Raw genomic sequence first — 115,343 nt, forward strand, 5'->3', positions numbered from 1 at the left:
CCGCTCGTGTTATTGATCTGGTCGCTCCTATTGGGAAAGGTCAGCGATCCCTTATCGTGGCTCCACCGCGTACTGGTAAAACTGTTATTCTTCAGAACATTGCCTCTAGTATCGAGAAAAACCATCCGGAATGCTATTTAATCGTTTTGCTGATTGATGAGCGCCCGGAGGAAGTCACAGACATGCAGCGGTCTGTGAAGGGTGAAGTGATCAGTTCGACTTTTGATGAACCAGCCTCGCGTCACGTTGCTGTCGCAGAGATGGTGATCGAAAAAGCAAAACGATTGGTAGAACACAAACGAGATGTTGTTATCTTACTCGACTCAATCACAAGACTTGGTAGGGCGTACAATACAGTTGTCCCGTCTTCAGGTAAGGTTCTGACGGGCGGTGTGGATGCCAATGCCCTTCAAAGACCGAAACGGTTCTTCGGTGCTGCCCGGAATATCGAAGAAGGTGGATCATTGACGATCGTCTCAACAGCTCTGATCGAAACCGGCAGCCGTATGGACGAGGTGATCTTTGAGGAATTCAAAGGAACCGGTAACTCTGAGATTATTCTGGATCGTAAAGTGGCAGATAAACGTGTGTTCCCGGCCATCGATATTCTGAAATCCGGTACGCGGAAAGAAGATCTGCTCATTGATAAAATCGATCTTCAGAAGACATATGTGCTTCGTCGTATTCTCAATCCGATGGGAACAACGGATGCGATTGAGTTCTTGTTATCGAAGCTAAAGCAAACCAAGACAAATTCCGAGTTTTTCGACTCTATGAACACCTAACTTTCCCTGGAGAGGGTTGTGATGGACACGATCTTTGCGCTTTCAACAGCTCAGGGAAAGGCGGGGGTTTCCGTCATCCGTGTTTCGGGCCCTCTGGCTTTTGACAGTGTCAAAGCTTTGTGCGGAGATGTGCCAGTGCGCCGCAAGGCGTCGCTTCGAGAGCTGAAGACAGCAGATGGTGATAGAATCGACGAAGCACTAGTTCTTACATTTGACCATGGCCAAAGCTTTACCGGCGAGATGTCTGTTGAATTTCAATGCCATGGTAGTGTCGCGGTTGTATCAAAGATTCTTGAAACGCTGGGAAAACTTGAGGGTTGCCGACAGGCCGATGCCGGCGAGTTTACCAGGCGAGCGCTTGAGAACAACCGACTGGACTTGTCTCAGATTGAAGGCCTTGCTGATCTTATTGAAGCAGAGACGGAAGCTCAGCGGCGCCAAGCGCTGCGAGTTTTCTCAGGTGAATTGGGTGGTAAAGCGTCGGAGTGGCGTCGGCATCTTATAAGAGCCGCCGCTTTGATAGAAGCAACAATTGATTTTGCGGATGAAGATGTTCCTGTGGATGTTGCCCCAGAAGTCAGCAAGCTGATTTGCTGTGTTCTTGATGGCTTGCAGGAGGAAATAGAAGGATACTCGTCGGCGGAGAGAATTCGGACCGGATTCGAAGTTGCTATTGTTGGGCCCCCAAACACGGGTAAGTCTACACTGCTCAATTACGTTGCAGGTCGGGATGCTGCAATTACGTCAAATCATGCGGGAACCACCCGCGATGTGATAGAAGTAAAGATGGATCTTGGTGGTTTACCAGTGACCCTTTTAGATACCGCAGGATTGAGAGAAGCTGTAGATGAGGTTGAAGCGATTGGCATCGATCGGGCACGCTCACGCGCGGAGTCCGCAGATCTAAGAGTCATCCTTGTTGAAGAGGGTAAAGCGCCTGAACTTGTTCCCAGAGATGATGATATCATTTGCCTGGCAAAGGCGGATCTGAGTTCAGAGACTGGTCTTCGCGGAGTGTCTGGGAAAACAGGGCTGGGTGTTCTTGAGTTGGTGGATGGCGTTACTGAGGCTTTGAAAATTAGAGCGTCAGAGAGTGGACTGGCCATCCGTGAGCGTCATAAGTCAGCAATGGAACGAGGGTCAGGGTCGTTGCGTTTAGCTCTTAGGCGACTTGCGCAAGGCTCGGAATATTCGGAAATTTGCGCGGAAGAAATTCGTGCAGCGGTACGAGCACTTGACTCTTTGATTGGTCGAGTGGACATCGAGAATGTTCTCGATGAGATTTTTGCGAGTTTTTGCTTGGGAAAATAGCGGAGTGTTTCACGTGAAACATTTTGATGTTCTGGTTATCGGTGGGGGCCATGCCGGTGTGGAAGCGGCTGCGGCGGCTGCCCGTATGGGTGCGCGAACTGGTCTCGTGACACTTAGAAAAAGCGCCATCGGCGTCATGTCGTGTAATCCCGCAATAGGTGGGCTGGGTAAGGGACATCTTGTTAGAGAGATTGATGCGCTTGACGGTGTGATGGGGCGTGTTGCGGACAAGGCCGGCATTCAATTTCGTCTGTTGAATAGGCGCAAGGGCCCAGCAGTTCAGGGCCCTAGAACACAAGCAGACCGTAAAATTTACCGAGAGGAAATGCAGCACGAAATGGTGTTGCAGCGCGACCTGACGATCATTGAGGGTGAGGCCGCGGATTTTGTTGTGATAAACGACCGAGTGTCCGGTGTGGTTCTTGCTGATGGGAGCGAGATAACCGCAAAAAGTGTTGTTTTGACGACTGGAACTTTTCTTCGTGGCGTTATTCATATCGGCGATGTTTCTCGTCCTGGCGGACGCATGGGTGAAAGTCCATCCAAAAAGCTGGCTGAGAGAATTGACGCGTTTGGTCTTCCGCTTGGGCGTTTGAAGACAGGAACACCCCCTCGTCTCAACGGTAAGACGATCGACTGGGGGAACCTGGAGATGCAGGCTGCGGATGAGGATCCGACGCTGTTTTCGTTCCTGTCCAAAACACCATTCGCTCGTCAAATCTCTTGTGGGATTACCTATACAAACGAAAGGACGCATGATCTTATCCGCGGGAATCTGGACAGGTCTGCGATGTATGGGGGTCGTATCGATGGAATTGGTCCGCGCTACTGTCCTTCTATAGAAGACAAAATCGTCCGATTTGCCGATAAAACGTCGCACCAGATTTTTTGGAGCCTGAAAGCCTTTCGGATGATGTTATTTATCCAAATGGAATTTCGACGTCCCTTCCGGAAGACATTCAGGCAGAGTACGTCCAGTCCATTTCAGGGTTGGAAAACGCCCAAATCCTGCAGCCGGGGTACGCAATCGAGTATGATTATGTTGATCCAAGGGCGCTTGATCTAACGCTGGCTGTTTCGTCTGTGCCGGGTCTCTACCTCGCAGGACAAATCAATGGAACAACAGGATATGAGGAAGCTGCCGCGCAGGGACTCGCCGCTGGTCTCAATGCGGCCTTAAATGTCGAGGAGCGTGAGCCAGTAATTTTCAGCCGTATGAATAGCTATATTGGCGTAATGATTGATGATTTGACGACCAAGGGCGTGTCGGAGCCATATAGAATGTTTACTTCGCGAGCAGAGTTTAGGCTCTCGCTGAGGGCGGATAACGCTGATCAGCGCCTCACGCCTGTTGGTCTTGATCTTGGATGTGTGGGTGAGGACCGACGATTTGCGTTTGAGGACAAGGTGAACCGACTTTCATCTGGCCGTGATCAGCTTGAGAACAGCAGTTATACGCCTGGGCAACTAAATGAATGCGGTATAGCCGTGAATCAGGATGGCGCCCGTCGTTCAGCATTTCAACTTTTGTCGTATCCGGATGTAGATTTTTCAACGCTGATTGGTCTGGACGAGTCCTTCTCGTCAATAGATCCGGATACGAGAGAGCAATTGTCCAAAGACGCGCTATACGCAAATTACATCGAACGACAGAAACGGGATGTAGAGCAAATGAAACGAGATGAGGCGCATGTTATTCCTGGGGACTTCGAGTATTCTGGAATTCAAGGGCTATCCAATGAGCTCAAATCGAAGTTGTCGAAGTCTCGCCCTGAGAATCTTGCACAGGCCTCGAGGATTGATGGCATGACGCCTGCGGCACTGACTTTGTTGCTTGCTAAGCTACGTCAAGAAAATCGGAACAAGAGCGCGTGACACTTGGTGGGTTTCTGGATGTTTCACGTGAAACAATGGAACGTCTTGAGCGATACTCAGAGCTTCTAGTCAAATGGAATCCTAGAATAAACCTGGTTTCCAAATCCACGATTGATGATCTTTGGACACGCCACATTCTGGATTCAGCACAAATTTTTGAAATTCCCAAAGGCGGTATCCGTAGATGGGTCGACTTGGGCTCGGGTGGAGGTTTTCCGGGTCTGGTTGTTGCAGTTCTTGTACGAGAGCTAGAACAGCAGTTTGAAATCATGCTTGTGGAAAGTGATGCCCGGAAGTGCGCGTTTCTTTCAAGTGTTGCCAGAGAGTTGGATTTAAAGGTTCAAATCAAAAATGACCGGATTGAAAATCTCAATTCGTTGGATGCAGATATTGTCTCAGCCCGAGCGCTGGCGGATTTGTCTTCTCTTTTGGATTTATCAGAAAGACATTTGGCGCAAGGAGCCACGCTTCTTCTTATGAAGGGAAAAAAATGGCGCTCAGAACTGGAAACCGCACAATCAAAGTGGAACTTTGACTGTCAAATTGTTAAAAGCAAAACGAGCGAAGGCTCTGTCATTCTTTGCGTTTCAGGAGTATGCCGTGTCTGATCCGACGCGTTATCACGATCCCAAAATTGTTGCAGTTGCTAATCAAAAAGGTGGTGTTGGGAAGACAACGACGACCATCAATCTGGGTGCGGCGCTTGCGGAGTTGGGGCGACGCGTTCTTATCGTTGATCTTGACCCCCAGGGTAACGCGTCGACCGGGCTGGGGATTGAAGCCGACGAACGTACATATACGACCTATGAACTGCTTCTGGAGGAGATCGAGCTCAAGAAAGTTATCTTGGATACTTCGCAACGTGGTTTGAAGATTATTCCGGCAACTGTTGATCTCAGCTCCGCCGACATGGAACTTATTGCAAACGAAAAACGGAGCTTTTTGTTGCATGATGCACTGCGTCAGCCGGCAATGGAAGGTTTTGCGTTTGATTTCATTTTGATTGATTGCCCGCCATCCCTCAACCTTTTGACCGTTAATGCAATGGTTGCCGCGCACTCCGTTTTGGTGCCCCTGCAATCTGAATTCTTCGCTTTGGAAGGCTTGTCTCAATTGATGTTGAGTGTGCGAGAAGTGCGCCAGACGGCTAATCCTGATCTTAGGATTGAAGGTATCGTCCTGACCATGTTTGACGGCCGCAATAACCTGTCGTCTCAAGTCGAGCAGGATGCGCGCGAGAACTTGGGTGATCTTGTTTTCAAAACACGGATTCCTCGGAACGTTCGGGTGAGCGAAGCGCCATCGTTTGCAGTTCCTGTTTTGTCTTACGATCCGATGTCAAAAGGCGCCTTGGCTTATCGAGATTTGGCAAAGGAATTGATGAAGAACAATACACTTAAGGCAGCTTAAACTCAGGGAAGTGTCATGGCAGAGAACAAACCGAAACGAGGACTCGGACGCGGACTTTCGGCACTTATGGCCGATGTGGCGGAGAGTCCTGGAACGCCAGCGGAGCGGCTGAACGAAGCCGATCGTACCTTGCCGATAGAAAGCATCGAGCCTAATCCGGATCAGCCGCGTCGAGATTTTGAGAAAGGGCCTCTGGAAGATCTGGCAGCATCAATTCGGGAGAAGGGTATTATTCAACCCTTGATTGTAAGATCGAGTTCTCGTGATCCGAACCGCTATGAGATTGTTGCAGGGGAACGGCGTTGGCGTGCGGCGCAGATGGCTCAGCTCCATGAAGTGCCAGTTCTGGTGCGAGAGTTTGATGATACCGAAGTTCTTGAAATTGCGATCATTGAAAATATCCAACGTGCAGATTTAAATCCAGTTGAAGAAGCAGCAGGATATAGCCAACTGATGGAGCGGTTTGGTCACACCCAGGAAAAGTTGGCAACTGCGCTTGGAAAGAGCCGTAGTCATATTGCGAACTTATTGCGTTTGTTGAATTTGCCGACTGAAGTTCAGGGGTTTCTGAGAGATGGATCTCTTTCAGCAGGTCATGCAAGGGCTTTGATAACCGCCGCTGATCCCGTTGCCTTGGCCAAGCAGGTCATAAAGAAGGGTCTATCCGTTCGAGATACTGAAAAGCTTGTAAAATCAGAGGCTTCAGATACATCCCGACCGGTGATTAAGGGAGCGGTCGCGCCTGAAAAGGATGCGGATACGATGGCATTGGAAGGTGATTTGTCGGCCAGCCTTGGCATGAAGGTCTCGCTTACACATAGGACAGGCCAAGAAGGCGGGCAATTGACAATCTCATATGAGAGTTTCGATCAGTTGGATGCTCTTTGTCAGAAGCTGACGGCTAGCGACTAGGTCTGGTCCAGATAAAAGTTAGAACTCCGAGCAACACCAAACCCTGAATGGCCGATACCGTCCAAGCTAGTTTCAAGGCCAGTGAAATCCCAAAGACTACCATAATCGACAAAGTTGCAAGACGTTTGGACCGTGCGCCTATCGCACCGCGTTCACGCCAATCTAAAATTGGTGGCCCGACAACAGGATGAGTGATCATCCAGTGATGCAGGCGTTCCGATGAGCGCGCAAAACAAAATGCAGCAAGCAACCAGAGCGGGACTGTTGGGATTAAGGGAAGAAACGCCCCAATTGCGCCAAGTGCTAAGCACATCAACCCCACAGATATATAGATTGCACGCATCTCAACCTGGCATCAGAGTTCTAACAACGGCGTTAAGCATCATACGTCCCTTGAACGTTGTACGGATGGTGCGCGCTTTTGTGGTGATTAAATCCAATTGACGAAGCTCATCCAGGCTCGCTTCTGGTAACGCCTGTGGCGTGAGAGATCTTACTCTGTCGAGACTAACTCCTTCTGACAATCTAAGCCCCATCAGCAACAACTCAGATGCTTGATCCAAATAGGACAGTGGATCACGAGATTTCTCGGGCGTTCCACTATCGACCTCTGCCAGCCACTTGCTGGGCTGGGACCAGCACTCTGTCGCATATCTTGTCTTTCCCAAAGTCACGCGCCCATGCGCCCCGGGCCCGATTCCTATGTAATCTCCACCTCGCCAATAAATAAGGTTATGTCGCGATTCAGAGCCAGGTTTGGCATGGTTAGACACTTCATATGCGTCGAAACCCGCAAACTGACAAAGTTTCTGAGTGAGTTCGAACATATCTGCGGAACCATCTTCGCTCGGCAGACCCTTTAAAAGCCCACGCGCATCGCGCTCACCAAACGCCGTGCCAGGCTCAATCGTCAATTGATACAGGGACAAATGATCACCCGCGAGCAATAGTGCTTCCTCAAGCTCTTTTTCCCAAGCCGAAAGAGATTGATCCTGCCTTGCGTAGATCAGATCAAAACTAACGCGCTCGAAAGTCGATTGCGCGATGTTCAACGCGGTTTTGGCATCTTCTGCTGAGTGAAGGCGCCCAAGCCGCTTTAGATCAGAATCGTCCAACGCCTGAACGCCTAGCGACACCCGATTCACACCCGCCTTTGCAAATTTGGAAAATTTCTCAGCTTCCACGGAGCTGGGGTTGGCTTCCAACGTGACCTCCAGGTCATTCGCTGTTCGCCATGTCTCATGGACGCGATCTAAAATTTGCCCCACAAGCTCAGGCTGCATCAAACTTGGGGTTCCACCCCCAAAGAACACGGAATTCAACAACCGGTTCGGCAGCAAATTTCCGTAGCGATCAATCTCGCTCAGATATGCTTTAAGCCATTGCTTTTGATCAATCTTTGCCTGGACGTGGCTGTTGAAATCGCAGTATGGACATTTGGACTCGCAAAAAGGCCAATGAATATAAAGCCCAAACCCGCCATGGCGCCAATCTTCAATCAAAACAACCCTTTACGAGTTTTGCGAACGCGATTGCGCGGTGACTGATCTTATTCTTTTCCCAGCGGACCATTTCCCCAAAGGTTTGATCATAACCGCTGGGCTGGAAAATGGGATCGTATCCGTGCCCTTGGTTACCTCGCATTGGCCAAACAATACGTCCTTCAATTGTTCCTGGGAAAACCTCGTCGTGCTCATCGGGCCAGGCCATCACCAAGGTGCAGCAAAATCGTGCGGTCCAGGGCTCATTGGCGCCGGTTGCTACCAGACAACCATGTGCCTTACTCATTGCCATGACAAAATCGCGACCAGTCTCTGTTTCGGCCCAATCCGCCGTGTAAACACCCGGCTTTCCATTCAAAGCATCAATTTCAATGCCTGAGTCATCGGCCAAAGCAGGAAGGCCCGTCGCCTGAGACGCGGCATGTGCCTTAATGCGAGCATTTCCAACAAATGTGGTCTCTGTTTCTTCTGGTTCTTCGAGGTTCATGTCAGCAGCACCAACCACTGTTACGCCAAAAGGCTCAAGCAAGTTGGCTATTTCTTCCAGCTTTCCGGTATTGTGCGTGGCAACAAGCAGTTCGTTGCCAGAAAATCTACGCACTGGTTGCAGCCTTTTGCGCGGCAACCAGTTCGCCTACACCTTTTTCTGCTAGACCCATCAATTGATCCATTTGATCGCGGCTAAACGTTGAGCCTTCGGCACTCATCTGGATTTCGATCAACTGACCAGATCCTGTCATGATGAAGTTGCCGTCCACGCCGGCTGTACTGTCTTCTGGATAATCCAGATCAAGAACGGGTTGGCCTGCATAGATGCCACAACTTACTGCGGCAACGGGATCAATCAATGGATCGGTCAGAACCTCGCCAGACTTTAGCAATTGGTTCACTGCCAGACGCAGAGCAATCCATCCGCCGGTGATTGACGCACACCGAGTGCCGCCATCAGCTTGAATCACATCACAGTCGACTGTGATTTGACGCTCGCCAAGGGCCACTCTATCCACGCCGGCCCGCAAGCTTCGCCCGATAAGACGCTGAATCTCGACGGTCCGGCCTCCTTGTTTCCCGGCAGACGCCTCGCGCCGCATGCGACTCGATGTTGATCTTGGGAGCATGCCGTACTCTGCCGTTACCCATCCCAGACCGGAGCCTTTTATGAATGGCGGAACACGATCTTCCAACGTGGCGGTGCATAAAACATGTGTGTCGCCCATGCGGATCATGCATGAACCCTCGGCGTGTTTTGTGATACCGGTCTCAATTGAAACCGCACGCATTTCATTTAAATCTCTTCCTGAGGGCCGCATAACAGAACTCCTTTGCTGTCCAACCGGGATACAGGTGACGCATTCCCGTTAGCAACCCCGATTGACCTTTTCGGTACGGCGAATTTAATGGCAGGCCAGAATCAACCGATGAGCACAATGGAAAGTACCCTTCATATCCTTGAAGAGATGAATGATCGCTCGCGTGAAGTGTTTCGGCGTGTGGTCGAATCTTATCTGGCGACGGGTGATCCGGTTGGCTCCAGGACGCTGACCCGAGGAATGTCGGAAAAGGTTTCTGCTGCGACCATTCGTAACGTCATGCAGGACCTGGAATATTTGGGCCTTCTTGACAGTCCACATGTCTCTGCAGGCCGGGTGCCCACGCAGCAAGGGCTACGCATGTTCGTGGATGGTCTTTTGGAAGTACGCAATGTCGAAGAGACAGATCGCGAGACGATAGATGCGACGCTTTCATCTAACTCGGAAGACGTTTCAGGCGCTTTGGATCGCATTGGATCGGCGCTGTCCGGCGTCACACAGGGTGCATCTCTTGTTCTGTCCCCCAAACATGAAGCGCCAATAAAACATATTGAATTCGTTAGCCTTGGTCCGGATAGAGCTCTGGTCGTGTTGGTTTTTGCCGATGGGCATGTAGAGAATCGCATTTTTCATCCTCCCGCAGGGCAAACGCCAAGCGCAATGCGCGAAGCTGCTAACTTCCTAAACAGCATGGTTGAAGGACGCACGGTCTCAGAGCTGCAAACTGTTATTACGGCCCAGATTGAAGCGCGGCGGCAAGAAGTTGATCAGCTTGCGCATCAGCTCGTCGAAAGTGGTTTGGCTGTTTGGGATGGTGAGGCGGACACTTATGAGCGCTTGATTGTACGCGGACGCTCGAATCTGCTCGAATCTGACGCGGACGAAGGAGAGTTGGATCGCATTAGATCTTTGTTCGATGACCTGGAACGTAAACGCGACATTGCCGAATTCCTTGAATTAACGGATCAAGGCGAAGGCGTACGCATTTTTATTGGCTCTGAGAACAAACTTTTCTCACTTTCGGGTTCCTCTTTGGTTGTATCTCCATATATGAACTCTGATCGAAAGATTGTGGGCGCTGTGGGTGTCATTGGACCGACGCGCCTGAATTACGGGCGTATTGTTCCGATTGTTGATTATACGGCGCAGCTTGTCGGCAAGCTGATCGCCGACCGAAGTTAGAGGGCTGACATGGCTGAGTCGAAAGAAGAACAGTTTCTGGACGACATTGAACAGGCAGAAGCAGAAGAGCAATCTGTCATTTTTGATGATGTGGTCGACACGCCTGAGGATGAAATAGAACAGCTGCGTGCCGAGCGTGACGCGCTGCAGGATAAATTCATGCGCGCTCTTGCTGAGGCAGAAAATGCCCGTAAGCGTGCCCAAAAAGATAGAATGGAAGCAGAGAATTACGGCGGAACGAAGCTTTCACGTGATTTGCTTCCGGTCTTCGACAATATGAAGCGTGCGGTTGACTCTGTGACGGAAGAACAACGCGAAGCGGCCGGCGCATTGATCGAAGGCATTGAGCTTACGATGCGTGAACTTATCAACGTGTTCAACAAACACGGTATTCGTATGATCAATCCCGAAGTGGGGGACAAGTTTGACCCGCAGGAGCACGAGGCCATGTTTGAAGCGCCTGTTCCTGGAACAAAAGCCGGTGAAATTATTCAGGTGTCTGCCCAAGGTTTCATGCTTCATGACCGCATTTTGCGTCCGGCACAGGTTGGCGTTTCGTCAAACCCGGGTTGATACTTATGGCTGATGCGCGCTCTTAGACTCATGTATCAGTTCCTAAAACCTCTTGTTCTTCTTCTCTTTCTGCCCATTGCGGCAGCGGCACAGAATTTTCCAGACTACGAGGAAATCTATGTAAACGACTTTGCCGGTCTATTGTTTGACTCGGCAAAGAAGATTTCGAGAGAAAAACTTCGTACATTCACCCGAGATACCGGCATCGAATTTACCGTCGTCACAATTCGATCCATGTCGAACTATGGATATTCGGGCGAAATAGAGCCGTTCGCGACGGGATTATTTAACACCTGGGGCGTTGGGGACGCAGATCGCAACGATGGCGTGATGATGCTCGTCGCAAAAGATGATCGCAAAATGCGACTTGAGGTTGGATCGGGATATGGAACTTCAAAGAACGCCGCGATGCAGAGGATCATTGATGATGTGATGTTGCCCGAGTTTCGCTCCAACCGTTTTGGCGCAGGTATCGTGCAAGGCATTGATGCGGTCATTGAAGATTTAACTGCTGTACCACCCAGTTTGTCGGAGAGAGTCAGTGGTGCGTTCTATGCGGTCTTTGGGTTCATTGGTCAGGTTTTGAGCTTTCTGTTTTATCCGATTCTTGCTGGTTTAGTGGGATTCGCATTTTGGCTATACCGAAGATTTCTGCGCTATAGCCCTCGATTGTGCCCGGCGGATTCAACACGGATGGAGCTTTTGGCAGAGCATTGGGATGATGCACATTTGCGCAAAGGCCAACTCAAAGAAGAAGAGATCGACAGCGTTGACTACGACGTTTGGCGCTGTCCAAAATGCGAGAGACTCACGATAGAAGCCTATAAATCGTGGTTTTCCCAATATAGCGCTTGCCGAAGTTGCAACTACCGGACGTTGCAGGGCGAAACCGAAATTCTGGAGCATGCAACCACCAGCTCAACAGGCAAGAAAAAAGTCACCTACACTTGTTTGAACTGTGCCGACACTTATGCAGTGACCAAAATCATCCCCAAAAAGAGTGAAAGTTCATCCTCATCGAGTAGCAGCTCTTCTTCCTTTGGTGGGGGGTCCTCATCAGGTGGTGGTGCCAGCGGGAGCTGGTGATCTCACTCGGTTAGAGACTTGAGTTCATAAATGAGGTCCAAAGCCTCTTTCGGAGATAGTTCATCAGGCATGATATCCTTCATGCGCGTGTCAAGCTCCGATTGTTTTGACATGGGCGGCGCAGGGGACGGCGCAGACGAGAAAAGTGGCAGATCATCAATGATCATGTCACGCTTGCCGCCGCCTTCCCTTTCACCCTTTTCCAAAGTCTCGAGTATCTTGCGCGCGCGCTCAATCACAGAACCTGGTAAACCGGCCAGTTTCGCGACCTGAACTCCATAGCTTCGATCCGCGGCACCCTTACGTACTTCATGCAAAAACACGACGTCCCCCTCGTGTTCCTTGACTGCGACGGTCGCATTTTCAAGGCGATTCAATTTTGCTTTGAGATGCGTGAGTTCGTGGTAGTGCGTAGCAAAAAGCGTCCGGCATCGGTTGACTTCGTGAAGATGTTCGAGCGTCGCCCATGCGATGCTAAGCCCATCATATGTGGCCGTTCCGCGTCCAATTTCATCTAGGATGACCAAGGCGTTTTCATCGGCTTGATTGAGGATCGTTGCCGTTTCGATCATCTCAACCATGAAGGTTGAGCGCCCTCTGGCAAGGTCATCGGATGCACCGACGCGACTGAAGAGTTTACTCACCAGCCCGATATGTGCGGATGAGGCCGGAACAAAAGATCCGATTTGTGCAAGAACAGCAATAAGCGCGTTTTGTCTTAGAAACGTCGATTTACCGGCCATGTTTGGACCAGTCAGCAGCCAGATATCGTGCGCATTATCCAGAGTGCAGGAATTTGCAACAAAGACATTGCCGCCTTCACGGCGAATGGCATGTTCCACAACCGGGTGCCGGCCATCTTCAATGCTAAGGGTTCGGCCGTCGTCGATTTTCGGCCGACACCAGTTTTCGCTTTTTGCGATATCGGCAAAAGCGGTCGCCAAATCGAATTCGGCAAGTGCTCTTGCAGTCTCAGAGATTGTCGCTGCGTTCTTTAGAATTTCGCTTTTTAGGCATTGATAGAGACGCTTTTCGATTTCAATTGCCCTGCCCCCTGCATTGAGGATTCGCGTTTCCATTTCGCTCAGAGAAATTGTTGTGAAGCGGATTTGATTGGCAGTGGTTTGTCGGTGTTTGAAAGTCTCATTCAGTGGATCTGAAAGCATTTTGTCAGCATGCGTTGCAGTGACCTCAACAAAATATCCAAGAACATTGTTGTGTTTGATCTTCAGACTCTGAATGCCGGTCAGTTCGGCATATTCCGATTGCATTGCTGCGATGACACCTCTGCCTTCGTCGCGCAGTTGCCGTACTTCATCCAGTTCAGTTTCATATCCAGCAGAAATAAATCCACCGTCCCGCACCATCAGGGGTGGTTCGGAAACCAGTGCGTTTTGCAGCAGTTCTGCTAAGGATTCATGTCCTGTTAAGCGTGAACAAGCATCACTCAAAAGCGCGGGAAGATCATCTTCGTGTAGCCGAGTTGCAATATCGGCCGCTTGGGAGAGGCCATTTCGTATGGCGGCCAAATCCCTTGGACCTCCTCGGTCAAGACTCAATCTAGACATGGCGCGATCCAAGTCGGGCACTTTCCGCAGCAAGTCGCGCAAATCCGCAGCAATACGGTTGTTTTCAGTTATAAAACTGACAGCATCCAACCGGCGTTCTATCTTTGTGAGATCGCGGCTAGGGCTAGACAGCCTACGTTCCAAAAGACGTCCGCCGCCTGCGGTTACCGTGCGATCCAAAACAGCCAGCAGAGAGCCGCTCTTTCCACCGCTCATGGCACGTGTCAGTTCAAGGTTTCGACGCGTTGCTGCGTCAATTTGCATAACCTGTGCGGTTACTTCCTGAACTGGAGGACGTATGAGTGGCAGTTTACCCTTTTGGGTCATCTCAACATACTCAATGAGCGCGCCCATGGCGGACAACTCAGCGCGATTAAACTGGCCAAAGGCGTCCAGCGTTGAGACCCCGAACAAATCACACAAGCGCTTTTGCGCACTGGTGCTGTCAAAAGCGGCGCGTGCAAGAGGTGTGATTGATATGTCAAAATCAGAGACTAACTCAGACAAATTCGGATCATATTCATCAGTAAGAATGAGCTCGCTGGGCCCCAGTCGGGCTAACTCGGGTCCCAATCGTTCTTCTTCCAGTGACACGACATGCAATGCACCGGTGGAAATATCACTCCAAGCTAGAGCACATTCACCGCGCACTTCCGAAAACGCGGCCAGAAAATTGTGGTGCCGCGCGTCAAGCAAGGTTTCCTCAGTCAGGGTTCCGGGTGTTACAAGTCGAACGACATCGCGCCTGACCACTGCTTTCGAACCACGCTTCTTGGCTTCGGATGGGTCTTCCATCTGTTCGCAAACAGCAACGCGGAATCCTTTCCGGATCAGGTTGAGCAAATATCCTTCTGCTGAATGTACTGGAACACCACACATCGGGATGTCTTCACCCAGGTGCTTTCCTCTCTTTGTCAACGCGATGTCCAACGCTTCGCTGGCGGCGACAGCATCTTGAAAGAACAGTTCGTAAAAATCACCCATGCGGTAGAACAGCAAAGCGTTTTGAAACTGAGCCTTGAGATCGAGGTATTGTGCCATCATCGGCGTTATGGCTGATGTTGCGGATGTCACGCTGTCCCCCTGTTCTCGCTGGACTGAGTTTACAAACGCAAAGAAGGGCGTGAAAGCACAAACAACTTGGATGGTTGTAATGCGCTCGCAAACAAACAACTTTATTTGAAAAGACGGAGATGCAGCATGATCTACAATCTCGGATCGATCAATCTTGACTACTTTTATTCGGTGCCGAGATTGCCAGTTGCTGGTGAAACACTTGCAACCAAGGAATTCAGCATGGGCCTGGGTGGCAAAGGCGCAAACATGTCGGTTGCGGTTGCGCGAGCAGGCGGCGAAGTTCACCATATTGGAAGTGTAGGCGAAGACGGTATCTGGGCCATTGATTACCTAAAACGAGCGGGTGTTGATGTTTCAAATATTCACTCGCTTCAGGCAACGACCGGGCACGCAGTTATCTTTCGCGATGATGATGGGGAGAACTTGATCGTCATACACCAGGGTGCCAACTCAATGCAGGACAAGGATCGGATCGCTGCTGCGTTGTTGAATGCTCGGCCTGGGGACATTTTGCTCTTGCAGAATGAAACCAATCTACAGGCATTTGCCGCGGAACTGGGACATGGATCGGGGATGAAGGTGGCCTACGCGGCTGCACCATTTGATGTAAATGCGTTGAAGGAAGTTCTTCCATATATTCAAATACTTGTCTTGAATGAATTGGAGATGGCGCAGCTTCGCGAGCAGACAGGTAACAGGCCGGAAGCGCTGGGCGTTGACGTCGTCATTGTGACTAAGGGTTCGGACGGGTGCGTGCTTTATTCCAAGGAGCTGGGTGAAAAACATGTTCCTGCCTTTCCGGTGAACCCCTTGGATACAACGGGTGCAGGCGATACGTTTACTGGGTACTTTCTCGCCCATCTTGATCTCGGTAGCAGTATTGAAGAAGCTGTTCTTGGAGCGAATGCAGCTGCGGCTGTTATGGTCACAAAAAAGGGGACAGCTGATGCCATCCCCTTTGCCTTGGACGTTGAGAAGTTCTTGGGTTAGGAGCCAGCAAACGCGGCCTTGTTACCCCAAAGTTGCTTTACACGTGCGTCTCGTCCGCAGGCCTGGCGATATGCTTTGTAGGCCTTGGATTGTTTCTTGGGTCCGAACCGAGTCAAAATGATTTTGGACCCTTTGTAATAATCTTGGTGCGAGGCATCAGCAGGATAAAACTTGGATATCCCAAGAACAGGTGTAACGATTTTTTGCCCAAGTTCTGATTGCGCGTTTGCAATCGCTTTCTCTGCCGCGTTCTTTTCGCCGGAATCAGCTACAAAAATAGCCGTCCGATAGCTTTCGCCCCTGTCACAAAACTGCCCGCCGGCATCCGTGGGATCGACTGAGCGGAGGAATTTGGCCAACAGGGTCTCGCGAGAGACTTTGTTCGGATCAAACAGAATTTGAACAGCCTCGTAATGGCCTGTACCCCCTCGGGTGACTTGTTTGTAGGTCGGGTTTGCAACCGTTCCGCCGGTAAAGCCGGAGATGACTTCTTTAACGCCTTCAACAGACTCAAAATCAGCTTCAACGCACCAAAAGCATCCACCCGCCACTGTCAGAACTTCAGTACCTGCAGCGCGCGCTTGACCTGTGTTCAGCGTGAAGGCGATTCCAATCAGGATCGCGAGTGCCGTTGCTTTGACATTGCTCAGATGTTTCATGCCAATACCTCCTTGGTTGGATCAATCTTGCTCTGATCAGTATCGAAACCCAACTCACCAGCCTGTGAGGTCACGCACCGGTGACCTGATTTTACGCTTGGCAGCCAGATTTGGGGGCTTTAGCGTTCTTTTGAAACAAAAAATCTGGTCTTTCGTAACATTTGAGGTGCCGATGAGCGATCAAGTCACGACCCATCAGGCGGCAGAAGACGTGCGAAATGAATCTGTTCTGATTTGGTTGAACGGTAAGGTTGTTCCAAAGTCAGAAGCTTTGGTCAGCGTCTATGACAGCGGTTTCATGCTTGGTGACGGCGTTTGGGAAGGTCTGCGGCTCTACAACGGCGTTTGGGCGTTTGCTGACGAGCATCTTGATCGCCTTTTTGAGGCTGCCAAGGCAATCGATCTCAATATTGGTATGAGCCGTGCCGATGTATTTCAAGCGCTTGTTGATACGCAGAATGCCAACAACATGGTGACGGATGCTCATGCACGATTGATGGTGACCCGAGGTGTAAAAACACGTCCCTTTCAACACCCTTCCTTGTCTCAACAGGGGCCGACCATCACGATCATCATGGAGCATTCCACACCCAAACTTCCACGACCTATTACGCTTGCAACGGTGCCGCATATTCGTGGTTTGCCGATGTCCCAAGACCCCAAGCTGAATTCACATTCCAAATTGAACTGTGTGTTGGCCTGTATTGCGGCTGAGAAGGCTGGCGCAGACGAAGGGCTGATGCTGGATGTGAATGGGTTTGTGAACACGACGAACGCGTGCAACTTTTTCATTGTGCGAAAAGGCGAAGTTTTGACCTCGACGGGTGACTACTGCATGAACGGGATTACACGCGCCAAGGTTATCGAGCTGTGCCGTTCCAATGGCATTCCGGTTTTCGAAAAGAACTACTCTTTGGTTGAAACATACAGTGCCGATGAGGCTTTCCTTACTGGGACATTCGGAGCGCAAACACCCGTTGGGCAGATCGATGGACGGATGATAGGTGACGGTAAATTGGGGCCGGTCACTCAAAAGATTCAATTGCTTTACAAGGATCTGATTGCCAGGGTTACGGCCTGATGCGGATTGCGATGTGGTCTGGACCGCGGAATCTTTCGACCGCGATGATGTATGCTTTTGCGTCCAGATCGGACACGTCTGTGATCGATGAGCCCTTCTATGCGGCATATCTTAAAGCGACAGGTTTGAAGCATCCGATGACAAAAGAGATTCTGGCATCGCAGCCCGTTGATCCGAACACTGTGGTGGACACCTTGTTGGGTCCGACACCAGAAGACCGGTCTGTATTTTATCAAAAACATATGACACAGCACATGATCGACGGGATGCCGCGCGGATGGATGAGGTCTATGAGAAACGTTTTTCTCATTCGGCACCCCGCGCGTGTGGTGGCAAGCTTTTCTGCGAAGTATGAAAACCCAACAGTGGATGACTTGGGGTTTGCTCAGCAGCTTGAGTTGTTTCGTCAGGTTTCCGATTTGGGCGAGCAGCCTTTGGTTGTTGATAGCACGGATATTCGGCGTGATCCTGAAACGATGCTTCGCCGTTTGTGCCGTGGTCTTGAACTGGCCTGGGATCCTGCGATGCTTAGCTGGAAATCAGGGGGCCATCCAGCTGATGGTGTCTGGGCGCAGCATTGGTATGGCGCGGTTCATGCCTCAACGGGTTTTGCGAAGGCTGAAGGTGCGCTGCCCCAACTATCTGATGCCGCGCAGGCTCTCGTGGATCAGGTGATGCCAGCCTATGAAGAGCTTCAAGGCCATAAAATTAGTATGAATTGATACGTGATGTGTCTTTTTCCCCGTTTATTGAATTCTGCGCGTTCCCATCTCTAGCGCATGAATAGAAGAGGCTTTGGAAAACTCGTTCTTGGCTCCGGCTTGGCCGCGGCTGTTCCTTCATCTGTTGCTTCGGCAGCAGCGATAGCGCCTGCGCGGAGAAGCAAATACATCTTTGCTGTGGCTCTGGCGCATAACCGCATAAATGTGACTGCGGACATGATCGTTGACATGTTCAAGGTTCGTCCGTCCACCGCCAATCGGTTCATAGATCAGATGGTTCGCAATGGTGTTGTGGATGCGCCAAATGCCAGTGGAGTTGCGACCCTCACCAAGTCACTGCAACGGATCGTGCCGGAAGTTGTCGAGTACAGCCCTGGAGGTGGTTATGTGGTCAAGGGTCGATTGGATGAGTTGGCTGCGAAGGCCAAGAAAGTCGCGAAGGATGCGATTGAACACGTTAAAGACACCGACCCTAATGAACCGGAAGTGGATGAAAACTCGATCGATGTAGAAGAAGCTTCGACTAGTTTTTCAGACGACGATCCCGAGCGGCCAAAAGTTTCAGACGAAGCGCGTTCAGCTGAATGAACCCTGCCGCGTCTTTTTGATCATAAGCGCCCGCGTCTTCTTCAAAGGTGACATGTGCCTCGGAATAGAGCGAGTGATCAGACCAACGTCCAACGGTTCGAACAGATCCTTTGTAGAGTTTCAGCCGAACAGTACCGGTCACGTGCTGCTGTGAATGATCAATAGCTGCTTGTAGCATTTCGCGTTCCGGGCTGTACCAGAACCCATTGTAGATCAGCTCGGCATAGCGCGGCATGAGTTCGTCTTTGAGATGCGCGGCACCCCTGTCGAGTGTGATCTGTTCGATGCCCCGATGTGCCTCCAAGAGCAGTGTACCGCCCGGCGTTTCATAAATGCCGCGGCTTTTCATGCCGACAAAGCGCCCTTCAACCAGATCAAGTCGCCCTATTCCATGCTTGCCGCCCAGTTCATTGAGGCGAGTCAAAAGTTGCGCTGGGCTTAGGTGTTCATCATTGATGCTGATGGCGTCACCCTTTTTGAAACCGACCTCAATGTACTCGGGCGTATCGGGTGCATCCTCTGGATGAACCGTACGCTGATAGACATAGTCGGGTGCCATTTGTGCAGGGTCTTCGAGAACTTTGCCTTCGCTGGATGTGTGCAACAGGTTGGCATCGACGGAAAATGGCGCTTCGCCTCGTTTGTCCTTGGCAATGGGAATTTGATTTTGTTCTGCAAAGTCGATGAGTTTGGTGCGGCTCGACAGATCCCAAATACGCCATGGGGCGATAACCTTGATGTCTGGGTTAAGAGCGTAGGCGGCAAGTTCGAACCGAACCTGATCGTTGCCTTTGCCAGTCGCACCGTGGGCGACGGCATCCGCGCCGGTTTCGGCGGCAATCTCCACCAGACGCTTTGAAATGAGAGGTCGCGCTATAGACGTGCCCAAAAGATACAAGCCCTCATAGACGGCATTGGCACGGAACATTGGGAAAACGAAGCCGCGGACGAATTCTTCACGGATGTCTTCGATGTAGATGTTTTCTGGCTTGATACCCAAAAGCTCGGCTTTTTGACGTGCTGGTTCAAGCTCTTCACCTTGGCCAAGGTCAGCTGTGAAAGTTACAACTTCACATCCGTATTCCGTTTGAAGCCATTTCAAAATGATGGATGTGTCCAGGCCGCCCGAATAGGCGAGAACAACTTTTTTGGGCGCAGACATGAGACTCCCTTTCGTGCCAATGGACTGGCGATTATCGGGTTTTCGATATTTGAGCAAGAGAGGGGCTCGCGGGATGCTTTGCGTCAGAGGGACATCGCTTCAAAAGCGATGTTCTAGCGCGTCTAAGAAAAGAACTTTTGAATTGGAGTAGCTCTTTAAAATGGCATGGAGGTCGATCTCTGCTACGTGTCCTTCGGCGGCCTTGGACTCACCATCAGCGCAAAGCTCTGCAAATGTCTCAAACCCCAGATTAAGCGCGCTTCCCTTTAGGAAATGCAAAACAGCCTCCAATTGGCTTGGCTCACATGGTTGGCGTAGTGGCGCTATCTCGCCTTCTACTTCTTCCAGAAAAACCTCGATAACTTCTGAAAAATCATCTGCTCCGATTTCCTCACGAAGCCGAGCTACACGGGTCCAATCGATCATAGCGGTTTCCTTTGCCTTTAGATCTGGCAATCAAAAGTTAGAGTTTGGTGAAACGCTGTATCAAAACCGGTAAAGTTTTATATTTTAGAGTATCTTAATGGGAAAGTGGTTGGGTGCCCTAGGTTGTGTGAGGGGTAAAAGTGGTGCGTAAGATTGCCCAGCTGGCGCCAGGCGCTGAACCCAATTTGGCGATACAAACGGTGCTCATTGTCGATGACAGCCGCCTGCAAAGGCGGATTGTTTCGGCGTTGTTATCGAAATGGGGCCTTGACGTTTATGAGGCGGCATCAGGTGCCGAGGCGCTCGATATCTGCAAGCGTGTCGACCCGGACTTGATTGTGAGTGACTGGATGATGCCCGAGATGAATGGTCTCACATTCTGTCAAAAGTTCAGGGATTTGCCGAGAGACAGTTATGGGTACTTCATCCTTCTGACGTCGAAAGGCGAGAAAGATGATATTGCGCTGGGCTTGGATGCAGGGGCGGATGATTTTCTGACCAAGCCTGTAAATGCCGCCGAACTTCGTGCGAGAATCCTGGCCGGGGATCGCATTGTCGGCATGCAAAAGGAACTTTCGGAGAAAAACCGGCTTGTGCAGTCGACTTTGTGTGAATTGCAAAAGCTTTACGATTCTCTGGATAGCGATCTTCTAGAGGCGAAAAAACTTCAACAATCCTTGGTTAGCGAGCGTTACCGAGATTTTGGAAATGCGCGCGTGTCGTTATTGCTGCAGTCTTCTGGGCATGTTGGTGGCGATCTCGTGGGTGTTTTTCCAATCGATGAAAATCAGGTTGGCCTCTATTCAATCGATGTTTCGGGTCATGGGATCAGCTCGGCTTTGATGACGGCGCGATTGGCGGGCTATTTATCCGCGACATCATTGGATCAAAACGTAGCTTTGGTTCTTAACAAAAACGGAACCTATTCGGCGCGGCCACCCGCAGAGACAGTGGCGGATCTAAACCGCATGTTTTTGAATGAAATTGAGACTGAACACTATTTCACGTTGCTTCTGGCGCATGTCGATTTGGGTCGTGGCATAGTTACAATGTCTCAGGCAGGACATCCTTATCCTTCTGTTCAGCGCGTCAATGGACGCGTTGAGCTAGTGGGTACAGGTGGATTGCCAGTCGGTTTAATTGACGGGGCCACCTACGAAGAGTTTGAGGTGAAACTCGAACCCGGCGACCGTTTATTTATTCATTCTGACGGCGTTGATGAATGTGCATCACCTGATGGCACCCTGCTAGGTCATGGAGGTGTCAAGAAAGGCCTGATATCTTTGAAGGACATGCATGGCATGGCTTTTATAGAGGCATTTATCTGGAATTTGTCAAACCATGCCAAGAAGGATGAATTTGAGGATGATGTGTCCGCTGTTCTTCTAGAGTTCACAGAGACCGCAATACTTGCCTGACAAAAAAACGATCACCGGGGTTCGCGACTGAGGTTGCGGCAATTTCCGGATCTGCCCAGATCGCTATATGTCCAAGTTCAGAGGGTGGGCCAAGTTGGAGCACAGGCAGGGCCAAGTAGACGACACATACTTTGTTGGCCCACATATCGTATTCCGGCATGTAGACAAAACGACGGAACGCGCCCAGGCGTCTTGGCTTGTCAATCTTCCATCCCGTTTCTTCGAAAACCTCGCGATGCAGCGCCGCAACAGGAGATTCTCCTGGATCTATTCCCCCGCCGGGCAACTGAAACTCGGGCTCAGGCTCTTCTTGATATGTCAAAAGCAGCTTACCTTGCCTGGGAAGGATTGCGTAAGCGCCAGGTCGTGAGATGTATTTTACATTTGCTTTGGGTGGATGACCAAATCGTCTCACGTAATTCTTCCTCTTGGACGATGGCTTTGCGCCTATATATAGTGCGATATGCCAAGTCTCGGCACTTAAGGAAACCCCAATGACTTTTGGACAAAAAATAGCATGGGACGATACTGTCCTTCCGTTTCAGCTTGATCAATCCGATATCAGAGGTCGGGTCGCGCGATTGGACGGTGTGCTTGATGAGATTTTGAAACAACACGACTATCCTGCGAAAGTCGAAGCCTTGATTGCTGAGATGACGCTTTTAACGGCTTTGATTGGCCAAACGATCAAACTTCGTTGGAAGCTTTCTCTTCAGGTTCAATCCAAAGGGCCGGTGCGTATGATCGCAACGGACTATTTCGCGCCAAGTCGGGAGGGAGAACCAGCCAAGATTCGAGCCTATGCCAGTTTTGACAGCGATAGGATCAACGCGGCAAACCCCTTTGACCAGATAGGTGAGGGATATTTTGCTGTTTTGATCGACCAAGGCAAAGACACGGCACCGTATCAAGGAATTACACCAATTGCTGGCGGCAGTCTGAGCGCCTGCGCAGAAGCGTATTTTGCGCAGTCAGAGCAGCTTCCGACAAGGTTTGCTTTGAGTTTTGGCCAATCAACAGAAGCTGGCACAGACGAACACTGGCGCGCCGGTGGCGTAATGCTGCAACACATGCCCAAAGCGTCACCATTCGCCAAAGACGGCGCGACGGGTGAGCAAGGATTGTTGATTGCGACAGATATCATTGATGGTGATGACAAGGAAAACTGGAACCGGGTCAATCTTCTGCTGGATACGGTTGATGATCTTGAGTTGGTTGGCCCCTCTGTCTCACCAACAGATTTACTGGTGCGATTGTTCCATGAGGAAACGCCGCGCGTGTTTGATACGCAGTCGGTGCAGTTCGGGTGTACTTGCTCAGAGGAAAGGGTTCGTAACAGTCTCTCTATATACTCGGCAAAAGACCTGGAGAAAATGACGACATCCGAGGGATTGGTTACAGCAGATTGTCAGTTTTGTGGGGCTCAATACGTTTTGGAGCCGAAGACATTGGGGCTAGAGGCAAAGGCGGGTGGTGGTGACAACGCATGAAGCCTTGACGCCTTTGACCCAAGCTTTGGCACGACCTTTGGCGCCTTCTTCGGACTATGATCTGAATCCTGATACTGTCTTGCCAGAAGGTCGCAAACTGCGGCTTGCCGGTGTGTTGGTGGCCGTAGAGCTGACCGAATATGGACCACATGTTTGGCTTACCAAACGTTCTTCGGCCCTGAAGCATCATCCGGGACAGGTGGCTTTTCCGGGCGGCAAGAAAGATGACGAAGATCGCGATATCGTCGCCACTGCTTTGCGCGAAGCGTCTGAAGAGATTGGCCTCCCTTCTGAGCATGTGGACATCTTGGGTCAGTGGTCATCACATGAAACCGTCACCGGGTTTCAGGTGACGCCGGTGATTGGGCACGTCACCAAACCATTTGAACCAAAAGCTGAAGCTGGTGAAGTAGACGAAATCTTTACCGTGCCTCTGGCACATTTTTTGAACCGTAACAGTTTTCGGGTAGAGTCTCGTCGCTGGCGCGGTCAACGGCGCTATTACTATTGCGCCCCTTATGGCCCTTATTATGTTTGGGGTGCGACGGCGCGGATACTGCGCGCCATATCAGATGCGGCATGTTTGGAATGAAGATTACTGGGGAATGGATTGAGTCACCTGCGACACAATCCGTGTGTACAGCCCTCGAAGAAAATGGGTATCAGGCGCTGTTTGTCGGGGGTTGCGTACGAAATGCACTTCTTGGTGTGCCTATTCAAGATATCGACATCGCCACAGATGCAAAACCCCAGCAGGTGCTAGAAGTATTTGAACAAAAAAGGTTCAAGACAGCCCCGACCGGAATTGAACACGGTACCGTAACGGTGGTCTCAGGGGGAACGCCGTTTGAAATCACCACGTTTCGTAAAGACGTAGAAACAGATGGGCGACGCGCCGTTGTCAATTTCTCAAACAATGTTGAGACTGACGCGAAGCGCAGAGACTTCACTATAAACGCAATTTACGCTCGCCCGGATGGAGAAGTTCTGGATCCGCTGCATGGTATGCCGGATATTGAAGCGCGGCGAGTCCGGTTCATCGAAGATCCAGAAACCCGCATTCGCGAAGACTATCTTCGGATTTTGAGGTTTTTTCGCTTTCATGCGAGCTATGGCGATGCAAGCCGAGGTTTGGACCCAGAGGGCCTCGCGGCATGTGCGCGACTGCATTCTGGGATCGAGACGCTTTCAAGGGAGCGCGTCGGTTCGGAAATGCGAAAACTTCTGGCGACAAGAGACCCAACTGAGAGCGTCATGGCCATGGCGCATGCTGGTGTACTAGACGCTGTGATCGAGGATGCGAATGATACAGCGCTTGCCCGCCTGATCGACGTAGAATCCCAGATGGATATTGTGCACGATGCCATGAGGCGCCTTGCAGCGCTGGGTGGAGAAGATGTGCCGGAGAGATTGCGCCTGAGCCGAAAAGACGCTCGAACTTTGGAGATTTTGAGCCGAGAAACTTCGAATAAAAAACCTGCATCGGAACTTGGATATCGACTTGGCGAGAAGCTTGGTATTGATGTCCTGGCTCTTTCCGCGGCCCGTCTTGGGGGGTTTGTTCAAGACAAGGATCTGGTGGCGGTGCGCATAGGTTCCGCAGTTGAGTTTCCAATCAAGTCTTCGGATCTGAAGCCATTTTTTCAAGGTAAGGAGCTTGGGGATCAGCTTCGTAAGCTTGAAGACATTTGGATCGCATCGGATTTTCAGCTTAGCAAGGAACAGCTTTTGCGGCGCATGTCATAAACTCTTGGATTGACTCTTTGGTCAAATTCGCCTCATTTTAGGCCATCCTAAGTTGGAGAGAAGTACATGCAATACGACGATTGGCCCTGCTGATCATCGCCCGAACCAAGGTTCGAACCAAAGGGCGGTGAACTGAATTATCACCACCCCAATGCATGCTTCCCGCTAGGACATTCCATGTTTAAGTTTTTTGAGACTCTGGTCGATCCGTATTGCCATTACGAAGAAAATGACCGCCCGCCACGCCGCCTTTGGCCGTTTATGAAGGCGTATATGCGCCCTTTTCACAAAGTATTCTGGATGGCGGCGATCATGTCTGTGATCGTTGCGGCGGTAGAGATTTGGTTGATTTACTACATGGGACGTATCGTGGATCTTCTGTCTACTGATCCGGCCACGATGTGGGAAACTTATGGGCTAGAGGTTATCCTGGTCGCCCTGTTTATCTTGTTTCTGCGTCCGTTTCTTCAGGCGATTGATGTTCTTATTTTGAACAATGCAATTTTGCCAAATTTCGGAACTCTTATTCGATGGCGTGCGCACAAGCATGTGCTGCGCCAATCTGTCGGGTGGTTCGAGAATGATTTTGCGGGACGTATCGCGAACAGGATCATGCAGACACCTCCGGCTGCGGGTGAAGCCGTATTTCAGGTGTTTGATGCTATAGCCTTTTCCTTGGCTTATATCATTGGTGCGGCCTTTTTGCTGTCGGATGCGGATCCGCGCCTTATGTTGCCACTGCTTGTTTGGATTGGGCTTTATGCGCTACTTGTGCGCTGGACGATGCAGCGTGTGGGACCCGCATCGAAGGCGGCATCTGATGCACGAAGCCAAGTGACGGGCCGTGTCGTTGATGCCTACACGAACATACATTCGGTCAAGCTTTTTGCGCATGATGATCGAGAGCTGAACTATGCGCGGGAGGCCATTGAACACACACGCAGCACATTTCAGACCGAGATGCGGATTTACACGATCATGGATGTGGTTCTCGTCTTTTTGAATGGTCTGTTGATCGTTGGTGTCGTCGGTTGGGCAATCTGGCTTTGGATGCAAGGACAGGCCAGTGTCGGCGCTGTGGCGGCCGCTACAGCTTTGACATTGAGATTGAACGCCATGACGGGTTGGATCATGTGGGCGCTGACATCGTTTTTTCGTCAACTTGGTGTGGTTGCCGAGGGAATGGAGACGATCGCACAGCCGATTGATCTGGTAGACGCACCTGATGCGAAGCCCTTGGATATGTCGCGGGGTCGGATCGAAGTTCGGGAACTGTCGCACCATTTTGGCCGCGAGAGCGGTGGCCTTGATCGCGTGTCGCTAGAGATTAGCCCTGGTGAGAAGATCGGTCTGGTCGGGCGCTCAGGCGCTGGTAAATCGACCCTAATAAAGCTGCTTTTGCGGTTTTACGATGCTGAAACAGGAAGCATTCTGATTGATGGTCAAGAGATATCCGCAGTGACTCAAAATAGCTTGCGTGATCAGATCGGTATGGTGCAGCAGGATAGTTCTCTGCTTCACCGCTCGGTCCGCGACAATATTTTGTATGGCCGCCCAGATGCGACTGAGGAACAGGTTGTTCAGGCCGCGAAAAAAGCGGAGGCACATGAGTTTATTCTCGATCTTCAGGACCCTCAGGGCCGCACAGGCTATGACGCGCATGTTGGGGAGCGTGGAGTGAAGCTATCGGGCGGACAACGGCAAAGGATCACTCTTGCGCGTGTCATTTTGAAGGATGCGCCGATCTTGCTTTTGGATGAAGCGACCAGTGCGCTCGATAGCGAGGTCGAGGCCGCGATTCAGGAAACTCTTTATGGCATGATGGAGGGCAAATCCGTGATTGCCATTGCACACCGGTTGTCCACGATTGCTCAGATGGATCGCATAATTGTGTTAGACCATGGGCAGATTGTTGAGCAAGGAACGCATGCCCAGCTTTTGTCGCAAGGTGGGCTCTACGCGCGTTTCTGGGAACGTCAGTCTGGTGGATTCATTAATGCGGACGAGGCTGCGGAGTAGGCACGGCTTTTGGTTGGCCAAACGCTGAGATAGAGCGTGACTATGGAAACTCATAAAATTGATCGGCTTGGCGTGCGCGGCGACGGAGTTGCGGAAGGATCAATATATGCGCCGCGGTCTCTGCCTGGGGAGGTTGTGCAAGGCGAGCTGGTCGGAAACAAACTTTCCAACCTGCGGATTGTTCAACCTTCGTCGGATAGAGTGAGGCCGGTGTGTGCGCACTATAGCGCGTGCGGCGGATGTCAGGTGCAGCATGCCTCGGACATGTTTGTTGCGCACTGGAAGGCGGATTTGATACGCGTGGCTCTTTCTGCGCAGGGCCTGCAAGCTGAGATTCGACCAATTGCTACCTCTCCGGTCTCCTCAAGGCGTAGAGCAACCTTTGCCGCCCGTCGCACAAAGAAAGGTGCAATGGCTGGTTTTCACAAGCAGGCCTCTGATGTCATCGTCGAAATTCCCAAGTGCCAGCTCATGACACCTGATTTGATGATGGGTTTGCCTGTCGCAGAAGACCTGGCACGGCTGGCGGCAAGCCGGAAGGGCGAACTGTCTGTCGCCGTAACGCTGTCTGAGGCAGGTCTGGATATAGCTGTGAGTGGTGGCAAGGTGTTGGGCGGAGCTCTTCGAAATGCTCTGTCTGATCTTGCTGCCGGTCATGATATTGCGCGCTTAAGCTACGAAGGCGAAACCATTGTTACCTTGCGCAAGCCATCGCAGCTCTTTGACGACATAACCGTCTACCCGCCACCTGACGCATTCCTGCAGGCAACGAAAGATGCCGAAACAATGCTTCAAAACGAAGTGCAAGCTATTGTTGGCAAGGCTTCGAGCATCGTGGATTTGTTTGCCGGTTGTGGAACATTCACTTTGCCGCTTGCCAAACAAAGCCGCGTGCATGCGGTTGAAGGGGATGGCGAGATGTTGGGTTGCCTTGATCACGCTTGGCGGAACTCCGAAGGCCTGAAGGCAGTGTCAATCGAGACGCGCGATCTGTTCCGCAATCCCTTGATGCCGGAAGAACTCTCCCGATTTGAGGCCGTTGTGGTTGATCCTCCGCGAGCTGGTGCGCAGGCACAAACCCTGCAATTGGCAGAGTCGCAAACACCGATCATTGCTTATGTGTCTTGCAACCCAACGAGTTTTGCGCGTGACGCCAAGTGTCTTGTGGAGGCGGGCTACCTATTGGATTGGGTCTTGCCAATAGACCAATTCCGCTGGTCTGCGCATGTTGAACTGGTTGCCGTTTTCAGATTGTGAACACAGCAGGTGCAAAATTCATGTGACCTAACCTGGGAAGCGCTTTAGAAAGACAGAAAAGGCAATAAAATACAGGCGACAGAACCAATGCGATTTGCAAAAGGTCTATTAGTAGTTTTGCTGCTCGTCACAGCAGCTGGATGTTCAAAATTCAAGACATATGACGGCCCAGAGGTCACCCAGATCATCGTCAATAAAAATGATCGGCGGATGTTCTTGATGCATCATGACAAGGTCTTGAAATACTATGACGTGGAGTTGGGCTTTACGGCTGAAGGGCACAAACAATTCGAAGGTGACGGCAAGACGCCCGAGGGCGACTACATAATTGACCGGCGTAATCCAAATAGTTCGTTCTATCTTTCACTGGGCGTTTCTTATCCAAATGAAGAGGACCGGGCATTTGCAAAAGCCGCTGGCAAAAGCCCTGGCGGAGATATCTTCATTCACGGGCGCCCGAATGGCAAAGTAAGAAACCCAGGTGCGGATTGGACCGCCGGATGTATTTCTGTGTCCAACCGACAAATGCGGAACATTTACGCGATGGTAAAAACCGGCACGCCGATTAGAATTACACCTTGATGGGGTTAGTTGCCCATGACCAGCGTCCACCAAATCTTGCCGTTGTTTTCCTGAAGCCAGGAAAAACCCATGTTGCGGGCGTCGGGCGAAAGAATAACTTGACGCGTGGATGGGTCTTCCATCCAGGCAGCGAGCGTTTCAAGTTCGGTCTCATACGTCTCTGAGATCGTTTCGCCGACAAGCCCGCCTTCGTATCCAACGCGCTTGACACGATCAATGGGCGAGGACCCGTCAGATCCGAAGTGCCAGGGGCGGTTTTGAACCGACATATCTCTGGAATGTGTGGCCGCTGCTGCGTTCAGCTTTGAGTTCAATTGAACACTTGATTGCCCTGCAGCACTGCGCAGTGAGTTCACAGAGTCCAGCATGCGGAACTGGATTTTCGAGGTTTCTCCAGAGCGGATGCGATACACCTTGGGCAGTGGTTTGCCATCTACGCCCACCTGATTTTGTGGCGGTGGTGGCGTACAAGCGGCAAGGATAATTAGAGCCGAAAGAAGCAGACTTGCTATGCGCATCATCGGATGTCACCCGTTTTCGTCATTTTCTTTCCTCTAGCGTGCCTTGCATTGTGTTTCAAACCCACAAGACTTCAACTTTGCTATTTGTTGCCTGTTTGATTTGCGATTGAGGCATTCCGGCCATATGCTTTGCGTGAAACAAAGTCGATCTGGGATGAATGATATGGCATTCGAGACAAAGAAAACATTGAGTCGTCGTGGGTTTCTTGCAGGCACCGCGGCTACAATTGGGCTACCTGCCCTGGCGCAAGATGTAGACGGAGCGGGCAGCGTGCTGCTCGAAAAAGATGTTAAGACGACAGTTAGTCGGAATATTTCAAGCTTTCGGTCACTGGACTGGCGTCCCTATTTTTCGAATCTGAATAATGGCGCAGTGTTGGTAGATATATCATCACGTGCGCTTCATTTTTGGGGCGCAGATGGTCAAACCTACAAACTTTACCCGTCCAGCGTGCCGCTGAGTGAGGAACTTACACGCCGTGGGCGAACTAAAGTGGTCCGCAAGATTGTGGGACCCGATTGGCGCCCGACACCCTCAATGCTTAAACGCAATCCTGAGTGGCCGTCATATATCCCTCCAGGCCCAGATAACCCACTGGGAACACATGCGCTTTACCTAAGTTGGACGTATTACCGGATTCACGGAACACATGACACGCGCAAAATTGGGCGGAAGTCATCCAATGGATGTATTGGGCTTTACAATGAGCATATTGCAGAGCTTTTCAGCCTGACCAAAGTAGGCACTCAGGTGTTGCTAATTTGACGAATTCAGCCGGATTGCCGTTTTGAGCGTCCACGAATTCTTTCATTTTTTGCCATAGTCCTGTTTAGAGACCGCTACGAGGTAAGTTTCCGGCTTGAGGTCACTATAAAGTTAGGCCCGCCCATATCTGGAGGATAGACATGAAAAGATTCGTTCTCGCCGCTGCGTTTACAGCTGCTGCAACAGCAGGTTTTGCTGGCAACATCGAAGAACCCGTAATCGAGGCGCCTGTGATTGTTGAAGAGACAGCTGCTAGTTCTTCCGCCGCTGGCGTTTGGGTTCCGCTGGTCCTTCTTGCCGTCGTTGCTGCGGTAATCGCGGCCGACTGATACGGCGAAGAGAGAATTCTGAGAAAGGCAGCGTTGATCGCTGCCTTTTTCGTTTCTGGCGGGTTGAACTCAGGTCCAACCGCCCAAGTTTTGATCAATGATATCAGCCAGTGCAGCGATATGGGCATCATTGTCGTTCAGGCATGGAATGTACAAAAACTCCTCACCGCCAGCCTCTTCAAAGCTTTCTTTGATCTCTTCGTTGATTTCTTCAAGCGTCTCGATGCAGTCAGATGAAAAGGCAGGTGCGATGACGGCAATGTTTTTCTTACCTTGCTCTGCCAGCTCGGCCACGTGTTCCACCGTATAGGGGCGCAACCACTCCTCTGGTCCAAAAACGGATTGAAATGTCGTGGTTATCTCTGTCTCGTCCCAGCCAAGACGCTCTCGCAATAGGCGCGTCGTTTTTTGGCACTGGCAGTGATAGGGATCGCCCTGCTTGAGGTATCGTTGTGGCATGCCGTGGTACGATACAACCAAGATTTCGGGCCGTTTTTCAGCATCTTCATAGGCAGCCTCTACGGATTGCGCCAACGCTTCGATGTAAAGCGGATGCTCAAAATACGCCTCCACCACGCGGGCGGCGGGTTGCCAGGTTTCCTCCATCAAAGCACGGAAGAATTGATCGTTGGCGGTTGCAGAGGTCGCGCCCGCATAGTGTGGATAGAGCGGGAAGAAAACGATGCGGGTGCAGCCTGCATCAACCAGCTTACGAACCTTCGATTTGGTCGACGGATTTCCATAGCGCATGCAGAAATCGATCATGACGTCATCGCCGTACTTGTCATGCAAGACTTGAGACAGTCTGTCAGTTTGATCACGCGTGATCGTCATCAAAGGGCTTTCGCCCTTGTCTTCGTTCCATATTGCCTTGTAGGCCTCGCCGCTTGTGAAAGGGCGTTTGCTGAGGATGATAAGCTGCAGAAGCGGTTGCCAGAGCCAAGGCGAGTAATCAATCACGCGCCTGTCCGACAAAAATTCGTTCAAATAACGACGCATGGGCCAATAGGTATAGTGATCTGGTGTGCCGAGATTCGCCAAGAGCACACCCGTTTTCGCCTTGGGTACGGCAGGGTGGTCGCTGGGCGCGTGCGCGGGGCAAGCGGACGCCTTGCTGGTCGAGTCGAACATCTCAAGCCTGTCTTTTTTCATCTTCGGATCACGTTGCACATAAATGCTTCAGCCTTGGCGTCAATCTTTGAGCGGAAATTCATTTGTGCCCAGAGCGTCGGCGAGACGAGATCTCGCGGACCGAGGTCGAAGGGCTTGCGGTTGTCCTGGTCCGGGAGCCCAGCCAGTAAGCACTATCAATTCAAACGTTGCTTGCACACGCCTATGTTCGTCGGAAAACGTGTCTGAATAGATCTCGTAAGCCCTCAAAAACACGTCGCGGCGACTGAAATGCCGCAATCGCTCGTTCATTGCGTTCGCTTCGCCCATGGCCCGTAGATCGCGCATCAAGTCAAAGGGGGTTGCATAGCTTACGGTTAGGGGCACGATATCTGCGACAGGCAGTGCAAATCCTCCCCGTTGCAACAGCGCCCCGAGATCACGAATATCACCCATAGGAACGACACGCGGTGCTAAACCACCAGTGATCTCAGCCTCCGCTTGCGCCAATGAGCTGCGTAACTCGTGAAGTGTCCTGCCGCCGAAAAAAACAGCTAGAAAAAGCCCGTCAGGCTCAAGGGCGCGCCGGGCTTGTATCAATTGTCCCACTGGGTCGTTGGCCCAGTGTAGTGACATGGCGTGGATGACTAAGTTATGAGCGTCTTCTTTCAAGCCCAGCGTATCTGACGGAGGAACCTGCAAGCTCTGGTTCAACACATTCGCCCAAATTTTCGGGTAGCTGTTGACGATTGCAGGCTCTGTAAAGGCTTTTTTTACGAGTTGCAGACGATCTTTGATCTCATCGGCGGCCGCTTCGTGAAGAAACGTTGCCATGTTCTTACTGGCCCGCGCGCGGTTGCGCTCAAGGGCAATTTGATCCGTCAGAATTCGCGTCATTAAAGGACAATAGGGTGATCTCAACCGCAGTACAAACCGCACTTCGGATAGTTTATCCGCCACGCTGTCTTTTGTGCGGAGACCTTGTCGATAGCGATTTTGGCCTGTGTGGTGGGTGCTGGCGCGAGACTCCATTGATTTCAGGGCTGGTTTGTGACCTCTGCGGTGTGCCTTTGCCAGGAGACGAAGATGCCACAGTTGCTCACTGCGACAAGTGTTTGACGACCGCTCGACCTTGGAGCAAGGGGCGTGCAGCCCTTGTTTACAAGGATAACGCAAGACGTCTCGTGCTTGCCCTGAAACATGGTGATAGGCATGACGTTGTTCATCTTGTCCGAAGTTGGATGATTCAGGCCGCATCGTCATTGGTACAGCCATCGACCGTGGTTGTGCCCGTGCCGTTGCACTGGTCGCGGATGTTGAAGCGCAAATACAACCAATCCGCTCTCATGGCGCAGGGTGTTGCGCAATCTTATGATTGCGAGCTCTGTCCGGATGCTCTGACCAGAGGATATAGAACGCCGGTTTTGGATGGTTTGGGTTTTGAAGAGCGCTTCCAAGCGCTGGATAGTGCGATTTCACCTCACCCAAAGAAATTTTCGGTTCTGAAGGGTGCCAAGGTGCTGTTGGTTGACGATGTCATGACATCGGGCGCGACACTTTCCGCCTGTGCGCAAGCATGTTTGAGCGCCGGTGCTGATGAAATTTTCGTGTTGGTACTGGCGCGCGTGGCACCAGACATCTAAGTACGCAGTCGAAACACGAATGAGTGCGTGATATGAAAACTGTCGAAATCTATACATCCCCTCTCTGTGGCTTTTGTCATGCGGCTAAACGCCTGCTTACCCAGAAAGGCGCAAGCTTTTCGGAAGTTGACGTTCTGAAAAACCCAGATCGGAAACCGGAAATGATCCAGCGCGCGAATGGTGGCCGCACTGTGCCTCAGATCTTCATTGGTGGGACACATGTCGGCGGATGCGACGACCTCTACGCCCTTGATCGAGCGGGGAAACTCGACTCACTTCTGGCGGCATGAAGACTGCGCTGCTTCAGCTTTGCTGCAGTGACGATCCGCGAGACAACCTTGTTCAAACGCAAGGATTGATATCCAAAGCTGCTTCTGACGGAGCCCAGTTTGTGTTGACCCCGGAGGTCACAAACTGTGTTTCGACAAGTCGCGCACATCAGCAATCTGTTCTGGCCACAGAGGACGAAGACATGACTTTGGTGGCATTGCGCCAGCAGGCCTCAGAGTTGAAGATTTGGCTTCTGATTGGGTCGATTGCGCTGAAGACCAACGAAAAAGATGGACGATTTGCCAACCGATCCTTTCTGATTTCTCCTGATGGGCGCATTTGCGCAAAATATGATAAAATCCATATGTTCGATGTGAAGGTTTCGGAAACCGAAACATATTGCGAGTCCGCAGGCTACCGCCCGGGCGATTGTGCAGTGACCTGCGATACACCGTTCGGACGTGTCGGCATGACGGTATGCTATGATTTGCGGTTTCCAACGCTCTACCGCCAACTTGCTCATGCTGGGGCCGATTTCCTGACAATTCCGTCCGCCTTTTCGCCCGTAACAGGTAGAGCGCATTGGGAAATTCTTTTGCGTGCAAGGGCCATTGAAACAGGGTGCTACGTACTCGCGCCTGCTCAGAAGGGCGAACACAAATCAACCGTTGGTCAGTCGCGCAAAACATATGGGCATTCCATGGTCGTGGGGCCATGGGGCGACGTATTGGCAGATGCCGGAACAGACGTTGGTGTGGTACAGGTTGAAATTGACAAAACAGCGGTGTCTAAAGCACGAAAGCGTATCCCATCGTTGACCTGTGAAACCCGATTTTCTGGACCCAAATGAACGAAAATCCAGCGCAGTCTTTGGCTGTAACTTTCTTCAGCGAGATCCTGACGGCTGAACAGTTGATTCGAAGCCGTCTCAGCCGTGTTTTGCCCAAAGGTATGGAAATCTCGCATTTCTCGGTTCTGAACCATTTGGCGAGATCCGGAGAAGAGCGCACACCGGCCCAATTGGCCAAGAGCTTTCATGTCACCCGTGGGGCTATGACCAATACGCTCAACAAACTTGAATGGGCTGGATATATCCACATACGTCCCGATTGGGATGATGCGCGGCGCAAACAGGTTGCCATTAGCCCGGCCGGGCAGCGCGCCTGTGAAGCAGCACTGTCCGCGATCATGCCAATAATCACTCAAGTTTTGGAAGATCTTGGGGAGGACAAGTTTCGAGCGACTCTCCCAGTGCTCAGAGATCTGCGGATCAAACTAGAGTCTGAAAATTAGAGTCTATTTCGGCTTCAAACTGGCTGTGACGTAGTTCACGCTTAGGTCTCTGTTCGACAAAGACCATGACCAGCTAATCGGGTTGAACACAAATCCCTTTTTGTCGACAGGTTTGAGGCCGGCCTCGGACATGAGCTGATAAAGCTCATCTGGCGTGATGAATTTGTTCCATTCGTGTGTGCCCTTGGGCAACCAGCGCATCACATACTCGGCTCCAACAATCGCCATGGCGTAGCTCTTGGCGTTGCGATTGATCGTCGAACAGATGTGAAGCCCGCCGGGGCGCAAAAGCCTTTGACAGGCCGTCAGATAGGCCAGTGGATCGGCCACGTGTTCGACGACTTCCATATTCAGGACAACATCGAACTGTTCGCCATCTGCTGCCATAGCTTCTGCCGTTGTGTGCCGGTAATCAATCTGCAGCCCTGATTGTTCTGCGTGAATCTGTGCCACTGGTATGTTGCGGAGGGCGGCATCAGCGCCGACAACCGTTGCCCCAAGACGTGCCATGGGCTCCGAGAGCAATCCGCCGCCACAGCCAATATCGAGAATACGCAGACCTTCAAATGCGGACTTTGACGTCAAATCACGATCAAATTCTGCAGCGATCTGGCTGGTGATGTAATCAAGCCGACATGGATTGAGCATATGCAGCGGCTTGAACTTGCCGTTTGGGTCCCACCATTCAGCAGCCATTGCTTCGAATTTTGCGATCTCTGCATCATCAATCGTTGTTTGAGCGGCTTGCATTCTGCTCTCCATGTGCTCATTTGGAATCACCACTCTATATAGGACGGTTATGGATAAATTCTCTGGCCAAAAGAGCGCAGCGCAATTTCTGTATCCGGCGATTGAGCCTTTCGGTCGGCGCATGTTGGATGTGGGGGATGGGCATTCCGTCTATGTTGAGCAATCTGGCAGTGAAAATGGATTGCCTGTCATCGTGCTTCATGGTGGCCCTGGCGGCGGATGCAGCCCGGCGATGCGGCGTTATTTTGATCCACGCAAGTATCGAATTATCCTTTTTGATCAAAGGGGTTGTGGGCGATCGAAGCCACATGCAAGCGTCGAAAACAACACCACCTGGCATCTCGTGGCGGATATCGAAAAGATCCGCAATGCGTTTGAGATAGAAGACTGGGCAGTCTTTGGCGGCAGCTGGGGCGCGACCCTGGCGTTGGTCTATGCTCAGAGCCATGCGCAACGTGTTCGACATCTGATTCTGCGCGGTGTCTTTACAATGACAAAGGCCGAGCTTGAATGGTTCTACGGTGGCGGTGCCGGGAAGTTTTGGCCGGAAACTTGGGAGAAGTTTCAAGGGCTTATACCAGAATCTGAGCGGAGTGATATGATCTCTGCGTATAATCGCCGGTTGTTTTCAGGCGAGCGGGCGGAGGAAATTCGTTATTCCAAGGCTTGGAGTGCTTGGGAAAATGCATTGGCGACGGTGCACTCCAGCGGTCAAAGTGGTGACAGCCCGGCGGACTACGCGCGGGCGTTTGCGCGATTGGAGAACCACTATTTCATGAATGCCGGTTTCCTCGGGCAGGACGGGTATATCTATGAAAATATGGGGAAAATTGCCCATATTCCGGGTGTAATCGTGCAGGGGCGGTATGACATGATCTGCCCGCCTGACGCGGCGTATCGACTGTCCAAGCTCTGGCCAAAAGTCGATCTCAGGCTTATTCCCGTAGCGGGGCATGCTCTGTCAGAGCCGGGCATCAGCGCCGAACTTGTCAAAATCATGGACCGTCTCGCGGCACGCGTTTGAGCACTGAAGTCCAACGTCGGTATTACATCGGTATCGCGTCGGTATTACGTCGGTGCGTGCAAGGTGAGCAATGACGCCACGTCGGGATTGTGTTTGATAAACTTGGCTGTGCTCAAATAAGGATTTTAAGGGCGTAGCTGCCGCTCATAGTCATCGGCGTCGAACCAGCCAAGTGACGATTTAACCAAGCAGTCATCTATAAGGTCCCATTCTTCCCAGCCCCGAAATTCGACATACTTGCTGGTTTCGTGGTGATGTCCTTTGAAGGTCCAGACATAGACCGCGTGATTTCCGGCTATGAAACTGTGATCAAGTTCAAGAACCACATCTGGAAATTCACTACAAAACCCCAGAACCATTTCTGCAATGTCATCATGTCCAGTCATCGGCTTGCCACGATTAATAGTGAATGTGGCGTCTGCGGTGTAGCTGGCCGCGACACCATCAGGAGATTTGGCGCACCACGCGGCAATATGTTTTTCAATAAGAACTTCAATATCTGTGCGATTTGGGGCCATAGGCGCCTCCTTGTCAGTCCAACTTTCAGTCTCAGAATCGTATCACTGCCTATAGTGATGTCGATCCCCCTTGCAGACTCACCCACTCAGGCGTATATCCCCCTCAACAGCGGCGCGTTCGGGTCCAAACCGAAAGCTCCACCGGGAAATACCAACGGGCCGCGCGCCCGTTTTTTTGTGCTTGAAAGACTGATGAGCAACGACCTGATTGCCAAAGCTGCGATTGATCGCCGGATGGCTGAGATCATCACCCCTGTCATAGAAGATATGGGGTTTGAGCTTGTGCGCGTGCGGTTGATGGGGGGCAAGACGGCCACGTTGCAGATCATGGCCGAACGGCCAACCGGCGGGATTGAAGTGGACGAGTGCGCTAACATCTCAAATGCGGTGAGCGCTGTTCTGGATGTTGAGGATCCGATCACAGATGCCTACACGCTGGAAGTGTCCAGCCCAGGGATCGACCGACCGCTCACACGGCTGAAGGATTTTGACGAATTCGAAGGCTATGAGGCCAAGTTAGAGACAGCTGAGCTGATTGATGGGCGTAAGCGTTTCAAGGGCGTTTTGGCCGGTACGGAAGAAGATGAAGTGCTTATCAACTTGGATGAAGGCACTGTCGGGCTCAAGTTTGACTGGCTGGTGGATGCCAAGCTTGTGCTGACCGATGAGCTGATCAAGGACATGCTAAAGGCGCGCAAGGATGCGGGTCTGATTGACGAAGATAGTTTTGACGAGATCGAGACCGAAGGGTCTGAGGAGGACTAAGAGATGGCCATTACTTCAGCCAACCAGCTTGAGCTTTTGCAAACCGCCGAGGCAGTGGCGCGGGAGAAGATGATCGACCCCAGCCTTGTGATCGAGGCTATGGAAGAGAGTCTCGCTCGTGCGGCCAAGTCCCGCTATGGCGCGGAGATGGACATTCGTGTCGCAATTGATCGCAAGACAGGCAAGGCGACATTCACCCGTGTGCGTACGGTTGTGGAAGATGAAGAGCTTGAGAATTACCAGGCTGAATTCACTGTGGAGCAAGCCAAGCAGTATCTGGATGATCCCAAGGTGGGCGATACGCTTGTTGAGGAAGTTCCCCCAGTTGATATGGGCCGGATTGCTGCACAAAGCGCCAAGCAGGTGATTCTGCAAAAAGTCCGCGAAGCTGAGCGTGACAAGCAGTATGAAGAATTCAAAGACCGGATCGGCACCATCATCAATGCGCAGGTAAAACGCGAAGAGTTTGGCAATGTGCATGTCGATGTCGGCATGGGCGAGGCTGTTCTGCGCCGGAATGAGAAGATCGGGCGCGAAAGCTATCGTCCGAATGACCGCATCCGGTGCTACATCAAGGACGTGCGTCGCGAGGCCCGTGGTCCGCAGATTTTCCTGAGCCGGACAGCTCCTGAATTCATGGCGGAACTTTTCAAGATGGAAGTGCCGGAGATCTATGATGGCATCATTGAGATCAAGGCGGTTGCGCGTGATCCCGGCAGCCGGGCGAAGATCGCTGTGATCTCCTATGACAACTCGATTGACCCTGTGGGTGCCTGTGTTGGTATGCGCGGCAGCCGGGTGCAGGCCGTTGTGAATGAGCTTCAGGGTGAAAAGATCGACATCATTCCGTGGAACGAAGATCAGCCAACCTTCCTTGTGAACGCGTTGCAGCCTGCTGAGGTGAGCAAGGTGGTTCTGGATGAAGAGGCCGAGCGGATTGAGGTCGTAGTGCCGGAAGATCAGTTGTCACTGGCCATTGGTCGGCGCGGCCAGAATGTACGCTTGGCAAGCCAGCTGACCAATCTTGATATTGATATCATGACAGAAGCCGAAGACAGCGAACGCCGTCAGAAAGAGTTTGAAGAGCGGACGAACCTCTTTATGCAAACGCTCGATCTAGACGAGTTCTTTGCGCAGCTTCTGGTGTCGGAAGGATTCACGAATCTCGAAGAAGTTGCCTATGTCGAGCTTGATGAGCTGTTGGTGATTGATGGTGTGGACGAAGATACAGCTCAAGAGCTGCAAGCGCGGGCTCGCGATATCCTAGAGGCACAGGCACGCGAAGCTCTTGAAAAAGCGCGTAGTTTGGGAGCTGAGGATAGCCTTATTGAATTCGAAGGCCTGACACCCCAAATGGTAGTAGCTCTGGCCGAGGACGGCGTGAAAACGCTCGAGGATTTCGCAACCTGCGCAGATTGGGAACTGGCAGGCGGCTGGACGACAGTCGATGGAGAACGGATCAAGGATGACGGGCTTTTGGAACCGTTTGATTTGTCTCTTGAAGAAGCACAGGATCTTGTCATGACCGCGCGTGTTATGTTGGGTTGGGTTGACCCTGCGGACCTCGAGGCGGACGCCGCCGAAGAAGGCGAAGAAGCCGTTGAAGAGGAGGCCGAGGCCTGATCCTTCAGGTCTCGTGAGGTTAGCATGGGGCGCGGTGGACAGCCCAAGGACCAAAAAGACGGTCCGGAACGCAAGTGCATTGCCACAGGCGAGGTGCGGCCAAAGCACGGTTTGATCCGGTTTGCAATTGGTCCCGAGGCGCAGGTGGTGCCCGATATTCTGGAACGTTTGCCGGGACGGGGTATCTGGGTCAGTGCTGATCTTGATGCGCTGCAGGTTGCGGTGAAAAAGGGTCTGTTTTCAAGAAGTGCAAAGCAGGCTGTGACCTTGCCAGATAACTTGTCTCAGATGGTCGAGACCATGCTGGCGCGTCGTGTGGTTGAGTTGATCAGTTTGGCCCGGAAGGGCGGGCAAGCTGTGTCAGGTTACGAAAAGGTTAAGGATTGGCTTTCTAAGGATGAGGCCGAAGTGCTCATTCAGGCGAGCGATGGATCAGAGCGCGGCAAATCCAAGTTGAGCACGCCATATGGCGGGTTTTGGATCGGATGGTTGACCGCTGATGAGCTGGGTCAGGCCTTTGGACGGGAAAGCACAATTCATGCTGCACTAGCGGCTGGAGGTTTGTGCCAACGTGTTGTAGAGGAGGCGGCAAGGCTGAAAGGCTTGCGCGTCTCGGCCGGGGAAAGCCCCGCCGGAAAGGAAGTTGAAGTAGATGAGCGACAACGACGGAAAGAAAACTCTGGGTGTGCGTGGCGGTCCTCGTTCGGGGAACGTCAAGCAGAGCTTTAGCCATGGGCGCACCAAGAACGTCGTGGTGGAAACCAAGCGGAAACGGATCGTCAAGCCCAAGCCGGGTGCGGCGGCTCCTGCTGCAGGTGCGTCAAAGCCTACCGCAACACAGTCGAACGCGTCGAAACGTCCGGCCGGGATATCCGATGCGGAGATGGAGCGCCGGATGAAGGCGTTGGCCGCGGCCAAAGAGCGTGAAGCGGACGAAACTGCAAAACGTGAGGCCGACGAAAAGGCCCGCGAAGAAGAAAAGCAGCGTCGGCGTCAGGAGGCCGAAGCCAAGGAGCGCGAACAGCGCGAGGCTGAAGAGCGCGCCAAGGCCAAAGCTGATGAGGAGGAACGCAAAAAGCGTGAAGCCGAAGTTGCGGCCAAAGCAGCGGCAGCGGCAGCTGCTGCGCCCGCCGATGATGCACCGCAACAGGCGCGCGCGCCCAAGCAGGCACCACGCAAGCAAGACCGCGACCGGGGAGATGATCGTGGTCGTGGCAACAAAGGCCGTGGCGATGATGGAGGCCGACGGTCTGGCAAGCTGACGCTGAATCAGGCCTTGTCCGGCGGCGAAGGTGGGCGGCAAAAGTCGCTTGCTGCGATGAAGCGCAAACAAGAGCGCGCGCGTCAGAAAGCGCTGGGCGGCGGCGAAGCTCGGGAGAAGATTGTCCGGGAAGTTCAACTGCCTGAGGTCATTGTTGTGTCAGAGCTGGCCAACCGCATGGCCGAACGCGTTGGCGATGTTGTCAAAGCGCTGATGAACAATGGGCTGATGCTTACGCAAAATGAGGCCATTGACGCGGATACAGCCGAGCTCATCATTGAGGAATTTGGCCACAGTGTTGTCCGGGTCAGCGACGCCGATGTGGAAGATGTGATCGACTCCGTCGACGATGACGAAAAAGATCTCAAACCACGCCCGCCGGTCATCACCATTATGGGCCATGTAGATCACGGCAAGACGTCTCTCTTGGATGCAATCCGTGATGCCAAAGTCGTTTCGGGCGAAGCAGGTGGGATCACGCAACACATCGGTGCCTACCAGGTGAAGACTGATAGCGGTTCCTTGCTCAGTTTCCTCGACACACCTGGCCACGCAGCATTTACCAGCATGCGTGCACGCGGTGCTCAGGTAACGGATATCGTGGTTCTGGTTGTTGCTGCGGATGACGCGGTCATGCCGCAGACGATCGAGGCGATCAACCACGCCAAAGCAGCAGAAGTGCCCATGATTGTGGCGATCAACAAGGTCGACAAACCTGAGGCAAACCCTGACAAAGTACGCACCGATCTTCTGCAGCATGAAGTGATCGTTGAGAAGATGTCTGGCGAAGTGCAGGACGTCGAAGTTTCTGCGATTTCCGGGCAAGGCCTTGATGAATTGCTGGAGGCTATCGCGCTTCAGGCGGAAATCCTCGAATTGAAAGCGAACCCTGATCGCGCAGCAGAGGGTGCTGTGATCGAAGCGCAACTTGACGTGGGCCGTGGCCCTGTCGCGACAGTTCTCGTGCAGCGTGGCACCCTGAGACAAGGCGATATCTTTGTTGTGGGTGAGCAGTACGGCCGTGTTCGTGCGTTGATCAATGACCGTGGCGACCGTGTGAAAGAGGCGGGTCCCTCTGTTCCGGTTGAGGTTCTTGGTTTGAACGGCACACCCGAGGCGGGTGATGTGCTGAACGTGGTGGATACAGAAGCGCAGGCACGCGAGATTGCCGAATATCGCGAGAAAGCCGCGAAAGAGAAACGTGCTGCAGCGGGTGCAGGAACGTCTCTGGAACAGCTTTTGGCACAGGCCAAGGAAAACGAGAATGTCGCTGAACTGCCTATCCTGGTGAAGGCGGATGTGCAGGGTTCGGCGGAAGCCATCGTTCAGGCGATGGAAAAGATCGGCAACGAAGAGGTGCGCGTGCGCGTGCTTCACTCCGGTGTTGGCGCGATCACCGAAAGCGATGTTGGTCTTGCAGAAGCCTCCGGTGCGCCGGTGATTGGCTTTAACGTGAGGGCAAACGCGCCGGCGCGAAACAGTGCCAACCAGAAGGGCGTCGAGATTCGCTACTACAGTGTGATCTATGACCTTGTGGACGACGTGAAGGCGGCGGCGAGTGGTCTGCTTGGGGCCGAAATTCGTGAGAATTTCATTGGCTATGCTCAGATCAAAGAAGTCTTCAAGGTCACTGGCGTCGGCAAAGTGGCGGGCTGTCTCGTTACCGAAGGCGTCGCGCGTCGCTCTGCCGGTGTGCGTCTTCTGCGGGATGACGTGGTGATCCACGAAGGTACGCTCAAGACGTTGAAGCGCTTCAAGGACGAGGTGCCGGAGGTTCAGTCAGGTCAGGAATGTGGTATGGCATTTGAGAACTATGACGACATCCGCGCCGATGACGTGATTGAAATCTTTGAACGCGAAGAGATCGAGCGGAACCTCGAGTAAGCCAATATCAGATACTGTTTTGGGGGCGGCCAGTGTGCCGCCCTTTTGTTTTTGAAGGCTAAAGCCAGTCGCGCAGGATCGGGATGAGCGGAATGTCTGCTGCTGGCATTGGATAGTCGCGCAGATTACTTGGACGCACCCATTTCAGTGTCTGACCTTCCCGAGATTGCGGGGACCCTTCCCATTTTCGGCAAGCGAAGAGCGGCATGAGTAGGTGGAAGTCGTCATAGCTGTGACTGGCGAAGGTCAGAGGCGCGAGGCAGCTTTCCCAGGTGTTGATGCCAAGCTCTTCTTCCAGCTCGCGGATCAGCGCGACTTCGGGTGTTTCGCCGTCTTCCACCTTGCCGCCGGGAAACTCCCAAAGACCTGCCATGGATTTCCCTTCGGGACGCTGGGCCAGCAGAACACGGCCCTCAATGTCAATGAGGGCTACTGCAGATACCAGAACAGTCTTCAAGACCGGTAATCCGCGTTGATTGAGATGTACCCATGGGTCAGATCGCAGGTCCAGACTGTGGCAGTTCCCCCGCCTAGACCGAGGTCAACGCGGATCTCAATCTTATCGTTTTTCATGTGTGTGGCGCCGTCTTCTTCGCGATATGTGTCACTAACCCAGCCTTTTTCGGCCACAAGCGTTTCGCCAAACCAGATCGACAGGAGGTCTCGGTCTGCTGGTGCGCCAGATTTGCCGATGGCCATGACCACCCTACCCCAGTTTGGGTCTTCGCCTGCGATGGCTGTTTTCACTAAGGGTGAATTGGCAATCGCCATCGCATGCGTCTTGGCATCAGTATCGCTGGACGCTCCTGTCACGGATACCTCAACAAATTTCGTTGCACCTTCACCGTCTCGCACAACTTGATGTGCAAGATCGAGCATGACAGATCGCAACGCTTCCATGAAACCAACGCTCTTGTCTGTGACGCGCACGCCAGAGGCACCGGTTGCGGCGACCAGCAGCGTATCGGATGTCGAGGTGTCGCTATCGACGGTAATGCAGTTGAAGGTCTTTTTGTTGAGCGCAGTCACCATTTGCTGCAGGACTTCGCGCTCCATCAGGGCATCCGTGAAGATATAGACAAGCATCGTGGCCATGTCCGGTGCAATCATCCCGGACCCTTTGGCGATGCCTGCGATATGAACCTCTTGACCATCTACAGAGACAGTCGCGCCTGCGCCCTTTGGGAAAGTATCCGTTGTCATGATCGCTTGCGCGGCATCGGGAAGGCTTGTTTCGGAAAGCGCCTCTGCCGCTTCATCGATTTTGGCACAAATACGATCATGCGGCAGACTCTCTCCGATGACGCCTGTGGAGGATGAAAAAACCCGTTCTGAGGGTAGGTTCAATTTAGCTGCTACTGCGCTGGCAATCGTGTTCACTGACTCCTTGCCCTTCTTGCCGGTGAAGGCGTTGGCGTTGCCGGAATTCACGATAATCGCCGCACCTGCGTCGCTATGCGTGCCGATCTTTTCCTGGCAATCCAGCACGGCCGCCGAGCGCGTGGCAGATCTGGTAAAGACGCCTGCAATGGAGGTGCCAGGATCAAGCGATATGAGCGTTACATCCTTGCGTCCTTCGTAGCGGACACCCGCTTCAACGGCTGCGAACCGTGCTCCTTTGATTGTCGGAAGATCGGGAAAGATGTCAGGTGCCAAGGGAGAGACGGCGGGTGTCTTACCCATATTTATTGCTCCAAGAGGTCGAAATTCAGAATGACGTCTGGATTGATCCCATCGGTGTCGGCACGTGTTATGTCGGCTTTTTCACGTAGGTTAGCGACGAAAGCTTCTACAGACGACTGGCGCGCTTCTTCAACAAGTTGGGCTTTAACAGTGTCGAATTCTGGGCGTGCGCGATCACGGGTCTCAGCCAAAAGGATGACATGCCAACCAAAGGTGGTTTGAACCGGTGGGGATACCTGACCCTGTTCCAATTCGACAACCGCATTGAAAAACGGCTCGACCATGTCGCCTGCTCCAAACCATCCCAAATCTCCCCCAGACGGCCCTGACGGTCCTGTGGACTTTTCACGGGCAAGGGTAGCAAAGTCTGCGCCACCCTCTAACTCGGCGACGAGCGCTGTGGCCTCATCTTCAGTTTCGACAAGGATATGCGATGCGCGATATTCTGTTTCTTGAAGGTCTGTAGGGTATTTTTCGTCGTAAAGCGTGCGCAGGCTGTCCTCGGAGGGTTCTTCTGACACGATGCCTTGAAGAACTTCGCCGGCCATGATGGAACGGGTTTCGTTTTCAATTGTGATGCGGCTTTTGAACGACGCCTGATTTTCAATGGATTGCATCATAAGTGTGTGTTGGATGAGTTGATCCATAATGCCCTGAAACAAGAGTGCGGATGGAAATTGATCATATTGCTGAGGCAGTTCAGATCTCAGAGCGATCACATGCGCCAGTGTGATCTCTGTGCCGTTAACCGTTGCAAGCACCTGATTTGGGTCGACGTCGTCCTGCGCAAAAACCGTTGTTGAAATGGCGCCGAGCACGCAAGAAGCTGCCACGAAAGTCTTGAATGATTGCAACATAAGATTTCCTTTGTTCGTTCGTGCAGAGGCATCATGCCTTGTGACGTTGACACTGTATCGGCAGGCCCTTACATCGCCTTGATACAAAGGCTAATTGCCCATTGCGTCCGTTCTAGGGTTGCAGGGCGGTCGGGGCAAGCGATTGCCCATCAAAAACACGCGAAAGATCTGAACGGATTTAAGATGCTGGGTATTGGAACGGTTGCTAAAAAGATTTTCGGAACGCCGAATGATCGCAAAATTAAGGCAACTCGGCCTTTGGTGGAGAAAATCAACGCTTTGGAGCCAGAATTCGAGGCATTGAGTGATCAGGGCTTGATTGATAAATCCCAGGAGTTCAAACAGCGCATTTCATCTGGTGAGAGCCTTGATGATCTGTTGCCCGAAGCCTTTGCCAATTGTCGCGAAGCCGCGCGACGTGCACTCGGTTTGCGAGCTTTTGACGTACAGTTGATGGGTGGCATTTTCCTGCATCAGGGAAACATCTCAGAGATGAAGACGGGTGAGGGTAAAACACTTGTTGCGACCTTCCCCGCTTATCTGAATGCGTTGACCGGCGGCAACGTTCATATTGTTACCGTCAACGACTACCTGGCGAAACGCGACGCGGAATGGATGGGCAAGGTTTACTCTGCGCTGGGCATGACAACCGGCGTGGTTTATCCACAACAACCCGAGCCGGAAAAGAAAGAAGCGTATTCGGCAGACGTGACCTATGCCACGAACAACGAACTTGGTTTTGACTACTTGCGCGACAACATGAAATCGTCGCTGGAGGAAATGAACCAACGCGGGCACTTTTTTGCGATTGTGGATGAGGTTGACTCAATCCTGATCGATGAGGCGCGGACGCCGTTGATCATTTCCGGCCCGGCACAGGATCGCAGTGAGTTATACGTGACCATCGACAAGCTCATCCCGCTTTTGGACGAAGAGCACTACACGATTGATGAAAAAACGAAGAATGTGACCTTCACCGATGAAGGCAACGAATATCTTGAGAGTATTCTGCACGAAAATGGCGTTCTTGAGCAGGAACAGTCTCTGTATGATCCTGAAAGCACGACTATCGTGCATCATGTGAACCAGGGTCTTCGGGCGCATAAAATGTTTCTGAAAGACCGGGATTACATCGTGCGCGATGGCAATGTTGTTTTGATTGATGAGTTTACTGGGCGCATGATGGCCGGCCGTCGTCTGTCCGAAGGTTTGCATCAGGCGATTGAAGCCAAAGAGGGCTGCGATATTCAGCCTGAAAACGTCACTTTGGCCCAAGTTACCTTCCAAAACTATTTTCGACTTTACGACAAGCTTGCGGGAATGACTGGAACGGCGGCAACCGAGGCCGAAGAATTTGGTCAGATCTACGGTTTGGGCGTTGTTGAGGTGCCGACAAACCAACCGATTGAGCGCAAGGACGAAGATGACGCGGTCTATCGCACAGAACGCGAGAAGTTCGATGCGATTATCGGCGCAATCCAAAAGGCGCATGAAAAAGGGCAACCCATTCTTGTGGGCACGACGTCGATTGAAAAATCTGAAACGCTAAGCGCGCTTTTGACGAAAGCGAGCGTGACACACAACGTTCTGAATGCGCGGCAGCATGAACAGGAGGCGCAGATCATCGCCGAAGCAGGCAAGCTTGGAGCGGTGACTATTGCGACCAACATGGCCGGGCGCGGTACGGATATTAAGCTTGGCGGCAATGTCGAGTTGAAGATCCTTGAGGCCATCGCAGCAGATCCGGAAGCCGATCCAGAGGCGCTGCGCCAAAAGATCGAGGCGGAACATGCGGCCGATGAAAATGCGGTGAAAGAGGCCGGTGGTCTTTATGTTCTGGCCACTGAACGTCACGAAAGCCGTCGGATAGACAATCAGCTGCGCGGACGGTCGGGACGGCAAGGTGATCCGGGGCGGTCCTCTTTTTTCTAAGCCTCGAAGATGATCTGATGCGGATTTTCGGCTCTGAGCGGCTGGAAAAAGTGCTTGCGACGCTTGGTATGAAAGAGGGTGAGGCGATTATTCACCCTTGGGTCAACAAGAGCCTTGAGCGGGCGCAAGCCAAGGTCGAAGGCCGCAACTTTGACATCCGAAAGCAGCTTTTGAAGTTTGATGACGTGATGAACGAGCAGCGGAAGGTGATCTTCAAGCAACGTCTCGACATCATGAAGGCCGAAGATCTTTCTGAAATCACGACGGATATGCGTGGCGAAGTGATTGATGATCTTATCGACCGCTATATGCCGCCCAAGAGCTATGCTGATCAGTGGGACATGGAAGGGTTCAAAACCTCCGTTGCTGAGCAACTGACACTGGATTTGCCACTTGTAGAGTGGGGCGATGAAGAGGGCGTTGACGACGACGAGATTGCGGACCGTATCGAAAAAGCGGCCAGCGACATGATGACGGACAAAGCCGAGAAGTTTGGCCCGGAAAACATGCGCATGATTGAAAAGCAGGTCCTTTTGCAGACGATCGACACCAAATGGCGTGAGCATCTTTTGACGCTGGAACATTTGCGCAGTGTTGTTGGGTTTCGTGGATATGCGCAGCGCGATCCGCTGAATGAATACAAGAACGAGGCATTTCAGCTTTTCGAAAGCATGTTGGATGGGTTGCGGCAGGATGTGACACAAAAGCTGTCGCAGGTGCGCCCGATGACAGAAGAAGAACAGCAAGCGATGCTTCAGCAGATTGAAGCTCAACGCGCAGCGATGCAGGGTGCCGTGGAGCAGGCTGTTGTGGGCGAAGATGAGCCTGCCGGTGAAGCGCTGGAAGGCTTTGATGAGAACGATCCAACGACTTGGGGAAATCCAGGTCGTAATGACAAATGCCCGTGCGGATCAGGCAAGAAATTCAAACATTGCCATGGCAGATTGGTCTAGAGTTTAGCACCGAGCCGCCAAAAGACACCTTTGCACTGCCACAGACCGGCCTTGATTTTTAACTACCACAGTCAGGAATTTCCCTGGCTTGTGGGAGGCCGTCATGAAATTATCTTTTGGCCCCAAGCGCTTGGCTATGACGAGCGGTGTGCTGATTTGTGCTCTGGGAACAGGGTATGTGATGCAAAACGTACTTGTCGGTGGTGAGAACCAAACTCGATCCGGTGTTGCCGTCGCCTCGGTGAGTTCCAACGCGTTTCCTGTAGGGCTTGAGACCAAACGGGACTTTGTTGAGGCAGCGGAGCATTTCCAAAATGATACGCAGGCAGCTTCAGACACAGATGCCCTCGCTTTCAGCGATAAAGCCGTGGATATTGAAGACGTACAGGTGGGCGAAGTTATTCTCACATCTGCCTTGCCTGCGGCACCTGTCGCTGCCGCCGATCCCATAGTACTCCCCAGTGAACCGGTGAAGGTTGTTGCATCCAGTGAAGTGCCAATTTCTGATCTTCCGGTCGAAGAAAAAGCGCCTGCGTTTACGTGCGAAATCGAGTTAACAGCAGCGCCGGGTGATGCGGCGATGGCAGTGCTGGCGCTTGAGGCGAGCTGCATGACGAACGAACGCTTTACGTTGCATCATAGTGGTATGATGATTTCGGGCGTGACCGATGAGAACGGCGAGTGGCGTGCAAAAGTTCCTGCACTTGCTGAGAATGCGTTGTTCATTGCGGCGTTTGCCAACGGCGAAGGTGCCGTTGCGAACGTGCAGATTTCTGATTTGAGCGCCTATGAACGGTACGTCGTACAATGGAAGGGCGACACAGATGTCCAAATGCATGCTTTTGAGAACGGTGCGTCTTACGAGGACGCAGGCCATGTTTGGCGTGAATCAAGCAAAGATACGTCGTTGAAACAAACAGGTTTCCTTACGCGACTTGTCGAGGATGGCCTGGTAGAAAGCCTGAATGCGGAAATTTATACGTTTCCCTCCAAAGGCGAGAGCGACACTGAGATCAACATTGAGATTGAAGTTGGTGGCTCAACCTGCGGTCAGGACTTGGAAGCTCAGGCGTTCATCATGTCTGGTGCTGGAAGTCTTGAGGCGCGTGACCTAATGATCGCTATGCCGGACTGTGGTGCCGTTGGTGACTTTCTTGTGTTGAAAAACCTATACGAAGACCTGACAATCGCACGTAATTGAGCGCTGCGAGCAAGAGGTCCAGATGATAAAAGCGCGTGCGGCGGGTTTCGCCGCACTTTTGTTTTGGGTTTGCGGGCTGCCCGCTTTTGCTCAAGACGTCACTTTGACGTCACGCGACGGTCGGGTTGAGATTTCTGGCAACCTGCTGGGCTTCGACGGCGAGTTTTATCGCGTCGATACCATTTATGGTGAGTTGACTGTTGATGGCTCGGGCGTCGATTGTGCTGGACCGGGGTGTCCCAACCTTGAAACCTTCATCGCGCAAGCGGTGTTTTCCGGCTCACCGACAATTGGGCGCATATTGCTTCCAGCTTTACTCGAGGCATTTGCGATCCGGTCAGATTATGATCTCAGTCTTCAAAATCTTGAAGATGGAACCGTTTTGGCCATCCTGACCGACCCTGCCGAAGAACGTGTGGTGGGAGAAATATTCTTGCGCCTGAACAACTCGGACATGGGGATTACCGAGTTGATCCAGGGAGATGCCGACATTGCCATGTCGATGCGTGAAATTCGAGACGAAGAACTTGGACAGGCACGTGAGGAAGGTTTGGGCGATCTTGAGGCGCGCGGACGAAGCCGGGTTGTGGCGCTTGATGCATTGGTGCCGATGGTTTCACCTTCCAATCCGGTGCAAGTCATTACATTGCCGGACCTGGCGGGGATTCTGTCTGGGGATATCGTGAATTGGGCTGATCTTGGGGGGCCTGATGCTCCAATCAGTGTTCATGTGCATGGTCCTAACACAGGGTTAGGGCAGGCTATTGAAGATCTCGTCCTGAAACCGGCGGTTGAACAACTCGGCCCGAATGCCAAGATTTTTGATGATGGTCGTGCCTTGTCGGAAGCGGTGACGAAGGATCCTTTTGCCCTTGGACTGACAAGTCAGACAGAGGTTGGAAACAACTGGGCTTTGGCGCTTGGCGGGGGTGTGGTTTTGCGCTTCAGGCAACGCGTAGGGCGGTCAAGACTGAAGACTATCCGCTGACGGCTCCGGTTTTTCTCTATGTTCCGGCGCGGAGATTTCCAAAACTTGTACGAGAGTTTCTGGCGTTTCTGCGTGACCCTTCCGCACAGCTTGTCATTCGTCGTGCAGGTTTTGTGGATCAAGGGCAGGAGGAAATCTCGGTCAATGAGCAAGGGGATCGGTTTGCGAATGCAATCACCCTGGCCGGACCGGAAGTCTCCTTGAAAGAACTGCAGAGGCTGGTCTCAACACTTACGTCTTTGCGCAGGTTGACGACAAGCTTTCGATTTGAACCTGGCTCAGCACGGCTTGATGCACAGTCTCGGTCAAACGTCCTTCGGTTGGCCAGAGCGTTGGAGCAAGGGCGGTATGACACGCGACGTTTGCTGTTTGTGGGATTCAGTGATGGTGAAGGGGCGGCGGCCACGAACAAGCGGATCGCCATGCGTCGCGCCGTGGCCGTCAGAGATGCGGTCTTGGCGGCCGCCGAAACTGCCAACCTGTCTCGTGTGAATGTTGAAGTGGACGCATTCGGTGAGGCCCTTCCCATGGCTTGTGACGAGACAGCCTGGGGAAGACGCATCAACAGACGTGTCGAAGTTTGGATCCGCTAGATCAAACCTTCTGCCCGAAAGCTGATTTCACAAGATTTGCCGATGATCACGTGGTCATGCAGTGTTAGCCCCAAAACCTCGCATGCATTCTGAATTTGCCGCGTGACGGAGATGTCCGTTGATGATGGCGTCGGATCACCAGAAGGGTGGTTATGGACAAGAATAAGGGCGCTTGCATTCAATTGCAGGGCGCGCTTGACGACCTCTCTGGGGTAGACCGGAACGTGATTGACGGTCCCGCGTGCTTGTTCTTCGTCAGCGATCAGGGCGTTTTTGGTGTCTAGAAAAAAGGCGCGGAACTGTTCGATGTCACGATGCGCCATGGTCGTGTGACAGTAGTCAATGAGTGAGTCCCAAGAAGATACCACCGGCCGATGGATCACCCGAGACCGGGCCAAACGATGTGCGGCGGCCTCCACGACTTTCAGTTCGCACACCACGGATGGCCCAACACCGCGAACGCGCGACAGTTGATCGTGGGGTGCAGAGATCACAGCATTGAAATTGCCAAACTCCGCCAGAAGATCATGCGCAATTGGTTTCACGTCTTGGCGTGGTATGGCGCGGAACAGAACCAATTCCAGCACTTCGTAGTCAGGAAGTGCTTCTGGACCTCCTGCCAGAAATCTGTCGCGCAGACGACGGCGATGATCCTGAATATAGGGGGGATGTTTTTGAGAGGCTCTGGGAGAGGAAAAACCAGTTCATCCGCCGCAAAGAGCGGCATCGGGGCTTCGGATTTTTGAGAGTTGGGCTGCATGGCTTTACCATGCTCATACGTAGCTTAACAGGTGGTTAAGCTGTGTGTCGGGGATGAAACGATTAGCTCTTCATTCCATCCCAGAAGCTTTTCACTGATCTAAAGAAGCTACTGCTCTCGGGATTGTTTTCCTCTGACAACTCCTCGAACTCGCGCAGGATTTCTTTTTGGCGCGATGTCAAATTCACAGGTGTTTCCACCGCCAATTCAATGAACATGTCACCCGTAGACCCACCACGAAGTGCCGGCATGCCTTTACCTCTCAGGCGCATTTGCCGACCCGATTGCGACCCTTCTGGAATTTTCACGCGACTGCGCCCGCCATCTATTGTCGGAACTTCGATGTCCCCGCCCAATGCAGCCTTGGCCAGAGACACTGGTACGCGACAAAAGAGGTTCGTTTCCTCACGCTCGAAGATTTCGTGTCGATCAACCTCGATGAAGATGTACAAATCCCCAGGGGGACCGCCGCGCATTCCGGCTTCACCTTCGCTTGCGAGGCGAATGCGGGTGCCTGTTTCCACACCGGCTGGTATGTTCACACTCAGGGATCGGTCTTTTTGAACGCGGCCTTGTCCACTGCACGTGGTGCAAGGATTTTTGATAATCTGACCCATGCCTGTGCAGGTCGGGCAAGTGCGTTCAACAGTAAAGAAACCTTGTTGTGCGCGAACCTTGCCCATGCCGGAACAAGTGGGGCAGGTCGATGGCTCGACACCGCCTTCGGCACCTGAACCGTTGCACACATCACAGGCTACTGACGTGGGAACATTGATCGTCTTCTGCAGTCCTCGGTAAGCATCATCAAGTGAGATGCGTAGATTGTAGCGTAGGTCCGCACCGCGTGCTGCGCGTTGACCGTTGCCCCCGCGACCGCCCCCCATAAAGTCACCGAAGAGGTCATCGAATACATCTGAGAATGCGCTGGCGAAATCACCTTGCCCGCCGAATCCGCCACCCGGGCGTGCTCCGGCTCCTGTGCCGCCTTCGAAAGCAGCATGACCAAACCGGTCATAAGCCGCTTTCTTTTCCGCATCTTTAAGGATGTCATACGCTTCTCCAGCCTCCTTAAAGGCGGATTCGGCGTTCGGGTTGTCCTTGTTGCGGTCCGGGTGAAGCTCTTTGGCTTTTCCGCGGTAGGCTTTTTTGATCTCTTCGGCTGAGGCTCCCTTTGAAACCCCAAGCACATCATAGTAGTCGCGCTTTGCCATCGGAAATCTCCTTTAATCGGAGAGCAGAGGCCGACAACCGGCCTCTGCCTGTCCGTTAGACGCGTTAAGCGCGCTTGTCTTCATCCAGATCTTCGAAATCCGCGTCGACGATATCTTCTTCTCCGCGCATTTCGTCAGCGGCCGCGGGCTCTTCTTCGCCTTCTTCCTGGCTCGCCTTGTAGATCGCTTCGCCAAGCTTCATTGCAGCTTCGGTGACATTCTGCAGCCCAGCCTTGATTTTGTCGGCCGTGGCGTCCTCTTTCTCGAGGTCATCCTTGAGAGCGGCAATCGCAAGCTCGATGGCTTCGACCGTGGTCGGATCCACCTTGTCGCCATGCTCTTCCACTGACTTTTCTGTGGAATGTATAAGGCTCTCGGCCTGATTGCGGGCCTCGACGAGTTCGCGGCGTTCCTTATCAGCCTCAGCATTTTCTTCAGCGTCACGGACCATCTGATCGATGTCTTCGTCGCTCAGGCCACCGGACGCCTGGATCGTAATCTTATGCTCCTTACCGGTGCCTTTGTCTTTGGCTTGAACAGACACGATGCCGTTGGCGTCGATGTCAAAAGTTACTTCGATCTGTGGCATGCCGCGTGGCGCTGGTGGAATATCTTCCAGGTTGAACTGGCCCAGAATTTTATTGTCCGTCGCCATCTCTCGTTCGCCCTGGAACACACGGATCGTCACAGCGCTTTGGTTGTCCTCAGCGGTTGAGAAGATCTGAGACTTGTTCGTCGGGATCGTTGTGTTGCGGTCGATCAGGCGTGTGAACACACCACCCAAAGTTTCGATGCCTAGCGACAGCGGTGTCACATCGAGAAGCACAACATCTTTCACATCGCCCTGCAGGACACCTGCTTGGATTGCAGCGCCCATCGCGACCACCTCATCCGGGTTCACGCCCTTATGTGGCTCCTTACCGAAGAACTTGGTTACTTCTTCGACCACTTTCGGCATCCGGGTCATACCGCCGACGAGTACGACCTCGTCAATGTCACCTGCCGAAAGTCCGGCATCTTTAAGAGCGGCCTTGCATGGCTTGAGCGAAGCCGCGATCAGATCACCAACCAGGCTTTCCAGCTTGGCACGGGTGAGTTTGATGACCATGTGCAGCGGCTGGCCGTCTGACCCCATGGAAATGAACGGCTGGTTGATTTCGGTCTGTGACGAAGAGCTCAACTCGATCTTGGCTTTTTCCGCAGCTTCTTTCAGCCGTTGAAGGGCCATCTTGTCCTTGGTCAGGTCGACGCCATTTTCCTTTTTGAACTCGTCGGCGAGGTAGTTGACGATGCGCATGTCAAAGTCTTCACCGCCAAGGAACGTATCCCCGTTGGTGGATTTCACTTCAAACAGGCCGTCGTCAATTTCCAGGATGGTGACGTCGAATGTACCACCGCCAAGGTCATAGACCGCGATGGTGTGTGTTTCTTCTTTGTCGAGACCATAGGCCAATGCAGCTGCTGTCGGCTCGTTAATGATGCGAAGCACTTCAAGACCGGCAATCTTGCCAGCGTCCTTGGTGGCCTGACGTTGAGCATCGTTGAAATAGGCGGGAACAGTGATAACCGCTTGGGTCACTTCTTCGCCAAGATAGGACTCGGCGGTTTCTTTCATTTTCCCGAGAATGAAGGCTGAGATCTGGCTTGGCGAATACTTCTCGCCTTTGGCTTCAACCCATGCATCACCATTGCCGCCATCAATGACGTTGAACGGCATGTTCTTTTTGTCTTTCGCCAGATCCTTGTCGTCTTCGCGACGACCGATCAGACGCTTGACACCGAAGATTGTGTTCTCTGGGTTTGTGACGGCCTGGCGTTTCGCAGGCTGGCCTACGAGGCGCTCGTCATCTGTGAAGGCTACAATTGAGGGCGTGGTGCGCGCGCCTTCTGAGTTTTCGATCACTCGGGCTTGGCTACCATCCATGATGGCGACACAGCTGTTTGTGGTTCCGAGGTCAATACCAATGACTTTGGACATGTTTTTCGATCCCTTCTTTACTTAAGGCGATTGAGGGGCAACCGGACCCGTTACGGCATCTGGCCACCAAACGACCTGCAGCTCATCCGTGGATGTTCTGCGTATCGAGCGGTATATAGGCAGGCGAAAGCACACCTGCAAGCGGTGTAACGCATGTAAAACTGCGAATTGCGATTAAATTGGCGTATTGGGAATTGATTACGGCACGATGCATCAAAAACCACTCGAAATAAGGGGATTTAAGGTTTTCGTTGGTTTTCTAGATGTCGCACAGCAGGCACAGATTGTGAAAGACCTGCGTGAGGTGGTCCGAACCGCACCGTTTTTTTCGCCTATGACGCCATATGGAAAGCCGATGACGGTGCAAATGACCTCGGCTGGCAAATACGGATGGTACTCTGATCGAAAGGGGTATCGCTACGTAACACACCATCCAAATGGCACAGCGTGGCCTGATATACCGTCTTCCGTTCTGAAGATTTGGCGCGCCTTGGGCGATGTGGATCGTTTGCCCGATTGTTGCCTGATCAATTTTTACCAAGACAAAGCACGCATGAGTTTGCACCAAGATCGAGACGAAGCGGATTTTTCTTGGCCGGTCTTGTCTTTGTCATTGGGAGATGACGCGCTTTTTCGGATTGGCAACCAAGAACGCGGAGGATCAACAGAGTCTATTTGGCTTCAGTCCGGAGATGTTGTGGTGATGGGAGGTGATGCGCGGCTGACCTACCATGGAGTGGATCGTATTCGGCCTGGTACATCTACGCTTTTGAACCAAGGAGGGCGTATCAACCTGACCTGCCGCGTGGTGGATTGAAACTCTGTTCCCAAGGAATCCAAGTCAGGTGCAATTGGCTTATTTCAAATTGCAGCAGCCCGTGACGTAACTCACCCCTTTTTCTTCGGTCAAAAACAAGTCCACGCTCATCCCGTATGCACGATCCGACATCCCATCAGAACATGCATCCCTGTGAAAAATGAATGTATAAACACGGTCTCCGCCTTGCCCAAAAATAGCATAGCGATCAGTGCGATTTGAGGCCGTTACAGGTTCAAGCATTCGAACATCCACGGGTGTTTCGCCCGGTCGCGAAAGTTGCGCTGTTTCTCCTCCTGCGATGTCCAAAGTCCAGAAAGGTTCTGTGCCTGCGCAAACCAGTGGTGAGGGTAGTTCATCGTCGATTTGACCAGGTTGTCGTGTCAGGAATCTCAGAGAAACCCAACCGGCCATTTCTCCGATATTGACTTGTCCCCATTCTTTGTCTTCGTCAAAGGCAACCACTTCGATGCTGGTATCTTCATGACCGAGTTTTCCAATGATGGACGCAGCGGTACTTGGCGCCTGGCGAATGTTTAGGACATCATCCGGAGCAACGTTTGATACGTTGTAGTAAGCTGGTAGCGCTTCGGAATAGGCTTTTGAAGCAAGGATTAAAGCAACCAAAACTGAAAACAGAAATCTCATCGCCTCGCACTCCAGCTGGTTGAGGCGTGCTGGCGTGTATAAAACTCGCCAAGAAGCCCAATAACGACCAGAACGCATGCGACTATGAACGCATATTCGTAAGATGTATTGCGAGGATAGTAATTGATAAATACAAATCCCCGCGATTGATCAATGACGTGAAACAGGGGATTCCAGTCAAACACAGCCAGTAGGAAACCTGGCAGTGCATTTGCAACAAACAGTTTACCTGACGCAATCATGTTGACGCGGACATACACCGTTCGTAGCAAGCTTGCCGCCGTAGGGAACCAAGGAGTTAACGCCATAAACAAAAGCCCCACGGCGCATCCCGTAAACCAGGCTAAGAGAAACATGCCGAATGCGGGAATCGGCTGTGAGATTTCTATTGGATTGATGAGGGTATGGTACAGAAACAGAATTATGAATAGAGCCAGTACCTGGATGTACAGTGAGCCGATTGCCGAAGAACAGATAGATACAACTGTGTTCATTGGCGTATGTTGCATCATCGGTGAAGTTGAATTTTCTGCACCCGCAACAGCGCCAACCGCTCTGATGTGAGTGATATAGAGAAAAACACCGGACAGTATGTAAAGCAGAAAATCACCGCGAAGTTTAGCGCCTCGCAGTCCAAGGAAGGAAAACATGAAAAAAAATGCGAGTACAAAAATGACCGTTGTCGCGATGCTAACGAAAAGCGCCATGAACGCATTTCCATGCGCTTTGCGAATGTCGCGTACAGTTGCATGGTAGATCACTTCCGCCAAGGTTAAGGCGGATCCGAGAAGTGTTCCTTTTCGCGTATTCTGAAACATGCCTGCCCAGCCGGTTAACTTATGCTTGTTTAAACAGGGAATTCTTGCTGTCCCGTTAGCACCGTATCATAAGGGGCGCGCGACAATCCCGCAACACAGGCTTGCAGGAAGGTTTTGAATGGAGACTGCTTTGAACTACGACGCTCTTGTTACTGTTATGCGGCGCCTTGCGCTGGAAGCCGGTGATCTCATAATGGAGATTTATAATTCAGATGATTTTGACGTGAAAGTTAAGTCGGATTCAAGCCCGGTAACGGAAGCTGATGAAGCGGCAGATGCCTTGATTTCTGCTGGTTTAGAAAAAGCCTTTCCAGATACTTTTCTTATTACTGAGGAACAAGCGGCAACGCATGATCAGAAGGCGCAAACTTTCCTGATTGTAGATCCATTGGACGGGACGAAAGAATTCATCAATCGACGTGGTGATTTCACGGTAAATATCGCCTTCGTTGAAGATGGTGTCCCGACACGAGGGGTCGTGTATGCGCCTGCCAAGGAGCGCATGTTTTTCACGCAGGCAGACGGGACTTCCGTTGAAGAAGTTGGTTCATTTGAGAAAGACAAAATCGGAGTGCTAAACGAGATCAGTGTGTCTGACCCTGACAATTCCGCCCTGCTGGTCGTGGCAAGCAAGTCGCATCGTGATCAGGCTACTGATGACTACATAAGCAAATACGCAGTCAAAGACATGAAGAGTGCGGGATCTTCGCTAAAGTTCTGTTTGATAGCAACCGGGGAAGCCGACATTTATCCGCGCGTCGGCCGAACCATGGAGTGGGACACTGCTGCAGGGCATGCGGTGTTGCATGGCGCTGGGGGGAAGGTTGTAAGGTTTGATGATCACACGCCTCTGATTTATGGCAAGGAGAGCTACGCCAATCCGTTTTTCATTGCCTATTCGCCCAACGTCGATCTGAAGTCTGCGAAATGAGCGTATTGATCGCTATACCGGCGCGCTATGCGTCATCACGATATCCAGGAAAACCTCTTGCGAAGCTCAAGGGTGCTGACGGTACGGAAAAGAGCCTGATTGAGCGAAGCTGGGACGCCGCTTTGTCTGTAAATGGTGTCGACCGCGTTGTCGTGGCAACGGACGACACGCGCATTCGTGATGCCGCACAAGCCTTTGGGGCTGAGGTTGTCATGACCTCACCAGATTGTGCAAATGGTACGGAAAGATGCGCTCAGGCACATACAAAATTGGGCGGGAACTTTGATATTGTCGTTAATCTACAGGGCGATGCGCCGTTAACGCCAAGTTGGTTTATTGAAGACTTGGTTTCGGATTTGAACTCAGACTTAATAGCTGATGTTGCTACCCCTGTCCTGCGCTGCGATGGAGAAGCGTTGAATGGGTTTTTGAATGACCGTGCGCATGGTCGTGTAGGTGGCACGACGGCTGTTTTCGATAGAAACCGCTATGCGCTTTACTTCTCAAAAGAAGTCGTTCCTTTCACGTCTGACCAATATGCTGAAGGGGAAGATACACCTGTTTTTCACCATGTTGGTGTCTATGCATATCGCCCTAAAGCTCTGGAGGAATATGTCGGTTGGGCTTCTGGCCCATTGGAGAACTTGGAGGGTCTTGAGCAGTTGAGGTTTTTGGAAAACGGAAGGCGTATTCTTTGCACTGAAGTACACGCAAAAGGCCGTAAGTTTTGGGAGCTCAACAACCCTGAGGATGTGCCACGCCTTGAAGTCATGATGAAAGAGATGGGAATGCGCTGAAATTTTGACCTGTCGGCGATATGTTGCTACGTAAACACTTAAAAAACGAATAAACTGTTATGTGCCGCCATGGAGTGGTCACAATTGTCCTGTTTTTACGATTAGGGCTGTCTAGGAGCGGTAAATGCGAAAGAAACTAACCAAGGCGATTTTTCCCGTGGCGGGAATGGGCACACGGTTCCTTCCTGCGACGAAGTCCGTGCCGAAGGAAATCATGACATTGGTTGACCGGCCGCTGGTTCAGTACGCGATTGACGAGGCGCGTGCCGCTGGGATCAAAGAGTTTATCTTTGTTACGTCTCGCGGAAAGGGTGCTTTGGAAGACTATTTCGACAATGCCCCGCAGTTGGAACAAGAGCTGCGGAAAAAAGGCAAAGATGAGCTTCTGGAAATCCTGCGTTCTACCAATATGGACAGCGGTGAAATCGCATATACACGTCAGAATAAACCTTTGGGTCTCGGACATGCCGTATGGTGTGCGCGACGTTTGATTGCGAATGAGCCGTTCGCAGTTATTCTTCCGGATGATGTCATCTCCGCAGACAAACCCTGTCTTCAGCAGATGGTTGAAGCTTACGAAGAAACTGGTGGAAACATTGTTGCGGCGATGGAAGTGGCCGATGAGCAAACCTCGTCATACGGTATGCTGGATATCAAGGATGATATGGGCAAAATCGTTTCGACCAAAGGTATGGTTGAAAAGCCAAACCTAGGAGAGTCCCCTTCCAATCTGGCGGTTATTGGCCGCTATATTCTGACACCAACCGTTCTTCAGAAACTCAACAAGAAGAAGACCGGTGCAGGTGGAGAGATTCAATTGACCGACGCCATTGCCGATGCGCGCCAGGAAGGCGAAGAGGTTTATGGCTATCGCTTTGATGGGCGCCGCTTTGATTGTGGGTCCAAGTCTGGCTTCCTGCAAGCCACTGTGGCTTTTGCGCTGGATCGACCAGAACTTCGCGATGATTTGTGGGGTTTTCTGAGCGAAATGGTCAACGCGGCGAAAGCGGCTGAATAACCAGCTTTCGGGGGCTGAACTTGACATATGTCCTGGTCACCGGTGGGGCCGGATACATCGGATCACATGCTTGCAAAGCTCTGAAAGCCGCAGGGTATATCCCTGTTACGTATGACAACCTCTGCACCGGTTGGGCCGATGCGGTAAAGTTCGGTCCGTTTGAGCAAGGAGACCTCAGGGACCGAGCACGCCTTGATGAGGTGTTTTCGGCTTATAATCCAATAGCGATTTTGCACTTTGGCGCTCTGAGCCAGGTTGGTGAAAGTATGCAAAATCCGGGCTTGTACTGGGATAACAACGTCTCTGGGTCACTTACACTTTGCCAGGCGGCTCTTTCTGCAGGATGTAAGAGCATCGTATTTTCGTCGACCTGTGCCACGTATGGAGACCACGATAACGTGGTTCTGGATGAGACCACTGCTCAGCATCCGATAAATGCCTATGGCGCCAGCAAACGTGCCATTGAAGACATGTTGCAGAACTTTGAAGAGTCACATGGCCTAAAGCATGTGATCTTTCGCTATTTTAACGTGGCGGGCGCTGATCCGGATGCCGAAATCGGAGAGTTTCACCAACCCGAGACACATCTTGTACCGTTGATCTTGGATGCGATTTCCGGAAAGCGGGATGCCTTGACGGTTTTCGGAACCGATTACGATACACCTGATGGAACATGTATCCGGGATTATGTTCATGTCACTGATCTTGTTGATGCGCATGTCCTTGGATTGAAGTGGCTGGACTCCGGAAAACCTAGTCGTGTGTTTAATCTTGGCACTGGCTCCGGGTTTTCTGTCAGAGAAGTTATTGACCAGGCAAGGAAAGCCACAGGTCAGGATGTGCCGGTTGTTTACGGCGACAGGCGGCCAGGTGATTGTACAAAACTAGTTTCAGGGTCAGCACGCGCTCTGACCGAACTTGGTTGGAATTCTGAACGATCAACGCTTGACCAGATGATTTCTGATGCTTGGCGGTGGCATCAAACTGGACATTACGAAAAATAAACCTGATTTTCACGCGGAGGCACTAAATCGGGCGATCCATGAGCGTGCTGTCGGAAGCAGTATTTGCCTACAGGCTGCGGTGGAAACGCCGCAGGTTGCTCTTTCGTGCATTTCGCAAGCGTCGGCAGCTCTGTTTGATTGTGGATCGAACGCCTCAGATATCAGCTCAAGATGTGTTGTTGTTTTCGACTGTGCGCAACGAGGCTTTGCGACTCCCTTTTTCCTTGATCACTACCGCAGACTCGGCGTTAAGCATTTTCTCATCGTCGACAATGCTAGCGATGACGGAACAGTAGAGTTCTTGAAAGAACAAGATGATGTCTCGCTATGGCGCACGACCAAAAGTTATCGTCTTTCTCGTTTTGGTGTCGATTGGGTGACGTGGCTTCAGATCAGATTTGGTCACGGTCATTGGTGTTTGTCTGTGGATGCGGACGAGATTCTGATCTACCCGCACCACCAAACACGCAGTTTGCCCGCTTTAACCAACTGGCTTGAACAGCACGGTCATGAGTCATTCGGCGCTTTGATGCTGGACATGTATCCGAAAGGCCCGGTTGGGGACGCGACTTATAACCCTGGAGAAAACCCATTTGACACATTGAGTTGGTTCGACGGTGGCAATTACGTGATTCAGAAGAAAAGCGATCTTCAAAACCTATGGATACAAGGTGGTGTGCGTGCACGGCTTTTCTTCAAGGACAGACCCAAACGTGCTCCGACTCTGGGTAAGATCCCGTTGGTGAAATGGAACCGGAGATATGCATATGTAAGTTCTGCGCATTCGCTTTTACCCCGGCGTCTCAATCACGTTTACGACGTTGATGGAGGAGAGCGCACATCTGGGATTTTGCTGCACTCGAAGTTTCTCCATTCAGTTGTCACTCGATCATCTGAGGAAAAGCAGCGCGCAGAGCATTTCGCCAATTCCAAGCTCTATGATGATTACTACGACGCGCTGAGCGAAAACCCGACACTTTGGTGCGAGGCGTCGAGCGAATTGACGGGTTGGCGTCAGCTTGAAGCCATGGGTTTGATGTCAAAGGGGAATTGGGTATGAAACTGGTTTGGGAGTTTACCCGTTTTGAGCAATCACATAAGGTGTTTAGTACGAGTAGTCGCGGGCGACACAGCGTCGAAAGAGACGTTACGCTCCTGCAAAAAGGATGCGTTAAGCGTCAGGCAATAAGGTGTGGCTCTAAAAAAATGCCGGCCATGAGGGTTTATCATTGAGTCTGTTGCAGTCATATGTGATGCGGCTGCGCCGAAAGCGCCATCAAGTGCGTGCTTTCCGGAAGCATTTCTCGCTCAAACCTGTCGTGAACCGCACAGGCAAGATTCGCCCAGGAGACATTCTTTTATTTTCAACTATGAGGGACGAATATGTCCGCCTGCCCTACTTTCTGAAGTATTATCGTAATCTTGGCGTCGCGCATTTTTTGATCGTAGACAATGACAGCAGCGACGGCGGACGAGAGTATCTCGCCAATCAAAGCGACGTGTCGGTCTGGACAACAAAAGCGAGCTACAAGAATTCGAAGTTTGGGGTCGATTGGTTGAATTGGCTTCAAAGCAAATACGGGCATGGACACTGGACGCTTGTGGTCGATCCTGATGAATTGTTTATCTATCCGTTTTGTGACACGCGACCGATCCGGGCATTGACCGACTGGCTGGATGTAAGCCAGGTGCGCTCATTCGGGGCCATGCTTTTGGATATGTATCCTAAGGGTCGTATCGATGCAGTGCCTTATCTTCCGGGCCAAGATCCGGTGGAGGTCGCCAGTTGGTTTGATCCCGGTAACTACATGATCGAGAAGAACAGGCGCTACGGTAACCTTTGGATTCAGGGCGGACCGCGCAGCCGGATGTTTTTTAAGGACAAGCCTACGAAAGCGCCTGCGCTGAACAAGACGCCTTTGGTGAAGTGGGACAAACGCTACACTTACATCAGCTCAACTCACATGCTTTTGCCGCGTGGCCTTAACCTGACCTACGATGAATGGGGCGGCGAAAAAGCCAGTGGTATCCTGCTTCATGTAAAGTTTCTCAATACGTTTGCGGCAAAGGCCGAAGAGGAATTGCGGCGCAAACAGCACTATCAGGGCAGCGTCGAATACAAGGCCTATGTGGAGTCTGTGCAAGAAAATCCAGACCTTTGGTGCAAATGGTCGGAAAAATATATAAACTGGAGGCAACTTGAAATCCTCGGACTAATGTCAAAGGGGAACTGGGCATGAGGAAGAGCAGCGGATGAGCGTAGGCATTATCATGCTGGTTCACACGGCCTTTGACCGTGCTGAGCAGGTTGCGCGCCATTGGTCCGCTGCTGGCTGTCCGATCATCGTACATGTCGACAAGAATGTGCTTTCCGGGCCGTATAATGAGTTTGTCGAAGCTTTGTCTGACCTACCTAACGTTCGGTTTTCCAAAAGACACCGATGCGAATGGGGCACATGGGGATTGGTTGCCGCGACACAGAGTGCTTCACGGATGATGTTGGACGAGTTCGCGCATGTGCGTCATGTTTATCTCGCTTCGGGGTCATGTCTTCCCTTACGGCCTGTTCAGGAACTCATTGATTATCTTGCAGAGCGCCCTCAAACAGACTTCATCGAATCTGCCACGACCTCAGATGTACCCTGGACGATCGGAGGTTTTGACAAAGAGCGCTTCACGCTCAGCTTCCCGTTTTCGTGGCGTAAAAACAGGTTCATGTTTGACAAATACGTCGCCGTTCAAAGATTGGTTCGGTACCGCAGACGCATACCAAACGGAATTGTCCCACATATGGGAAGTCAGTGGTGGTGTCTGACTCGACAAACCTTATCGGCTATTCTCGATGACCCGGATCGTTCGGTTTATGACCGGTACTTCAGCAAGGTTTGGATCCCTGACGAAAGTTATTTTCAGACCCTGTCTCGCCTTTACTCGCGCCAGATAGAAAGCCGGTCGCTGACACTTTCAAAGTTCGACTATCAGGGAAAGCCGCATATTTTCTATGATGATCACTTGCAGCTTTTGCGTCGGTCAGATTGTTTTGTGGCGCGCAAGATCTGGCCTTTCGCAAACCGGCTTTATGATGCGTTCCTAATGGACCCCGCCGGCGCGATGAAACGCACAGAACCTAACCCGGGAAAAATCGACAGAATTTTTGCCAAGGCTGTTGAGCGCCGAACGCGCGGTAGGCGTGGACTGTTCATGCAAAGCCGCTTTCCGGTTGAAGGGCGGGAGAATGGGCTGACCTGCGCGCAATATTCAGTTTTCCAAGGGTTCAGCGATCTGTTTGAGAATTTCGAACCCTGGCTGGCCAAAGTGACAGGAACGCGAGTCCATGGTCATTTGTTTGCGCCTGAGAGGGCGGAGTTTTCGGATGGCCAGACTGTCATGAACGGAGCGCTGAGCGGTAGTGCTACATTGCGGGACTATAATCCACGCGCGTTTCTATCCAGTCTCATTTGGAATACGCGTGGTGAGCGGCAGTGTTTTCAAATGGGTCCGCGGGATGAAATCAAAGATATTGAGTGGGATATCGCTAAGGATCCAAATGCTCAGATATCTGTGATTTCTGGTGCCTGGGCAGTTGCATTGTTTAAGTCGAACAAAAACTTCTCTGACATTCGCCAGGAAGCCGCACGATTACAACAAACAGAAAGCAAACATCTCGATGTTCTGAGATCACCTTGGGCCAAAGCACGGGTGCGTATTTGGACAATGGCAGAATTCATCGAAGCGCCGATGGAACCGCTCCAGACGATCATCGATGAGATTGGGAAACAAACTCAGTTTGGGCTGGCAGAGGTGCCGAAAATGTCAGACCTGACAGGATTTGGCCAGTTTCTGCAGAATTTGAAGAACCAGGGCATGCATCCCTATCTCATGGGTGATTTTCCGGTTGAGCATCGTTTGCATGAGCCGAACCAAGACAAGCCGAAACCTTATCTGGTGCGATAGCGTTTATGGCAGATCGCTTCGACTATTTCGTTTTGTTCGCCGAGATGCGCACAGGGTCCAATTTTCTGGAAGCGAATATAAATGCTTTTGATAGATTTGAATGCTTTGGAGAGGCCTTTAATCCACATTTCATAGGATATCCAAACAAGACCGAGATCGTGGGTGTCACGCGCGCCACCAGAGATGCTGATCCCCAGCGTTTAATTGATGCAATCAAGAATAGACCCTCTGGCATCGGCGGCTTTCGATACTTCAACGATCATGATCCAAGGATATTGGACACGGTTTTGAACGACACGCGATGTGCCAAAATCATACTGACGCGCAATCCATTGGACAGCTATGTTTCATGGAAGATTGCACAGGCCACCGGACAGTGGAAACTCACCAACGTCAAACGTCGCAAGGATAGCCGCGTTCGTTTTGATGCAGCTGAGTTTGAAGAGCATGTGACCCGGATACATGAGTTTCAGGTTCGGTTGCTGAACCATCTGCAGAAAACCGGGCAAACTGCGTTTTACATAGCCTACGAGGACTTGCAGGATCTTGAAGTGATTAATGGCCTCGCACGCTTTTTAGGAAGCGAAGAAACACTGGATGGCCTCGATAAAGGGTTAAAAAAGCAAAATCCTAGTTCGTTGAGTGACAAGGTTTCCAATGTTCAGGAGATGGACAAAGCTATCGCTGCACTTGATCGCCTCAACTTGCATCGCACGCCCAGTTTTGAGCCGCGCCGTGGCCCTGCCGTGCCAAGTTTTGTCGCCTGTGCGCATGCGCCGCTTCTTTATTTACCCATCCGCTCCGGACCTGAAATGACCGTGCTTTCTTGGATGGCACAACTCGACGGCTGTTCGCTCGACGAGTTGCAAACCGGTCTCAATCAGAAATCGCTGCGACAGTGGAAACGAAAAAATGTGGGTCACCGATGCTTTTCGGTGCTTCGACATCCTGTCGCGCGAGTGCACCACGCCTTTTGCACGAAGATACTGCAGACCGGACCCGGGACATTCGAAGGCATTCGAAAAATTCTACGAAACTCGTTCAAAGTGCCTTTGCCAGGAAGATTTCCGTCCGAGACCTATGGCTTGGCAGAGCATCGCGATGCATTCCTCGGATTCCTTGACTTCTTGACCGCGAACCTGTCTGGTCAGACAGCCATTCGTGTTGATGCCCACTGGGCCACACAGGCAGCGGTCCTTCAAGGTATGTCTCAATTTATAGTGCCAGATCAGCTTCTGCGTGAAGATCAACTCGATAGTGAATTGCGTCAGCTTGCAGCCAAAGTCGGATTGAAAAACACACCAAGTTTAATGGAAACAGAGGACGCTTTGCCCTTTAAACTTGTCGAGATTTATGACGACAAAATCGAAAAGCATGTCGCGCAGATTTATCAACGCGACTATATGATGTTCGGTTTTGATGCTTGGACAGTGAGTGGGGTTTCAAGCGGCCTGAACCGACTGTGATTCCGTAATAATCGCATACAGCGTTGCAGGATCATTGTTGGCGCGCAATTTAGCGCAAATAGAAGGGTCACGCAGTGTTCTCGACACCAACGCCAGGGCTTTGAGATGCTCAACGCCAGCATCTTTTGGTGCAAAAAGAGCAAACACCAGATCCACAGGCTGACGGTCGACAGAGGAAAAATCGATCGGTCTGTCGAGAAGTACTACGGCACCCACGACCTTGTCCGTTCCATCAAGCCTCGCGTGAGGTAAGGCAACACCGTGACCCACTCCGGTTGGCCCAAGAGCCTCACGTTCCAAAAGCGCCTCAACCGATTTGGCGTGATCCAGATCGTATGCCGCCTCGGCAATCGTGCCAAGCTCATGCAAGAGGCGTTTCTTACTCGAAACTGAGGAAAATACCCGAATTGCCTCAGGTTTGAGGATTTCAGAAAATTGCATCTGATTTTTTGCTCCAAAGCGCAGGATCTCTTACCTGCTGCTGATTTGGTTTACGGATCGATCCACCCAATGTTGCCGTCATCTCTGCGATATACGACGTTCAATCCATCTTTGCCTTCGTTTCTGAACACAAGCACCGGCGCACCGGCCAATTCCATTTGCATAACAGCCTCGCCCACGGAAAGGGAGGGAATTTGCGTTTCCATTTCAGCCACAATGATCGGCTGAAGCGTATCCGGTTCCGATTCTTCACCGCTGCTGTTGGAAGCGAGGATATATGCGGAAGCTTCTGAAAGTTCAACTGGTTCTGAACGCTGTCTGTGATGATCCTTCAGTCTGCGTTTATAGCGGCGAAGCTGCTTTTCCATTTTTTCGCTACATTGATCAAACGCAGCATAAATCTCGTGCGCATGTGCCTTGGCCTGCGCGGTTAGCCCGGTGGAAAGGTGAATTGTTGCTTCACACACAAATTCCGCGGCACTTTTGGAAAATATGACGTTCGCGTCTGTTGGGCGTTCGGCGTATTTTTCGACCACCGAGTTCAATTCATTTTCCACATGGGTCTGTAATGCGCTTCCGATGTCGATTTGTTTTCCACTGATCTGATAGCGCATAGAATATCCTCCAAAAGGCCGAGAGAGCATTAAGCGGGCAGCAGGCCCGGTTGTCCAAAACTCTGGTCGGGAAATTTAACCCATCGGGTTGCTTGATCGAAGTTTGTCCGGTGACACCAGAATGACTCAGCTATCAATGCAAAGACCGCATAAGGCATGACTTTATTTGAGGCTTTTTGTGGGTCACTTGTCAATGAGGTTGACGTCATCTTGCATGCATTTTAGGCGGCAATTTCGTTAAGAAATCCGAAAATTATCACCAAGATAGACACGTCGGACGTTCTCGTTGGATACCACTTCATCCGGAGAGCCAGACATCAAAACCTTGCCATCATGCAGGATGTATGCGCGATCCACGATCTCGAGTGTTTCGCGCACATTGTGATCCGTGATGAGCACGCCAATGCCCCGCTTTTTAAGGTCAGCCACAAGATGGCGGATATCGCCGACGGAAATTGGGTCAACGCCGGCGAAAGGTTCATCTAAAAGCAGGTATTTTGGATGTGCAGCCAGACAGCGCGCGATTTCAACACGGCGGCGTTCACCACCCGAAAGCGCAAGTGCAGGTGCACGTCTTAGATGCTCTATAGAAAATTCTGACAATAGTTCTTCCAGACGCTCGCGTCTTTTGCGACGAGATGGCTGAGAGATGTCGAGGATCGACATAATGTTATCTTCCACGCTCATCCCGCGAAAGATCGACATCTCTTGCGGAAGATATCCGATACCTAGTTTAGCGCGGCGATACATGGGCAAGTTGGACACGTCTTTGCCGTCTATGGAAACACTACCGCCCTCTGGATAAATCAGACCGGCAATGGCATAGAACGTTGTTGTTTTCCCCGACCCGTTTGGCCCCAGAAGTGCAACAACTTCACCTTGCTGCAACTGAAGCGACACATCGCGAATGACCACGCGCTTCTTGTAGCTTTTTCGCAGGTTATCGACAGTTAGCCCGCCATTTTCATGCGCGATGTGGAGTTCAGGTTTGGCCATGGATCAATTTTCGGGTTGTAGGATGGTTTTGACCCTGCCGCTCACGCGTGCTGTGCCTGCGCGGGTATCAACAAACATGGTGTCGCCGGTCAGTGAGTTGCTGCCTTGGACGAGAAGAACATTTCCCTGCATTTCAATCAGGCCAGAATCGATGTCGTAATCCGCTCTTTGAGCTTCTGCTGCGTCTTCGCCACTTACCAAAGTCACACCACCAGTGGCCTCCAGCTTTTCAATTCCGCTTTGGTCAGATTTGTAAACAACAAGCACCCGTGGGGCCGAAAGCCGCATTTCACCCTGCCCAATCAGTACATTACCTGTAAAAACAGCAGTTCCATCATCTTGGTTCACGTCCAAATTGTCGGCCGTTACTTCGACTGGAAGCCGACTGTTTTGTGACGTATCGCCAAAGGCAATCTGAGCCCCTTGGGCATATGCAATACCTGGAAGGCAAAGCATGGCAAGAAACAGTCTAAGATGTACGAAACGAAGCACGTGCGTCATTCCTCATTAATATGTCCACTGTATATCAGCTTCACGCGGTCGGTGAAAACCAAATGTGAGGTTCCTGTCTCTTCATTACTAGTCAAAATCATGCGACCAGCTGTCAAAACACCCGGAGGGCCTTCACCCGAAATGGGGCCAGGGGATTCTGCGTGCAGGATGTTAAAGTCGGCATTCAACTGCTCTGTTCCGATGTCATAGCCCGTTGTTGTCTTGAAACGAACGCTCCCGGCCATCGCCGCTGTGTTGTTTTTCTGATTCAGGCTGGCATTTTTTGCGGACACGTCAATCACTGTGCCGGACACAAGTGTCAGTTCCGCTGACACGTCTTTTGCATTGATGATGCGCGCATCTTCTGGCGATGGGCGAGCTGAGACTGCGTCCAACATTATTTCATCACCACCACGTGTCACCCCAGCAAAAGCAGCATTGGTCGCTCCTTGATCTTGGGCCCTTTGTTCCAGATCCAATTCGACGACCGGAATAGCCTTGGTCGGATCAATGCTTTGCGAGATTAGAAAGAGCGTTGAAAGGAGTCCAAGTGCCGCGAGCGGCAGGACTATTTTCATCCATGCCACCAATCGAGAATAAAAGTCGCCCCGCCATGTCATCATCAATGTGAAAAGATGTCCGTTTCGGGCCAGCCGGCCAAATCGAGTTTGGCACGAGTGGGGAGGAAATCAAAACACGACTGCGCTAATTCTAGCCTGCCTTCACGTTCTAGGCGCTTGTCGAGTTCTGTCTTGAGCCGATGCAGATAGAGTACATCGGATGCAGCATAGTCAAGTTGGGCGTCGGTTAGCGTTTGTGCTCCCCAGTCGGAGGACTGTTGTTGTTTAGAAATGTCGATATCCAGAAGCTCTTGTAAAAGGAATTTCAGTCCATGGCGATCTGTATAGGTTCGGACCAGTTTGCTTGCGATCTTGGTGCAGTAGACCGGTGTTGTGAGCGCGCCAAAGGCATGAAACAGCGCGGCGATATCAAAGCGTCCAAAATGGAAGAGTTTCAGCACTTTCGGATTTACGAGCAGAGTTTCCAGGTTGGGGGCGGATTTTTGACCCTGTTCGATCTGCACAATATGGGCATCCCCGTCACCACCAGATAGCTGCACGACACACAGCCTGTCGCGATGAGGGTTTAAGCCCATGGTTTCACAATCAATGGCAACAGAGGGTCCTAAGTCGAGACCGTCAGGTAGATCGTTTTTGTGAAAGTGGTTGGCCATTCTCATTCCCTTCTCGGGAGGAATGGTGCCCAGGAGAGGACTCGAACCTCCACGTCCATACGGACACTAGCACCTGAAGCTAGCGCGTCTACCAATTCCGCCACCTGGGCCGGTGTCGTTTGGGCATGTAGACATCTGGCCCAGATGTGTCAACGCCAATTCGCCTGACCACTGGGACATCAAACCGCCTTGTCGAAAGGCCGGGACAGAGGTACGTAATGATCGTTAGGCGCAACGGGAGCACCTCTTATGTCGAAGCTTGTCACCATCTATGGCGGTTCTGGGTTTGTTGGGCGGTATATCGCCCGCAGATTGGCAAAGTCTGGTTGGCGTGTGCGGGTGGCCGTGCGGCGCCCGAATGAGGCGATGCATGTGAAACCCTATGGTGTGGTTGGACAAGTGGAACCTGTGTTTTGCAACATTCGTGACGACAATAGCGTGCGCGCGGTGATGCAAGGGGCTGATGCTGTCGTGAATTGTGTTGGCACATTCGACAAAGGCGGGAAGAACAGTTTTGAAGCGGTCCAGCACCTTGGCGCGGAGCGCATCGCGCGTATCGCAGCCGAGGAAGGCGTCGGACGTATGGTGCACATCTCTTCGATTGGTGCGGATTTGGCCTCAGATAGCCTCTACAGTCGGTCCAAGGCAAAGGGTGAAGAGGCCGTGCTTTCGCATATGCCCGGTGCTGTTGTTCTGCGACCGTCTGTGATTTTTGGGCCAGAAGATCAGTTTTTCAATCGATTTGCCGGACTGACTCGGTTTGGTCCGATCTTGCCTGTTGTTGGGGCCGACACCAAATTTCAGCCTGTCTATGTGGACAATGTTGCAGAGGCCGCAGCCATGGGTGTTGAGGGCGATGCTGCGCCGGGTGTCTATGAGCTGGGCGGACCGGATGTGAACACATTTCGCGAACTTATGCAGCACATGCTCAACGTCATTCGACGCCGTCGCCTGATTATGAATATTCCATTCTGGGCTGCGAATATGATTGCCATGGGAATGGAGGTTGTTCAATTTCTGACCGGAGGTCTTGTGCCACCTCAGATCACGCGGGATCAGGTTCGAAGCTTGCGCGTTGATAACGTTGTGCAAGATGGTGCTAAGACACTGATGGACTTGGGTATTCGGCCTGTTGCGATAGAGGCGGTGATCCCGGGTTATCTTTGGCGGTTCCGACCTGCAGGGCAGTACGAGGCGCTCAAAGAGTCGGCGAAGAATTTGCGTGCAGATTGATATCGGCGCTTAAGTGTAAGCGATAAAGAGTAGCACCAAGCCCAGCAGAATGCGGTAAATCACGTAAGGTGTGAATGACACGCTGCGCAACAAACGCATCATCAGCACAAGTGCCAAGAGCGCTGCGACAAAAGCGATAGCGGCCGCGATTGCGCCGTCTCTAAGCAAAGCCATATCGGCATTCACCATGGTTTCGCCTGCAAGGAAGACACCGCTTGCAATTATGGTTGGGATCGACATGAGCATCGCGATTTTGGCTGCGTCGTGCCGGGCATATCCCATGAATCGGGCACCTGTGATTGTGATGCCCGAGCGTGATGTGCCGGGGATAAGGGCAATCGCTTGCCAGACACCGATGACCAGCGCATCGGGGATTGACCAGTCTTTGTCTGTTTTGGTCGTCCCGCCAACCTGATCGGACCAATAGAGGAATAGGCCGAACACGAGCATGGCCCATCCAATGACAGCTATGGAGCGTAGATATTCGTCCAGGCCGGTGATCTTTAGGATAAGACCAAATGCAACCACGGGAACGGATGCGACAACGAGCAATAGTGCAAGCTTTGCTCCTTCGGTGTCGATCTTTCCGATACACATGCGGGGCAGTCCAAGGATGGCCAGCTTCACGTCGCTCCAGAAATAGATGATGACCGCAAAGAGCGTGCCGACATGGACAGCGACATCAATCGCCTGCCCTTGATCTTCCATGCCAGTCAAACTTGGCAACAGGATCAGGTGCCCAGAGGAGGATACGGGCAAAAATTCTGTGATGCCTTGAATGATGGCCACCAGAATCAGTTGGAAAAGCGGCATGCTCGCGCCTCTGTTTTTGTCTCATGGCCAGCTATAAACCACCAGGATTGAGAGAAAAGATGTGATTTAGATCCGAATCGGACCTAAGATATGCAAGCTTTTCACCAAAATCCAAAGAGAATAGCAAAATTTCCAGTATTAGGTCATAGTTTATGACTTTATTTTATACTTTCTGTCCTTTAGAGAGATTGGACTTGTGGAATGGAGGCTTTCTTGGCGAACGAGCAGATGTTGAAATTCGTAACTGTTGAACGGGACATGCCGGAAAAGCGGGGTGCAGAAGTTCGCAGAGAGGATTTCGGGGAAATCTATGCGGAATATGCTGATGAAAAGGCAAAGGAACAGTCCGCCCGCTGTAGTCAGTGCGGTGTGCCCTATTGTCAGAACCATTGTCCTTTGCACAACAACATTCCCGACTGGCTCAGGCTCACTGCGGAAGGTCGTCTTCGGGAAGCGTATGACATCAGTCAGGCGACGAATACTTTTCCGGAAATCTGCGGCCGTATCTGCCCCCAGGACCGTCTGTGTGAAGGCAATTGTGTGATCGAACAATCGGGCCATGGCACAGTGACGATCGGGGCCGTTGAGAAGTACATCACCGATACAGCTTGGGAAGAAGGCTGGGTTCAGCCGATTACGCCACAAACGGAGCGGACCGAGTCTGTTGCAATTATTGGCGCGGGTCCCGGTGGTCTGGCTGCGGCAGATGTCCTGCGTCAGGCGGGCCTTCAGGTGACGGTCTATGACCGATATGACCGTGCAGGTGGGCTTCTGACCTATGGTATTCCTGGTTTTAAACTTGAAAAAGACGTTGTCATGCGCCGCATTGACCAGCTTGAGCAAGGTGGCGTCGCATTCGAGCTGAATTGCGATGTGGGCAACGATATCTCGTTTGGAGATATCCAAGCCAAACACAACGCGATTTTGATCGCAACCGGTGTCTATAAAAGCCGAGAATTGCCAGGGCCGGGCGCGGGTGCGGCGGGCATTGTGCGCGCGATTGATTATCTGACCGCCAGCAACCGCAAGAGTTTTGGGGACGTTGTGCCCGAATTTGATAGTGGTGAACTGAACGCGGAGAGCAAGCGTGTCATTGTCATTGGCGGTGGTGACACGGCGATGGATTGTGTGCGCACAGCGGTGCGGCAAGGTGCGACGTCGGTGAAATGCCTTTATCGTAGAGACCGCGCCAACATGCCCGGTAGCCAGCGCGAAGTCGCCAATGCCGAAGAAGAGGGTGTGGAATTTGTTTGGCTTAGCGCACCAAAGGCGTTTCATGGCGATCCGGTCAGTAGCGTCAAGGTTCAGCAAATGCGCTTGGGGCCACCAGATGCGACAGGCCGTCAGAGCCCGGAAGAAATTGATGGGGCTGATTTTGATGAACCCGCGGATCTGGTGATCAAGGCGTTGGGTTTTGAAGCAGAAGACCTCCCTGCCCTATGGAACCAAAGCGGTTTGGAGGTCACGCGCTGGGGCACAGTTCGAGCCGAATATGGGACCGGCCGAACCTCTATTCAGGGCGTCTACGCGATTGGCGACATCGTTCGTGGCGCAAGTTTGGTTGTCTGGGCCATCCGTGATGGGCGGGATGCGGCGCAGACGATCCTCGATGATTTGCAAGGCGCGCAAGCTGTCGCTGCGGAGTAAAAACCAACGTCGGTATCGTGTCGGTATTACGTCGGTATCGCGTCGGTGCGTTTGTTAGGGCCAAAACAGGATGGTCAGGTTGGCTGACCTAGGTGGTTAAGGAAAACTGAATGCCGAACGAAGCGGTTCATGAGATTTCAGGACAGTGCCTCTGCGGTGCTGTAACTGTTCATGCCCGCTTTGCTTCGTCGATCATACGCGCGTGCCACTGTGAAATGTGCCGTCGCCACACGAGTTCGATGTTTATGTCCCTTGCCACGGAGCCTGGCAGCGTAAGTTTCGATGGCCCGGCAAAAAGCTATCGGTCCTCAGACTGGGCAGAGCGCGGGTTCTGTGAAATTTGCGGATCTACGCTTTGGTACGGAACTTTTGAGGATGGTATCCGCCATCCAGCTGCCGGGCTATTTGAGAATGCCGCTGATGCACCGCTAAAACTGGAATTTTTTGCCGACAATGCGCAAGATGGATACGCGCTTGCCGGTGAGCACAGAAAAATGACGACGCAAGAAACATTAGATTTGTTTGCGCCAAAAGAAGAGTGACTCAATGACCAAAATCGACACTAATTGGGCCCAAAAAGAAGAAAGTAAGCGCAAGTGGCTTGCCGAAAACGGACTATATTCAGAAACGGAAGAACATTCGTCTTGCGGTGTGGGTCTAGTGGTTTCTGTCAATGGCAAGCCAAGCCGTAAAGTTGTTGATGCCGGGATTGATGCGCTCAAGGCCATTTGGCACCGCGGTGCCGTGGATGCCGATGGAAAAACCGGTGATGGTGCGGGCATCCACATCCAAATTCCTGCGCCGTTTTTCTATGATCAAGTGCGCCGGACCGGCCATGAACCCAACCAGGACGAACTTATGGCGGTGGGTCAGGTCTTCTTGCCGCGCACGGATTTCGGGGCGCAGGAAACTTGTCGGACCATTGTGGAAACCGAAGTGCTTCGGATGGGTCACTATATCTATGGTTGGCGGCATGTTCCGGTCGACATCAGCGTTCTGGGAGAAAAGGCGAACGCGACCAGACCCGAAATTGAGCAAATACTGATCTCGAACAGCAAGGGCATTGACGAAGAGGACTTTGAACGCGAACTTTATGTTATTCGTCGTCGGATTGAAAAAGCCGTTGTGGCGGCAGGAATCGACGGTCTGTACATCGCAAGCCTGAGCTGCCGGAGCATCATTTACAAAGGAATGATGCTCGCCGAGCAGGTGGCGGAGTTTTACCCTGACCTAAAAGATGAGCGCTTCATTTCGAATTTCGCCATTTACCACCAGCGTTATTCGACAAATACGTTCCCACAATGGTGGCTGGCTCAGCCGTTCCGCATGCTTGCACACAATGGCGAGATCAACACGCTTAAGGGCAATGTGAACTGGATGAAGAGCCATGAAATCCGAATGGCCTCTCAATCCTTCGGTGAAATGGCGGAAGATATTAAGCCTATTATTGCCTCAGGATCTTCGGATTCGGCGGCATTAGACTCTGTTTTTGAGGTTTTGGTGCGGGCCGGGCGCTCGGCGCCAATGGCAAAAACGATGCTGGTTCCCGAAAGCTGGTCCAAGCAGGCAGAAGAGTTGCCGCAGTCATGGCGTGACATGTATTCCTACTGCAACTCAGTGATGGAACCATGGGATGGTCCGGCCGCCCTTGCCATGACGGATGGGCGCTGGGTGTGTGCCGGGATGGATCGCAACGGTCTACGTCCCATGCGTTATGTGGTGACCGGGGATGGATTGGTGATCGCAGGCTCCGAGGCGGGCATGGTGCCGATTGACGAGGCCACAGTTCGCGAGAAAGGTGCGCTTGGCCCGGGTCAGATGCTGGCCGTGGACACCAAGAAGGGGCTTTTGTTCCACGACACCGAGATCAAGGACAAGCTGGCGCGGGCCTTGCCCTTTGGTGAGTGGGTTGGCAAGATTGTCGATCTTGACGAAAAGCTTGCTCAAGCCGCTGAGAGACCTCTGGTAACAGGTGCGGACCTTAGTCGTCGTCAGATAGCGGCGGGATACTCCATGGAGGAGTTGGAACAAGTTCTGGCGCCTATGGCGGAGGATGGTAAAGAGGCCGTGGCGAGTATGGGCGACGACACACCCAGTGCGGTTTTGTCGACGAAGTACCGCCCGCTGAGCCACTATTTCCGTCAGAATTTTAGTCAGGTTACCAATCCACCTATCGACAGTTTGCGCGAATACCGGGTGATGAGTCTGAAGACCCGGTTCGGCAACCTCAAGAACGTGCTGGATGAGTCCAGCAGCCAGACCGAAATTATCGTTCTGGAAAGTCCATTTGTTGGAAACGCACAATGGGATGTGCTGCTTGAGAGCTTTAATGCAGATGCTGCGGTGATCGATTGTACGTTTGAAGCTGGCAAGGGCGCTTTGCAGGCGGGACTACAACGCATTCGCGCCGAAGTGGAGGACGCCGTTCGGTCTGGTACAGGGCATATCGTTCTGACAGATCAGAATGTGAGTGAGACGCGTATCGGGATGCCAATGATCCTGGCGACAAGTGCGGTGCATGGCCATTTGACGCGAGAAGGTTTGCGGACATTCACCAGTCTGAACGTGCGCTCGGCTGAGTGTATTGACCCACACTATTTTGCTGTTTTGATCGGTGCTGGTGCGACGGTGGTAAACCCGTATCTCGCCGAAGACAGCTTAGCGGATCGGATTGATCGCGGCCTTCTGGACGGGTCCTTGACAGAAGCTGTGGCTCGATACCGTACGGCAATTGATCAGGGTCTTTTGAAGATCATGTCGAAGATGGGAATCAGTGTGATCTCGTCGTATCGAGGTGGTTTGAACTTTGAGGCTGTGGGGCTGAGCCGAGCCATGTGTGCGGAGTATTTCCCGGGGCTAACCAGCCGGATTTCGGGGATTGGCGTATCCGGTATTCAGGGCAAGCTGGAAGAGATACACGCCAAGGCGTTCCAGGGTGGTAAAGATGTGCTGCCGATCGGTGGTTTTTACAAGGCGCGTAAATCTGGCGAGACACATGCCTGGGGCGCGCAGACGATGCATATGATGCAGATGGCCTGCAACAAGGCGAGCTATGAGCTTTGGCAGCGTTACAGCCAGGCGATGCAGGCCAACCCACCGATTCATTTGCGGGACTTGATGGCGATCAAGCCCATGGGAGAAGCAATTCCGATTGAAGAGGTGGAAAGTGTGACCGCCATTCGGAAACGCTTTGTGACGCCCGGTATGTCGCTTGGTGCGCTGAGCCCGGAGGCGCATAAGACGCTGAACGTGGCGATGAACCGGATTGGCGCGCGCAGCGACAGTGGCGAGGGAGGCGAAGATCCGGCGCATTTCGTGCCGGAGCCGAATGGTGACAACCCCAGTGCAAAGATCAAACAGGTGGCGTCGGGTCGCTTTGGTGTCACGGCTGAATACCTCAATCAATGCGAAGAACTTGAGATCAAGGTCGCGCAAGGAGCGAAACCCGGTGAGGGTGGGCAGTTGCCCGGTATGAAAGTGACCAAGTTGATCGCCCGGTTGCGGCATTCGACGGAAGGCGTGACATTGATTTCACCGCCGCCGCACCACGATATCTACTCCATCGAGGATCTGGCGCAACTGATCTACGATCTGAAGCAGATCAACCCGATGGTTAAAGTCTGTGTGAAGCTGGTGTCGCAATCCGGTGTCGGCACAATTGCTGCGGGTGTGGCCAAGGCGAAGGCGGATGTGATCCTGATTTCTGGCCACAATGGCGGGACGGGGGCGTCGCCTGCGACCTCGATCAAATATGCCGGTCTGCCGTGGGAGATGGGCCTGACCGAGGCGCACCAGGTGCTGTCGATGAACAATCTACGCGACCGGATCACGCTGCGCACCGATGGTGGGCTGCGGACCGGGCGTGACATTGTCATGGCCGCGATGATGGGTGCTGAGGAATATGGAATCGGTACAGCGGCGTTGATTGCGATGGGGTGTATTATGGTACGTCAGTGTCAATCAAACACATGCCCCGTTGGCATTTGTACGCAGGACGAAAGCCTAAGAGCCAAGTTCACTGGAAATGCCGACAAAGTTGTTAATCTGATTACATTCTACGCACAGGAAGTGCGCGAAATACTCGCCAGTATCGGCGCACGGTCGCTGGATGAGGTGATCGGCCGCCCTGATCTTCTGACGCAGGTGAGCCGAGGGAGTGCTCATCTTGACGACCTTGACCTCAACCCAATGCTTATTTCAGTGGATGGCGCGCGACACATCACCTTTGACCGTAACCGGCCGCGCAATGATGTACCTGATACACTCGACGCTGAGATCGTACGCGATGCTGCGCGGTTCCTGAATGACGGTGAGAAGATGCAACTTCACTACGCGGTGCAGAACACGCATCGAACGGTGGGCACGCGTGTTTCGAGCCATATCGTGCGCAATTTTGGCATGCGTAATGCGCTGCAGCCCAATCACCTGACGGTCAAGCTAACCGGCAGTGCCGGGCAAAGCCTTGGTGCATTTGGCGCTCCAGGGTTGAAGGTCGAAGTGTCGGGTGATGCCAATGATTATGTCGGCAAAGGGTTGTCTGGCGCTACAATTGTGGTGCGTCCGCCGATGACCAGCCCGCTTGAAGCGGCCAACAACACGATCATTGGAAACACAGTGCTCTATGGCGCGACAGATGGATACCTCTTTGCCTCGGGGCGAGCCGGTGAACGGTTTGCGGTTCGCAACTCGGGTGCGAAAGTGGTGATAGAAGGCTGTGGATCGAACGGATGTGAATACATGACCGGTGGTGTCGCGGTGATCCTTGGCTCGGTCGGGGCGAATTTTGCGGCGGGTATGACGGGTGGCATGGCGTATCTCTATGATCCTCAGGACCTGACTGACAAACTTATCAACCGAGAAACGGTTGTGACCTGCCCTGTGACGGAACAATTTTGGGTCAATCAGCTTGAAGAATTGATCGAGCGGCATGCGTCAGAAACAGGAAGCCAGATTGCGCAGACCATCCTTCAATATTGGGACGTGGAACGCGCGAATTTTGTTCAGGTTTGTCCTAAAGAGATGCTTGATAAGCTGGAACATCCGCTGGGCATTGGAGAAGATGCAATTCCGGCGGAATAGAGTCTAAGAACATGAATGGATGGGTGTGTGTATTGGGCACACGCTCTTCCATTCTTCTGTACCATATCAAGCGGCGGATTGACCGCTCATGGTCTTGCTGCGTTATAGCTGGCGTTGATGGCGAAGCATAAATCCAAACCCAAACCAAGCCTGCCGGCGCGCCTGATCGAGCGCATGCTTACGCCCGTCCGCTGGGTTTGGCGTTGGGTTTTGCGTGCGGCGCTTATCGTAGCCGTTATTGTAAGCGCCACCGTGGCAGTACATGCGTATCTGGATCCTCCTCGCACGCTATATATGTCGCAAGAAGCGTCACGGCTGTCTGGTATCGATCACCAATGGGTGCCGATTGATGAGATGGCGGAAGCGATGCCGCGCTCTTTGGTGGCGGCAGAAGACGCGAATTTTTGTTTGCATTGGGGCTTCGACATGAACGCCATTCGCACCGCTTTAGAAGATGGTGCGGGGCGTGGGGCGTCGACGCTTTCTCAGCAAGTCGTCAAGAATGTCTATTTGTGGCATGGTCGCAGCTGGTCACGGAAAGCATTAGAGGCGTTGATCACGCCTTTGGTCGAAACCTTTTGGTCGAAACAACGTATTCTGGAGGTTTACCTCAACGTGGCTGAGTTTGGTGAAGGTGTGTTTGGTGTCGAAGCGGCATCGCGTCACTATTTTGGGACAGGCCCAGAAAATCTAAACGAGCAGCAAGCCGGGTTGCTTGCTGCAATTTTACCCAACCCCAAAGAGCGATCAGCCTCTAAGCCGAGCAATTTCGTTCGAAAACGCGCGCGACAAGTGCGGGACGGCGCGGCCACGATCCGCCGCGATGGGCGTGCTGCGTGTTTCGAGGATTGAAATACGGTCGCAAACGGGGCATTGAGGGGCAGTTTACGTCCAATATCCGGAATTCGCATGGCCAAGCTGTATCACGTGCCGCTTTCCCCCTTTTGCAGAAAAGTTCGCCTGGTTTTGGCGGAGAAAAAGATCGAATGTGAATTAGCTGAAGAGCGCTATTGGGAAGCTGATGCTGATTTTCTAAGGCGCAATCCGGCGGGCAAGGTTCCGGTGCTCAAGATCGACAACATGACAATGTCGGAGAGTACGCCAATTTGCGAGTATCTTGAGGGAAAGTACCCGGAACCTGCGCTGATGCCGAAAGGGCATGAAGCCAAGTTCGAAGTGCGCCGCATTGTGGCGTGGTTCGATGACAAGTTTCATAGCGAAGTAACGTCGAAGCTGTTGTATGAGCGCGTCAACAAAAAGGTCATGGGCCAGGGATTTCCCGACAGCACGAATGTCAAGGCTGGGGCAAAGGCGATAAAGTTTCATTTGGATTACATGACCTGGTTGCTGGATCGCCGTCGATGGCTGGCCGGAGATGTGATGACGATGGCCGATTTTGCGGCAGCCGCCCATATTTCGAGCTTGGACTACATCTCTGACGTGGATTGGAACCGGTCCGAAACGGTCAAAGATTGGTACGCCAAGATCAAGTCGCGGCCTGCGTTTCGCAGTATTCTCGCAGATCAGGTTCCGGGCTTTCCGCCACCTGCGCATTATGCAGATCTCGACTTTTAGGGAGGGGCTTTGCCCCTCGGCCTACGGCCTCACCCCAGAGTATTTTTGGGAACGATGAAAGACAGCTTGAAACAGCGGCTTGTGGAACAGGCTGTGTTAGAAGGGTTTGATGCCTGTCGGGTGTGTCGGCCGAGTGATGTGCCACAGGTGCCGGATCGCTTGGCGGCATTTTTGGATAAGGGGTATCATGGTCAAATGGCCTGGCTTGCGGACCGGGCGCATTGGCGGGGGGATCCCAGTGCGTTGTGGCCCGAGGCACAATCGGTGATCGTATTGGCCGAAAGTTACACACCTACAGAAGACCCTTTGGCAAATCTGTATGACCCTGAGCTTGGAACGATTTCGGTGTATGCGCGTAACAAGGATTACCATGACGTGGTCAAGAAACGCCTCAAACGGCTGGCGCGCTGGTTGATTGCTGAGGCCGGGGGTGAGGTAAAGGTATTCGTAGATACGGCCCCAGTTGCGGAAAAGCCATTGGGACATGCAGCAGGGCTTGGATGGCAGGGCAAACACACCAATCTGGTCAGTCGGGAATTGGGCAGTTGGTTTTTTATTGGTTCGATCTTTTCAACATTGGAAATCGACACTGATTCAGGCGAAATTGATCATTGTGGATCTTGTCGGACATGTTTGGACGTGTGTCCGACGGATGCGTTTCCCGCGCCCTATCAGCTCGATGCGCGGCGATGCATTTCTTATCTCACCATTGAGCATAAAGGCCCCGTGGAAGATGAGTTGCGTTGCAAGATGGGCAACCGGATTTATGGCTGTGACGATTGCCTGGCGGTGTGTCCGTGGAACAAGTTTGCGATCGAAGCACGAGAGGTGCGGTACCACGCGCGAGAAGACTTGACCGCGCCCAAGCTGTCAGAACTTGCGGTACTCAGTGATGCGTCATTCCGAACGATGTTCTCAGGAAGTCCCATCAAACGCATTGGCAGAGACCGGTTTGTGCGAAACGTTTTGTACGCGATTGGGAATTCTGGAGATGCAGGTTTAATTGAGATTGCCCAGTCGCTTTGTGATGATACAGACGCGACGGTGGCTGATGCGGCAAGATGGGCTGTTCTGCGACTGAAGGATGCCGCAAATAGGCTGGAATAGCTCAGCGCAGGCGATACACCTTTCCAGACATTTGGGGGAATTCTTATGCCAGTGCTTCTCGGTGTTGATACCGGCGGAACTTACACGGACGCCGTGCTGTTACGCGACGAAGAGCATGTGATCGCCAGCAGCAAAGCGCTGACCACTCGGCATGACCTTTCGGTGGGGATTGGTGAGGCGATTGAGGCCGTTCTGAGCCAAAGTGGCATTTCACCGAAAGATATCGCACTGGCGTCCTTGTCGACAACCTTGGCCACCAATGCCCTGGTCGAAGGACAGGGCGGGCGCATCGGTTTTGTTTATATTGGTTTCAAAGAAAGCGACCTCGGCACGCAGGGTTTGGCCGAGGCGTTATCCGGGGATCCTTCAATCGTGCTTGTCGGGGGGCATAGCCATGCCGGAACGGAAAGAGCTACGTTGGATGAAACTGCACTTTTGACTTGGTTAGACTCTGATATTGAGGTTTCTGCATTCGCGGTTGCCAGTCAGTTTGCAACCCGTAATCCTGCGCATGAATTGCGTGCAGCAGACTTAATTCGCAAAGCAACTGGCAAGCCAGTAAGCTGCTCTCACCACCTGTCGGCCAAGCTGAATGGTCCCAAACGTGCCCTCACGGCCTTGCTGAATGCTCGGCTGATTGGCATGATCACCCGGCTGATTGAAAAGGCAGATGACACCGTTGAACGACTGGGGATTGAGGCCCCTTTGATGGTTGTGCGGGGCGATGGTGCGTTGATCTCAGCCGACCAGGCCAAACAACGCCCTATTGAAACCATATTGAGTGGTCCGGCTGCGAGTATTGTAGGTGCGCAATGGATGACGAATATCGATCATGCTTTGGTTTCAGACATAGGCGGGACAACAACGGATGTTGCGGTTTTGCGAGGAGGACGACCGGCGATTGATTCTAACGGAGCGCGTGTCGGTCAGTGGCGCACCATGGTTGAGGCGGTGGCTATGCGCACAACGGGCCTTGGTGGCGATAGTGACGTGCACGTAATCGATGAGGGGTTGATAGGTGGGATCACTTTAGGACCTCGTCGTGTCATACCGATCAGTTTGATTGCAAGTGAAGACCCAGACAGTGTGCATGCCGCCCTCGATGAGCAACTGCGTAGCGATACACCTGGGGAATTTGACGTGCGATTTGTGCGTCTCGTAGAGGGCGCAGATGCCGGGGGGCTGAGTGCGAAAGACATGGCCCTGTTTGCGCGATTAAGCGGTAAGGCGCAGCCAGTGAGCGAAGTTTTGAAAACGCGATTAGAGGGCTCTGGGTTGAAGCGGTTGGTCAATCGCGGGATCGTTCAGGTGGCCGGCGCCACACCTTCGGATGCGTGCCATGTTTTGGGCAAGCTAGATGCATGGGATCGAGATGCTGCTGAAAAGGCCATGACGTTGATTGGACGAAAGCGCACAGGCAGTGGTAACCAGCTTTGCCCAGACCCCAAATCCATGGCGCAAATGATCTTCGATCAAGTAACTTATCAAACAAGTTTAGCATTGTTAGAGACTGCTTTTGATGAAGAAGAGTATGATTTCGCCATGCCGCCAGATGTTCTGTCGCGCCATATTCTTATGCAAAGAGGATTGGACCACCATCGTGGCCTTGTCCGACTCGATGCTGGATTGAACGTGCCTGTGGTGGGGCTGGGTGCGTCCGCGGCCACTTACTATCCGGAGGTGGGAACGCGTTTAGGGTGTGAGATGATCCTGCCGGAACACGCGGGCGTGGCCAACGCCATCGGGGCCGTGGTGGGACGCGTCACAATTCGCCGCAGCGGAACGGTTACCAGCCCAGCCGAAGGCCGTTTTCGCGTGCATCTGGAGTCTGGCCCCGAAGATTTTGTTGATGCAGAAGCTGCAATGGTCAGATTGGAACGCGTTCTTGAAGCTGATGCGCAACGTCAGGCGGAGGATGCAGGCGCTGAGGATCTTCAGATCCGTAAAGAACGCGACGTCAAGACGGTCGAAGCGGAAGCGCGAGAGATGTTTCTCGAAGCAGAAGTCACCGTGGAAATCAGTGGGCGTCCCAGAATCGCGAATTAAAGCATTTCCAGGCTAGAGCCCGATCAACCAGTCTCTGACGGCCTGTTCCTGAGGACTCAATGGCTCAGAATTTGACCAAACGAGGTAGAATCCCGCGCCGGTTTCCCAGGACCATTCCGGTTTGGCAACAAGTAGGCCCTGCGAAATTAACTGTTCGGTCACATGTTGCCATCCAAAGGCAAAGCCCTCGCCTGCAATGGCCGCCTGAAGGACGAGAGCATAGTCATTCAAACGCAGCCCGACCTTTGGCTCAGCGTAGGGCACGTTCCAATGAGCAAAGAAATCTGCCCATCCAGGCCGCGCCCGAATTGGCTCTTCGAGGTGAATCAGTGTCTCATTTAGCAGGTTTGCCACTGTCTTGAGGTTGATTGCTGCGGCGCTCACTCGCGGTGCGGCGATTGGCATGATGACCTCTGGCGCAATCAGGTGGCTATCGCACCCGGGCCAGTCGCCGTGTCCGCGCCGAATGGCAAGGCTGATCCCATCGCTTCCAATGGAGGGTTCACGTTCTGAGGTTTGCAGGCGCAAATCTATGTCTGGTTGCGCTTGGTGAAATTTTGCCAGCCTTGGAACCATCCAATAATGTGCAAAGGCCGTAGACGCCGAAAGCGTGACATGGGCTTGCTCGCTGCGGGCACTCAGGACTTCCGCCGTTTGGTGAATGCGCGAAAAGGCAGAAGACACTTCATTGAAGAGGCGTTCACCTGCCTGGGTCAAGGTGACCGATCTGTGCGCGCGATCGAAAAGGTGGATGCCGAGCGACGTCTCAAGCTGTTTTATGGACGCAGACACAGCGGGTTGTTGCACATTCAACTCTTGCGCCGCCTTCGTGAAAGACCCGGTGCGCGCGGCGGCCTCAAACACAAGCAGGTGGCGCGGAGACGAGACAAGTTTCCAAAGCTTTTGCATAATCTGAAATTATCCAAAACCCTGATTTTTTCAAGCATCACAGAGTTGCTGTGGCGATATAGATTGATTGGAAGCTAGGGAGTACCACATGGCCAGACGCGCACGTGCCCGTATCGATAGATTGAATGCAGACACCACGGTGCCTGCATCGCCCCATGTGCAGAGACAGCTGCCGTTTTTCGATGTGATCGATGATGAAACGCTCGCAGTTCTTGATGCTCAAGTTGATTGGCTGATCGAGAATGTTGGCATTGAATTTCGCGATGATCCTGAGGCGCACCGAATTTGGATAGAAGGCGGTGCTGAGGTTAAAGACAACAGGGTGCACATAGATGCCACGCGCGTTCGCGAGCTTTGCAGGCTTGCGCCACCGGAATTCACGCAAATTGCGCGGAATCCAGAGCGGAACGTTGTTATTGGTGGCAATAAACAGGTGTTTGCACCGATCTATGGCGCGCCTTTTGTGCGCGATTTGGAGGGTGGGCGGCGCTATGGCGACATGGAGAGCTTTGAGAAGCTGGTCAAGCTCGCCTACATGCACCCGAATTTGCATCATACGGGCCTTGTGATTTGTGAGCCGTGTGACGTGCCGGTCAGCCATCGGCATCTTGATATGGTGTATATGCATATGACGCGGTCGGACAAACCGCATCTTGGCGCGATCACCGAGATGAGCCGTGCACAGGATAGCGTCGACATGGCCGAGATTTTGCATGGCAAGGATGTTTTCGACCAGAACTGCGTCATCATGGGGAATGTGAATACCAACTCACCGCTTTTGGTGGACAAAGTGGTGAGCCAGGCGATTCAGGTCTATTGCGGACGCGGTCAGGGGATTGTTGTTGTGCCGTTCATCCTGTCCGGTGCCATGGGGCCGGTGAGCACGGCTGCCAGCGTGACGCAGGCGATGGCGGAAGCGATGGTGTGTTGTGCGTTTGCGCAATTGGTACGACCCGGAGCGCCGTTTGTTTTGGGGAATTTCCTGTCATCCATGAGCCTCAAAAGCGGCGCACCCACTTTTGGTATGCCAGAGCCGGTCATGAGCAACTATGCGATTGGGCAGATGGCACGGCGCGTCGGATTGCCCTTGCGCTGCGGAGGGTCATTGACAGCAAGCAAGATCGAGGATGCGCAGGCAGCCTATGAAAGTGCCGACAGTATGCACTCAACGGCGCTGGCTGGGGCAAATTTTGTGCTGCACGCGGCAGGGTGGCTGGAAGGGGGGCTGTGTACGGGGTTTGAAAAGTTGGTGATGGATGCCGACCGATTGGGCGCTTATCAAAAGTTGCTGAATGGATTGGACGCCAGTCCCGAGGCACTGGCGCGCGACGCTTATGAAGAAGTGGCACCGGCAGGACACTTCCTTGGATGTGGCCACACGATGCGCAACTACACGACTGCCTTTTATGAACCTGCGTTAAGTGACAGCGAGAATGTCGAAAGTTGGGAGGAAGGCGGGTCAAAAGACATGCGCCGCCGGGCATATGAGCGCTGGACCACAATGTTGGCCGCCTACGAAACCCCATCTCTTGATGAAGCGGTGGATGAGGCGCTTCGAGACTATATTTCCCGTCGCAAGTCAGAGATTCCCGAGGCATGGTATTGATTGGGGGCCAGCCCCCAAACCCCCAGAGTGTTTCTGGAACGATGAAAGGATCAGGGTATGGGTGCATCAGAGCGGTTTGATCAGGATCTTGAAGGTCGGTTGGGTGGTCTGCGTGAAGAGGGGCTATATAAAACCGAGCGTGTGATCACCTCGATGCAGGCGGGTCAGGTTGAGTTGGCCAGTGGTCAATCTGTCGTGAATTTATGCGCCAACAACTACCTTGGTTTAGCCGATCAGTCAGAAATCATCGAAGCCGCGCATCAGGCGCTGGATCGCTATGGGTTTGGTATGGCCAGTGTGCGGTTCATTTGCGGCACGCAGGAGGAACATAAAGCGCTGGAAGCACGCATTGCCGGGTTTTTGGGTATGGAAGACGCAATACTCTATGCGGCGGCGTTTGATGCAAATGCAGGTTTGTTCGAGACGCTTTTGGGTCCGGAAGATGCGATCATTTCGGATGCTTTGAACCACGCGAGCATCATTGATGGTGTGCGGCTCTGCAAGGCGCAGCGCTATCGCTATGGCAATTCGGATATGGCTGATCTGGAACGCTGTTTGCAGGAGGCGCAAGGTGCCAGACATCGCATGATCGCTACCGATGGCGTGTTCTCAATGGATGGCTACATCGCAAAGCTCGATCAGATTTGTGATCTGGCTGAGACCTATGACGCCATGGTGATGGTGGATGATTGTCACGCGACGGGCTTTTTGGGCAAATCTGGTCGTGGCAGCCACGAACATTGTGGTGTCATGGGGCGGGTTGATATCCTCACCGGCACTCTGGGCAAGGCGCTGGGCGGTGCATCGGGGGGTACACTGCAGCCAGCGCCAAGGTCGTCGATTGGCTCAGGCAGAGATCGCGACCGTATTTGTTTTCAAACACTCTGGCGCCGGTGATCGCGGGCGCGTCGATCAAGGTTTTTGACCTGTTGGAGCAGCGCGGGGACGACCTGCGCACCCGATTGTGGGAAAACACGGATTATTTCCGCAAAAGCATGACTAAGTTGGGTTTTGAGTTATTGCCCGGCGAACATGCGATTGTACCGGTCATGTTGCGTGATCCCAAATTGGCGCAGGATATGGCTGCGCGTCTAAATGAACTGGGCGTCTATGTCACGGCTTTCAGCTTTCCTGTTGTACCAAAGGACCAAGACCGAATTCGCACGCAAATGAGTGCTGGTTTAACGCGCGATATGCTGGATCAGGCGATAGATGCATTTGAAGTCGCAGGCCGTGATCTCGGGGTGATTTCATGACGGTACTACCCTCGCTAGTCGAAGCTATGGAAAACACACCATTGGTCGAGTTGAGCCGTATTAGAGACGAATTATGCTTAGATGGACGTATATTGGCCAAGCTCGATTATCTGCTTCCAGGGTTTTCCAAGAAGGACCGTGTGGCTCGGGCGATTGTCGAGGGCGCGCGTGCATCTGGGGAGCTTCAGCCAGGGCAAACTGTGGTTGAGTTGACCTCTGGCAATATGGGGACTGGTCTGGCCATCGTTTGCGGCATTCTGGGGCATCCTTTTGTGGCCGTGATGAGTGAAGGCAATTCTGAAGAACGGGCGCGTATGATGCGAGCTTTGGGAGCGGAGGTTGTGCTGGTTCCGCAAGCGGCTGGGAGCGGAAAGGGTGAGGTTTCTGGAGATGATCTGGCTCTGGTCGAGGAAGAAGCGCAACGGCTGACCCAGGAACGAAGTGCTTACCGCGCTGACCAATTTCAGCGTGCAGGAAATCCTGAGGCGCATGAGACCGGTACCGCCCCAGAGATGTGGGCGCAGTCCGAGGGCAAGGTGACGGCATTTTGTGATTTCATTGGGTCGAGTGGAACACTGGCAGGCACAACGCGTTTTCTGGAACCGAAAGGTGTGCGCTGTTACGCTGTGGAACCCGATAGGCCGGATCATCCTATACAGGGCGGCGGGTATTCAATCTCGAACCCAACTCATCTAGAAAACGTGAATTTAGCTGGATCAGTCACTGTTTCAGGACGAGATGCAGCTGAAGCAACGCGTCTTTTGGCGCGGCACGAAGGCATTTTTGCGGGATACTCTGCCGGAGCCAATCTCGCGGCGGCAATTCAGCTTCTGTCCGGTGTCGAGCAAGGTGGCACAGTCGCCATTGTGATGTGTGACAGCGGCTTGAAGTACCTCAGCACCGATTTGTGGGATTAGGCGATGCAGAACCAGATGAAAGCCCTTGTGAAAGCCAAGCCGGAAGTGGGTCTGTGGATGGAACATGTCCCTGTTCCAGAACCCGGACCAGCCGATGTGCTGATCAAGGTTAAAAAGTCGGCGATTTGTGGCACGGATGTGCATATCTGGAAATGGGATGAGTTCAGCGCCAAGACTGTGCCTGTCCCGATGGTCGCCGGACATGAGTTTGTCGGCGAGATCGTGGATACCGGTGCAGCGGCCATGAAGTACAAGATTGGTCAGCGTGTCTCGGGTGAAGGTCACATCGTCTGCGGTACGTGCCGGAATTGCCGCGCGGGGCGCGGTCATCTGTGCCGAAACACCAAGGGTGTGGGCGTCAACCGCCCCGGTAGCTTTGCTGAGTATCTCTGCATTCCCGAAGACAATGTTGTGCCCATCCCGAAGGACATTCCGGATGAGATCGCGGCTATCTTCGACCCGTTTGGAAATGCGGTGCACACTGCTTTGTCCTTTGATCTGGTGGGGGAAGATGTACTTGTCACCGGGGCTGGCCCCATTGGGATCATGGGCGCGCTGGTGGCACAAAAGGTGGGTGCGCGGAAAGTTGTGATCACCGATATCACCCCTTACCGACTTGAACTGGCTCAAAAGATGGGCGTGCAGCATGTAGTTGACGTTTCGAAAGAAAATTTGCGCGATGTCATGGACGAAATCGGCATGACCGAAGGGTTTGACGTGGGCCTTGAGATGTCTGGTGCATCGGCCGCGATGCAGCAGATGATCGCGCGGATGAACAATGGCGGGAAGGTCGCGTTGCTGGGTATTGCGCCCACGGAATTCCCAGTTGATTGGAACAGCGTCATTTTCAAGATGCTGCATATCAAGGGCATCTATGGCCGCGAGATGTATGAGACCTGGTACAAGATGATTGCCTTGGTCCAGTCGGGTCTCGACGTCTCGGGGCTGATCACACACAGGATCTCCATCGACGATTTTGAAGACGGGTTTGCCGCGATGATTTCGGGCAATGCCGGCAAAGTCGTGATGGATTGGACATAGGCCGCGCTCACGCGGGTAAAGGACGATGAGGAAAAGACCATGAGTGACACGCTGGCGCAATCCACGCTCAACATTCAGAAAGATGAGACAAGCCGGGGAAAGCCACTCCCCAGCCACGCAAAAGTTGTGATTATTGGTGGCGGTGTGGTGGGATGCTCCATCCTGTTTCACCTCAGCAAGTTTGGGTGGAAAGATGTGGTCCTTCTGGAGCGGAATGAGCTGACATCCGGGTCAAGCTGGCATGCGGCGGGGCAAATTCACACGATCAGTTCAGATCCAAACATCAGTCGCCTACAAAGCTACACAATCGGACTCTACAAGGAGATTGAGGAGCTTTCCGGACAGTCCGTAGGTCTGCATATGACGGGTGGCTTTTATGTCGCCTCGAACAAGGCTTGGCACGATTATCTCAAGCGGGAGCGGTCCAAGGCGCGGTATATGGGCCTACACCAGGAATGGATCAGCCCCAAAGAGTTGGCGGAGCGCCATCCGCTGATTGATCCCAAGCATTACTATGCAGCGCTCTGGGACGATCAGGATGGGGATCTGGACCCGTCCGGTACGACCTATGCCTTCGCCAAAGCCGCCAAGCACTATGGCGGGCAATACTTTACGCACACACCGGTGACAGCAACAACCCAAAGACCGGATGGTCAGTGGGAAGTAACCACCGAAAGAGGCACTATTATTGCCGAATACGTCGTAAATTGTGGGGGTCTGTGGGCACGGGAAGTGGGGCAAATGGCCGGGCTAAACATCCCGGTGCAGCCGATGGAGCATCACTATTTGCTAACAGACCGGATCGATGAAGTGGCCAACTTCGGATCTCGCCTGCCCTGCGGCATTGACTATGAGGCCAACATCTATTTCAGGCAGGAACGCGATGGGATGCTTCTGGGCACATATGAGCCGGTCGGAACGCCCTGGAAAGTCGGTGGGACGCCTTGGGATTTCGGGCATGAGCTTTTGCAGCCCAAGCTGGAGAATATTGCAGATCGTCTTGAGCTTGGATTTGAACGAATTCCTGCATTGGCTGATGCTGGGATCAAAGATGCGATCAACGGCCCTTTCACCTTTGGGCCAGATGGCAACCCAATGATTGGCCCCGTGCCGGGCATGCATAATTACTGGTGCGCAGTCGGCGTTATGGCGGGCTTCTGTCAGGGGGGTGGTGTGGGCCTGACCATGGCGGAATGGATGATTGACGGAGAGCCGTCGATTGATGTCTGGGCCATGGATGTGGCGCGGTTTGGCGATTGGGCGACGCCCGATTGGGGAACGGTTAAGTCGACCGAGAACTATGAACGTCGTTTCGTTATGACCTTTCCCAACGAGACGTTGCCCAAGGGCCGGATGCAGAAGACAACGGCGCTCTACGACCGGCTTATTGCGCGAGGAGCGCGCATGGATCAGGGCTTTGGCCTTGAGCACGCTCTGTGGTTCGCTGATGGGCCTGAAGATGCGCACGAAGAACCATCATTCGAGCGCAATCGCAGTCATGACTATGTCGCGCGTGAAATCGAAGCGGTGCAAAACGCGGTTGGTGGTATTGAGATTGCGAATTTTGCGAAACATGAGTTTACCGGCAAAGGCGCACGCGCGTATTTAGACTATTTTCTTGCCGGATATGTCCCAAAAACGGGTCGATTGACGCTGACCCCGATGCTGACGCCCAAGGGACGGCTGTATGGTGATCTGACTGTCGCATGCCTCTCTGAGGATCACTTTATCCTGTTCGGCTCTGGAGCAATGCAGGAGGCGCATCGCCGCTGGTTCGAAAAGGATCTGCCAAATGATGTGAGCTATCGCAATGCCTCAGATGATTGGCACGGCATTGCGTTGAGCGGTCCCAAATCGAGAGAACTGTTGTCTCGCATTACACGCGATGATGTGAGTGCGGACGCGCTGAAATTCCGTGATTTGCGCCAGACTTTTGTTGGAGGCGTGCCAGTTATCCTTAACCGGATATCGTTTAGCGGTGAGCTTGGGTACGAAATCTACTGTCGCCCACAGTATCTTTTGCGTCTGGCGGAGGCGATTGAGGACGCGGGTGCCGATCTGGGATATCGGTGGTATGGCGCACGTGCGTTGATGTCGATGAGGTTGGAGAAAGGTTGGGGTGCCTGGACATTGGAATTCCGGCCCGACTTCAACGCAGTTGAATCAGGCCTGGATGCTTTCATCAACTGGAAGAAGAATTTCGTCGGTAAAGCCGCGACCGAGGCTTTTGTCAAAGAAGGCGTGGAGCGCAAATTGGTCACTCTGACCATTGATGTAGATGGGATTGATGTGACCGGTGATGAGGCTGTTCTTCGCGGCGGTGAGGCCATTGGATACATCACGGCGGGGGGCTACGCACACCGAGTCGGGCGGTCTATGGCGATGGCATATGTCGCAAGCGAACATGCGGGTGCCGGTGAGGTGCTCGACGTGGAAATCCTTGGTGAGATGTACAAGGCGGAAGTGCAAGGTGCTCCGGTCTACGACGCCAACGGAGCAAATATGCGCAGCTGACATCAAAGGGATGAGCCGGTAATGACGGAGCACGAACACGCGCCCAAGCGCTATGTTTTCCTGTTGATCCCGGGTTATTCGATGCTTGGCTTTACCTGTGCGCTCGAAGCACTGAGTCTTGCCAATCGTCATTCCAGCGGCAAACGGTTTTACGAATGTCGGCTACTGAGTGCCGATGGAAAACCAGCGCGCGCCTGGAATGGAGTGACAGTTGAGGTTGATGGTGGTCTCGAAACCCTGAGTCGCGAAGATACGCTTGTTGTTTGCGCAGGTGAACAGGCCGTCGAAGGCAGCACGCGCGACGTTCTCGCCTGGTTGCGGCGCGAGACACGCAAAGGCATCAGTTTTGGTGCGTTGAGCAGTGGGACCTATACGTTGGCCCTTGCCGGGTTGATCGCGGGCAAACGTGTGACGACGCATTGGGAATATGTGGATGCGCTGACAGAGGCGCTGCCGCAGGTCAGTATGCAGGACACTATTTATTCTGTGGACGGGCGAGTGTTTTCATGCGCCGGTGGTGCGTCCTCTATGGACCTGATGCTGCATCTTATCGAAGAAGACTATGGTCTGAAGTTGGTGGAGTGGGTTGCAGAACAGATGGTCTATACCGCCCCGCGTGATCAAGATCATGCGCAGCGTCTGACGCTTCCCTCCCGTCTTGCGCGAGGCAATCGCAAGGTCATTCAAGCGATTGAGATTATGCGCAACACGATAGAAGATCCTCTGAAGTTGAGTGAAATCGCCGCTGAAATTGGTGTGTCAGTTCGCCAGTTGGAACGTCTGTTTCAATCGGTATTAAGTATATCGCCCAGCCGGTATTATATCACCACTAGATTAGAAAAAGCGCGCCATCTGTTGAGGCAAACTGATATGAGCGTCACCGAAATTAGCGTCTTATGCGGATTTGCCAGTCCGACGCATTTTTCACGCGCTTACCGAAAGATCTATAACGTACCACCCAGCAAAGAGCCGGGTGCGGCGCGCGTGCCTAGCCGCCCATCTGACTGAGCATGTCTTCAATCGGATCTGTGATTTGGCGAGACATTGGCTTGACCGAAGAGCGGAATGTGCCAGCGACTTCACCGTCGGTATCAATCAGAACTTTGTTAAAATTCCAAGTCGGTTGGAACCCCTCTTCCGCCGCAAGAGATTTGTAAAACGGATGCGCATGAGCGCCTGTCACATTGGTGATGCCGGTCATTGGCAGAGTGATGTTGTAATTGACCTCACAAAATTCTTTGACCTCATCTTCGCTTCCAAGTTCTTGTGAAAAGTCGTCAGAGGGAACAGCCAGTACGACGAGGCCTTTGTCACTGCAGGTATCGTGCAGTCTTTGCAGATCGGAGTATTGCCCAGTGAAGCCACAGAGGGACGCTGTGTTGACAACCAAAATGGGCTGACCCACCCAATTCGAGAGCTGATGCGTGCCGCCGTCGATGTTGGAAAACTTGCTTTCGAGATCCAATGCCCAGGCTGGCATTGCCAAAAGGCAAAACAAAATTCCAAGCAGTGTAGGCATTGTGCCTCTCCTTTTCTGGTAAATACGAAGCATGGCAACCAGCAGATCACTTGGAACACGCAAAACCGACGCCAATGTCGTTTTCAGGCATAGTAGCGCGTCGGAAATTCAACGGCGCTGATGCAAGCGGCGCGATAGCCTGCGTTAGGAGGTGCTGTCATGACCACTGTTAAGATCATCGAAGATGGTGCTGCCATCGCTCTGGATATGGCTGGTGTCACATCGCGCTATCACGCCATTTGGCTGCGCGACAATGCCTGGGATGAAGGCACGCGGGCGTCTGGCAATGGACAGCGTCTGATTGCCTTGTCTGACATCCCGGAAGACATTGCAATTCAGGGTGCCGAGGTTGCCGGGGATACGTTAACACTCACGTTCGCGCCGACAGGCGAGCGCATCGACTATGACCTCAATTGGTTGCTGGCGCATTGTTATGACCTGCCACAAATGTCCGAAAAAGGCTGGGTTAGTGACGAAATCATTGTTTGGGATGCGGCCATGGGCGACCATATCCCGCAAGCTGATTTCAATCAGGTCAAAACCGACAAGGAAGCTCTTGCTGCTTGGTTGGATGGCGTGGTGCAGTTTGGATTTGGCAAGCTGTCTGGCGGGCCTGTGCAAGAAGGCGCATTGTTTAAGGTTGCTGATCTTTTTGGATACGTGCGCGAAACCAATTATGGGCGTCATTTTGAAGTCCGGACTGAGGTCAATCCTTCCAACCTGGCGTTTACCGGATTGGGGCTGCAGGCACATACAGACAATCCATACCGCGATCCCGTGCCAACAGTACAAATTCTCTACTGTTTGGAAAACTCGGCTGAGGGTGGGGAAAACATGGTGGTCGACGGATTTGCCTGTGCGCAGCGCCTACAGCGAGAGGATCCTCGTGGATTTCACCTTTTGAGTTCTTATTGCGCACGGTTTGAATTTGCCGGGTCTGAGGGTGTTTGTCTGCGATCTCGGCGTCCGATGATTGAGTTGGCACCAGATGGCGCGTTGGTAGGCGTGCGCTTCAACAATCGGTCGGCCGCGGCGATCACTGATGTGCCTTATGCAGATATGGCAGCCTATTACGCAGCTTACCGGCGACTGGGTCAGATCATCGACGATCCGGATATGGAGATCACGTTCAAGCTTGAACCAGGTGAGTGCTTTGTCGTCGACAACACTCGCGTGTTGCATGCTCGAAAGGGGTATTCCGGGTCCGGGTCGCGATGGCTTCAAGGGTGCTATGCAGATATGGATGGATTGCGGTCAACGCATGCCGCGCTGGTGCAAGAGATTGTGAAGGCGGCTGAGTAAATGAGTATGAATGAGACTCTAACACAGGCAAACATAGTCGATTTCATCGCCGACATCTTTGCGCGTTGTGGGGATGAGGAATACTTAGGTGAACCGGTCACGATGGCTCAGCACATGTTACAAGGGGCCACTCTCGCAGAGCAAAAAGGCCTGGGTGAAGAGATTATCGTCGCGGCACTTTTGCATGACATAGGACATTTCACTTCTGAGTTCGGCACGTTCTCAATGGAGGATACCGAAGACCGCTATCATGAAGAGGCTGGCGCGAAAGTTCTTGAGGCTTTCTTTCCGACCATTGTCACGGATTGCGTGCGGTATCATGTGGCGGCCAAACGGTACTTATGCGCCATCAACCCTACTTATTTTGATGAATTGTCTGACGCGTCGGTGCATTCTTTGAACCTTCAGGGTGGGCCGATGAATGACCTTGAGGTCGCGGATTTTGAACGTAACCCGAACGTGCAAGACATCGTTGCTGTTCGCTATCTTGACGATGCGGGTAAAGACCCGGATATGCACACGCCTGAGTTTGCCCATTTCGCACCGATGGTGCAGCGCGTTGTTGATGCACATTGTGCCGTGACATAGCAGGGTTGCTGAGACGGCATTTGAAATATTGCAGGCCATCCGTCACGTTCTGACGAGAAAGGCCACTCTATGAACCCATTTAAGGGAATTGCTCTCAAGCTTTGTGCGGTGATGCTCTTCATCGTCATGTCTGCTCTGATCAAAGCAGCATCTGAGCATGTGCCGCCGGGACAAGCCGTATTTTTCCGGTCGTTTTTTGCGATCCCGGTAATTTTCGCCTGGCTTGCTCTTCGTGGGGAGATGCGGTCGGGACTCAAAGTAGAGTCTCGTATGGGTCATTTCTGGCGCGGCGTTGTGGGAACGACGGCAATGGGGTTGATGTTTGCGGGCTTGGGTCTTTTGCCCCTGCCTGAAGTCACGGCTTTGGGCTATGCCGCGCCGCTGCTGGTTGTCGTGTTTGCCGCGATGTTTCTTGATGAAAAGGTCGGTGTCTTTCGGATTGGGGCCGTTGCGCTGGGGCTTGCTGGCGTCCTTATCGTTTTAGCGCCGCGATTGACAACTTTGAGTGGGCCCAATGTCGAAACAGCGCAAGCTGTCGGTGCCGTTCTTGTTCTTCTAGGTGCGACCTGTGCGGCACTGGCGCAGATCTATATTCGAAAGCTTGTGCGGACAGAACGAACCAGCGCGATTGTATTCTATTTCTCGCTGACATCGACACTTCTGTCTTTGCTTACCATACCCTTCGGATGGGTCATTCCTGGTTTAACAGAGACTGTTTTCTTGATTTCTGCGGGTATACTTGGCGGCGTGGCGCAGATATTTTTGACGTCTGCATACCGGTATGCAGACGTCAGTGTCATTGCGCCTTTCGACTACGCTTCGATGCTGTTTGCCATTGCAATTGGATATGTCTTTTTCGATGAGGTCCCGACGCAGCAGATGCTGATCGGTGGTGGGCTGGTTATTCTGGCGGGCATCACAATCATATTGAGGGAGCGACAGCTTGGCTTGAAACGTGGTCGGGCGCGGTCGCTCAAAACACCACAGGGTTAGCGATCTAACCAGGCATATCGCAAGTAAGCCGGGCGCATCAGCATCCTACGAAAGCGCCCCAATGGAAAGCGCCTGGGCACATGCCACATTGGCGCTGGGTAAGGAAGTCTGGGCTCAATGCCGCGCACAAGATCGGCCAGCAACCGCCCTGTATAGCTTCCCATTGAGACACCATTGCCGTGAAAGGCAAAACCGGCAAAACCATCCTCCATTCCCGGAATTGGACCGGCATAGGGGATCAGATCACGTGTCAGACAAACGAACCCCGACCAATAGTATGGCGTCTCAACGTGTGACCAGGCGGGAAACATGGTGTCGAAATCGGAACGGATTTTCCGGCGAATAGCACTTTCGCTCTGAGGCGTGTGGGTCAATCCTCCACGCATACCAAATAGCATGCGCCCGTCCGGCATAAGCCGGAAATAGTGCAGCAAATGTCGTGTGTCGTAGCACATCTGCGTGCTGGTCCATCCTTGTGCCAGTTGCTCATCCTGACTAATCGGGCGTGTGACCAGAACACTGGATTGCGTGGGCAAGTACCGCCCAGACATCCAGTTTGGAACGTTGTCCGAGCTATAGCCGTTGGTGGCCAAAATGAACTTTTTGGCCGTAACAGAGCCGCTTTTTGTGTGAAGTCGGTATTCTGAACCCGGTAGTTTTTCGATATTTGTTACAAGACTTTTTGCGAAAATCCTTGCACCTGCGTTTTGCGCTGCATGCGCCAGACCAGATGCATATTTGCGGGGATTCAAGGCGAAGCCGATATTGACTGTTGCCGCACCATGGAATGGTCCGTTCATCCCGGTCTGGACTAATTCTTCCGGAGGAATGATTTGGGTTTCAAGCCCGTACAAATCCCGCGTCTGATCAACGCCTGCCTTTAGATCTTCAAAGTCCCGCGCTCTGTGCGCCAGTTGCGTTTCCCCATCGGAATGGCGGTCGACCTCCAGCCCAAGCCGGTCAATAAGCCCATCAACACATTCAACGGCTGATTTTTCAGCCTGGCAAAACCCCCTTGCTTCTTCTTTGCCAAAGCGTGCAACCAAATCTGCATGACTGGCTTTTGCGCCACCTAAACAGCAGAACCCACCATTACGCCCTGAAGCGCCCCAATATGGGTGTTGTGCCTCTAGGACAGTTACGCCCAACCCTGCCTCGGCCAGGTGCAGCGCTGCGGACAGGCCGGTGAACCCAGCACCTATGATCGCAACATCTGTTTTGATTTCCGAGTTCAATGATGGCCAATCCTGCGGCTCCACTGTTTCGGCCCACCAGCAGGATTCAATCGGACCCGCCCCATATGCTTCGTCTTCCCATATCCTGTCTAGGTCGTTCATACGTATTTTGCGGCTTTCTGGCTGTTGGATTTGATCAAAAAGATCATACTGCGTAAAATGATACTCTATTCACCTCGTGGCCAAGCTCGCAAGCTGGGATTGGCCGTGACCTTTGAAAGGTACGGTTCTGATGAATAAGTCAGCTGGCAAGGTTGAACTAGCCGCGCAAAGGCAAGCCGCGCTTCCGGCGCATCAGGTCATTTATCAGACCTTGCGAGACATGATTTTGTTTGGGGATCTGGCGCCGGGCCAGGCAGTGACCATTCAGGGTTTGACAGATCAGCTTGGTGCAGGAATGACGCCTGTGCGAGAGGCCATTCGTCGCTTGACGGCGGAAGGGGCTTTGGAGTTTCAAGGCAACCGCCGTGTCTGTGTTCCAACGCTCAGTGCTGAAAACATAAGCGAGCTTATCTTGGCGCGTCAGTGGCTTGATCCGCATTTGGTACTAAGGGCAACGGAACGGGCGACACTCGAAGACCTGGCACATCTCAAATCACTCGATCATGCATTGGACCAAGCGATTGCACGTGGAGATTTGCGCGAATACTTGCATGAGAACTATCAGTTCCACACACAAATCTATGCGATTGCTGACGCACCAATTCTGGCAGATTTGGCAGAAGGCCTCTGGCTTCGATTTGGACCATCGCTGAGAGTTGTTTGTGGGCGCATTGGAACTCAGAGCCTTCCTGATAAGCACAAGGACATTTTGGATGCGATGCATGCACGTGATGCCGAAGCTGCAGCGCGCGCCATTCGAGAAGATGTCATTCAAGGAATGGAACAAGTGCGCCAATCACTGGAAGTCAGCTCTAAGTAAGCTGAGTCGATTGACTCAAAATAATTTGATCATATTCTGTGCATACGGCGACTAGCGCCGCTTTTTCCATAGTCCGAGAGGTGCGCCATGTCGCTGATCACCAACCATATGCCCACCAGTGAATTGCAGGCTCTTGATGCTGCGCATCACTTGCATCCTTTCACGCATGGTCATGACTTGGCCAAGAAGGGCGCTCGGGTAATCACGCGCGCCAAAGGTGTCACCCTGACTGATAGCGACGGGAACGAGTTTCTCGATGCGATGGCGGGATTGTGGTGCGTGAATCTGGGATACGGACGACACGAATTGGCCGAAGCAGCTGCGCGCCAGATGAAAGAACTTCCCTACTACAATACGTTTTTCCAGACGACGCATGTGCCTGCGATTGCGCTGGCGGACCGGCTGGCGGAGCTGACTCCGTATGATCTGAACAACGTGTTTTTCGCCAGTTCTGGATCAGAAGCTAACGACACAAACATTCGCCTTGTCCGCACCTATTGGCAGGAGAAAGGCCATCCGCAAAAGAACATCATTGTCACCCGCAAGAATGCCTATCATGGATCCTCCATGGGCAGCGCATCTTTGGGTGGAATGGCCTATATGCACGCCCAAGGCGGGATGCCGATCCCGGACATTCATCATATTGATCAACCACATTGGTGGGCCGAGGGCGGGGATATGGACCCCAATGAGTTTGGCCTGCAGCGTGCACGCGCACTGGAAGAGGCTATTCTTGAACTCGGTGAAGATCGGGTAGGGGCCTTTATCGGTGAGCCGATCCAAGGCGCAGGTGGCGTGATCATTCCACCAGACACCTACTGGCCCGAAATTCAGCGCATTTGCGACAAGTACAACATTCTTCTGATTGCCGATGAGGTGATTTGTGGGTTTGGGCGTACAGGCAAGTGGTTTGGCTGTGAAACTATGGGCATTCGCCCTCATATTATGACGGTCGCCAAGGGTATTAGCTCGGGCTATGCCCCTGTGGGTGGGTCGATCCTTTGTGATGAAGTGGCCGAGGTTCTTAACAACTGCGAATTCAGCCATGGGTATACGTATTCGGGCCACCCGGTGACCTGTGCGGTTGCGCTCGAAAACCTGCGTATTCTCGATGAAGAAGGCATTGTTGACCGGGCTGGAAACGAAACAGCGCCTTATCTGAAAGAAAAGTGGGAATCACTCGCAGACCATCCGTTAGTTGGCGAGGCTAGAATCATTGGCTTGATGGGGTCTATCGCGTTGACCCCGGATAAAGCCAGTCGCGCCAAGTTTGCATCAGATGCAGGGACTGTTGGCTTGATGTGCCGTGAGCATTGTTTTGCGAACAGCCTGATCATGCGGCATGTGGGTGATCGTATGGTGATTTCGCCGCCGCTGATCATCACCAAGGATGAAGTGGATCAGTTAATTGCGCGCGCCTCGCGGGCGCTTGACCTGACGCATAAGCAGTTAATCAATGAAGGCATGATGAAGGCGGCTAGCTAAACCGCGCTCCATCATGGTTTTACAAAGAGCTTTCTGGGCATGTCGCAGAAAGCTTCGGCAGGTCCTGTGTCTTTGATCAGGATAGACTCCGTCGTCTCGAGACCCCAGGTATCCATCCAAAGCGCTGGCATGAAATGAAAGGTCATGCCAGGCTCCAAAACCGTTGTGTCCTCGGTACGGATTGATGCTGTCCGCTCACCCCAATCAGGGGGATAGCTCAGCCCAATGGGATACCCCATGCGCCCGTCGCGCTTGATGCCGTATTTGGTCAACACATTCATGAACGCATTCGCAATGTCACATGTCCGATTGCCAGCGCGTGCAGCGTTTAGTCCGGCTTCGATCCCTTCAATCTGCGCCTTTTCAGCTTCAAGCATGTCAGGCGGGGGTGTTCCGAGAAACACGGTTCGGCATAGAGGGGCGTGGTACCGGTGATGACATCCTGACAATTCAAAAAATGTAGCTTCACCCGCCTGCATTTCGTCACCGTTCCACGTCAAATGCGCTGCTGTGGCGTCGAGACCAGAAGGGGTAAGCGGCAGGATTGCAGGATAGTCGCCCCAAATATCATCTACGCCCGAAATTCCCGCGTGAAAGATGTCTGCCACCAGATCATTTTTACGCATACCCGGCTCGGCGCGTTTAATTGCCGTATGTACCACTTTTTCCGATATTTTCGCCGCACGGCGGATCATGGCAATCTCGTCTTCTGATTTCGCCAGCCGTTGCCAATTCACAAGTGCGGTTGCATCGAGCAGGGTTGCGTTTGGCAATTCGGCGGCAAGAACAGCGTGCGCCTTGGCGGAGTAATAGTAGTTCTCCATCTCAACTCCGATGCGCGCACCGGAATGCCCCAAGTCAATTATGTGTCGAGCCAGATCTTGCATCGGATGGCGCTCTGTGGATTGCACAAAATCATCCGAATACCCAAGGATGAATTCATCCTCCATCCAACATGTGCGCCGCCCACCAAGCATGTCCATATAGCGGCCCCACCAAATTGGTAGACCATCCTGTGTTAGAATGACCCCTTGGTGCACGTAGAAAGACCACCCATCATAACCAGTGAGCCAGTTTTGGTTGGAGGGGTCGGTTACGAACAGAAGATCAATGCCCGCGTCACCCATTGCACGACGTGTCTTTGCGATTCGGCGGTGATACTCAGTATTTGAAAATACGGTGCGTTTTTTGCTCATGTTGGTTTGGTCCTTTTGACCCTCACATTCAAAACTCATTAGCGAACCAAGGTCAAAAGTGAATTCAGCGCAACGTTTTGCACCCGGTCAATATCTAGGTGTTGACGCTTCGAAAAAGAAGCGCACATTGGTATACAGCGGGAGGAGAAATACGCAGAAGACATGGGATGTGCGCGTTGGTGCCAGCCCTGCGTTTTTGTAGCGAAAACTGTTTTGCGTTTCTGGTTTCCGCAATCTTGCCTCACACTTGGGGCGCGAAATAAAAGCAGGGCGAGACGAGAAACGGGAATTTCTCAAACCTTGTTGAAATATCGGGCCACTCAATTGGCGGCCTGGCACTTTGGTGCCCGCGGTGACTGGCCACGGGTAGAGGGACTGAAGATAAAGAAGGGTGAAATGACGGACATAGTTTGCCTTTTGGGTAGCCCGCGGAAGGCGGGCAACAGTGATCTTTTGGCAGAGAGGTTTTGCGCAGCCGCAGAGGTCCACGGCGCACAAACTCAAACGCATTCTCTGCGCGATTTGCGGTTTCAAGGATATACGGAAGCTAACGGTCATATGAATGAATATGGGCCTGACGATGATCTTGGACCTGTGCTTGCCGATGTTGAAGGTGCAGATGTGTTGGTGCTCGCGACACCAATTTACTTCTGTAACATTTCCGGTTTGACCAAACTGGCGCTCGACCGTTTCTTTGCTTTTCTGGTGCCAGATTACCTTACAGCCGAGATCCCCTCAAAACTTGGTCGCGATAAGACTTTGGTTTTTGTTCAGACCCAAGGTGAAAGCGAAGATCACTACACGGATATCCTGGAGCAGTATGCACCAGCTTTTGATAAGCTTGGGTTCACACATCGCTATCTCCTGCGTGCGTGTAATGTAAGAGGGTTTGGTGATATCACCCGCCATACTGAAGCTCTGATGGAAGCTGATCTTTTGGCCCGGCGCATTGTGTTGGGAAATGAAGCATAGCCCTTGGCAATATGAGGTTTCTATCTGGACGTGACACGTGGTGTTTCAGGGTCTTTATTGGCGCGTGTGCGTGCAAAGAAAGCGAATGATTAGTGAAGGCCCAGAATTTCGTTAAGTTTTCTTGCATAAAAGCAAGAATCCCGATTTAAGTGTCAGCCGAACGCGGGAAAACTCGCGAAGCATAAAATGGGGAGACACTCTTGCTAGACTCGCAATCCAGCGATGCGTTTGTCGCATTTGAGCGTGTGCAAAAGAGTTATGATGGAGAGATACTGGTCGTCAAAGACCTGAACTTGTCCATCCCGAAAGGTGAATTTTTGACAATGCTTGGGCCTTCTGGGTCAGGCAAGACAACCTGTCTGATGATGCTTGCTGGTTTTGAGACAGCAACTCATGGCAAAATTCTCCTTGATGGCGTGTCAATTAACAACATCCCGCCGCATAAGCGCGGTATCGGAATGGTGTTTCAAAACTACGCGCTCTTCCCGCATATGACTGTGGCGGAAAACCTGTCCTTCCCGCTAGAGGTTCGCAAGCTGGGCAAATCGGATCGTGAAGCCAAAGTTAAACGCGCACTTGATATGGTGCAAATGGGCGATTTTGGCGGTCGCAGACCTGCTCAACTTTCGGGTGGTCAACAACAGCGTATCGCCCTCGCGCGTGCACTGGTGTTTGAGCCGGAACTGGTTTTGATGGACGAACCGCTTGGCGCACTTGACAAGCAGTTGCGCGAGCACATGCAGTTTGAGATCACCAATCTTGCGCATGATCTTGGCATCACGACAGTGTATGTGACACACGACCAGACAGAAGCACTAACAATGTCAGACCGTGTTGCTGTGTTTGACGATGGCCGTATCCAGCAGATTGATGCGCCCGATGTTCTATATGAAAGCCCCAAGAACAGTTTCGTGGCGCAGTTTATCGGTGAGAACAACACGCTTGTTGGCACTGTCAAAGAGATCAAAGGCGAAATTGCTTTGGTGGAACTTGATGACGGTGAACTGATTGATTGCAAACCTGTGAACGTCAGCGCCGTCGGTGATCGCACACTGGTGTCGATCCGGCCGGAACGTGTGGAATTCGATAAGAACCGCCTTAAGAAGGGCACCCATACAATCAAGGCTGAAGTTCTGGAATTCATCTACATGGGTGACATTTTCCGCACGCGGCTTCGCGTGGCAGGGAACGACAACTTTGTGATCAAATCGCGAAATGCGCCTGATCAGGTACGCCTAACGCCGGGTGAAACGATTGAAATCGGCTGGTTGCCGGAAGATTGTCGGGCGCTGGATGCGCCCTAGAAACTAGAGAATTCGAACTGCTCAAACGGAGGCGGTGCGAATAAACTGAGGCTTTGGATTTTCATCCCGTGAACCGAGGCTCAAAATGTAAAAAACGGGAAGATACTTGGGAGTATGAAATGAAACTGACGACAACACTTATGGCATCGACCGCTCTTGTGGTTGCGGCTGGGTCGGCGTTTGCTGACGGCCATGCCAAAATGGCAGACTCCATGACAGTGGTTTCGTGGGGCGGTGCTTACCAAAAGAGCCAACAGAACGCCTACACCATTCCTTACGCGGAAATGCACGAAGGTCTGGAAGTCATCTGGGACGAAAGCTCTGCAGAGGCTGTGGCAAAGCTGCGGGCGATGGACGAAGCCGGCAGCGTAACCTGGGATGTCGTTGACGTCGTAGCGGCAGACGCGCTGCGTCTCTGCGACGAAGGTCTGGCGATTGAAATCGATCCTGAGAAGGATCTTGCAGCTGCACCTGATGGAACGTCTGCTGAGGAAGACTTTGGTGAGCTTTTGGTCGGTGACTGCTTTATCCCGCAGATCGTTTACTCGACTACATTCGGCTTCCGTACAGATATGGTGCCAGACGGCGTTGAGCCTCCAAGCCAAATCTGTGACGTATTTGACTTGGAGAAGTATCCAGGCAAGCGCTCGCTAGAAAAGCGCCCGATCAACAACGTCGAATGGGCTCTGCTCTGTGACGGTGTTGCCAAGGAAGACGTATATGACGTTCTGGCCACCGAAGAAGGTCAGCAACAGGCGCTCGACAAGCTTTCGACGATCAAAGACAACGTGATCTGGTGGTCCGCTGGTGCCGACACGCCTCAGCTTCTGGCCGATGGCGAAGTTTTCATGGGTTCGACCTACAATGGCCGCCTCTTTGCAGCGATCGAAGAGCAGAAGCAGCCGATTGGCATGATGTGGGATGCTCAGGTGTTTGACCTGGACGGCTGGATCATTCCGGCGAACTTGCCTGAGGATCGTCTGCACCGCGCCATGGACTTTGTGAAGTTTGCGACAGACACGCAGCGTCTGGCAGATCAAGCCAAGTACATCTCGTACGGCCCAGCGCGTGCATCCTCTGCACCGCTTGTTGGTCAGCACGCAGAGTTGGGTATCGATATGGCACCACATATGCCCACCGATCCAAACAACGCCGCGAACACGTTCCTCTATAACTACGAGTTCTGGGCGGACTATCGTGACGACATCGACGCCAAATTCCAGGCGTGGCTGGCTCAATAATTTGAGCTTTTGCTAGAATACCGGGAAGGGCCCATGGGCCCTTCTCACAATAATAAAAGACCGACGGGACAAAGATGAGCGACACCACGCAGACCGGCCCTGTTCTGGCCGCGGACGGCTCACCGCTAAAGCGTAGCCTTTCCCGAACTTTGCGGCGTCAGAAGCTCAGAGCGCTTCTGTTGATTGCGCCTCTGCTGATTTTTGTGCTGGTCACATTCATCGTTCCCATCGTGTCCATGTTATTCCGGTCTGTGGAAAATCAGATCGTTTCGCACACTCTGCCTCATACCGTGGAGGCTCTTCAGGAGTGGGATCCCAACAGTGGAGAACCCCCGAAGAAGCTGTCTATCAGGCCCTCTTTTTCGATATGTTCAAGGCAGCGGAAGCAAAGCGGCATACGCAGGTTGGTAACCGCTTGAACTATGAGCAACCGGGCCTGTCGTCGATGTTCCGTGGCACAGGTCGCAGCCTTGATGACATGGGCGAAGAATTCGAAGATGCGCTTGTAGACATCGACCCTGCGTTCAAAACATCCGAGTTTTGGTTTGAATTGCTTTCCGGCGAAGGGGCTGACTCATTTTTGAAAGACCGCCGCGCGATACTTGCCGCGATGGCCGGTGAGAGCATGCGGGGTGATATCGGTTTTGCACCTTCAGCAGAGTTGCTTGAATTGCTTCCGGCGACCACCGAAGCCTACACAGACTTTGCCATCTGGACGGCCATCGTGGAAGAAGATGTCGTTGCCGAAGAGCGCCCTTGGGAGGCTGTCTATGCTGGTTTGGGTGTTGATCTTCGCTCGGCCGAAGTCGTGCAGCAGATAGCGTCCTACGATGGTCCAGGGGCGTCCGCCCTCAAAGCGGCGGCGGCAAATCTTGATCAACTGCCGCAAGAAAGCTTTCGCGATATGTTCGTGGAGACTGACGAGGATTGGCTTGATACCGAAGGCTGGCGCACGATGGCGCTCTATAGTCCGGACTACACGACAGGCTATTTTCTGAACTCTGTTGATTTGCAGAAAACTATCGAAGGCGTCGAAGCGCGTCCTGAAACACAGCAGATCTATATCAAACTGTTTATCCGCACGCTTTACATGTCTCTGATCATTACGGGGGCATGTATCCTGCTGGGATATCCCGTGGCATGGATCCTTGCGAATTTGCCGTTGCGAACGGCAAACGTGCTGATGATCCTCGTTCTCCTGCCTTTCTGGACCTCACTTCTGGTGCGGACCAGCGCTTGGAAAGTTCTGTTGCAGCAACAGGGGGTCATCAATGAGATTTTGGTCTGGCTCGGGTTTGTGGATGATGCAAACAGACTGATCATCATGAACAATGCGACCGGAACGATTATTGCAATGACGCATATCCTGCTGCCATTCATGATCTTGCCGCTCTATTCGGTGATGAAAACCATTCCGCCCACATATCTGCGCGCGGCAAAATCCCTTGGCGCAACGAACTGGACGGCGTTCTGGCGGGTTTACTTCCCGCAGTCGGTGCCGGGTATCGGGGCGGGTTCGATCCTCGTCTTCATTCTTTCGATTGGCTATTACATTACGCCCGAGATCGTTGGCGGCACTGACGGTGTCTTTATCTCCAACAGGATCGCGTATCACATCTCCAGTTCACTGAACTGGGGTCTCGCTGCGGCGCTCGGTACGATCCTTTTGCTGGTCGTTTTGGCGCTTTACTGGTGTTACGACAGGATTGTCGGCATCGATAATGTGAAGCTGGGGGCTGAGACATGTCTGATCTCAAAGTAAGCATTCCTCGCCCGCCGCTGAATAGTTTCACCTTGCCTCTGACCGCCGTTTTGGGCGCGATGTTCGGATTTGTAGCCGGGAATGTGTACGGCCAACCTTGGATAGGGGCTTTAGGTGGCGCTGTTGTTGGCGCAGTCATGGCCTTTGTCGCGCATGCCATGTCAGACCGCAGAACCGTCACGCGCTGGGGCACAATCGCCGTGCTTGCAATTGCAGGTCTTTTGGCGGGCGGTCTGGGTGCAGCGGTGTCCGGTGTGATCATTGGCGCTGTGATGAGCTGGTTCGCCTATTGGCTCGATTCCGGTGCCTACCGCAAGAACGTTCCGATCTACTACACAGCGGGTCAAACGTTGTGGTACAACAGTTTCCTGTTTATCTGCGGATTGGTATTCTTCTTTCTGATCGCGCCGCTCTTTCCGGTCATGTGGCTGAGTTTTAACGCCGAGGATTTCTTTACCTTCACGCCCGAAATGCTGAACTTTCAGGCCGAGGGGTATTCGCTCAAACACTACCGCAATTTCCTGGGTACTGAAGAGTGGATGACACCGCTTAAAAACTCGCTGATCATTGCGCCTTTTGCGACCTTTATCTCCGTCAGTCTGGGTACGCTGGCCGCCATCGGTCTATCGCAGTCCCACGTACCGGGACGGCAGGCGATCATGGCGATCCTAATCTCACCTATGATCGTGCCGTTGATCATCTCGGCCACGGGCATGTTCTTTTTCTACGCGCCGCTTGGAAACTGGCTTGAGGCGAATCTCAATCTTGATCAGAGGTTGGTGGGGTACATGAAAGTCATCCTGGCCCATGCTGCACTGGGTGTGCCGTTTGTGATCATCACGGTCACGGCGACGCTTGTTGGCTTTGACCGCTCTCTGACACGGGCTGCGGCCAACATGGGCGCGGATCCGATCACCACCTTCTTCCGCGTGCAGATGCCACTCATTCTGCCGGGCGTCATCTCCGGTGGCCTCTTTGCCTTCATCACCTCCTTTGACGAGGTGGTCGTGGTGCTCTTTGTTGGGTCTGCCCAGCAACAGACCTTGCCCTGGCAGATGTTCACGGGCTTGCGCGAACAGATCAGCCCGACCATCCTTGCTGCGGCGACGATCCTGGTGACCGTCTCGATCCTGCTGCTGACAGCGGTCGAGTTGCTGCGCCGCCGGTCAGAACGGTTGCGTGGGCTGAGCCCGGGGTAAAGTAAACTAGAGTTAAAACAAGAAAGGGTGCCGAAGACGGCACCCTTTCTTGTTTATAGCTATCAGAAGTTGCTGAAGGCCTACTCCCGCACCAACACCTCATACCCTTCCGCGATATCGCGCGTTAGAGCACCCACTTCAAAATTATAGTCCCCGATCTGCCCAACCGGCGTCACTTCTGCCGCGGTTCCAGTGAGCCAACACTGCTCAAAGCTTTCCAGCTCCTCGGGCATGATGTGACGCTCGTGCACCTTGACCTGCCGGTCGCGAAGCATGCTGATCACAGTCTGGCGCGTGATCCCATTCAAGAAGCAATCAGGGTCGGGTGTGTGCACCTCGCCATCCTTGACGAAAAAGATGTTGGCTCCCGTCGCCTCGGCCACATAGCCGCGATAGTCGAACATCATCGCATCGGAGCATCCCTTCGCTTCGGCCGCATGTTTGCTGAGTGTGCAAATCATGTAGAGCCCGGCCGCCTTTGCATGGCTTGGAATGGTCTCGGGGCTGGGCCGTTTCCACTTAGAGATATCAAGCTTGGCGCCCTTCATCTTGGCATCCCCATAATAGGCGCCCCATTCCCAGGCCGCGATGGCCAGGCGCACGGGATTGCGTGCTGCGGCGACACCCATATCTTCGCCGGATGCGCGCCATGCAACCGCCCGGACATAGGCGTCGGTGAATCCGTTGGCTTGGAGGACTTCGATTTTAGCAGCCTCAATTTCGTCCACCGTAAACGGGATCTCGAAATCAAGTTGACCCGCGGAGAAATGCAGGCGCTCCGAATGCTTCCGGCTTTCAAAGATCTTGCCGTTATAGGCGCGTTCTCCTTCGAAGACCGAGCTGGCGTAATGGAGCCCGTGCGTCAGGATATGCACATTTGCATCCCGCCATTCGACCAGCTTTCCATCCATCCAGATCTTGCCGTCACGATCATCATACGCTGCCATATCTCTTCTCCATAGGCGGTAGTCTTTGCATTTGTTGCGTAGAATATGTCCGCAACGGACATAAAATTGCGCAGAAACTGAGAATCGCTACCAGTTAGACCTTGGAATGTCAACAAGGCTGACGTATCTTGACTTTGGATAGTGAAAGTTGTGGCCGGAATTCCGATGGCAGATGTACAAAGCGGAGAGAACCTGCTGTTCCTGACAGACGAACAGCTGCGGCAGGGTATCGAAGCGATGTTCTTTGCGTATCGTGGGTTTACCGCCGATCCCGATCTCATTCTAACTGAACTGGCCTATGGGCGTGCACATCATCGCGCCATTCATTTCATTGCACGCAGACCAGGTACAACGGTCAGCAACCTTCTCAGCATTCTGGGTGTGACCAAGCAATCACTTAACCGCGTTTTGCGTACACTGATTGATGATGGCTTGGTCAAGAGTGAAAAAGGTACGATCGACAAACGAGAACGACACTTAACCTTGACCGATCCCGGGCACGCGCTTGAACAACGGCTCTCGGATGCGCAACGCGCACGCATGCGTTCTGCTTATCGTGCCGCGGGACCCACAGCAGTTGCTGGATTTCGACAGGTTCTGGAGGCCATGATGGACCCGGAACTTCGACGCAAATATAGAGCCATGAGAGAGACAGATACATGAGCGACCCTGCGCCTCATCTTTTGATCGTCGATGATGACGAACGCATCCGGGATCTTCTACGCAAGTTTCTGGATCGCCATGGATTTTTAGTTTCCATTGCCCGCGATGCTGACCACGCGCGTCGGGTGCTGTCAGGCTTGGAGTTTGACCTCATCGTCATGGATGTGATGATGCCGGGGCAAGACGGTGTTGCATTTACGCGGGCGCTGCGAGAGAGCATCACTACACCTATTCTGCTTTTGACGGCCAAAGGCGAGACTATGGACCGGATCAAAGGCCTTGAAGCCGGAGCCGACGACTATCTACCCAAGCCGTTTGAGCCCAAGGAACTGCTATTGCGGATCAATGCAATCCTTCGCCGTATGCCAGACCCCGAACCTGAACATGTGACACCCAAAGTCCTGAACATGGGGCCTGTACGGTTCGACATCGAACGCTCTGAACTGATGCGTGGAGAGGAACTTGTGCGTCTGACGGCAACCGAAATTCAACTGATGCGGATATTTGCCGAAAATCTCCGGGAGCCTGTGAGTCGAACGAAACTGGTTGAAGACCTTGGCCGCGACAAGGGTCAGGCGCAAGAGCGTGCAGTAGATGTTCAGATCACGCGCCTTCGACGCAAAATTGAAGCAGACCCAAAACAGCCGCGTTATCTACAAACCGTCCGCGGAGAAGGCTACATGCTGGCTCCGGACTAGGTTCCGCACTTTGAACCTTCAAGACAGTTGGGCTTCGTAAGTTCAACAAAGCGGTGTTCTTTGTGTCTGAAAGTGCCGTGTGACCTTGATAGACTCAGTTTCCGACTGTATCTGACCATCTATGATAAAGGTTTTTGACATGGACGACCGCGCGCGCCTGCCTTGGCGGTTTTTTGGCGCAACAATGACTGTGCTGGCACGCCTTTAGGCTGCCTGCCCTCTGTCGCCTTTCGTTTCACACATCAATGGGAGAGGACCAATGTCCCCCAAAACACTCTATGACAAAATCTGGGATGCGCATCTGGCGCATGAAGCCGAAGATGGCACCTGCTTGCTTTATATTGATCGCCACCTTGTCCATGAAGTCACAAGCCCACAAGCTTTTGAGGGTCTGCGTATGGCGGGTCGTAAAGTGCGAGCGCCGGAGAAAACAATCGCCGTGCCTGATCACAACGTACCGACCACGCCTGGTCGCGAAGATCCAAAGAATATGACCGAGGATAGCGCCATTCAGGTGGCGGCGCTCGATAAGAACGCCAAGGATTTTGGTATTCACTATTACCCGGTCTCCGACGTGCGTCAGGGCATCGTGCATATTGTTGGTCCTGAACAGGGCTGGACCTTGCCGGGCATGACAGTCGTCTGCGGAGACAGTCACACGGCGACCCATGGCGCATTTGGTGCCTTGGCTCACGGCATTGGAACTTCTGAGGTAGAGCATGTTCTGGCCACTCAGACTCTGATCCAGAAGAAATCGAAGAATATGAAGGTGGAGATCACCGGCAAATTACGCCCCGGTGTGACCGCGAAAGACATCACTCTATCTGTGATCGGCAAGACCGGCACAGCCGGTGGCACGGGCTACGTCATTGAATATTGCGGTGAAGCCATTCGCCATCTGTCGATGGAAGGTCGGATGACCGTCTGCAACATGGCCATCGAAGGCGGCGCGCGCGCTGGTCTGATTGCGCCGGATGAGAAAACCTTTGAATACTGCAAAGGCCGCCCGCATGCGCCCAAAGGTGCGCAATGGGAAGCGGCTCTGAACTGGTGGAAAACGCTCTATTCGGATGATGACGCGCATTGGGACATGGTTGTAACCATCAAAGGCGAAGATATTGCACCTGTTGTCACTTGGGGCACGTCGCCTGAAGATGTTCTTCCAATCACGGCCAAGGTTCCATCACCGGATGACTTCGAAGGTGGCAAGGTCGGAGCAGCTCAGCGCAGCCTTGACTATATGGGTCTAACCCCTGGCACGCCTCTCTCAGACATCGAAATTGACACGGTCTTTATTGGATCTTGCACAAATGGCCGCATTGAAGACTTGCGCGCTGCTGCCGAAATCCTGAAAGGTAAGAAGATCAAAGACGGCTTGCGGGCGATGGTTGTTCCGGGGTCCGGGCTTGTTCGTCTTCAGGCCGAAGAAGAGGGCTTGGCCGACATTTTCAAAGAAGCAGGATTTGAGTGGCGGCTTGCGGGTTGCTCCATGTGTCTGGCGATGAATCCGGACCAACTGTCGGAAGGTGAGCGTTGTGTATCGACCTCCAACCGAAACTTCGAAGGGCGGCAGGGTTACAAGGGCCGGACACACCTCGTATCTCCGGGCATGGCTGCCGCTGCTGCCATTACAGGCAAACTAACAGACGTGCGGGAGATGATGTAATGGACAAGTTTGAAACGCTCACTGGGATCGCGGCGCCGATGCCGCTTGTGAATATCGACACAGACATGATCATCCCCAAGCAATTCCTCAAGACGATCAAGCGGTCCGGACTGGGAGCGAACCTGTTTGACGAGATGCGATTTGACCGGCAAGGCAACGAAGTTTTGGACTTTGTACTCAATCAGGCTCAATACAGAGAGACAGAAATCCTTGTGGCCGGTGACAATTTCGGCTGTGGCTCCAGCCGGGAACATGCGCCTTGGGCGATTAAGGATTTTGGGATCCGCTGTGTGATATCGACGAGCTTTGCCGATATCTTTTACAACAACTGTTTCAAGAATGGCATTCTGCCCATCGTGCTTCCGCAAGAGCAGGTTGACGTGCTGATGAAGGACGCTGAAAAGGGCTCCAATGCGCGTATGACCATCGATCTTGAGGCGCAGACCGTGACTACATCTGATGGAGAAGTCTTCACCTTTGAAGTTGACCCCTTCAAGAAACGTTGCCTTCTCGAAGGGCTCGACGACATCGGTTTGACCATGGAAAAAGTCAGTGCAATCGATAGTTTTGAAGCACAGGCAAGTGCCGCACGACCCTGGGTTTAGAGCCTAAAGATTGTAGATAGGGCCAGTCTTGGTTCCTGAATCGGCAAAAAACAGCGCGCAAAAGACGGATTGTTAACCGTTTTTTGCGCATTTTTTGTGGTTCTCATACGTTCTTCAACAACATCTGGTATACTGCTACTAGAGCGCCCCAGTTCTGTTCCGAAATTGATGCAATCCAGCACCACAAGCACCATCAATTTGCCGGAAATACTAAGTCTATTTGTCCCGAGTCTTGAGCAAGAAAGCGAAAAAAGGCAGAAATTGGGCAATATTGAGGCAAGCCGTCATATTTGGCGGTCCCAGCATTGGAGCACAGGCGCAGCACAGAAACGCGTCGGTCCAGTCAAAAGGGAAATAGTAGTGGTTTCTAGGTTTATCAGCGCTCTGTCGCGGGCCGTCTTGGTGGTGCTCCTCATGTTGGCGCCCGCTTTGATATTGCCGACGGTTGATCCGGATACGGCGCAACTGGTTGTTGTCGTCGCACTTCTTTTTGCGCTCTTGACGTTCATCGAATACTTTGGCCGCTACCCAAGCATCGTCGAGTTTCGTTTCGCTGCACCTTACAATCGTATGAAGTTTCTGGTTCTGGCAATCGTTGTGGTGTGGTTGTCGTTTGTGGCCCGAGGCCAGGTTCAGCCAAGCGCGCTCACTCTGATCTTGACGTATTTCGGACAAATCATTGGCAATGCAGTCGACTTCCCGTTCTCGCCCGTGCGCTTGCCGGTTCTGCTGCTGCCGTCTGAAACTGATCCGCAGTTAGTGAACGCGGTGCGGACGTCAGCCGGAGTAGCCTATTCTGCGTCGCTCGTGTTGGTGCTGTCCTTTGTTGTTTTGGTGCGACTGTTCGGCTGGCCCATGCGGAACGGCGCATTCAATGTCTGGGTCAATCTGCCTTTGTTCGATCCGACGCGAGGAGGCGACATTGTTGAGCGTCTGAAAAGAGATGCGTCTCTTAACATTGTGTTAGGAGCTCTTCTGCCATTCTTACTCCCGGCGGTTATCAAGGCTGTGGCCCTGTTGTTTGGTACTTTGGCCGTGGATAGTCCGCAGACGCTGATTTGGATGACAACTATATGGGCTCTTTTGCCGGCCAGTATCTTGGTAAGAGGTGTCGCTCTCTTCCGTGTAGCCGAGCTCATCGAAGAAAAACGTCGCCGTGTATATGCCAAGGCTCAGGCCGAGGGCTTGCAAGAGGCCTGATCTTTTTTGCTTTTTTCATGTTGCTCGCGCCGCTGTCTGCAGAGGCTCAGGGAAAGCTTCGTATTGCCACCTACAACACCGAGCTTTCGCGCGATGGTCCGGGCCTGCTTTTACGCGACATTGTTTCGGGCCAAGATGAACAGGTTGAAGCCGTCGCTCAGGTGATCGCGACAATTCAACCAGACGTCATTCTTTTGCAGAATATTGACTATGATCATGATTTGATGGCTCTGAACGCTTTGCGTGAGCGCATAGCTGTACACGGGCACAGGATGCTTCGTACTTATATGCGACCACCAAATACGGGTATCGCAACCGGCTTTGACATGAATGGCGATGGCCATGTCGAGCTACCCAAAGATGCTCAAAGTTATGGTGAGTTCGAAGGGCAGGGTGGGATGGCCATTCTATCTCGTTTCGAAGTCCAAGAGACCACTGTCCAGGACTTCAGTTGTGTTCTGTGGCAAGATGTACCAGGCGCGCTTCTTCCCGAGATAGAACATGGCCCTTTCCCTTCGAAAGAAGCTCTTGCTGTGCAGAGGCTTTCGAGCACAGGACACTGGATTGTTCCGATCAATACCGAAAGCGGGCCGATCCACCTTTTGGCATTTCATGCCGGGCCGCCCGTGTTTGATGGGCCAGAAGACCGCAATGGCCGACGCAACCATGACGAAATTGTCTTTTGGCGGCACGTCATGGATGGGACGATGGGCGAGGGAACTGAGCCATTTGTTGTTTTAGGTAATTCGAACTTGGACCCGCTGGACGGTGACGGGAGAAAAGAGGCGATACATAGCCTGATCACGGATCCACGCCTTCAGGATCCGCGGCCGAGGCGTCAATTACTAGCCCAACGAATTGAGGGTCAATTGGGCGACCCAAACTTGCACACTGTCGCTTGGCCATTGGATGGTCCAGGGCACAAGCGTGTTAGCTACGTACTGCCTGACAGCTCTCTTTCTGTTCTGGCATCTGGGGTCTATTGGCCACGGGAAGACAGTTTAGCAGGCGAAATCGCCGCCAAGGCGAGCCGTCACAGATTGGTTTGGGTCGATGTAGCCTGGGACTGATTTTCGCAATGCCCTTTCAACCGAAAAAGCCCCACTTTTCTTGACCCTTCCAACGCTTCGATATAGGCGAGTCGCGAAAACCAGTCATGAGAGAGAACACGCAATGAGCACCCCTTCGCTTCTAATTCTGCCCGGCGACGGCATTGGCCCCGAAGTGATGATCGAAGTCCGCAAAGTCATCGATTGGTTTGGTGCAAATCGCGGTATGAATTTTGATGTAAGCGAAGATCTTGTGGGCGGTGCCGCCTACGATGCGCATGGCACGCCGTTGCATGACGATACCATGGCCAAAGCCCAGGAGGTGGATGCCGTTCTTCTTGGGGCTGTCGGAGGTCCGAAATACGATGATCTGGATTTCTCGGTTAAGCCCGAACGTGGCCTTTTGCGCTTGCGTAAGGAGATGGATCTTTTCGCCAACCTGCGCCCCGCACAATGCTTTGACGCGCTGGCCGATTTCTCATCGCTGAAAAAAGACGTCGTCGCGGGCCTCGATATCATGATCGTGCGTGAACTGACCTCGGGCGTCTATTTCGGAGAGCCACGTGGCATCTTTGAAGAAGGCAATGAGCGCGTCGGCATCAACACCCAACGCTACACCGAAAGTGAGATCGACCGCGCGGCGCGCGCCGCCTTCGAACTGGCTCGCAAGCGCGGTAACAAGGTCTGCTCTATGGAGAAGGCCAATGTGATGGAAAGCGGCATCCTATGGCGTGAAGTCGTGCAGAAGGTGCATGACGAAGATTACCCGGATGTCGAGTTGAGTCACATGTATGCCGATAACGGCGCGATGCAGCTGGTTCGTGCGCCAAAGCAATTCGATGTGATCCTGACAGACAACCTCTTTGGTGACATCTTGTCAGACTGCGCCGCGATGCTGACCGGCTCGCTCGGCATGCTGCCCTCTGCATCGCTGGGCGCCCCTATGGCCAATGGTCGTCCCAAGGCGCTCTATGAGCCTGTGCACGGATCCGCGCCAGACATCACAGGGCAAGGCAAAGCCAATCCAATTGCCTGTGTTCTCAGTTTTGCGATGGCGTTGCGCTACAGCTTTGATCAGGGGGACGAAGCCACGCGTCTGGAGCAAGCGGTTGAGAAGGTTCTGGCCGATGGTGTGCGCACCGCTGATCTTTTGGGGGAAGACGGTGTGTCGCCTGTGTCT

At 52.7% G+C, this 115,343-nt stretch carries 101 protein-coding genes, 1 tRNA gene and 7 pseudogenes (2 of these 109 running past the window's edge); 74 read left to right on the plus strand and 35 right to left on the minus strand.

Annotated features, from left to right (window positions below; translation table 11 throughout):
- The 6 genes and pseudogenes from rho to RZS32_RS07840 form a co-directional block, all read left to right on the plus strand.
- Positions 1-785: the 3' portion of a transcription termination factor Rho gene (gene rho, locus RZS32_RS07815; protein ID WP_317056450.1), read on the plus strand. It extends 487 nt beyond the left edge of the window; 785 of the gene's 1,272 nt are visible here — the last part of the coding sequence; the start codon falls outside the window, past its left edge; it ends in the stop codon at positions 783-785.
- Between the two features lie 21 nt (positions 786-806).
- Positions 807-2,096 carry a tRNA uridine-5-carboxymethylaminomethyl(34) synthesis GTPase MnmE gene (gene mnmE / locus RZS32_RS07820; protein WP_317056451.1) on the plus strand — a complete coding sequence of 430 codons (1,290 nt, stop codon included), beginning with the start codon at positions 807-809 and terminating at the stop codon, positions 2,094-2,096.
- Positions 2,062-3,971 (plus strand): annotated as a pseudogene (gene mnmG, locus RZS32_RS07825) (tRNA uridine-5-carboxymethylaminomethyl(34) synthesis enzyme MnmG). The gene mnmE and the pseudogene mnmG overlap by 35 nt, the downstream one beginning before the upstream one ends.
- Entirely contained in the window at positions 3,968-4,579 is a 612-nt protein-coding gene (gene rsmG / locus RZS32_RS07830; RefSeq protein WP_317056452.1) for a 16S rRNA (guanine(527)-N(7))-methyltransferase RsmG, read from the plus strand. The pseudogene mnmG and the gene rsmG overlap by 4 nt, the downstream one beginning before the upstream one ends.
- Entirely contained in the window at positions 4,572-5,381 is an 810-nt protein-coding gene (locus RZS32_RS07835; protein ID WP_317056453.1) for a ParA family protein, read from the plus strand. The genes rsmG and RZS32_RS07835 overlap by 8 nt, the downstream gene beginning before the upstream one ends.
- 15 nt (positions 5,382-5,396) lie before the next feature.
- Positions 5,397-6,293, plus strand: a complete 897-nt coding sequence (locus tag RZS32_RS07840; RefSeq protein WP_317056454.1) for a ParB/RepB/Spo0J family partition protein — start codon at positions 5,397-5,399, stop codon at positions 6,291-6,293.
- Here RZS32_RS07840 and RZS32_RS07845 read toward each other — a convergent pair.
- Genes RZS32_RS07845 through rph form a run of 4 tightly spaced genes read right to left on the minus strand, consistent with a single transcriptional unit; the run spans position 6,283 to position 9,105 of the window.
- Positions 6,283-6,636, minus strand: coding sequence for a YbaN family protein (locus RZS32_RS07845; RefSeq protein WP_317056455.1), 354 nt, complete (start codon positions 6,634-6,636; stop codon positions 6,283-6,285). The two genes, RZS32_RS07840 and RZS32_RS07845, sit on opposite strands and share 11 nt — an antisense overlap.
- 1 nt (position 6,637) lies before the next feature.
- On the minus strand, positions 6,638-7,792 hold the full coding sequence (hemW, locus tag RZS32_RS07850) for a radical SAM family heme chaperone HemW (RefSeq protein WP_422395961.1): 1,155 nt from the start codon (positions 7,790-7,792) through the stop codon (positions 6,638-6,640).
- Positions 7,788-8,396 (minus strand): RdgB/HAM1 family non-canonical purine NTP pyrophosphatase, encoded by a 609-nt coding sequence (rdgB, locus tag RZS32_RS07855; RefSeq protein WP_317056457.1) that lies wholly within the window; start codon positions 8,394-8,396, stop codon positions 7,788-7,790. Before rdgB ends, hemW begins: the two co-directional genes overlap by 5 nt.
- Positions 8,389-9,105 carry a ribonuclease PH gene (gene rph, locus RZS32_RS07860; RefSeq protein WP_317056458.1) on the minus strand — a complete coding sequence of 239 codons (717 nt, stop codon included), beginning with the start codon at positions 9,103-9,105 and terminating at the stop codon, positions 8,389-8,391. The genes rdgB and rph overlap by 8 nt, the downstream gene beginning before the upstream one ends.
- 117 nt (positions 9,106-9,222) lie before the next feature.
- Here rph and hrcA point away from each other — a divergent pair, with 117 nt between their 5' ends.
- The 3 genes from hrcA to RZS32_RS07875 are packed head-to-tail and all read left to right on the plus strand — an operon-like array spanning position 9,223 to position 11,946.
- Positions 9,223-10,287 carry a heat-inducible transcriptional repressor HrcA gene (gene hrcA / locus RZS32_RS07865; RefSeq protein WP_317056459.1) on the plus strand — a complete coding sequence of 355 codons (1,065 nt, stop codon included), beginning with the start codon at positions 9,223-9,225 and terminating at the stop codon, positions 10,285-10,287.
- A gap of 9 nt (positions 10,288-10,296) precedes the next feature.
- Positions 10,297-10,860, plus strand: coding sequence for a nucleotide exchange factor GrpE (locus RZS32_RS07870; protein ID WP_317056460.1), 564 nt, complete (start codon positions 10,297-10,299; stop codon positions 10,858-10,860).
- A 30-nt stretch (positions 10,861-10,890) separates the two neighbouring features.
- Positions 10,891-11,946, plus strand: a complete 1,056-nt coding sequence (locus tag RZS32_RS07875; protein WP_317056461.1) for a TPM domain-containing protein — start codon at positions 10,891-10,893, stop codon at positions 11,944-11,946.
- A gap of 2 nt (positions 11,947-11,948) precedes the next feature.
- Here the strand turns inward: RZS32_RS07875 and mutS are convergent, their stop codons facing one another.
- Positions 11,949-14,558, minus strand: a complete 2,610-nt coding sequence (gene mutS, locus RZS32_RS07880) for a DNA mismatch repair protein MutS (RefSeq protein WP_317057864.1) — start codon at positions 14,556-14,558, stop codon at positions 11,949-11,951.
- A gap of 156 nt (positions 14,559-14,714) precedes the next feature.
- Here mutS and RZS32_RS07885 point away from each other — a divergent pair, with 156 nt between their 5' ends.
- Positions 14,715-15,581, plus strand: coding sequence for a ribokinase (locus RZS32_RS07885; protein WP_317056462.1), 867 nt, complete (start codon positions 14,715-14,717; stop codon positions 15,579-15,581).
- On the opposite strand, the gene msrA is transcribed toward RZS32_RS07885, so the two are convergent.
- Positions 15,578-16,240: a peptide-methionine (S)-S-oxide reductase MsrA gene (gene msrA, locus RZS32_RS07890; RefSeq protein WP_317056463.1), complete on the minus strand. Its 663-nt coding sequence runs from the start codon at positions 16,238-16,240 to the stop codon at positions 15,578-15,580. The two genes, RZS32_RS07885 and msrA, sit on opposite strands and share 4 nt — an antisense overlap.
- Positions 16,241-16,412: 172 nt before the next feature.
- On the opposite strand from msrA, the gene RZS32_RS07895 reads away from it, so the two are divergent.
- The 3 genes from RZS32_RS07895 to RZS32_RS07905 all read left to right on the plus strand — a co-directional run bounded on the left by RZS32_RS07895 (position 16,413) and on the right by RZS32_RS07905 (position 18,631).
- A complete protein-coding gene (locus tag RZS32_RS07895; RefSeq protein ID WP_317056464.1) occupies positions 16,413-17,321 on the plus strand; it encodes a D-amino acid aminotransferase in 909 nt (302 codons plus the stop codon).
- 11 nt (positions 17,322-17,332) lie between these two features.
- A complete protein-coding gene (locus tag RZS32_RS07900) occupies positions 17,333-18,043 on the plus strand; it encodes an HAD family hydrolase (protein WP_317057865.1) in 711 nt (236 codons plus the stop codon).
- A 216-nt stretch (positions 18,044-18,259) separates the two neighbouring features.
- On the plus strand, positions 18,260-18,631 hold the full coding sequence (locus RZS32_RS07905; RefSeq protein WP_339106876.1) for a hypothetical protein: 372 nt from the start codon (positions 18,260-18,262) through the stop codon (positions 18,629-18,631).
- Here the strand turns inward: RZS32_RS07905 and RZS32_RS07910 are convergent.
- Complete coding sequence (locus RZS32_RS07910) at positions 18,567-19,793, minus strand: argininosuccinate synthase (protein WP_317056466.1); 1,227 nt, start codon at positions 19,791-19,793, stop codon at positions 18,567-18,569. The genes RZS32_RS07905 and RZS32_RS07910 overlap by 65 nt on opposite strands.
- A gap of 99 nt (positions 19,794-19,892) precedes the next feature.
- The gene (locus RZS32_RS07915) at positions 19,893-20,219 is read right to left on the minus strand and encodes an Hpt domain-containing protein (RefSeq protein ID WP_317056467.1); all 327 of its coding nucleotides are present in this window, start codon (positions 20,217-20,219) and stop codon (positions 19,893-19,895) included.
- A gap of 152 nt (positions 20,220-20,371) precedes the next feature.
- On the opposite strand from RZS32_RS07915, the gene RZS32_RS07920 reads away from it, so the two are divergent.
- The gene (locus RZS32_RS07920) at positions 20,372-21,637 is read left to right on the plus strand and encodes a PP2C family protein-serine/threonine phosphatase (RefSeq protein WP_422395962.1); all 1,266 of its coding nucleotides are present in this window, start codon (positions 20,372-20,374) and stop codon (positions 21,635-21,637) included.
- On the opposite strand, the gene RZS32_RS07925 is transcribed toward RZS32_RS07920, so the two are convergent.
- On the minus strand, positions 21,612-22,052 hold the full coding sequence (locus RZS32_RS07925; protein WP_317056468.1) for an NUDIX hydrolase: 441 nt from the start codon (positions 22,050-22,052) through the stop codon (positions 21,612-21,614). The genes RZS32_RS07920 and RZS32_RS07925 overlap by 26 nt on opposite strands.
- Positions 22,053-22,131: 79 nt before the next feature.
- Between RZS32_RS07925 and RZS32_RS07930 the strand changes: the two genes are divergently transcribed.
- The 6 genes from RZS32_RS07930 (at position 22,132) to RZS32_RS07955 (ending at position 28,731) form a co-directional block, all read left to right on the plus strand.
- Positions 22,132-23,127, plus strand: a complete 996-nt coding sequence (locus tag RZS32_RS07930; protein ID WP_317056469.1) for an Hsp33 family molecular chaperone HslO — start codon at positions 22,132-22,134, stop codon at positions 23,125-23,127.
- Positions 23,114-23,719, plus strand: coding sequence for a CoA pyrophosphatase (locus RZS32_RS07935; protein WP_317056470.1), 606 nt, complete (start codon positions 23,114-23,116; stop codon positions 23,717-23,719). The genes RZS32_RS07930 and RZS32_RS07935 overlap by 14 nt, the downstream gene beginning before the upstream one ends.
- Positions 23,716-24,873 (plus strand): CCA tRNA nucleotidyltransferase, encoded by a 1,158-nt coding sequence (locus RZS32_RS07940; protein ID WP_317056471.1) that lies wholly within the window; start codon positions 23,716-23,718, stop codon positions 24,871-24,873. The genes RZS32_RS07935 and RZS32_RS07940 overlap by 4 nt, the downstream gene beginning before the upstream one ends.
- Positions 24,874-25,050: 177 nt before the next feature.
- Positions 25,051-26,892, plus strand: coding sequence for an ABC transporter ATP-binding protein (locus RZS32_RS07945; protein WP_317056472.1), 1,842 nt, complete (start codon positions 25,051-25,053; stop codon positions 26,890-26,892).
- Positions 26,893-27,303: 411 nt separating this feature from the next.
- Positions 27,304-28,149, plus strand: coding sequence for a class I SAM-dependent RNA methyltransferase (locus RZS32_RS07950; protein WP_317056473.1), 846 nt, complete (start codon positions 27,304-27,306; stop codon positions 28,147-28,149).
- A gap of 87 nt (positions 28,150-28,236) precedes the next feature.
- A complete protein-coding gene (locus RZS32_RS07955) occupies positions 28,237-28,731 on the plus strand; it encodes a L,D-transpeptidase family protein (RefSeq protein ID WP_317056474.1) in 495 nt (164 codons plus the stop codon).
- 5 nt (positions 28,732-28,736) lie between these two features.
- Here the strand turns inward: RZS32_RS07955 and RZS32_RS07960 are convergent, their stop codons facing one another.
- A complete protein-coding gene (locus RZS32_RS07960; RefSeq protein WP_317056475.1) occupies positions 28,737-29,252 on the minus strand; it encodes a CAP domain-containing protein in 516 nt (171 codons plus the stop codon).
- Positions 29,253-29,406: 154 nt separating this feature from the next.
- On the opposite strand from RZS32_RS07960, the gene RZS32_RS07965 reads away from it, so the two are divergent.
- Complete coding sequence (locus tag RZS32_RS07965; protein WP_422395945.1) at positions 29,407-30,018, plus strand: L,D-transpeptidase; 612 nt, start codon at positions 29,407-29,409, stop codon at positions 30,016-30,018.
- Between the two features lie 140 nt (positions 30,019-30,158).
- Complete coding sequence (locus RZS32_RS07970) at positions 30,159-30,347, plus strand: hypothetical protein (protein ID WP_317056476.1); 189 nt, start codon at positions 30,159-30,161, stop codon at positions 30,345-30,347.
- 69 nt (positions 30,348-30,416) lie between these two features.
- Here the strand turns inward: RZS32_RS07970 and hemH are convergent, their stop codons facing one another.
- Together hemH and RZS32_RS07980 are read right to left on the minus strand one after the other, a co-directional pair.
- Entirely contained in the window at positions 30,417-31,478 is a 1,062-nt protein-coding gene (gene hemH / locus RZS32_RS07975; protein WP_317057868.1) for a ferrochelatase, read from the minus strand.
- 60 nt (positions 31,479-31,538) lie between these two features.
- Positions 31,539-32,354, minus strand: coding sequence for an SAM-dependent methyltransferase (locus RZS32_RS07980; RefSeq protein ID WP_317056477.1), 816 nt, complete (start codon positions 32,352-32,354; stop codon positions 31,539-31,541).
- A 17-nt stretch (positions 32,355-32,371) separates the two neighbouring features.
- On the opposite strand from RZS32_RS07980, the gene RZS32_RS18995 reads away from it, so the two are divergent.
- The 4 genes from RZS32_RS18995 to RZS32_RS08005 are packed head-to-tail and all read left to right on the plus strand — an operon-like array spanning position 32,372 to position 34,663.
- Entirely contained in the window at positions 32,372-33,100 is a 729-nt protein-coding gene (locus tag RZS32_RS18995; RefSeq protein ID WP_422395963.1) for a double zinc ribbon domain-containing protein, read from the plus strand.
- A gap of 32 nt (positions 33,101-33,132) precedes the next feature.
- A complete protein-coding gene (gene grxC, locus RZS32_RS07995) occupies positions 33,133-33,390 on the plus strand; it encodes a glutaredoxin 3 (protein ID WP_317056478.1) in 258 nt (85 codons plus the stop codon).
- Positions 33,387-34,220 (plus strand): carbon-nitrogen hydrolase family protein, encoded by an 834-nt coding sequence (locus RZS32_RS08000; protein ID WP_317056479.1) that lies wholly within the window; start codon positions 33,387-33,389, stop codon positions 34,218-34,220. Before grxC ends, RZS32_RS08000 begins: the two co-directional genes overlap by 4 nt.
- A complete protein-coding gene (locus RZS32_RS08005) occupies positions 34,217-34,663 on the plus strand; it encodes a MarR family winged helix-turn-helix transcriptional regulator (protein WP_317056480.1) in 447 nt (148 codons plus the stop codon). The genes RZS32_RS08000 and RZS32_RS08005 overlap by 4 nt, the downstream gene beginning before the upstream one ends.
- Before the next feature lie 3 nt (positions 34,664-34,666).
- Here RZS32_RS08005 and ubiG read toward each other — a convergent pair whose 3' ends face one another.
- Positions 34,667-35,413, minus strand: a complete 747-nt coding sequence (ubiG, locus tag RZS32_RS08010) for a bifunctional 2-polyprenyl-6-hydroxyphenol methylase/3-demethylubiquinol 3-O-methyltransferase UbiG (RefSeq protein WP_317056481.1) — start codon at positions 35,411-35,413, stop codon at positions 34,667-34,669.
- A gap of 49 nt (positions 35,414-35,462) precedes the next feature.
- On the opposite strand from ubiG, the gene pip reads away from it, so the two are divergent.
- Entirely contained in the window at positions 35,463-36,437 is a 975-nt protein-coding gene (gene pip / locus RZS32_RS08015; protein ID WP_317056482.1) for a prolyl aminopeptidase, read from the plus strand.
- A 125-nt stretch (positions 36,438-36,562) separates the two neighbouring features.
- On the opposite strand, the gene RZS32_RS08020 is transcribed toward pip, so the two are convergent.
- A complete protein-coding gene (locus tag RZS32_RS08020; protein WP_317056483.1) occupies positions 36,563-36,955 on the minus strand; it encodes a nuclear transport factor 2 family protein in 393 nt (130 codons plus the stop codon).
- A 192-nt stretch (positions 36,956-37,147) separates the two neighbouring features.
- Here RZS32_RS08020 and rimP point away from each other — a divergent pair, with 192 nt between their 5' ends.
- Genes rimP through infB form a run of 4 tightly spaced genes read left to right on the plus strand, consistent with a single transcriptional unit; the run spans position 37,148 to position 42,488 of the window.
- Positions 37,148-37,720: a ribosome maturation factor RimP gene (rimP, locus tag RZS32_RS08025; RefSeq protein WP_317056484.1), complete on the plus strand. Its 573-nt coding sequence runs from the start codon at positions 37,148-37,150 to the stop codon at positions 37,718-37,720.
- A gap of 3 nt (positions 37,721-37,723) precedes the next feature.
- Positions 37,724-39,343, plus strand: coding sequence for a transcription termination factor NusA (nusA, locus tag RZS32_RS08030; RefSeq protein ID WP_317056485.1), 1,620 nt, complete (start codon positions 37,724-37,726; stop codon positions 39,341-39,343).
- Between the two features lie 24 nt (positions 39,344-39,367).
- A complete protein-coding gene (locus RZS32_RS08035) occupies positions 39,368-40,072 on the plus strand; it encodes an RNA-binding protein (protein WP_339106877.1) in 705 nt (234 codons plus the stop codon).
- Positions 39,996-42,488 (plus strand): translation initiation factor IF-2, encoded by a 2,493-nt coding sequence (infB, locus tag RZS32_RS08040; protein WP_317056487.1) that lies wholly within the window; start codon positions 39,996-39,998, stop codon positions 42,486-42,488. Before RZS32_RS08035 ends, infB begins: the two co-directional genes overlap by 77 nt.
- Positions 42,489-42,546: 58 nt before the next feature.
- On the opposite strand, the gene RZS32_RS08045 is transcribed toward infB, so the two are convergent.
- Genes RZS32_RS08045 through RZS32_RS08055 form a run of 3 tightly spaced genes read right to left on the minus strand, consistent with a single transcriptional unit; the run spans position 42,547 to position 45,028 of the window.
- On the minus strand, positions 42,547-42,945 hold the full coding sequence (locus RZS32_RS08045) for a (deoxy)nucleoside triphosphate pyrophosphohydrolase (protein WP_317056488.1): 399 nt from the start codon (positions 42,943-42,945) through the stop codon (positions 42,547-42,549).
- Entirely contained in the window at positions 42,942-44,171 is a 1,230-nt protein-coding gene (argJ, locus tag RZS32_RS08050; RefSeq protein WP_317056489.1) for a bifunctional glutamate N-acetyltransferase/amino-acid acetyltransferase ArgJ, read from the minus strand. The genes RZS32_RS08045 and argJ overlap by 4 nt, the downstream gene beginning before the upstream one ends.
- A gap of 2 nt (positions 44,172-44,173) precedes the next feature.
- Positions 44,174-45,028, minus strand: coding sequence for a peptidylprolyl isomerase (locus RZS32_RS08055; protein ID WP_339106878.1), 855 nt, complete (start codon positions 45,026-45,028; stop codon positions 44,174-44,176).
- Between the two features lie 183 nt (positions 45,029-45,211).
- Here RZS32_RS08055 and secA point away from each other — a divergent pair.
- The 3 genes and pseudogenes from secA (at position 45,212) to RZS32_RS08070 (ending at position 50,695) form a co-directional block, all read left to right on the plus strand.
- A pseudogene (secA, locus tag RZS32_RS08060) lies at positions 45,212-47,913 on the plus strand (preprotein translocase subunit SecA).
- 88 nt (positions 47,914-48,001) lie between these two features.
- Positions 48,002-49,114 carry a translocase gene (locus RZS32_RS08065; protein WP_317056491.1) on the plus strand — a complete coding sequence of 371 codons (1,113 nt, stop codon included), beginning with the start codon at positions 48,002-48,004 and terminating at the stop codon, positions 49,112-49,114.
- A gap of 22 nt (positions 49,115-49,136) precedes the next feature.
- Positions 49,137-50,695 (plus strand): annotated as a pseudogene (locus tag RZS32_RS08070) (substrate-binding domain-containing protein).
- On the opposite strand, the pseudogene radC reads toward RZS32_RS08070, so the two are convergent.
- The 3 genes and pseudogenes from radC to dnaK all read right to left on the minus strand — a co-directional run bounded on the left by radC (position 50,692) and on the right by dnaK (position 54,644).
- A pseudogene (gene radC, locus RZS32_RS08075) lies at positions 50,692-51,422 on the minus strand (RadC family protein). The pseudogenes RZS32_RS08070 and radC sit on opposite strands and share 4 nt — an antisense overlap.
- A 95-nt stretch (positions 51,423-51,517) precedes the next feature.
- The gene (gene dnaJ / locus RZS32_RS08080; RefSeq protein ID WP_317056492.1) at positions 51,518-52,666 is read right to left on the minus strand and encodes a molecular chaperone DnaJ; all 1,149 of its coding nucleotides are present in this window, start codon (positions 52,664-52,666) and stop codon (positions 51,518-51,520) included.
- A 64-nt stretch (positions 52,667-52,730) separates the two neighbouring features.
- Positions 52,731-54,644, minus strand: coding sequence for a molecular chaperone DnaK (gene dnaK, locus RZS32_RS08085; RefSeq protein WP_317056493.1), 1,914 nt, complete (start codon positions 54,642-54,644; stop codon positions 52,731-52,733).
- A gap of 208 nt (positions 54,645-54,852) precedes the next feature.
- Here dnaK and RZS32_RS08090 point away from each other — a divergent pair, with 208 nt between their 5' ends.
- Positions 54,853-55,461 (plus strand): alpha-ketoglutarate-dependent dioxygenase AlkB family protein, encoded by a 609-nt coding sequence (locus RZS32_RS08090; RefSeq protein WP_317057871.1) that lies wholly within the window; start codon positions 54,853-54,855, stop codon positions 55,459-55,461.
- A 39-nt stretch (positions 55,462-55,500) separates the two neighbouring features.
- Here RZS32_RS08090 and RZS32_RS08095 read toward each other — a convergent pair whose 3' ends face one another.
- Both RZS32_RS08095 and RZS32_RS08100 read right to left on the minus strand, forming a co-directional pair.
- The gene (locus RZS32_RS08095; protein WP_317056494.1) at positions 55,501-56,109 is read right to left on the minus strand and encodes an SH3 domain-containing protein; all 609 of its coding nucleotides are present in this window, start codon (positions 56,107-56,109) and stop codon (positions 55,501-55,503) included.
- Complete coding sequence (locus tag RZS32_RS08100; protein ID WP_317056495.1) at positions 56,106-56,927, minus strand: ABC transporter permease; 822 nt, start codon at positions 56,925-56,927, stop codon at positions 56,106-56,108. Before RZS32_RS08100 ends, RZS32_RS08095 begins: the two co-directional genes overlap by 4 nt.
- Before the next feature lie 130 nt (positions 56,928-57,057).
- On the opposite strand from RZS32_RS08100, the gene cysQ reads away from it, so the two are divergent.
- The 8 genes and pseudogenes from cysQ to RZS32_RS08140 all read left to right on the plus strand — a co-directional run bounded on the left by cysQ (position 57,058) and on the right by RZS32_RS08140 (position 66,097).
- Positions 57,058-57,858: a 3'(2'),5'-bisphosphate nucleotidase CysQ gene (cysQ, locus tag RZS32_RS08105; RefSeq protein WP_317056496.1), complete on the plus strand. Its 801-nt coding sequence runs from the start codon at positions 57,058-57,060 to the stop codon at positions 57,856-57,858.
- A complete protein-coding gene (gene kdsB / locus RZS32_RS08110) occupies positions 57,855-58,655 on the plus strand; it encodes a 3-deoxy-manno-octulosonate cytidylyltransferase (RefSeq protein WP_317056497.1) in 801 nt (266 codons plus the stop codon). Before cysQ ends, kdsB begins: the two co-directional genes overlap by 4 nt.
- Before the next feature lie 124 nt (positions 58,656-58,779).
- Entirely contained in the window at positions 58,780-59,673 is an 894-nt protein-coding gene (gene galU / locus RZS32_RS08115; protein ID WP_317056498.1) for a UTP--glucose-1-phosphate uridylyltransferase GalU, read from the plus strand.
- Positions 59,674-59,693: 20 nt separating this feature from the next.
- Positions 59,694-60,677, plus strand: coding sequence for a UDP-glucose 4-epimerase GalE (gene galE / locus RZS32_RS08120; protein WP_317056499.1), 984 nt, complete (start codon positions 59,694-59,696; stop codon positions 60,675-60,677).
- A gap of 38 nt (positions 60,678-60,715) precedes the next feature.
- Positions 60,716-61,737 (plus strand): annotated as a pseudogene (locus RZS32_RS08125) (glycosyltransferase family 2 protein).
- Between the two features lie 193 nt (positions 61,738-61,930).
- Entirely contained in the window at positions 61,931-62,917 is a 987-nt protein-coding gene (locus RZS32_RS08130) for a glycosyltransferase family 2 protein (RefSeq protein WP_317056500.1), read from the plus strand.
- Between the two features lie 13 nt (positions 62,918-62,930).
- A complete protein-coding gene (locus tag RZS32_RS08135; protein ID WP_317056501.1) occupies positions 62,931-64,631 on the plus strand; it encodes a beta-1,6-N-acetylglucosaminyltransferase in 1,701 nt (566 codons plus the stop codon).
- 5 nt (positions 64,632-64,636) lie between these two features.
- Complete coding sequence (locus RZS32_RS08140; RefSeq protein WP_317056502.1) at positions 64,637-66,097, plus strand: sulfotransferase family 2 domain-containing protein; 1,461 nt, start codon at positions 64,637-64,639, stop codon at positions 66,095-66,097.
- On the opposite strand, the gene RZS32_RS08145 is transcribed toward RZS32_RS08140, so the two are convergent.
- From RZS32_RS08145 to RZS32_RS08175, 7 genes are all read right to left on the minus strand, one after another.
- Positions 66,074-66,538 (minus strand): PTS sugar transporter subunit IIA, encoded by a 465-nt coding sequence (locus tag RZS32_RS08145; protein WP_317056503.1) that lies wholly within the window; start codon positions 66,536-66,538, stop codon positions 66,074-66,076. The two genes, RZS32_RS08140 and RZS32_RS08145, sit on opposite strands and share 24 nt — an antisense overlap.
- Positions 66,539-66,588: 50 nt before the next feature.
- Positions 66,589-67,152, minus strand: coding sequence for a ribosome hibernation-promoting factor, HPF/YfiA family (hpf, locus tag RZS32_RS08150; RefSeq protein WP_317056504.1), 564 nt, complete (start codon positions 67,150-67,152; stop codon positions 66,589-66,591).
- A 237-nt stretch (positions 67,153-67,389) separates the two neighbouring features.
- The gene (gene lptB / locus RZS32_RS08155; protein ID WP_317056505.1) at positions 67,390-68,148 is read right to left on the minus strand and encodes an LPS export ABC transporter ATP-binding protein; all 759 of its coding nucleotides are present in this window, start codon (positions 68,146-68,148) and stop codon (positions 67,390-67,392) included.
- A 3-nt stretch (positions 68,149-68,151) separates the two neighbouring features.
- Positions 68,152-68,649 carry a lipopolysaccharide transport periplasmic protein LptA gene (lptA, locus tag RZS32_RS08160; RefSeq protein ID WP_317056506.1) on the minus strand — a complete coding sequence of 166 codons (498 nt, stop codon included), beginning with the start codon at positions 68,647-68,649 and terminating at the stop codon, positions 68,152-68,154.
- On the minus strand, positions 68,646-69,218 hold the full coding sequence (locus tag RZS32_RS08165) for a hypothetical protein (RefSeq protein ID WP_317056507.1): 573 nt from the start codon (positions 69,216-69,218) through the stop codon (positions 68,646-68,648). The genes lptA and RZS32_RS08165 overlap by 4 nt, the downstream gene beginning before the upstream one ends.
- A 44-nt stretch (positions 69,219-69,262) precedes the next feature.
- Entirely contained in the window at positions 69,263-69,874 is a 612-nt protein-coding gene (locus RZS32_RS08170; RefSeq protein WP_317056508.1) for a ribonuclease D, read from the minus strand.
- 23 nt (positions 69,875-69,897) lie between these two features.
- Positions 69,898-69,984 (minus strand) — tRNA-Leu (locus RZS32_RS08175).
- A 139-nt stretch (positions 69,985-70,123) separates the two neighbouring features.
- On the opposite strand from RZS32_RS08175, the gene RZS32_RS08180 reads away from it, so the two are divergent.
- Positions 70,124-71,107: a complex I NDUFA9 subunit family protein gene (locus RZS32_RS08180; protein ID WP_317056509.1), complete on the plus strand. Its 984-nt coding sequence runs from the start codon at positions 70,124-70,126 to the stop codon at positions 71,105-71,107.
- A 9-nt stretch (positions 71,108-71,116) separates the two neighbouring features.
- Here the strand turns inward: RZS32_RS08180 and RZS32_RS08185 are convergent, their stop codons facing one another.
- Positions 71,117-71,920: an undecaprenyl-diphosphate phosphatase gene (locus RZS32_RS08185; RefSeq protein WP_317056510.1), complete on the minus strand. Its 804-nt coding sequence runs from the start codon at positions 71,918-71,920 to the stop codon at positions 71,117-71,119.
- Between the two features lie 213 nt (positions 71,921-72,133).
- On the opposite strand from RZS32_RS08185, the gene RZS32_RS08190 reads away from it, so the two are divergent.
- From RZS32_RS08190 to RZS32_RS08220, 7 genes are all read left to right on the plus strand, one after another.
- Positions 72,134-73,567, plus strand: coding sequence for an NAD(P)-dependent oxidoreductase (locus RZS32_RS08190; RefSeq protein ID WP_317056511.1), 1,434 nt, complete (start codon positions 72,134-72,136; stop codon positions 73,565-73,567).
- A gap of 110 nt (positions 73,568-73,677) precedes the next feature.
- Positions 73,678-74,109, plus strand: a complete 432-nt coding sequence (locus RZS32_RS08195) for a GFA family protein (RefSeq protein WP_317056512.1) — start codon at positions 73,678-73,680, stop codon at positions 74,107-74,109.
- Positions 74,110-74,113: 4 nt separating this feature from the next.
- A complete protein-coding gene (gltB, locus tag RZS32_RS08200; protein WP_317056513.1) occupies positions 74,114-78,646 on the plus strand; it encodes a glutamate synthase large subunit in 4,533 nt (1,510 codons plus the stop codon).
- 117 nt (positions 78,647-78,763) lie between these two features.
- Positions 78,764-79,498, plus strand: coding sequence for a monofunctional biosynthetic peptidoglycan transglycosylase (mtgA, locus tag RZS32_RS08205; protein ID WP_422395946.1), 735 nt, complete (start codon positions 78,764-78,766; stop codon positions 79,496-79,498).
- Positions 79,499-79,555: 57 nt separating this feature from the next.
- Positions 79,556-80,221 (plus strand): glutathione S-transferase family protein, encoded by a 666-nt coding sequence (locus RZS32_RS08210; RefSeq protein WP_317056514.1) that lies wholly within the window; start codon positions 79,556-79,558, stop codon positions 80,219-80,221.
- A 54-nt stretch (positions 80,222-80,275) separates the two neighbouring features.
- A complete protein-coding gene (gene queG / locus RZS32_RS08215; RefSeq protein ID WP_317056515.1) occupies positions 80,276-81,328 on the plus strand; it encodes a tRNA epoxyqueuosine(34) reductase QueG in 1,053 nt (350 codons plus the stop codon).
- A gap of 45 nt (positions 81,329-81,373) precedes the next feature.
- Positions 81,374-83,374, plus strand: a complete 2,001-nt coding sequence (locus RZS32_RS08220) for a hydantoinase/oxoprolinase family protein (RefSeq protein ID WP_317056516.1) — start codon at positions 81,374-81,376, stop codon at positions 83,372-83,374.
- Positions 83,375-83,386: 12 nt separating this feature from the next.
- Here RZS32_RS08220 and RZS32_RS08225 read toward each other — a convergent pair whose 3' ends face one another.
- On the minus strand, positions 83,387-84,283 hold the full coding sequence (locus RZS32_RS08225; RefSeq protein WP_317056517.1) for a LysR substrate-binding domain-containing protein: 897 nt from the start codon (positions 84,281-84,283) through the stop codon (positions 83,387-83,389).
- A gap of 88 nt (positions 84,284-84,371) precedes the next feature.
- On the opposite strand from RZS32_RS08225, the gene RZS32_RS08230 reads away from it, so the two are divergent.
- From RZS32_RS08230 to RZS32_RS08255, 6 genes and pseudogenes are all read left to right on the plus strand, one after another.
- Entirely contained in the window at positions 84,372-85,889 is a 1,518-nt protein-coding gene (locus tag RZS32_RS08230; protein ID WP_317056518.1) for a trimethylamine methyltransferase family protein, read from the plus strand.
- Positions 85,890-85,946: 57 nt separating this feature from the next.
- Positions 85,947-87,145: pseudogene (locus tag RZS32_RS08235) on the plus strand (glycine C-acetyltransferase).
- On the plus strand, positions 87,142-88,062 hold the full coding sequence (locus RZS32_RS08240) for a PLP-dependent cysteine synthase family protein (protein WP_317056519.1): 921 nt from the start codon (positions 87,142-87,144) through the stop codon (positions 88,060-88,062). Before RZS32_RS08235 ends, RZS32_RS08240 begins: the two are co-directional and overlap by 4 nt.
- Positions 88,063-88,077: 15 nt before the next feature.
- Positions 88,078-89,103, plus strand: coding sequence for an L-threonine 3-dehydrogenase (tdh, locus tag RZS32_RS08245; RefSeq protein ID WP_317057873.1), 1,026 nt, complete (start codon positions 88,078-88,080; stop codon positions 89,101-89,103).
- A gap of 39 nt (positions 89,104-89,142) precedes the next feature.
- Positions 89,143-91,617, plus strand: coding sequence for a GcvT family protein (locus RZS32_RS08250; protein WP_317056520.1), 2,475 nt, complete (start codon positions 89,143-89,145; stop codon positions 91,615-91,617).
- A gap of 21 nt (positions 91,618-91,638) precedes the next feature.
- The gene (locus RZS32_RS08255) at positions 91,639-92,625 is read left to right on the plus strand and encodes a GlxA family transcriptional regulator (protein WP_317056521.1); all 987 of its coding nucleotides are present in this window, start codon (positions 91,639-91,641) and stop codon (positions 92,623-92,625) included.
- On the opposite strand, the gene RZS32_RS08260 is transcribed toward RZS32_RS08255, so the two are convergent.
- Positions 92,606-93,136 carry a glutathione peroxidase gene (locus tag RZS32_RS08260; protein ID WP_317056522.1) on the minus strand — a complete coding sequence of 177 codons (531 nt, stop codon included), beginning with the start codon at positions 93,134-93,136 and terminating at the stop codon, positions 92,606-92,608. The two genes, RZS32_RS08255 and RZS32_RS08260, sit on opposite strands and share 20 nt — an antisense overlap.
- A 159-nt stretch (positions 93,137-93,295) precedes the next feature.
- On the opposite strand from RZS32_RS08260, the gene tmpA reads away from it, so the two are divergent.
- The 3 genes from tmpA (at position 93,296) to RZS32_RS08275 (ending at position 96,019) form a co-directional block, all read left to right on the plus strand.
- On the plus strand, positions 93,296-94,438 hold the full coding sequence (tmpA, locus tag RZS32_RS08265) for a 2-trimethylaminoethylphosphonate dioxygenase (RefSeq protein WP_422395947.1): 1,143 nt from the start codon (positions 93,296-93,298) through the stop codon (positions 94,436-94,438).
- Positions 94,439-95,026 carry a (R)-1-hydroxy-2-trimethylaminoethylphosphonate oxygenase gene (tmpB, locus tag RZS32_RS08270; RefSeq protein WP_317056523.1) on the plus strand — a complete coding sequence of 196 codons (588 nt, stop codon included), beginning with the start codon at positions 94,439-94,441 and terminating at the stop codon, positions 95,024-95,026.
- Positions 95,027-95,095: 69 nt separating this feature from the next.
- Positions 95,096-96,019, plus strand: coding sequence for a DMT family transporter (locus tag RZS32_RS08275; RefSeq protein ID WP_317056524.1), 924 nt, complete (start codon positions 95,096-95,098; stop codon positions 96,017-96,019).
- Here the strand turns inward: RZS32_RS08275 and RZS32_RS08280 are convergent.
- On the minus strand, positions 96,016-97,356 hold the full coding sequence (locus RZS32_RS08280) for an NAD(P)/FAD-dependent oxidoreductase (RefSeq protein WP_317056525.1): 1,341 nt from the start codon (positions 97,354-97,356) through the stop codon (positions 96,016-96,018). The two genes, RZS32_RS08275 and RZS32_RS08280, sit on opposite strands and share 4 nt — an antisense overlap.
- Positions 97,357-97,486: 130 nt before the next feature.
- Here RZS32_RS08280 and RZS32_RS08285 point away from each other — a divergent pair, with 130 nt between their 5' ends.
- Both RZS32_RS08285 and RZS32_RS08290 read left to right on the plus strand, forming a co-directional pair.
- Positions 97,487-98,176, plus strand: a complete 690-nt coding sequence (locus tag RZS32_RS08285; protein WP_317056526.1) for a GntR family transcriptional regulator — start codon at positions 97,487-97,489, stop codon at positions 98,174-98,176.
- Positions 98,177-98,263: 87 nt separating this feature from the next.
- Entirely contained in the window at positions 98,264-99,661 is a 1,398-nt protein-coding gene (locus tag RZS32_RS08290) for an aspartate aminotransferase family protein (protein WP_317056527.1), read from the plus strand.
- Positions 99,662-99,672: 11 nt separating this feature from the next.
- Here RZS32_RS08290 and RZS32_RS08295 read toward each other — a convergent pair whose 3' ends face one another.
- Positions 99,673-100,857, minus strand: a complete 1,185-nt coding sequence (locus tag RZS32_RS08295; RefSeq protein WP_317056528.1) for a M24 family metallopeptidase — start codon at positions 100,855-100,857, stop codon at positions 99,673-99,675.
- A gap of 396 nt (positions 100,858-101,253) precedes the next feature.
- Here RZS32_RS08295 and RZS32_RS08300 point away from each other — a divergent pair, with 396 nt between their 5' ends.
- The 5 genes and pseudogenes from RZS32_RS08300 (at position 101,254) to RZS32_RS08320 (ending at position 107,335) form a co-directional block, all read left to right on the plus strand.
- Complete coding sequence (locus tag RZS32_RS08300; RefSeq protein ID WP_317056529.1) at positions 101,254-101,829, plus strand: flavodoxin family protein; 576 nt, start codon at positions 101,254-101,256, stop codon at positions 101,827-101,829.
- A 200-nt stretch (positions 101,830-102,029) separates the two neighbouring features.
- A complete protein-coding gene (locus RZS32_RS08305) occupies positions 102,030-103,133 on the plus strand; it encodes an ABC transporter ATP-binding protein (protein WP_317056530.1) in 1,104 nt (367 codons plus the stop codon).
- A gap of 119 nt (positions 103,134-103,252) precedes the next feature.
- Positions 103,253-104,374 (plus strand): extracellular solute-binding protein, encoded by a 1,122-nt coding sequence (locus RZS32_RS08310; protein ID WP_317056531.1) that lies wholly within the window; start codon positions 103,253-103,255, stop codon positions 104,372-104,374.
- A gap of 74 nt (positions 104,375-104,448) precedes the next feature.
- Positions 104,449-106,136 (plus strand): annotated as a pseudogene (locus RZS32_RS08315) (ABC transporter permease).
- Entirely contained in the window at positions 106,118-107,335 is a 1,218-nt protein-coding gene (locus RZS32_RS08320; RefSeq protein WP_317056533.1) for an ABC transporter permease, read from the plus strand. The pseudogene RZS32_RS08315 and the gene RZS32_RS08320 overlap by 19 nt, the downstream one beginning before the upstream one ends.
- An 80-nt stretch (positions 107,336-107,415) precedes the next feature.
- On the opposite strand, the gene RZS32_RS08325 is transcribed toward RZS32_RS08320, so the two are convergent.
- Positions 107,416-108,282 carry a branched-chain amino acid aminotransferase gene (locus RZS32_RS08325; RefSeq protein ID WP_317056534.1) on the minus strand — a complete coding sequence of 289 codons (867 nt, stop codon included), beginning with the start codon at positions 108,280-108,282 and terminating at the stop codon, positions 107,416-107,418.
- Between the two features lie 165 nt (positions 108,283-108,447).
- Here RZS32_RS08325 and RZS32_RS08330 point away from each other — a divergent pair, with 165 nt between their 5' ends.
- The 7 genes from RZS32_RS08330 to leuB all read left to right on the plus strand — a co-directional run.
- A complete protein-coding gene (locus RZS32_RS08330; protein ID WP_317056535.1) occupies positions 108,448-108,945 on the plus strand; it encodes a MarR family winged helix-turn-helix transcriptional regulator in 498 nt (165 codons plus the stop codon).
- Positions 108,942-109,643 carry a response regulator gene (locus RZS32_RS08335; protein WP_317056536.1) on the plus strand — a complete coding sequence of 234 codons (702 nt, stop codon included), beginning with the start codon at positions 108,942-108,944 and terminating at the stop codon, positions 109,641-109,643. Before RZS32_RS08330 ends, RZS32_RS08335 begins: the two co-directional genes overlap by 4 nt.
- A gap of 259 nt (positions 109,644-109,902) precedes the next feature.
- Positions 109,903-111,309 (plus strand): 3-isopropylmalate dehydratase large subunit, encoded by a 1,407-nt coding sequence (gene leuC / locus RZS32_RS08340; protein WP_317056537.1) that lies wholly within the window; start codon positions 109,903-109,905, stop codon positions 111,307-111,309.
- The gene (gene leuD / locus RZS32_RS08345) at positions 111,309-111,914 is read left to right on the plus strand and encodes a 3-isopropylmalate dehydratase small subunit (RefSeq protein WP_317056538.1); all 606 of its coding nucleotides are present in this window, start codon (positions 111,309-111,311) and stop codon (positions 111,912-111,914) included. The genes leuC and leuD overlap by 1 nt, the downstream gene beginning before the upstream one ends.
- A gap of 168 nt (positions 111,915-112,082) precedes the next feature.
- Positions 112,083-113,114 (plus strand): hypothetical protein, encoded by a 1,032-nt coding sequence (locus tag RZS32_RS08350; protein WP_317056539.1) that lies wholly within the window; start codon positions 112,083-112,085, stop codon positions 113,112-113,114.
- A gap of 17 nt (positions 113,115-113,131) precedes the next feature.
- Positions 113,132-114,184 carry an endonuclease/exonuclease/phosphatase family protein gene (locus RZS32_RS08355; RefSeq protein WP_317056540.1) on the plus strand — a complete coding sequence of 351 codons (1,053 nt, stop codon included), beginning with the start codon at positions 113,132-113,134 and terminating at the stop codon, positions 114,182-114,184.
- A 103-nt stretch (positions 114,185-114,287) separates the two neighbouring features.
- Positions 114,288-115,343 carry the 5' portion of a 3-isopropylmalate dehydrogenase gene (leuB, locus tag RZS32_RS08360; protein WP_317056541.1) on the plus strand. The gene runs 51 nt beyond the window's last position, so 1,056 of the gene's 1,107 nt are visible here — the first part of the coding sequence; the start codon lies at positions 114,288-114,290; its stop codon lies beyond the right edge, outside the window.

This window comes from Roseovarius sp. W115 (assembly GCF_032842945.2).
In the GTDB taxonomy this organism is placed as follows: Bacteria; Pseudomonadota; Alphaproteobacteria; order Rhodobacterales; family Rhodobacteraceae; genus Roseovarius; species Roseovarius rhodophyticola.

Bases quoted from the DNA above. Each gene is read 5' to 3' on its own strand.
- RZS32_RS08180 (WP_317056509.1), top strand. From the start codon at position 70,124: ATGTCGAAGCTTGTCACCATCTATGGCGGTTCTGGGTTTGTTGGGCGG.
- argJ (WP_317056489.1), bottom strand. From the start codon at position 44,171: ATGGGTAAGACACCCGCCGTCTCTCCCTTGGCACCTGACATCTTTCCC.
- rimP (WP_317056484.1), top strand. From the start codon at position 37,148: ATGAGCAACGACCTGATTGCCAAAGCTGCGATTGATCGCCGGATGGCT.
- RZS32_RS08280 (WP_317056525.1), bottom strand. From the start codon at position 97,356: ATGAACGACCTAGACAGGATATGGGAAGACGAAGCATATGGGGCGGGT.
- tmpA (WP_422395947.1), top strand. From the start codon at position 93,296: ATGACCACTGTTAAGATCATCGAAGATGGTGCTGCCATCGCTCTGGAT.
- RZS32_RS08165 (WP_317056507.1), bottom strand. From the start codon at position 69,218: ATGAAAATAGTCCTGCCGCTCGCGGCACTTGGACTCCTTTCAACGCTC.
- queG (WP_317056515.1), top strand. From the start codon at position 80,276: ATGAAAGACAGCTTGAAACAGCGGCTTGTGGAACAGGCTGTGTTAGAA.
- mnmE (WP_317056451.1), top strand. From the start codon at position 807: ATGGACACGATCTTTGCGCTTTCAACAGCTCAGGGAAAGGCGGGGGTT.
- RZS32_RS08135 (WP_317056501.1), top strand. From the start codon at position 62,931: ATGAGCGTAGGCATTATCATGCTGGTTCACACGGCCTTTGACCGTGCT.
- RZS32_RS08355 (WP_317056540.1), top strand. From the start codon at position 113,132: ATGTTGCTCGCGCCGCTGTCTGCAGAGGCTCAGGGAAAGCTTCGTATT.
- RZS32_RS07940 (WP_317056471.1), top strand. From the start codon at position 23,716: ATGAAGATTACTGGGGAATGGATTGAGTCACCTGCGACACAATCCGTG.
- RZS32_RS08320 (WP_317056533.1), top strand. From the start codon at position 106,118: ATGTCTGATCTCAAAGTAAGCATTCCTCGCCCGCCGCTGAATAGTTTC.
- leuD (WP_317056538.1), top strand. From the start codon at position 111,309: ATGGACAAGTTTGAAACGCTCACTGGGATCGCGGCGCCGATGCCGCTT.
- RZS32_RS08185 (WP_317056510.1), bottom strand. From the start codon at position 71,920: ATGCCGCTTTTCCAACTGATTCTGGTGGCCATCATTCAAGGCATCACA.
- RZS32_RS08330 (WP_317056535.1), top strand. From the start codon at position 108,448: ATGGCAGATGTACAAAGCGGAGAGAACCTGCTGTTCCTGACAGACGAA.
- RZS32_RS07885 (WP_317056462.1), top strand. From the start codon at position 14,715: ATGATCTACAATCTCGGATCGATCAATCTTGACTACTTTTATTCGGTG.
- RZS32_RS08000 (WP_317056479.1), top strand. From the start codon at position 33,387: ATGAAGACTGCGCTGCTTCAGCTTTGCTGCAGTGACGATCCGCGAGAC.
- RZS32_RS07840 (WP_317056454.1), top strand. From the start codon at position 5,397: ATGGCAGAGAACAAACCGAAACGAGGACTCGGACGCGGACTTTCGGCA.
- RZS32_RS08055 (WP_339106878.1), bottom strand. From the start codon at position 45,028: ATGTTGCAATCATTCAAGACTTTCGTGGCAGCTTCTTGCGTGCTCGGC.
- RZS32_RS08145 (WP_317056503.1), bottom strand. From the start codon at position 66,538: ATGCAATTTTCTGAAATCCTCAAACCTGAGGCAATTCGGGTATTTTCC.
- mutS (WP_317057864.1), bottom strand. From the start codon at position 14,558: ATGATGGCACAATACCTCGATCTCAAGGCTCAGTTTCAAAACGCTTTG.
- RZS32_RS08095 (WP_317056494.1), bottom strand. From the start codon at position 56,109: ATGAGATTTCTGTTTTCAGTTTTGGTTGCTTTAATCCTTGCTTCAAAA.
- RZS32_RS08100 (WP_317056495.1), bottom strand. From the start codon at position 56,927: ATGTTTCAGAATACGCGAAAAGGAACACTTCTCGGATCCGCCTTAACC.
- mtgA (WP_422395946.1), top strand. From the start codon at position 78,764: ATGGCGAAGCATAAATCCAAACCCAAACCAAGCCTGCCGGCGCGCCTG.
- RZS32_RS08300 (WP_317056529.1), top strand. From the start codon at position 101,254: ATGACGGACATAGTTTGCCTTTTGGGTAGCCCGCGGAAGGCGGGCAAC.
- dnaK (WP_317056493.1), bottom strand. From the start codon at position 54,644: ATGTCCAAAGTCATTGGTATTGACCTCGGAACCACAAACAGCTGTGTC.
- RZS32_RS07980 (WP_317056477.1), bottom strand. From the start codon at position 32,354: ATGACGCGAATTCTGACGGATCAAATTGCCCTTGAGCGCAACCGCGCG.
- RZS32_RS08170 (WP_317056508.1), bottom strand. From the start codon at position 69,874: ATGGCCAACCACTTTCACAAAAACGATCTACCTGACGGTCTCGACTTA.
- lptB (WP_317056505.1), bottom strand. From the start codon at position 68,148: ATGGCCAAACCTGAACTCCACATCGCGCATGAAAATGGCGGGCTAACT.
- RZS32_RS08005 (WP_317056480.1), top strand. From the start codon at position 34,217: ATGAACGAAAATCCAGCGCAGTCTTTGGCTGTAACTTTCTTCAGCGAG.
- RZS32_RS08035 (WP_339106877.1), top strand. From the start codon at position 39,368: ATGGGGCGCGGTGGACAGCCCAAGGACCAAAAAGACGGTCCGGAACGC.
- nusA (WP_317056485.1), top strand. From the start codon at position 37,724: ATGGCCATTACTTCAGCCAACCAGCTTGAGCTTTTGCAAACCGCCGAG.
- RZS32_RS08250 (WP_317056520.1), top strand. From the start codon at position 89,143: ATGAGTGACACGCTGGCGCAATCCACGCTCAACATTCAGAAAGATGAG.
- RZS32_RS08220 (WP_317056516.1), top strand. From the start codon at position 81,374: ATGCCAGTGCTTCTCGGTGTTGATACCGGCGGAACTTACACGGACGCC.
- tdh (WP_317057873.1), top strand. From the start codon at position 88,078: ATGAAAGCCCTTGTGAAAGCCAAGCCGGAAGTGGGTCTGTGGATGGAA.
- RZS32_RS07870 (WP_317056460.1), top strand. From the start codon at position 10,297: ATGGCTGAGTCGAAAGAAGAACAGTTTCTGGACGACATTGAACAGGCA.
- RZS32_RS08195 (WP_317056512.1), top strand. From the start codon at position 73,678: ATGCCGAACGAAGCGGTTCATGAGATTTCAGGACAGTGCCTCTGCGGT.
- RZS32_RS08275 (WP_317056524.1), top strand. From the start codon at position 95,096: ATGAACCCATTTAAGGGAATTGCTCTCAAGCTTTGTGCGGTGATGCTC.
- kdsB (WP_317056497.1), top strand. From the start codon at position 57,855: ATGAGCGTATTGATCGCTATACCGGCGCGCTATGCGTCATCACGATAT.
- gltB (WP_317056513.1), top strand. From the start codon at position 74,114: ATGACCAAAATCGACACTAATTGGGCCCAAAAAGAAGAAAGTAAGCGC.
- RZS32_RS07905 (WP_339106876.1), top strand. From the start codon at position 18,260: ATGATCGTTGACATGTTCAAGGTTCGTCCGTCCACCGCCAATCGGTTC.
- galU (WP_317056498.1), top strand. From the start codon at position 58,780: ATGCGAAAGAAACTAACCAAGGCGATTTTTCCCGTGGCGGGAATGGGC.
- hpf (WP_317056504.1), bottom strand. From the start codon at position 67,152: ATGCGCTATCAGATCAGTGGAAAACAAATCGACATCGGAAGCGCATTA.
- RZS32_RS08335 (WP_317056536.1), top strand. From the start codon at position 108,942: ATGAGCGACCCTGCGCCTCATCTTTTGATCGTCGATGATGACGAACGC.
- RZS32_RS08020 (WP_317056483.1), bottom strand. From the start codon at position 36,955: ATGGCCCCAAATCGCACAGATATTGAAGTTCTTATTGAAAAACATATT.
- RZS32_RS08295 (WP_317056528.1), bottom strand. From the start codon at position 100,857: ATGAGCAAAAAACGCACCGTATTTTCAAATACTGAGTATCACCGCCGA.
- RZS32_RS07960 (WP_317056475.1), bottom strand. From the start codon at position 29,252: ATGATGCGCATAGCAAGTCTGCTTCTTTCGGCTCTAATTATCCTTGCC.
- RZS32_RS07900 (WP_317057865.1), top strand. From the start codon at position 17,333: ATGTGGTCTGGACCGCGGAATCTTTCGACCGCGATGATGTATGCTTTT.
- ubiG (WP_317056481.1), bottom strand. From the start codon at position 35,413: ATGCAAGCCGCTCAAACAACGATTGATGATGCAGAGATCGCAAAATTC.
- RZS32_RS07875 (WP_317056461.1), top strand. From the start codon at position 10,891: ATGTATCAGTTCCTAAAACCTCTTGTTCTTCTTCTCTTTCTGCCCATT.
- dnaJ (WP_317056492.1), bottom strand. From the start codon at position 52,666: ATGGCAAAGCGCGACTACTATGATGTGCTTGGGGTTTCAAAGGGAGCC.
- RZS32_RS08225 (WP_317056517.1), bottom strand. From the start codon at position 84,283: ATGCAAAAGCTTTGGAAACTTGTCTCGTCTCCGCGCCACCTGCTTGTG.
- RZS32_RS08285 (WP_317056526.1), top strand. From the start codon at position 97,487: ATGAATAAGTCAGCTGGCAAGGTTGAACTAGCCGCGCAAAGGCAAGCC.
- lptA (WP_317056506.1), bottom strand. From the start codon at position 68,649: ATGACGCACGTGCTTCGTTTCGTACATCTTAGACTGTTTCTTGCCATG.
- RZS32_RS08290 (WP_317056527.1), top strand. From the start codon at position 98,264: ATGTCGCTGATCACCAACCATATGCCCACCAGTGAATTGCAGGCTCTT.
- RZS32_RS08325 (WP_317056534.1), bottom strand. From the start codon at position 108,282: ATGGCAGCGTATGATGATCGTGACGGCAAGATCTGGATGGATGGAAAG.
- RZS32_RS07945 (WP_317056472.1), top strand. From the start codon at position 25,051: ATGTTTAAGTTTTTTGAGACTCTGGTCGATCCGTATTGCCATTACGAA.
- RZS32_RS08130 (WP_317056500.1), top strand. From the start codon at position 61,931: ATGCGGCTGCGCCGAAAGCGCCATCAAGTGCGTGCTTTCCGGAAGCAT.
- RZS32_RS08260 (WP_317056522.1), bottom strand. From the start codon at position 93,136: ATGCCTACACTGCTTGGAATTTTGTTTTGCCTTTTGGCAATGCCAGCC.
- RZS32_RS08090 (WP_317057871.1), top strand. From the start codon at position 54,853: ATGCATCAAAAACCACTCGAAATAAGGGGATTTAAGGTTTTCGTTGGT.
- msrA (WP_317056463.1), bottom strand. From the start codon at position 16,240: ATGAAACATCTGAGCAATGTCAAAGCAACGGCACTCGCGATCCTGATT.
- rph (WP_317056458.1), bottom strand. From the start codon at position 9,105: ATGCGGCCCTCAGGAAGAGATTTAAATGAAATGCGTGCGGTTTCAATT.
- RZS32_RS07930 (WP_317056469.1), top strand. From the start codon at position 22,132: ATGACTTTTGGACAAAAAATAGCATGGGACGATACTGTCCTTCCGTTT.
- tmpB (WP_317056523.1), top strand. From the start codon at position 94,439: ATGAGTATGAATGAGACTCTAACACAGGCAAACATAGTCGATTTCATC.
- RZS32_RS07915 (WP_317056467.1), bottom strand. From the start codon at position 20,219: ATGATCGATTGGACCCGTGTAGCTCGGCTTCGTGAGGAAATCGGAGCA.
- RZS32_RS07970 (WP_317056476.1), top strand. From the start codon at position 30,159: ATGAAAAGATTCGTTCTCGCCGCTGCGTTTACAGCTGCTGCAACAGCA.
- RZS32_RS08240 (WP_317056519.1), top strand. From the start codon at position 87,142: ATGACGGTACTACCCTCGCTAGTCGAAGCTATGGAAAACACACCATTG.
- RZS32_RS07910 (WP_317056466.1), bottom strand. From the start codon at position 19,793: ATGTCTGCGCCCAAAAAAGTTGTTCTCGCCTATTCGGGCGGCCTGGAC.
- RZS32_RS07950 (WP_317056473.1), top strand. From the start codon at position 27,304: ATGGCTGGTTTTCACAAGCAGGCCTCTGATGTCATCGTCGAAATTCCC.
- RZS32_RS08255 (WP_317056521.1), top strand. From the start codon at position 91,639: ATGACGGAGCACGAACACGCGCCCAAGCGCTATGTTTTCCTGTTGATC.
- RZS32_RS08310 (WP_317056531.1), top strand. From the start codon at position 103,253: ATGAAACTGACGACAACACTTATGGCATCGACCGCTCTTGTGGTTGCG.
- RZS32_RS08350 (WP_317056539.1), top strand. From the start codon at position 112,083: ATGCAATCCAGCACCACAAGCACCATCAATTTGCCGGAAATACTAAGT.
- hrcA (WP_317056459.1), top strand. From the start codon at position 9,223: ATGGAAAGTACCCTTCATATCCTTGAAGAGATGAATGATCGCTCGCGT.
- RZS32_RS07965 (WP_422395945.1), top strand. From the start codon at position 29,407: ATGAATGATATGGCATTCGAGACAAAGAAAACATTGAGTCGTCGTGGG.
- RZS32_RS08210 (WP_317056514.1), top strand. From the start codon at position 79,556: ATGGCCAAGCTGTATCACGTGCCGCTTTCCCCCTTTTGCAGAAAAGTT.
- infB (WP_317056487.1), top strand. From the start codon at position 39,996: ATGAGCGACAACGACGGAAAGAAAACTCTGGGTGTGCGTGGCGGTCCT.
- RZS32_RS07845 (WP_317056455.1), bottom strand. From the start codon at position 6,636: ATGCGTGCAATCTATATATCTGTGGGGTTGATGTGCTTAGCACTTGGC.
- pip (WP_317056482.1), top strand. From the start codon at position 35,463: ATGGATAAATTCTCTGGCCAAAAGAGCGCAGCGCAATTTCTGTATCCG.
- RZS32_RS07955 (WP_317056474.1), top strand. From the start codon at position 28,237: ATGCGATTTGCAAAAGGTCTATTAGTAGTTTTGCTGCTCGTCACAGCA.
- leuC (WP_317056537.1), top strand. From the start codon at position 109,903: ATGTCCCCCAAAACACTCTATGACAAAATCTGGGATGCGCATCTGGCG.
- RZS32_RS08230 (WP_317056518.1), top strand. From the start codon at position 84,372: ATGGCCAGACGCGCACGTGCCCGTATCGATAGATTGAATGCAGACACC.
- grxC (WP_317056478.1), top strand. From the start codon at position 33,133: ATGAAAACTGTCGAAATCTATACATCCCCTCTCTGTGGCTTTTGTCAT.
- hemH (WP_317057868.1), bottom strand. From the start codon at position 31,478: ATGTTCGACTCGACCAGCAAGGCGTCCGCTTGCCCCGCGCACGCGCCC.
- RZS32_RS07895 (WP_317056464.1), top strand. From the start codon at position 16,413: ATGAGCGATCAAGTCACGACCCATCAGGCGGCAGAAGACGTGCGAAAT.
- RZS32_RS08140 (WP_317056502.1), top strand. From the start codon at position 64,637: ATGGCAGATCGCTTCGACTATTTCGTTTTGTTCGCCGAGATGCGCACA.